General features: G+C 73.4%; 72 protein-coding genes, 4 tRNA genes and 2 pseudogenes (2 of these 78 cut by a window edge). 51 read left to right on the top strand and 27 right to left on the bottom strand.

What is annotated here, in order from left to right; all coding sequences use genetic code 11:
- The 4 genes from tyrS to OG286_RS18780 all read right to left on the bottom strand — a co-directional run.
- Positions 1-356 carry the 5' end (the start) of a tyrosine--tRNA ligase gene (tyrS, locus tag OG286_RS18795; protein WP_405365563.1) on the bottom strand. Its footprint begins 1051 nt before the window's first position, so 356 of the gene's 1407 nt are visible here — the first part of the coding sequence; the start codon lies at positions 354-356; its stop codon lies beyond the left edge, outside the window.
- Positions 357-622: 266 nt separating this feature from the next.
- On the bottom strand, positions 623-1546 hold the full coding sequence (locus OG286_RS18790) for a phosphorothioated DNA-binding restriction endonuclease (RefSeq protein ID WP_405365561.1): 924 nt from the start codon (positions 1544-1546) through the stop codon (positions 623-625).
- 121 nt (positions 1547-1667) lie between these two features.
- A complete protein-coding gene (locus tag OG286_RS18785) occupies positions 1668-2141 on the bottom strand; it encodes an NUDIX domain-containing protein (RefSeq protein ID WP_405365559.1) in 474 nt (157 codons plus the stop codon).
- A gap of 28 nt (positions 2142-2169) precedes the next feature.
- Entirely contained in the window at positions 2170-3396 is a 1227-nt protein-coding gene (locus tag OG286_RS18780) for a helix-turn-helix domain-containing protein (protein WP_405365557.1), read from the bottom strand.
- A 135-nt stretch (positions 3397-3531) separates the two neighbouring features.
- Here OG286_RS18780 and OG286_RS18775 point away from each other — a divergent pair, with 135 nt between their 5' ends.
- From OG286_RS18775 to OG286_RS18720, 12 genes are all read left to right on the top strand, one after another.
- Complete coding sequence (locus OG286_RS18775; RefSeq protein WP_405365555.1) at positions 3532-4089, top strand: ATP-binding protein; 558 nt, start codon at positions 3532-3534, stop codon at positions 4087-4089.
- Entirely contained in the window at positions 4086-4313 is a 228-nt protein-coding gene (locus OG286_RS18770; protein WP_405365553.1) for a hypothetical protein, read from the top strand. The genes OG286_RS18775 and OG286_RS18770 overlap by 4 nt, the downstream gene beginning before the upstream one ends.
- Before the next feature lie 316 nt (positions 4314-4629).
- Positions 4630-5727, top strand: coding sequence for a hypothetical protein (locus OG286_RS18765; protein ID WP_405365551.1), 1098 nt, complete (start codon positions 4630-4632; stop codon positions 5725-5727).
- A gap of 29 nt (positions 5728-5756) precedes the next feature.
- Complete coding sequence (locus OG286_RS18760; RefSeq protein WP_405365549.1) at positions 5757-7766, top strand: hypothetical protein; 2010 nt, start codon at positions 5757-5759, stop codon at positions 7764-7766.
- Positions 7766-8815 (top strand): enolase C-terminal domain-like protein, encoded by a 1050-nt coding sequence (locus OG286_RS18755; protein WP_405365547.1) that lies wholly within the window; start codon positions 7766-7768, stop codon positions 8813-8815. The genes OG286_RS18760 and OG286_RS18755 overlap by 1 nt, the downstream gene beginning before the upstream one ends.
- Complete coding sequence (locus tag OG286_RS18750) at positions 8812-9252, top strand: hypothetical protein (RefSeq protein WP_405365545.1); 441 nt, start codon at positions 8812-8814, stop codon at positions 9250-9252. Before OG286_RS18755 ends, OG286_RS18750 begins: the two co-directional genes overlap by 4 nt.
- Positions 9252-9914: an HAD family hydrolase gene (locus tag OG286_RS18745; protein ID WP_405365543.1), complete on the top strand. Its 663-nt coding sequence runs from the start codon at positions 9252-9254 to the stop codon at positions 9912-9914. The genes OG286_RS18750 and OG286_RS18745 overlap by 1 nt, the downstream gene beginning before the upstream one ends.
- Positions 9911-10702 (top strand): class I SAM-dependent methyltransferase, encoded by a 792-nt coding sequence (locus OG286_RS18740; RefSeq protein ID WP_405365541.1) that lies wholly within the window; start codon positions 9911-9913, stop codon positions 10700-10702. Before OG286_RS18745 ends, OG286_RS18740 begins: the two co-directional genes overlap by 4 nt.
- Complete coding sequence (locus OG286_RS18735; RefSeq protein ID WP_405365539.1) at positions 10699-11535, top strand: creatininase family protein; 837 nt, start codon at positions 10699-10701, stop codon at positions 11533-11535. Before OG286_RS18740 ends, OG286_RS18735 begins: the two co-directional genes overlap by 4 nt.
- Positions 11516-12280: a phytanoyl-CoA dioxygenase family protein gene (locus tag OG286_RS18730; protein ID WP_405365537.1), complete on the top strand. Its 765-nt coding sequence runs from the start codon at positions 11516-11518 to the stop codon at positions 12278-12280. Before OG286_RS18735 ends, OG286_RS18730 begins: the two co-directional genes overlap by 20 nt.
- A 96-nt stretch (positions 12281-12376) precedes the next feature.
- Complete coding sequence (locus OG286_RS18725; RefSeq protein WP_405366065.1) at positions 12377-13024, top strand: L-threonylcarbamoyladenylate synthase; 648 nt, start codon at positions 12377-12379, stop codon at positions 13022-13024.
- A gap of 53 nt (positions 13025-13077) precedes the next feature.
- Positions 13078-13491, top strand: coding sequence for an NUDIX hydrolase (locus tag OG286_RS18720; protein ID WP_405365535.1), 414 nt, complete (start codon positions 13078-13080; stop codon positions 13489-13491).
- A 63-nt stretch (positions 13492-13554) separates the two neighbouring features.
- Here OG286_RS18720 and OG286_RS18715 read toward each other — a convergent pair whose 3' ends face one another.
- The 6 genes from OG286_RS18715 to OG286_RS18690 all read right to left on the bottom strand — a co-directional run bounded on the left by OG286_RS18715 (position 13555) and on the right by OG286_RS18690 (position 19757).
- Positions 13555-13887 (bottom strand): hypothetical protein, encoded by a 333-nt coding sequence (locus OG286_RS18715; protein ID WP_405365533.1) that lies wholly within the window; start codon positions 13885-13887, stop codon positions 13555-13557.
- Positions 13888-14167: 280 nt separating this feature from the next.
- Positions 14168-15928, bottom strand: coding sequence for a hypothetical protein (locus OG286_RS18710; protein WP_405365531.1), 1761 nt, complete (start codon positions 15926-15928; stop codon positions 14168-14170).
- Positions 15925-16497 carry a plasmid mobilization protein gene (locus OG286_RS18705; protein ID WP_405365529.1) on the bottom strand — a complete coding sequence of 191 codons (573 nt, stop codon included), beginning with the start codon at positions 16495-16497 and terminating at the stop codon, positions 15925-15927. The genes OG286_RS18710 and OG286_RS18705 overlap by 4 nt, the downstream gene beginning before the upstream one ends.
- A 450-nt stretch (positions 16498-16947) precedes the next feature.
- A complete protein-coding gene (locus OG286_RS18700) occupies positions 16948-17895 on the bottom strand; it encodes a DUF2637 domain-containing protein (RefSeq protein WP_405365527.1) in 948 nt (315 codons plus the stop codon).
- A gap of 105 nt (positions 17896-18000) precedes the next feature.
- Positions 18001-18630 carry an ATP-binding protein gene (locus OG286_RS18695; RefSeq protein WP_405366064.1) on the bottom strand — a complete coding sequence of 210 codons (630 nt, stop codon included), beginning with the start codon at positions 18628-18630 and terminating at the stop codon, positions 18001-18003.
- Positions 18631-18710: 80 nt separating this feature from the next.
- The gene (locus OG286_RS18690) at positions 18711-19757 is read right to left on the bottom strand and encodes a hypothetical protein (protein ID WP_405365525.1); all 1047 of its coding nucleotides are present in this window, start codon (positions 19755-19757) and stop codon (positions 18711-18713) included.
- A gap of 628 nt (positions 19758-20385) precedes the next feature.
- Between OG286_RS18690 and OG286_RS18685 the strand changes: the two genes are divergently transcribed.
- The 3 genes from OG286_RS18685 (at position 20386) to OG286_RS18675 (ending at position 23070) form a co-directional block, all read left to right on the top strand.
- Positions 20386-21015 (top strand): helix-turn-helix domain-containing protein, encoded by a 630-nt coding sequence (locus OG286_RS18685; RefSeq protein ID WP_405365523.1) that lies wholly within the window; start codon positions 20386-20388, stop codon positions 21013-21015.
- A gap of 658 nt (positions 21016-21673) precedes the next feature.
- Complete coding sequence (locus OG286_RS18680; protein WP_030459204.1) at positions 21674-21862, top strand: helix-turn-helix domain-containing protein; 189 nt, start codon at positions 21674-21676, stop codon at positions 21860-21862.
- A complete protein-coding gene (locus OG286_RS18675; RefSeq protein WP_405365521.1) occupies positions 21862-23070 on the top strand; it encodes a tyrosine-type recombinase/integrase in 1209 nt (402 codons plus the stop codon). The genes OG286_RS18680 and OG286_RS18675 overlap by 1 nt, the downstream gene beginning before the upstream one ends.
- A 238-nt stretch (positions 23071-23308) precedes the next feature.
- Here OG286_RS18675 and OG286_RS18670 read toward each other — a convergent pair whose 3' ends face one another.
- Positions 23309-23656 carry a hypothetical protein gene (locus OG286_RS18670; protein WP_405365519.1) on the bottom strand — a complete coding sequence of 116 codons (348 nt, stop codon included), beginning with the start codon at positions 23654-23656 and terminating at the stop codon, positions 23309-23311.
- On the opposite strand from OG286_RS18670, the gene OG286_RS18665 reads away from it, so the two are divergent.
- Positions 23655-24266, top strand: coding sequence for a hypothetical protein (locus OG286_RS18665; RefSeq protein ID WP_405365517.1), 612 nt, complete (start codon positions 23655-23657; stop codon positions 24264-24266). The genes OG286_RS18670 and OG286_RS18665 overlap by 2 nt on opposite strands.
- Positions 24267-24299: 33 nt before the next feature.
- Here the strand turns inward: OG286_RS18665 and OG286_RS18660 are convergent, their stop codons facing one another.
- The 6 genes from OG286_RS18660 to OG286_RS18635 form a co-directional block, all read right to left on the bottom strand.
- Positions 24300-25472, bottom strand: a complete 1173-nt coding sequence (locus OG286_RS18660) for a hypothetical protein (RefSeq protein ID WP_405365515.1) — start codon at positions 25470-25472, stop codon at positions 24300-24302.
- The gene (locus OG286_RS18655; protein WP_405365513.1) at positions 25469-26584 is read right to left on the bottom strand and encodes an ImmA/IrrE family metallo-endopeptidase; all 1116 of its coding nucleotides are present in this window, start codon (positions 26582-26584) and stop codon (positions 25469-25471) included. The genes OG286_RS18660 and OG286_RS18655 overlap by 4 nt, the downstream gene beginning before the upstream one ends.
- Before the next feature lie 442 nt (positions 26585-27026).
- A tRNA-Phe gene (locus tag OG286_RS18650) sits at positions 27027-27100 on the bottom strand.
- A 27-nt stretch (positions 27101-27127) separates the two neighbouring features.
- Positions 27128-27201 (bottom strand) — tRNA-Asp (locus OG286_RS18645).
- 67 nt (positions 27202-27268) lie between these two features.
- A tRNA-Glu gene (locus OG286_RS18640) sits at positions 27269-27341 on the bottom strand.
- A gap of 127 nt (positions 27342-27468) precedes the next feature.
- A complete protein-coding gene (locus OG286_RS18635) occupies positions 27469-27810 on the bottom strand; it encodes a metallopeptidase family protein (RefSeq protein ID WP_396324753.1) in 342 nt (113 codons plus the stop codon).
- A 70-nt stretch (positions 27811-27880) separates the two neighbouring features.
- On the opposite strand from OG286_RS18635, the gene crcB (OG286_RS18630) reads away from it, so the two are divergent.
- The 6 genes from crcB (OG286_RS18630) (at position 27881) to OG286_RS18605 (ending at position 33770) form a co-directional block, all read left to right on the top strand.
- Complete coding sequence (gene crcB / locus OG286_RS18630; protein ID WP_396324646.1) at positions 27881-28393, top strand: fluoride efflux transporter CrcB; 513 nt, start codon at positions 27881-27883, stop codon at positions 28391-28393.
- Positions 28390-28770 (top strand): DUF190 domain-containing protein, encoded by a 381-nt coding sequence (locus OG286_RS18625; protein WP_405365511.1) that lies wholly within the window; start codon positions 28390-28392, stop codon positions 28768-28770. Before crcB (OG286_RS18630) ends, OG286_RS18625 begins: the two co-directional genes overlap by 4 nt.
- Positions 28767-29141 (top strand): fluoride efflux transporter CrcB, encoded by a 375-nt coding sequence (gene crcB / locus OG286_RS18620; protein ID WP_396324643.1) that lies wholly within the window; start codon positions 28767-28769, stop codon positions 29139-29141. The genes OG286_RS18625 and crcB (OG286_RS18620) overlap by 4 nt, the downstream gene beginning before the upstream one ends.
- Positions 29142-29435: 294 nt before the next feature.
- Complete coding sequence (locus OG286_RS18615) at positions 29436-30254, top strand: hypothetical protein (RefSeq protein WP_396324642.1); 819 nt, start codon at positions 29436-29438, stop codon at positions 30252-30254.
- Between the two features lie 195 nt (positions 30255-30449).
- Complete coding sequence (locus OG286_RS18610) at positions 30450-32783, top strand: DEAD/DEAH box helicase (RefSeq protein WP_405365509.1); 2334 nt, start codon at positions 30450-30452, stop codon at positions 32781-32783.
- A 153-nt stretch (positions 32784-32936) separates the two neighbouring features.
- Positions 32937-33770 carry a TIGR02452 family protein gene (locus OG286_RS18605; protein WP_396324640.1) on the top strand — a complete coding sequence of 278 codons (834 nt, stop codon included), beginning with the start codon at positions 32937-32939 and terminating at the stop codon, positions 33768-33770.
- 133 nt (positions 33771-33903) lie between these two features.
- On the opposite strand, the gene OG286_RS18600 is transcribed toward OG286_RS18605, so the two are convergent.
- The gene (locus tag OG286_RS18600; protein ID WP_396324637.1) at positions 33904-34239 is read right to left on the bottom strand and encodes a hypothetical protein; all 336 of its coding nucleotides are present in this window, start codon (positions 34237-34239) and stop codon (positions 33904-33906) included.
- A gap of 178 nt (positions 34240-34417) precedes the next feature.
- Positions 34418-35539 carry a hypothetical protein gene (locus OG286_RS18595; protein WP_396324636.1) on the bottom strand — a complete coding sequence of 374 codons (1122 nt, stop codon included), beginning with the start codon at positions 35537-35539 and terminating at the stop codon, positions 34418-34420.
- Between the two features lie 213 nt (positions 35540-35752).
- Between OG286_RS18595 and OG286_RS18590 the strand changes: the two genes are divergently transcribed.
- Complete coding sequence (locus OG286_RS18590) at positions 35753-36943, top strand: low temperature requirement protein A (RefSeq protein ID WP_405365506.1); 1191 nt, start codon at positions 35753-35755, stop codon at positions 36941-36943.
- Positions 36940-37386, top strand: coding sequence for an RICIN domain-containing protein (locus tag OG286_RS18585; RefSeq protein ID WP_405360881.1), 447 nt, complete (start codon positions 36940-36942; stop codon positions 37384-37386). Before OG286_RS18590 ends, OG286_RS18585 begins: the two co-directional genes overlap by 4 nt.
- 90 nt (positions 37387-37476) lie before the next feature.
- Here the strand turns inward: OG286_RS18585 and OG286_RS18580 are convergent, their stop codons facing one another.
- The 3 genes from OG286_RS18580 to OG286_RS18570 form a co-directional block, all read right to left on the bottom strand.
- Entirely contained in the window at positions 37477-38205 is a 729-nt protein-coding gene (locus OG286_RS18580) for a tyrosine-protein phosphatase (RefSeq protein ID WP_396324633.1), read from the bottom strand.
- Positions 38206-38278: 73 nt separating this feature from the next.
- Complete coding sequence (locus tag OG286_RS18575) at positions 38279-39049, bottom strand: SDR family oxidoreductase (RefSeq protein ID WP_396324632.1); 771 nt, start codon at positions 39047-39049, stop codon at positions 38279-38281.
- A gap of 32 nt (positions 39050-39081) precedes the next feature.
- Positions 39082-39249, bottom strand: a complete 168-nt coding sequence (locus tag OG286_RS18570; protein WP_396324630.1) for a hypothetical protein — start codon at positions 39247-39249, stop codon at positions 39082-39084.
- A 109-nt stretch (positions 39250-39358) separates the two neighbouring features.
- Between OG286_RS18570 and OG286_RS18565 the strand changes: the two genes are divergently transcribed.
- Complete coding sequence (locus OG286_RS18565; protein ID WP_396324629.1) at positions 39359-40060, top strand: DNA polymerase beta superfamily protein; 702 nt, start codon at positions 39359-39361, stop codon at positions 40058-40060.
- 87 nt (positions 40061-40147) lie between these two features.
- Positions 40148-40220, top strand: a tRNA-Lys gene (locus tag OG286_RS18560).
- A 260-nt stretch (positions 40221-40480) separates the two neighbouring features.
- On the opposite strand, the gene OG286_RS18555 is transcribed toward OG286_RS18560, so the two are convergent.
- Complete coding sequence (locus OG286_RS18555; protein ID WP_405363767.1) at positions 40481-41524, bottom strand: fatty acid desaturase family protein; 1044 nt, start codon at positions 41522-41524, stop codon at positions 40481-40483.
- Positions 41525-41708: 184 nt separating this feature from the next.
- Between OG286_RS18555 and OG286_RS18550 the strand changes: the two genes are divergently transcribed.
- Positions 41709-43010: a sensor histidine kinase gene (locus OG286_RS18550; protein WP_396324628.1), complete on the top strand. Its 1302-nt coding sequence runs from the start codon at positions 41709-41711 to the stop codon at positions 43008-43010.
- The gene (locus tag OG286_RS18545) at positions 42998-43642 is read left to right on the top strand and encodes a response regulator (protein ID WP_396324627.1); all 645 of its coding nucleotides are present in this window, start codon (positions 42998-43000) and stop codon (positions 43640-43642) included. The genes OG286_RS18550 and OG286_RS18545 overlap by 13 nt, the downstream gene beginning before the upstream one ends.
- Positions 43643-43831: 189 nt before the next feature.
- Here the strand turns inward: OG286_RS18545 and OG286_RS18540 are convergent, their stop codons facing one another.
- Complete coding sequence (locus OG286_RS18540) at positions 43832-44077, bottom strand: hypothetical protein (RefSeq protein ID WP_396324626.1); 246 nt, start codon at positions 44075-44077, stop codon at positions 43832-43834.
- Between the two features lie 305 nt (positions 44078-44382).
- Positions 44383-45429, bottom strand: a complete 1047-nt coding sequence (locus OG286_RS18535; protein WP_405360887.1) for a fatty acid desaturase family protein — start codon at positions 45427-45429, stop codon at positions 44383-44385.
- Between the two features lie 165 nt (positions 45430-45594).
- Between OG286_RS18535 and OG286_RS18530 the strand changes: the two genes are divergently transcribed.
- Both OG286_RS18530 and OG286_RS18525 read left to right on the top strand, forming a co-directional pair.
- Positions 45595-46446, top strand: coding sequence for a mycofactocin-coupled SDR family oxidoreductase (locus OG286_RS18530; protein WP_396324624.1), 852 nt, complete (start codon positions 45595-45597; stop codon positions 46444-46446).
- Between the two features lie 1073 nt (positions 46447-47519).
- Positions 47520-50399: an AAA family ATPase gene (locus OG286_RS18525; RefSeq protein ID WP_405366063.1), complete on the top strand. Its 2880-nt coding sequence runs from the start codon at positions 47520-47522 to the stop codon at positions 50397-50399.
- Between the two features lie 104 nt (positions 50400-50503).
- Here the strand turns inward: OG286_RS18525 and OG286_RS18520 are convergent, their stop codons facing one another.
- The gene (locus OG286_RS18520) at positions 50504-51277 is read right to left on the bottom strand and encodes a thioesterase II family protein (RefSeq protein WP_396324623.1); all 774 of its coding nucleotides are present in this window, start codon (positions 51275-51277) and stop codon (positions 50504-50506) included.
- 355 nt (positions 51278-51632) lie between these two features.
- On the opposite strand from OG286_RS18520, the gene OG286_RS18515 reads away from it, so the two are divergent.
- From OG286_RS18515 to OG286_RS18430, 18 genes and pseudogenes are all read left to right on the top strand, one after another.
- Complete coding sequence (locus OG286_RS18515; RefSeq protein ID WP_396324621.1) at positions 51633-57203, top strand: SDR family NAD(P)-dependent oxidoreductase; 5571 nt, start codon at positions 51633-51635, stop codon at positions 57201-57203.
- Between the two features lie 144 nt (positions 57204-57347).
- Positions 57348-62243 carry a type I polyketide synthase gene (locus OG286_RS18510; protein ID WP_396324619.1) on the top strand — a complete coding sequence of 1632 codons (4896 nt, stop codon included), beginning with the start codon at positions 57348-57350 and terminating at the stop codon, positions 62241-62243.
- A 28-nt stretch (positions 62244-62271) separates the two neighbouring features.
- Positions 62272-73002 carry a type I polyketide synthase gene (locus OG286_RS18505; RefSeq protein WP_405366062.1) on the top strand — a complete coding sequence of 3577 codons (10731 nt, stop codon included), beginning with the start codon at positions 62272-62274 and terminating at the stop codon, positions 73000-73002.
- 7 nt (positions 73003-73009) lie between these two features.
- The gene (locus OG286_RS18500) at positions 73010-79234 is read left to right on the top strand and encodes a type I polyketide synthase (protein WP_405365502.1); all 6225 of its coding nucleotides are present in this window, start codon (positions 73010-73012) and stop codon (positions 79232-79234) included.
- 190 nt (positions 79235-79424) lie between these two features.
- Positions 79425-80375, top strand: coding sequence for a proline iminopeptidase-family hydrolase (locus OG286_RS18495; RefSeq protein WP_396325927.1), 951 nt, complete (start codon positions 79425-79427; stop codon positions 80373-80375).
- Positions 80372-81577 carry a cytochrome P450 gene (locus OG286_RS18490; protein WP_396325926.1) on the top strand — a complete coding sequence of 402 codons (1206 nt, stop codon included), beginning with the start codon at positions 80372-80374 and terminating at the stop codon, positions 81575-81577. Before OG286_RS18495 ends, OG286_RS18490 begins: the two co-directional genes overlap by 4 nt.
- Complete coding sequence (locus OG286_RS18485) at positions 81574-81813, top strand: ferredoxin (protein WP_396325925.1); 240 nt, start codon at positions 81574-81576, stop codon at positions 81811-81813. Before OG286_RS18490 ends, OG286_RS18485 begins: the two co-directional genes overlap by 4 nt.
- Positions 81814-81824: 11 nt before the next feature.
- On the top strand, positions 81825-82793 hold the full coding sequence (locus tag OG286_RS18480; RefSeq protein ID WP_405365500.1) for an ACP S-malonyltransferase: 969 nt from the start codon (positions 81825-81827) through the stop codon (positions 82791-82793).
- 108 nt (positions 82794-82901) lie between these two features.
- Entirely contained in the window at positions 82902-83150 is a 249-nt protein-coding gene (locus OG286_RS18475; protein ID WP_396325923.1) for a phosphopantetheine-binding protein, read from the top strand.
- Complete coding sequence (locus tag OG286_RS18470; RefSeq protein WP_405365498.1) at positions 83150-84742, top strand: AMP-binding protein; 1593 nt, start codon at positions 83150-83152, stop codon at positions 84740-84742. The genes OG286_RS18475 and OG286_RS18470 overlap by 1 nt, the downstream gene beginning before the upstream one ends.
- Positions 84743-84946: 204 nt before the next feature.
- Positions 84947-86422: an AMP-binding protein gene (locus OG286_RS18465; RefSeq protein ID WP_396325932.1), complete on the top strand. Its 1476-nt coding sequence runs from the start codon at positions 84947-84949 to the stop codon at positions 86420-86422.
- Entirely contained in the window at positions 86419-87648 is a 1230-nt protein-coding gene (locus OG286_RS18460; RefSeq protein WP_405365496.1) for a type III PLP-dependent enzyme, read from the top strand. Before OG286_RS18465 ends, OG286_RS18460 begins: the two co-directional genes overlap by 4 nt.
- Positions 87645-88148 carry a cobalamin B12-binding domain-containing protein gene (locus tag OG286_RS18455; protein ID WP_396325920.1) on the top strand — a complete coding sequence of 168 codons (504 nt, stop codon included), beginning with the start codon at positions 87645-87647 and terminating at the stop codon, positions 88146-88148. Before OG286_RS18460 ends, OG286_RS18455 begins: the two co-directional genes overlap by 4 nt.
- 62 nt (positions 88149-88210) lie before the next feature.
- The gene (locus OG286_RS18450; RefSeq protein WP_396325930.1) at positions 88211-89518 is read left to right on the top strand and encodes a methylaspartate mutase; all 1308 of its coding nucleotides are present in this window, start codon (positions 88211-88213) and stop codon (positions 89516-89518) included.
- Between the two features lie 172 nt (positions 89519-89690).
- Complete coding sequence (locus OG286_RS18445) at positions 89691-100697, top strand: SDR family NAD(P)-dependent oxidoreductase (RefSeq protein ID WP_405365494.1); 11007 nt, start codon at positions 89691-89693, stop codon at positions 100695-100697.
- Positions 100698-100723: 26 nt separating this feature from the next.
- A pseudogene (locus OG286_RS18440) lies at positions 100724-102829 on the top strand (type I polyketide synthase); the annotation flags it as partial.
- 99 nt (positions 102830-102928) lie between these two features.
- Positions 102929-103549, top strand: a pseudogene (locus OG286_RS18435) (hypothetical protein); the annotation flags it as partial.
- Positions 103550-111238: an SDR family NAD(P)-dependent oxidoreductase gene (locus OG286_RS18430; RefSeq protein ID WP_405366061.1), complete on the top strand. Its 7689-nt coding sequence runs from the start codon at positions 103550-103552 to the stop codon at positions 111236-111238.
- A 466-nt stretch (positions 111239-111704) separates the two neighbouring features.
- Here the strand turns inward: OG286_RS18430 and OG286_RS18425 are convergent, their stop codons facing one another.
- Positions 111705-113507 (bottom strand): MFS transporter, encoded by a 1803-nt coding sequence (locus OG286_RS18425; RefSeq protein ID WP_396325546.1) that lies wholly within the window; start codon positions 113505-113507, stop codon positions 111705-111707.
- 112 nt (positions 113508-113619) lie between these two features.
- Here OG286_RS18425 and OG286_RS18420 point away from each other — a divergent pair, with 112 nt between their 5' ends.
- The 3 genes from OG286_RS18420 to OG286_RS18410 all read left to right on the top strand — a co-directional run.
- Complete coding sequence (locus tag OG286_RS18420; protein WP_396325545.1) at positions 113620-114279, top strand: TetR/AcrR family transcriptional regulator; 660 nt, start codon at positions 113620-113622, stop codon at positions 114277-114279.
- Between the two features lie 193 nt (positions 114280-114472).
- Positions 114473-114844, top strand: coding sequence for a hypothetical protein (locus tag OG286_RS18415; protein ID WP_396325544.1), 372 nt, complete (start codon positions 114473-114475; stop codon positions 114842-114844).
- Between the two features lie 300 nt (positions 114845-115144).
- Positions 115145-115343: the beginning of an LCP family protein gene (locus OG286_RS18410; protein WP_396325543.1), read on the top strand. The gene runs 1613 nt beyond the window's last position; 199 of the gene's 1812 nt are visible here — the first part of the coding sequence; its start codon is at positions 115145-115147; its stop codon lies beyond the right edge, outside the window.

Here is a 115343-nt window from a genome sequence, read left to right as displayed (position 1 = left end):
ATGATGAAGACGACGTGGTGCCCCATCCGCTGGAACCGGGACGCAATGATGATCGGCACCGAGTGACCCAGGTGCACGTCCGGGGAGGTCGGGTCGATCCCGTACTTGATCACGAGCGAGCGCCCCTCCCGCTGGGCAGCGGTGATCTTCTCCGCGAGCCCGGAGGCGGAAGGGATGACGTTGATCGCACGGCCTTCGACCAGTGCGGCCTGCTCGGCCGGCGAGAGGTCGGACAGGTCCAGCGAGCGCCGGCGATAAGTCTCTTCCAAGAGCCGGGCGACCGTATAGTCCGCGGCCAGGTCCGATCCCTTGAGGATCTCCATGGCGCGGACTACGGACTCGCTGAGACGGCTCATGGCGTCGTTACGCTCCTGGCTCTGTTGGCCGGCCTAAGCCAGCACCTACGGCGGAGCAGGCGAGTTTAGCGTCGCGGTATGCGGAACCGCAGTTGGTTAATTACGCGCAGTGCCGAGACAGCGTTGGAGGAGTCGTCCACGCCCGGGTGGTCGGGTCAGTGGGCATGACGCGATTGCAGCCCAGAGGAAGATCGCAACTACCTGGTTGCAGCGGTCCAGGGAGCGTGGCGGGCGGCGATGGACTGATGCCGGTCACCTGTCTCCAGTCAGGCCAGCGTTCCGGCAGGCGTCCGGGGCGCACCATGGAAGACCTGCCGGGCATGCCACTCGCGATGCCGATCGGCGACGGAAGGAACGCCCGACTGCGGCCCTATCACCGGCCGCCCGGCCAGCGCGAGCACGTGCTGCCGGCTCGCCTCGCTACGGCCGACGAACCGCTGCGAGACGAGGATGCGGTGCCCCTCGCCCAGGCCCAGGATGCCCTTGTCGAAGAGTTTGTGGTGCAACGAGCAGAGGCACAGGCCGTTGTCGACCTCGTCCGGCCCGTCGTAGGACCACCACCGCACGTGCGCGGCCTCCAGCCCGACGCTGCTGGCGCCGAGCATCCCGTCGTAGCCGCAGAAGGCGCACTGGAACTCGTATGCCGTCAGGACCAGCTCGCGCATCCGGCGGTCCCGCTGCCGTCGTGCAGCGGTCTCCGCTTCACCCAGCAGGCCGGCCACGGGCGCGGTCTCGGCCAGCTCCAGGTCGAGACCGACGGCCTCACAGAGATCGGTGTGCAGCGACGGCGGGAAGTTGACGTCCAGCAATACTCGGGCCAGCCGCCCAAGCAACGAAGGTTCCCTGGTGAGCGCTGTCCGCAACTCCGGAACGAGCCTGCCGGTGGCACCACTGGACCGGAGGAGCCGGATACCGGTTCCCGGACTTCCCGGCCCGTGGTCGGTCCGAACCTCCCATACACCGTCATTGACCAGATAGTGAAAGGGGTACGCGGGCGTCGTGGGATTCGGCGGCCCGTATTCGACCAGCAGCCGCTTCAGCTCCTCCTCGACCACGCTGTAACGCAGTTCGCTGTCGGTGTCCTGCTGGAAGCTGCCGAGGGCGTACAGCAGCAACAGCGGCTTGTGCGGCGCCCGGACCTCGTTGTTCGTCCACTGTCGCAGCTTCGCCACCCGATCAAGCCAGTCCATGACGGTCAGCGTAGTTCGTGTCACCGACGCCAACTACGCTCTGGCGTCCAGAGGCTGCACTCAACAAGGGTGCTCGATAGCCGAGTCGAACCCTCAGGTTCGAAGCGCCCAGGAACCTAGATCAGCAGCGAGGCACCCCGTTCTCCAAGTAGGAGGTTGCCGCGGGGGATCGTGCGTCAATCGCGGCATGGACCCGCCGGGCCAGGCGAGGGATGAGGAGCCCGTCGATCTGGTCGGCGGTGTGGAAGGCGTACTCGCCGATCTCCACTCCGTCCAGGTCGATCTGAGCTCGCTCTTCTACGGGGAGGATGCCCCCGTCGAAGACGAAGAGCAGCTTGTCGCCCTCGGTCGGGTGGGGCGCCCAGTCCGCGACGAGGAGGCGGCCGATGGGCGGGGTGATACCGAGCTCCTCCTTGACCTCGCGGACCGCGCCCTCGCTCGGGGTCTCGCCGGGGTGGAGGTAGCCACCCGGGATCTCCCAGCCCGGCTTGTACGTGGGCTTCACCAGGAGCACGCGGTCAGCTTCGTCGAAGAACAGCACGCCGGCGGCGGTGCGCGGCTGGGCAACGGCCTCGGGTGCGTCGGAGTCGCTCATGACCATGACTGTAGCCGCCCGCGCTGGGCTACCCCACGATGCGCAGCCGCTGAGCCACGCCCGCAAGCTGGTGGCTCGGCTTGCCGCGCTGCTGCCGGACCCAGGTGGTCACCAGGTGTCGTGGGATGAAGTGGTAGCGGACCTGCTCCGGGGCCAGTTCCTCGGCGTCGAGTACCAGGGCGAGGGCCTCGTCCGTGCGGTTCTGCGCGCTGTAGGCGCGGGCTACTTCGAGGGTGTGGCGGACACGCCGCTCGAGCGGCAGGGTGGAGGAGTCCACGCGCGGCCCCTGGTCCGCCGCGACCTGGACATCGCCCAGTTCCATGGCCGTTGAGATGCGGTGGATGGCGACGTTGGTCGGCCCGAAGGCCGTCCACATGTGGTTGGCGTCGTGACCGAGGCGCTGTGCGGCCTGGTCCGCTTCGGCGAGGAAGGTGCTCACCGTGGCCCGGTCGTCGAGCCGGGCTGCGGTCACCGCGCCGACGAGGAAGAGCGTCCCGTAGATCGACAGGTACGTCGGTGAGGCGTCCGCAAGGCCACTCTCCAGATAGTCCGCTGAGTCCGCCACCAGGTCCCGCGCTGCGGTGAGGCGGCCGCTGGAAAGCAGGCAGTGGGAGACCGATCGGAAGAGCGAACCGGTAACGACGAGGTCGCCCGACTCCTGCGCGGCAGCCAGACCGCGGTCGGCGGCCATCCAGGCGAGATCGGCTTCCCCTATCTTCGTCAGCACCATGGCCGCGCCCTGGTAGGCCATCGCGAGCAGGGCCTTGGCCTTCAGCTGCTCCTCGCCGTCGTAGGCACGGACAGCACGCTGGGCGTCGGCGAGGATCTCCGGGATGAGACGAGTGGCTCTGGCGTACCGGGCGTCCTGGTAGGCCGACCATGCGGATCCGACCTCCGCTCGCAGGATCTCCAAGTCGGGTGGCGGATCCGTGGACTCGGACGCCAGTAACGGCGACATGTGCTTGTAGTCCGTGAGTGCTTCGCGCAGTTTCGGCACCGCGCCACCCCGGCCATCGGTACTCCAGTCGATGAGGGACGGTTCGACCAGCAGGTCGCCCAGTTGTACGTCGAGCGCAGCGGCCAGCGCCTTGATCACCGAGAGCCGGTCGAGTTCGATGCGGCCGTTCTCGACCTTGCTCAGCCAGTCGGCGGTCCGCCCGACGAGGCCGGCCAGTACCTCCTGCGGTATGCCTCGTCGGCGGCGGTACCAGGCGACGCGCTCCCCGATGCTCAGCGTCTCGGTCATTCCTCGCATGCCCCCAGCCTGGCGCTGCTTGGTTTCCTTACCCCGGAAGAATTTTCCGGGTTCCGCTGCATCCATCCTCCTAGCGTTCTGACGTGCCATCAAGCAGTGCTGATGAGCCGCCTGTTACGAGACGAGGAGGGGCACATGGCGATGGAACGTCGCGGCCGACAGGCCACTGCACCCGCCACGGAGGAGGCGGTCACACTCCACCCGGGCTCTGAGCGTCCTCACACCCGTCGGGCACTGGGCAGCCTCGTCCTGGGCGACAGCAGCGTGCCCACGCGAAGCACACGGACCGAAGAAGTCCGGTGCGTCTCGGTGCAGATGAGGTTCGTCCTGTCCGCCCGTTCCGTGCCCTTGATCCGGACGTCGGTGAGGCGGATCGCGGACGCCTGGGGATTCGACGCCTTGCTGATCGACGATGCCGAGCTGATTGCTTCCGAACTCTCGGCCAACGTCGTGTTGCACAGTGACGCGGCGGGCTGCACTTGCTTCGACGTCCGCCTCGTTCCTTGCCCCTGCGGGCTGAGGATCGAGGTCTCGGATGGAAGCCCGCAGTTGCCCAGCGTCGAACACTCCAAGTCGACCTCGGAGCACGGCCGTGGGCTCTTCCTGGTCGAGGCGGTGTGCCTGCGCTGGGGCGTCGAGGAGGGCGGCGGCGGCAAGGTCGTCTGGGCCGAAGTCGGAGCTGATGCGGCGTGAACGCCTACCACGCGCCGCCGGCCCAACACCGGGGCGCGCACCACGACCCGTTGGGTGCCGCGCTCACCTGGCTGTGGGCACTCGGCCACCTGATCGTTCTGACGCTCCTCGGAGTCACGGCACACCACCAGCTCAGCGCTGATCACTCCGGCCCCGCCCTGGCGGCCGACCACGAGCCCGACCGCGAGCCACTGCGTGAGCCCGCGGTCGAAACCGGGGCCTGACAACGATGCCAGGCCCGGCACCATCACGCACCGCTGATCAGAAGGGAGCACAGCTATGACGTTCACCAGCGTTCGCCTGGAGGCGCCGCAGCCTCCGCCGCCACCTCCCCCGCCGCCGCCGGCACCACCGACCCCGCAGCCGCCCTACCCGGGGCGGTAGGCGGAAGAGAGACCGTGCGGGCCTGCCGGACGGAACCGGGCAGGCCCGCACGGGCTGATCCTCCCAGACAGCGGTGGGGAGGACGGCATGTCCAGCACGGCGCACAGGCGGACGACTCATCCCAGGCCGGGTCCAGACACCGACGGAGAACGGATCATGACGGCAGTCCTTGGAGACTCATCAACAGCAGCGCTCACCCTCCCGCACGTCGAACGCCTGGCGGACCTCTTCGGCGTGCCGGTCGAGGACGCACTACTCATGGCGATCAACCTGTTCGGCATTTCGTCCGTCCACGCCCGCCACCGGGCCCGAGTCGCAGTGCGCATGGCCACCCGGCCCGAGGTCTCGTGGATGGTGATCGTCCCGCTCAACGCCGAGGCATCGCCGTTCAGGCTGGAGGGCGACGACCTCATGCTGGCCGGCAGCCCGATCGCCACCGTCGAGCGGGTCGCCGCCGACGAGGCGGTCGGCGGGTACTTCCGGGATGACGGTCGCGCCGCCACGCTCAACCCCAACGCCCGCAGCCGCTGCGTGGGGTGCGCGTTCTGCCCGAACACGCTGGAGGCGGCAGCAGACCCCCGGCTCGCCGAGGAACGGGAGCTGACCGAGTTGCTCGCCGCCATGGTCGAACAGCACCCTCACCGGGACCTGACCGAACTGCGCGAGGTCACCGTGTCGACCGGCTGTTTCGAGCGCGAGCGGGCTGCCGTTGACCACCTGATCGGACTGCGTCAGGTGCTCAGCGCCCACGGAATCGGTGCCCGGATCGGCTTCCTCACCTCGGTGATCCGGAGCGCCGGCGCTTTCGAGGAACTGGCCCAGCGCGTGACGCCGTTCGTGCTCCGGCTGACCGCCGAGTGCTTCAGCCGGCGAGACCTGCTGCTCAAGGCCAGCAAGGCGGTGCTGACGGCCGAGGAGATGCCCGAGGTCCTCCGGCGGGCGATTGCGGCCGGTCATGCCACGTCGTTCACCTACATAGTCGGTCTGGACCGCCTCGCGGAACTCAGCGACGGGGTGTCCAAGTTGATGCCGTTCGTCACCGAGTTCCCGAACTTCCAGGTCTACCAGGCGCACAACTCGATCATGGCTGGCCTGCGGGCCGGTGGGTCGGACTCACTGGAGTTCTACCTCCGAGCGCGTCGCGAGATCGAGCGGATCGTGAGCCCGACCGGGCTCCGTCCGGCAGCCTGGGAGTGCTACCGGCCGCTGTGGTACTTCACCTTCGACGGCGAGAGCCTGGTGCCCCCGTGCTGAGCCGGGCTGATGCGCTCTGGAGGGCCGCCGTGTACGTGTCGGTGGTGCTCCTGCACCTCGACGAGAACGTGCTCCTGGCGGAGCCGTTGCGAGCCCACCACATCAAGCGCCGGCCGGCGGGCCACTGGGGAACGGTGCCAGGGACTGCGTGGGCCCTTGCCCACACGGCGCTCGCAGCGGGGGAGGTGGCTCCTGACCGGACGCTCGTCCCCGTGCTCGGTGCCGGACATGCGGGTGTGGTGCAGCTGGCCTTCGCGTGGTTGTCGGGAGAGCTCGCCTCTGTCCGTCCGCCGTACTCCCGGGATGCCGTGGGCCTGGCGCGCCTGGCCCACGACTTTCCAGAGGTGGACGGCCTAGGGGCAGAGGTTCACCCCCTGCTCGCAGCGGGTACGGCTCCTGGGGGCTGTCTCGGTGGCGCGTTGGCGTTCGGCCACGGGCTCGCACTGGACGCGCCTGACCGCGTCGTTCTCCCGATCGTCGGAGACGGCGAGTGCGAAACGCCCACCACGGCGGCCTCCTGGCTCGCGGCACGGGCGTTGCCCGCGAGTGCGGTGGTCCCGATCGTCCACGTCAACGGCTTCCGCATGGGTGATCGGTCCCTGCTGGGAGCGATGACGGACGGGGAACTCGCCGGATACGCGGCCGGGCTGGGCTGGCAGAGCCGCGTGGTGCACGTGTCCGTTGCCTCCCGCGAAGAGCATGAGTCCTTCCGGCAGGCTCTCCTGGAGTCCGTGGGGCAGGCCGCAGACGGTGTGCGGACCGCCGTCTTCCTGCGGTGCGTGAAAGGCTGGAGCGGGCCGGAGCGGATTGGTGAACGGCCGCTACTCGGCACACCTGGCACCCACAAGACACCGCTCGGCCTGGCACGCGAAGACGGCCGCCAGCGAGAGCTCCTGGGGCAGTGGCTCGCCTCGTACCGGCCGGCAGAGTTGTTCGACACCGACGGGCGCCCGACCGGAGAGCTGGCCAGCGCGCTCGAAACGGTAGGGCGGCACCCGGCAGCCCCGCTCTCTCAGCCGACCGCGTTCCAGCCGGTATCCCGTCGGCCCCGGGACGGCGGCGACTTCGGGCACGCCGTGGGCCAAGTGCTTCGGGACCACGCCGCCGCAGGGGATTTCCGCCTCTTCGGCCCTGACGAGCTCGCCTCGAACCGCCTCGGTGCCCTTCAAGACGAGCCGTGGGTGTCCGAGGTCCTGGCGGAGGAGGTCCTGCTGGGATGGCTGTGCGGCTGGCTCGCCGGTGGCCGACGCGGTGTCCTGGTGTCCTACGAGGCTTTCGCGCCGCTCCTGACCTCCGGAGTCGTCGGCCACCTCAAGCACCGCCGGCTCACCGCCGGAGCCCCCGCACCGAGTCTCAACCTGCTGCTGACCTCGTACGGGTGGCACAACGTCTACACGCACGGCGATCCTTCCCTGGCGACTGCCCTGCTGGCCACATGCGATCCGGCCGTGCGGGTGCTGACCCCGGCGGACCCTGCGCGGGCGGCCCTCGTCCTGGACGAGGCGCTGGTGTCGACCTGCCGCGTCAACGTGGTGATCGCCGGCAAGCACGCGACGGCACGGCAGCCGGACGAGACCATCGAGCAGGAACTGGCACGGGGCTTGGCGGTCTGGCCCCACCTGAGCGACGAGGGCGAGCCCGAGCTCACCGTCCTGGTGGCAGGCGATCTTCCTGCGGAGGTCACCTCGGCGGCGGTTCCCGTGATCCGGGCCCAGTTGGGCTGCCGGATTCGCGTCGTGGGCGTGCTGGACCTGACGGTCCTCGGAGATCCGCAGATCTGGCCAAGGGGCCTGTCGACGGCCGAGACAGCGACGTACCTCGGCGAGAACGCTGCGGTCCTTGTGGCCACGCTGGGCCACCCGGCTGCCGTCTGGGGACTGCTCGCCGGACGACTCGGCCGCCCCGTCGAAGTCATCGGCTGGCGCGAGCCCCCTGGGCCGATGTCCCAGGCAGCACTCGCTGGTGAACTCGGCCTCGACCCGGCTGGTCTGCTCCAGGCCGCCCGCAAGCTGACCGCCTCGCGGGAGGTGGCGTGCTGATGGACGTCACCATCGACAAGGTCGAGACGGTGCTGGTCGGAGCAGGTGCGGCTGCCGGGGACGACACCGTCTTCGTCAACGTGCACGGCGGCGGCCGGACAGGTTGGTACGGCCCGGTCAGCGAGCCCGTCGGCCGCGCTGTCGACGTGCTGTGCCACGCTGCGATCGGTCACCTCGTGACCGACCACGACGGCCACCGAGCACGACTGCAGGTCGCGGCCGGCGGACTGGTCGGCAGCGTGGCCGAGTGGGCCGTCGGAGCAGTGGACTGTGCTCTGTGGGATCTCCACGGACGTCTGGCCGATCAGCCAGTAGCCGACCTGTTGGCCCCGACAGCGAGCCGCTCGTCCGTACCGGCCTACGCCTCGTGGCTCCGCCTCGATCTCAGCGGCCCTCCCGCGCCGGGTGCCCTGACCCAAGTCGCCGACGAAGGCTGGGCCTTCACCAAGTGGGGTCTCCGGCGCCGACCGGATTCCACCACCGCCACCGAAGCGAGTCACCTTCTCCAGTCCGTGGACCGGGCAGCCGAGATCCTCGGCAAGGGCTTCGCCGTCGACGCGGTCGGAACGTGGAGTCCCGAGCTCGCAACTGCGTTCGCGAAGCGATTCGACAACCCGGCACTCACCTGGCTGGAAGACCCCTTGCCGGAGCACTACCTGCGGATCTACCACCGCCTTGCCCACGCCGGCCTGCCCGTGGCCGTAGGGGAGCGACTGCGGCCGGACGAAGACCTGCCCATGCTGTTCGACCAGGTGAGGCCGAAGGCGCTCACCATCGACGTCGTCGGGTGTGGCGGGCTCACCCGAGCCGTCGAGATCACCGCGGCGGCTCGCAAGGTCGGCGTCCCCGTCTACCCCCACGGTCGTTCGATGGTGCCGGGGATCCACCTGGCGGCGGCCTTCCCCGACGCCGTCCCTGCCGTCGAGTACCGCCGTCAGTGGGAGCCCCGCCGCCAGACCCTCTACGCCGAACCCTGGACACCCGAGCACGGCCATCTCCCCTCGCCCCGAACCCCCGGCCTCGGCACCCAACCACGGAGACCCCAATGACCCGGAGCAGCGAGAGCCTTCCCGTCCGCGGCACGACCCGGCACGACGAACAGGGCCCCCTCCTCGTGCTCGACCACCGCCTCGACGGCCACGACACCTTCCTGTCCGGCGAACTCGACCTCGGCGATGGGCGCGCGCCAGTGCGCATCATCAGCCTCGACGACGTCACCGTCCTGCGGCCGATGCATCCGGTGGCGGTACCAGCGCCCGTCTGGTCGGGCACGCTTCACCTGCCGCACGGACTGCGTCCGCGCACCATCCCGACGGACCTCGCGGAGGCGGCCCAGAGGCACGGACGCAACCTGGACGCGCTCGACCAGGCGGAGATGCGGTACGCGCTCACCTTCCTCGGAGAGGCCACGACGGAGTCGATCCGTACAGCGCGCATCGAGGCGATCGTCTCCGCCTTGCCCGTCACCGGAATGGAGGCCGCCTGATGGAGCCCGTCCGATCGCTGATCAGCCTCGACATCGGAGGCACGCTGGGGAACGCGCAGGGACCGGGTCTCGCCGCCCACCTGGCCGCCGCCTCGCCGCTAGGCCCGCAGCAAGCCCGACGCATCATGCGCGACGTCCTGCACACCGCGCCCGAGATCACCGATGCGGTGGTCGATCGGGTGTGCCGTGCCCTGAGCATCGAGCCATCGGCCTTCCCCCGAGACCTTCCGGTGGCCCCGCTCGTGCTGTTCCCGGGGACGGTCGATGCGCTGCAGGAACTCAGCCGGGAGGCGACTGTCGTGACGCTGTCCAACGTCACATGCACGGAGGCTGACCCCGAGCGACTCCTCAAGCTCCTGTCCCCTTGGGTCAGCGGCCACTTCCCCTCGTGTCGTACCGGCTACGCCAAACCGGACCGCCGGGCCTTCTGGGCGGTCGCCGACTCGCACCAGGTGTCACCCTCGCAGATCATCCACGTCGGCGACGACTGGGAGTGCGACATCCGAGGAGCCACGGCCGCAGGACTGCGCGCCGTGTGGGTGTCCCACGAGCGTACGGTTCCTGACGAGACGTCACTCGTTGGACATGGCGTGCTGGTGGCCAACGATCTCGCTGATGCTGTGCAGCACGTACGTCATCTACTCGCACGGAGGCTTCCATGAGTTTGTTCACCGGCACCGTCGGCTACTACCGCCAGTACCGCCCGGGTATCCCGGAGGAGGTCGCCACCGTCCTCGACCAGGCCGCACCGAAGAGCAGCCCTCGCCGGCTCCTGGACGTCGGCACCGGTACCGGCCTGGTCGCCGAGGCCCTGCTGGACCGGTTCGACGACATCATCGCGATCGACAACGACAGCGAGATGCTCGCGGCGGCGGAGTCGGCTCTCCGCCCCGCACTGCCGGACGGGACTGCACTGGCACTCGTCGAGTCCACGGCCGAGGACTTCACGCCTCCGGCGGGCTGGCTCGCTGACCTGGTCACGATCTGCCGGGCCTTCCACTGGCTCGACCAGGCCACCGTCCTCGCGCTCCTCGACGACCAGGTCGCGCCGGACGGCGCGGTCGCGATCTTCGGGGACAACAGCTTCTGGGCTGCGGACAGCCCCTGGAAGCAGTCCGTGCGCGCGGTCGTCCAGGAGTTCCTCGGAGAAGAGCGCCGGGCCGGCAGCAGCACCTTCAAGCACCACAACCGGCCCTACAGCGAAATCATGGAGGAGTCCCCGTTCAACCAGGTCGAAGAGGTCCGGGTGCCGGTCCAGCGCACCTGGACCACCGAGGGCATCCTCGGCTACCTCTACTCGACCAGCTTCGCCGCACCCCATCTCTTCGGCGATCGACTCGCCGACTTCGAGGCCGCTGTCCGAGCCGCCCTCGCCGAGCACAACAGCGACGACACGTTCCTGGAGGACAACGAGTTCCTCATTCGGATCGGCCGCCGGAGTAAGACGTGACGCCAGCCGCAGCAACGGCTCGGCAGTACGGTCGGCTCGCCGCCCCGGACGTCGCCGCCGAGCTCGGTGCCGGATCGGTGCTGTGCCTGCCGATCGGCTCCGTCGAACAGCACGGCCCCCACCTGCCGTTGAACACGGACACGGTCATCGCGGAGCAGTTCACCACCCGGCTGGTCGAGCGCTACGGCGACCACCACGACCTGTGGGCGCTGCCCGCGATCCCGTACGGCCTGTCGCTGGAACACATCTGGTCGCCCGGGACGGTCTCGCTGCGGGTGGCGAGCTTGATGTCGCTGCTCGATGCAGTGGTCGGCGGCTACGTCCGGTCCACCCCGGCCCGGGGCCTTCTGATCGTCAACGGCCACGGTGGCAACCGCGGCATCCTGGAGGCCGCACTCTACGAGTTGCAGGACCGGTACGCGCTCGCGGCCTGTGTGATCCACCCGAGTTCGCTGTCGGCCTTCCGAAGCGAGGGCGAGCTGCCGGAGATCCACGCCGGCCACCGCGAGACCTCGCTCATGCTCGCTCTCGCCCCCGAGGACGTCCATCTCGACCGCCTCCCTGTGGACTTCAGCGCCGACGGAGAGCGGCGCGGGGAGATCGACCGGTTGGTGCTCGACCGTGGAGCGACATGGCCGTGGAACTCCGGCAACAGCGCCATCGCGGCCTGCGGGGTGATCGGTGGCGACCCGCGAGCAGCGTCCCCCGACATCGGCCACGCGATCGTCGAGAGCGCCCTGGACTCGGCTGCCGGAGTCCTCACCCAGCTTCTCCCTCACCGCCCGCAGCGGCCCGCCTTCGTCAGGAGTTCCCATGGCCCTCACCCCTGCTGAGAAGAGCGCCTTCATACGTGATGGCCTGCTCATCAAGCGCGGCGCCGTTGGCTCCGATCTCGTCGCGCGCGCTCGCGCGCTCGTCGACGACTGGCTCCGAGAGTCGATGGACCCTGCCCTCATCCACTCCTACACCCAGCGCACCTTCGCCCCTGAACTCGGCGGCCACCCCGATCTGCTGGGCCTCTTCTCCAGCTCCGGGGCAGCCGCTCTCGCTGGTGCGCTGCTCGGAGACTTCCAGCCCGTCTCAACCACGCAGATCCAGGTCCGCATCCCCGAGTCGCAGCTCTCCGAGTCGCAACCCGAGAAGGCGATGCACGTCGACGGCGTCGCCTGCCCCCACCTCGATCCCGACGAACTGCGGACCTTCTCGCTCCTCGTCGGCGTGGTGCTCTCGGACATCACGGACCCGACCGGCGGAGCGTTGCGCTACCAGTCCGGCGGACACCTGACCATGTCCGAGTGGTTCCGCGACCAGTGGTCCCTCGGCATCACCGACCAGGTCCCCCCGGACGTCGACGCCCGGACCGGCACGCCGTTCCTCGGGGCGCCCGGAGACGTCCTGCTCATGCACCACCTCGTTCCGCACGCCGTAGGCCGCAACCTCAGCCGCGAACCCCGGATCATGGCGTACTTCCGCGTGTCGCACGTCGCCCATGCCGAACACCGACTCCAGTCACTGCGGGACCCATGGCTGGACTACTCGGGTCTCGCCGGGATGCACCAGGCCGAGGCGTCCTCGTAGGAACCTCCCGCAGTCCCCCCGTGTCGGCCGGCCGCTGGAAGCACTACTGCCGAGCCAGACCTGATCCAACTCGCCGATCTTGAAAGCGGAGTGTTCATGCAGCAGATCCCAATCGACCAGCTCGACCGAGCCGCCAGCGCCCTCGAAGCCGGCGAGCTGGTCATCGTCCCCACCTCGCGCTGGTACATGATCTGTGCCGATGCCACCAACGCGCCCGCCTGCCGGAGCATCTTCGAAGGCAAGCGGCGGCCCACCGCCAAGTCCCTCGTCCTCGTCACCCCGTCCCTGGCGGACTGCGAACAACGCTTCGTGATCTCCGACGAGGCCCGCAGGCTGGCGGAGGCATTCTGGCCGGGCGATCTGGCCCTCCTCCTGCCGTGGCGTGACGCCGACGAGGGTGCTCGGCACTCTGCCGTCGGTACTCCGGCCCTCGTCACCAACTCCCCGGGCCCACTCGGGATGCTGGCCTCGCTGACCCGCACGCCCATCGCCGCGACCACTGTCAACATCTCCGGGGACGCGGGCATCGACGCGCGCGGGCCGGCGATCTCGCCCGAGGAAGTTGCCGACTTCCTGAGCCTCACGGGCGTCAAGGCGACCGTGATCCTGGACGGCGGCATCTGCCCGGCCGCCAACCACCTGACGATCATCGACTGCTCGACAGCTGACGCACGCCTCGTCCGGGCCGGGCTCGTTCACGAACGCGCGGTCGAAGCGGTGCTCGGACGCGAGATCCTTTCCTGAACGGAGCCACCGATGCTCCGATCTCGGTGCCACCTCTCGCGGAAGGAGTAGGCGTGCCGCAGCAGACGTCCGACGGTGTGTCCGGTATCGCCGCTGCGATCGTGGTTCACGAGGGCCGCGTGCTGATGGTGCGGCGCCTGGTCAGCGAGGGGGAGCTGTCCTGGCAGTTCCCGGCCGGCAAGATCGAGGCCGGGGAGACGCCGTTGCAGGCCGCCGTCCGTGAGACCCGGGAGGAAGCCGGCCTGAACGTGGCAGCCGTCAGGCTCCTGGGCGAGCGTGTCCACCCGAAGACCGGGCGGCGGCTGTTCTACGTAGCCTGCGCGGCCCAGACCGGAGAGGCGCAGGTTGCGGCTCCCGACGAAGTAGCCGAGCTCGCCTGGGTCTCTCCTGCTGAGATCCCCGCGTACGTGCCCTACGGGATCTTCGAGCCCGTGCAGGCATACCTGGACGGCGCGTCCCTCGGTTAATCGCGCCGCCGGACATGCTTGCCGCGGGGTCGCCACCGATTCGGTAGCGACCCCGCACCCGGCCTACTCGTTCCAGATCGCTCCGGCCATCATCCCGTCGAAGGCGAGGGCTCTCATGGCGGTGTCGAAGTCGTCCCATTCGTGCTCGGGTTCGACGTAGTGCCGGTCGAAGTCGGCGCGGGTGAGGTCGGGCTCGGGCCATTCGTGGGCGCAGCGGCATCGGACGAAGATCTGGTCGTGGACGGCGAGGAGGAGCCAGTCGCGGCGGGCGCCGCAGCCGGTGCAGGTGATGGTGATGCCGCGCGGGTTGAGCTCGGCGGGGTGCGGGACGGCGCGGATGACGGCACGCGCGGGTTCGGGGGCGGGGTTGTAGAAGTCGTGGTCGTAGTCGGTCATGCGGTCCCTTCGGGTCGGCGGCGGGGCAGCAAGGGACCATACGACGTGCGGTGCCGGAATGGATCCCTCCCAGTGAGAAGGACATCGAATCGACACCGTCACCGTGCTGCAGGGTAGTTGTGGAGCTCCGGCCGCTGGGTTTCCGCAGGGAATCCCGGCGGTCTGCTTCGGCTGGTCTTGGCTTTCGGCGGCGGCTGACGGGTGACGTCCGTGGTGGGCGGGTTTGGTTGGTGGGGGCTGGTGGGCGGGGCGGAGGCTCCGCCCCGCCCACCTGGGTTGGTCAGCGTGTTCGGCGCACCTGGTCGGGGGCGACCGGCGTCGGCGGTGTGATGACCGGGGTGGCCGGTGTGCCGGTGGTGCGGCTGGTGGTGCGGGCGCGGGCTGCCCTGGTGCGCAGTTCGTCGGGGGTTGTGGCCGGTGCGGGGGTGGGGAGGTTGGCGTCGCGGCGGATGCGCCAGGTGAGGACGGCGGCGGGTGAGTCGGCGGTGGCGAGTTCGCGGCGCCCGGCGGCGCTGGTGAGCAGGGTGGTCGGGTTGTGGCCGGCGGCTTCGGCCTGGGCGAGGGTGGCGGCGAGGGCTGCCCAGTTCTCCTCGGCGAGGAGCCGGGTGGCCTGGTCGGCGGGCAGGGTGCGGCGGACGGCGTCGGCCTGCCGGTCGTGGTCGGGCTTGGGGAGGAGTCGGCCTTCGAGGGTGAGGTGGGCGATCGGCTTGGCCGCGTGCCGGGTGTAGGCGGCGCGAAGGTGGTCCGCTGCCGTGCGGGCGGCGTCGGCCTGGTGGCGGTGGCCTTGGGCGGCGTGCCACTTGGCGATCACGATGGCGAGCAGGACGAGGCTGGTCAGGGCCGTTGCGGCGGCCGTGCCGTCCTCGCCCTGGCCGGTGGCGGGCCCGGCGTGGAGGAGTTCGCGGGCGGCGGAGCGCATCGCGCGCAGGTCGGCGCCGGCGGCGCGGGTGTGGGCGGTGCGGGTGTACTCCAGGGCCCGTGCGGCCTGGTGGAGTTCCTTCCTGGTGAGGGTGGGGCTGGTGGCGGCGAGCGTATCGAGGACTTCGAGGCCGCCTCGGATCACCGCCTCCGCGCGCGCGGCGTCCTGGTCGTCCTCGAAGGCCGGGTAGGCGCGTTCGATGGTGGTGCTGGCCCGGTGGCGGCCGTCAGCGGGCCAGGTGCGGGGGTCGGGCGTGGGGAAGGCGGGTTCGTCGACGCCGAGGGTGAAGCGGGCCTGGATCTTCGGCTGGGTGAGGTCGGAGGCGAGCTTGCTGCCGGAGAACCAGATCGGCGCGCTCTCGTCGCCGTTAGGGAGGGCGAACTTGTAGCCGGTCACGTCGCCGGACGGCGCGCGGCGCACGGCGAGGAGCACGCCCTTCGCAGCGAGCCGGGCGGTGAACTCCTCCTCGTCCGTGGCCCCGGCCAGGGCCTGGCGTACGGCGGTTCGCAGGCGGTCGCGGTCGGTGCCTTCCCGGCCGAGGCGCTGGGCCTTGTGCAGCTCCTTGCCCTTGGCGCGCTTGGGGATTGCGTCCCGGTACTCGCGGGTGCGGGTGTCGGAGAGGTCCTTGAGCTTGTACTCGCGTTCGATCTTCGTGAGTTCGGTCTCGACGCGGTACTGGTCGCCGCGCAGGCGGGCCTGCGTCAGGTCCGCCCGGACGACGGTCGCGAGGATGTGGATGTGGTCGTCGGCGTGGCGCACGGCGATCCAGCGGCAGCCGTTCGGGTCGTCTTCGGGCGCGATGCCGGAGGCGGCCACGATCCGGCGGGCGATGGTGCCCCACTCCTCGTCGCTGAGGATGCGGTCGGTCGGGTCGGCGCGCACGGGCCGGTGGTAGACGTGCTGGGTGACCGGCTTGCCGTAGCGGACGACGTGCAGGTCGAGCGCGTCGCGGAGCTGGACCAAGGTGGCATCTGGGTCGCCCGGGTCGCGGCCGGGGTCTGGAGCGAAGTTGCCCCAGGACGCGACGATGTGCGGGTCGGTGTGCTCGTTGGCCTTGCCGGGACCGAAGAGGTACTTGAGCGCGCCGTGCGTCTTGGATCCGCGTATGGGCTTGCTGATCATCGGCGCTTCGCCTTCGCCAGGCGCATGGCCGAGGCGTCGACCTCCGCGACGGCCGTCCGGACCTCGGCGACCAGGGCCAGAGCCCCGTCGAGGACGGCTGCCGCAGGGCCCGGTTCGACGCCGATGCTGGCGTTGAGCCGGTAGGCGATCTGGTTGGCGTTGTTGCCGACCGGCGCCAGCTGGCCGCGTGCCGCGTCGAGTGCTGTGATGGCCCGCTCCAACTGCTCGTCGCGGGTGGTGATGCCGGCGAAGTCGTCGGCCAGCGCCTTACGCTCCAGGTAGGCGGCAACGTTCAGTTCGGCTGCGGCGGCCAGCTGCTCGATGCGCGTCTTCTGGGCTTCGGTGCAGCGGAAGCCGACCTTCTTCGGCAAGGGGTTCTCGGGGTCGCGGCGGCGACGCTTCGGGGCGCGCTGTGCGCGGCGTGCGGCGCTCGCGGAAGAGCTGGCAACGGGGAGCGTCAGCACGTCGGCGATGGGCTCGGACGGCGTGTCGGTGGGCTTCTCCTGCTTCGCCGCGCCCTCGCGGTGAAGCTCCGGTGCTGCCGCCCTCGGCAGCACCGGCTCGTCCACGCCCTCCTGGGCGGGGGCATCCGCGTACGTGGGCCCGTAGGGGCCCCGTACGCACTCGCTTGCTCCGCCAGGGGCAGGGAGGTGGTCAACTCCGTTGCGGTCCTGGGAGCTTACAGGCTTCCCGAGCAGGCTGTGCAGGGTTCGTCGGACGGCGTTCACGCGTGTCGTTCCTCGGTGGCGGCTGGCGATTCGCGGGCTGGTGAGTGTGCGGGTGGGCAGTGTCCGGGTGGGTGCCGGTTTGGCCGTGCCGGAAGTCGCAGGTATGGGCGACGTGTCAGGCGCGGTCTTCCCGGGACCGACCGCCGGTGGGACTGGTGTCTGCGGTGCGAGTCGAGTCCGGCCGGGTGCAGTGACCGGGCGGCGGTGGCCTTCTGCCGAGTGCGGCGGTGGGTCGGCAGAAGTCGGTGTCCGGCTGACCGACCGGGCCGGTCAGCCGGACACCGAGGCCGGTCAGTCGCCCTCGGGGTGCGGAGGGTTCTGCTCGTCGGCCTGCTCCTCGCGGAGCTTTCGCATCAGCTCGGTGAGGCGGGTACTGCCGAGCGGAAGGCCGGCGTCGCGCACGGCCTGTTCGACGATCGCGCGGGTGAGACGGCCCTGGGCGGCGACCGCCGCGCGGCCCACCTCCAGCAGCCGCTCCATCCGCGCGCCCGGTGGACGCCCGATCGGCTTGTTCTCCGCCCCAGCTGCACCGTCGGCGGCTTCGGCCCGGGTGTCCGGGTCATCGGCCGGTTGGTCGTCGGCTTCTGCCGGTTCGGGGTCAGGCAGCGCGTCGCGCCACTCGGCGGGCAGAAGTCCGGCGGCGGACAGGAGCGTCAGGAGCGCGTTCTCGTCGCTGCGGTCCTCCACCCGTTCCGGCTGGAGTTCCCGTTCAGGGTCAGCGGTCACCGGGTCGGCAGAAGTCTCGGTGCGCGGAAGGGCCTTCTGCTCACCGGTGGCGGTCGTGGTGTCGTGGCCGTGGTGGGCGATCAGGATGTAGAGGTGGACGGCGCCGCCGAGGGCGAGCGGGGCGAGGGTGGACAGGACACCGACGACGGTGTCGGTGAGCCTCAGCCCGCTGCCGGTGGTGGGCAGTTCGTTGAGGCGGACAGCGTGCAGGGCATTGGCCCAGACGCTGGTCGCGGTCGCCCCGGCGAAGAGCGTCCAGGCGTAGGCGCGGGCGGACCAGCGAGCCTCGCGCAGGACGAGCAGGGCCCGGACGCCGTAGGCGATGAAGCCGTCGACGATGATCGGGAACAGGTAGGTGAGCGGGCCGCGCACGTGGGTCGCGCCGGCCATCTGCCGCAGGGCGTCGTAGGACAGGACGAAGCCGAGGACGCCGAGCAGGGCGACGGCGAGGCGGTCCCAGAGGGTGACCCGGGCGGACGGGGTGTGGGCAGGGGGTATCGCGATGGCGGTCAAGAGTGGTGCTCCAGGGGCGGCCTCGCCGCAGGCGGGCGTGGCGAAGCGGCGAGGCGATGGCGGGGTGAAGTTCGGGAAGGCCGGCGCACCCGGCACCGGCGCCGGTCAGGCGGCGGTTCGCCTGCGGCGGTCGGTGCCGGTGAGGATGGCGCGTTCGCACATCTCGGCGAGGCGGGAGGCGGTGCGGTCGCCGAGGGCGTTCTTGATATCGCCGGGCGCCAGGTTGGTGGTGAAGATCGTCGGGAGCAGGTGCTCGTAGCGGTGGTCGACCAGCCGCAGGGTGAGTTCCTCGGTCCACTCGGACGCTTTGGCGGCGCCGAGGTCGTCGAGGACCAGCAGCGGGCTGGTCATCAGATCGCGCATATCCCGCTCGGTGTCCGTGCCCTGACGGGGTCGCTGGGAGGCGTACAGCTCGGTGGCGGTGAGCTTGGTCCAGCGCAGACGGACACCGGCCTTCAGCAGGCTGCGGATCGCCCCGTACGCCTGGTGGGTCTTGCCGGAGCCGGTGGGTCCGGCGATCAGGAGCGAGGGCCCCTGGGCGATGCCCGGGGTGCCGCCGGGGCCGGGTCGGCTGGCCAGGGTGACCTGCTGGACCCAGGTGGTGACCTCGGGGTGGTCGGCTTCGGCGAGGCGGTAGCGCGGCGGGATGCGGCGGTCGGCGAGCTCCAGCGCGGTGGAGGGCTGGTCGGTGTCGGGCAGCGGCCGGTCGGGGGCGATACCCTTGGCGGCCAGCATCTGCTCCAGGCGCAGGACGGCGCCGGAGGCCGACTGCGGGTCGCGACGCTCGTCCGTGCGGCGGGGGTTGGGCAGGCTGGTCACAGGTCCCCCTCGTAGTAGTCGCGGGCGTCGGCCGGGTTGGTGAAGGGCTGGTACGGCGCGCGGGCGGCTCCGTGCCCGGCGCGGGAGGGCGCGGCGGGCTGGGCGTTGATCGCCTCGTGGACCATGCTCGGCAGCACGCTCGGGCTCATCGGCTTCGCCGCGTACAGCCGCAGTCCGGCGCGGATGTCGTCGTCGCTGGTGCCGCCGTCGAGCAGGTCCTTGATGACCTTGCCGAGGTGCCCGCGCACGCCTGCCGGTACCGGCTTCGGGCAGGTGGCGACGTACTCGGCCACCAGGTCACCCGCGTTCACCGACGGCTTGCCGGTGGGCGCGGCGACCAGGACCGGGCCGTCCCGGTCAGGTGCTGGCGACGAGGGTGCCGGGGTGGGCGCGGCGGCGCCGCCCCCTTTAGGGGTAGATCCATGGTCCAAGGTCCATGGTCCAGGCACGACGTTCTCCGGAGTCCTCCGGAGGGACTCCGGAGAAGGCGTCTGACCTGCACTTTCGCTCGGAGCTGCCGCGTTGGGCACCGGGAGGGCGACTGCGGGGGTGGGATCGGGGTCGGCGGAGAGGGGCCGTTGGGCGGGGACGGTCTCCGCGAGGGTCGCGAGCGGTTCCGGAAGGCTCCGGAAGTTCTCCGGAGCCGGGTGCGCGCAGCCCTTGCCCTTGGCCTTGCACTTGCCGCACCAGCCGACGGGCTCGTGGACGGGGCAGGAGGGCAGGCGCGAGGCAGTGGGGTGGGAGATCTTCTGGTGCTCGTGCCACTTGGTGACGTGGAGGTACTGGCGGCCGTCGCAGCCGGTGTACCGGCAGATCAGGCCGGTCTCGGCGAGTTGGCGAAGCTCGTCCTCGGTGTCGAGCGCGGTGTGCTCGGGCCGCAGCGACCACAGGGCGCCGTTGAGGACGGCCGCGTTGTCGCGGTGACGTCCCTCGTCGTCGGCCTGGGTGAGCAGGCAGACGAACGTGCGCTCGGCGGTCAGGGAGACCGAGGCGAGGTCCTCCGAGACGGGGTACTCGGGCTTGATGGTGCGGATGCGCGCCATGGCCTACCACCCCGCCTTCGGGGAGAAGGCGTGCGAGACAAGGCGTGCGCTGGCGGCACGCGGCGTCGTACGCTTGGGCACGGAGATTCCTTCCCCGGTGACATTTCGGACGGCAATCCGGTCACCGCGGTCGATCGTCGTGGATGGGCGGTTTAGGGGATCCGTGGAGGCCCTCGGTGTTGGTAGCACCGAGGGCCTCGGTGTAGGTGGGCGACCTCTTCGGTGAGGCCGCAGCAGATCTGGTCAACTGCCAGCCGTGCAGAGGGCGTTGATGCGACCGTCCGCTTGGCGGCGCGAGCTCGACACTATGTCGAGCCCCCTCGAAGATCCAACGCGAAGTGGCCCCATCCGCTCACGGCAGACAGGGCGGTCCGCCCGGTGTCGCGAGGCTGCTCGACGCGGTCTCCCGGCAGCGCTTGGGCGCGAGCCCGCTCGGCTACGCGCCGGCGCGACGGAAGCGGCTACCACGCGAAGGTCTGGGGAACTCCTCCGCGGCTTCGGCCTGCGACACAGCTGGCCGGTCTTCCTGTGTGCTCATGGGTTCACCTCGTTCTGCGGGTCGGAAGTAGGTGCCCCAATCCCTACCACGGACTTGCGGCGACACACAATCATGGCTACTTTTGCATCCATGACACAGACCGACTGGCCGTCCAAGGTGACAGCCCGCGTGGCCGACGCTCTTCGAGCGCGGCGCAAGGAGCTCGGCCTGAGCGCCCAGGACGTCACCGACGCTTGCGCCGCGCTCGGGTACCCGATCCCGCGCACCGTGATCGCCAACCTCGAGAGCGGCCGGCGGGCGAGTGTCGATCTTGCCGAGTTCCTCGTCCTGGCCGAGGTCCTCGGCGTGCCCCCGATCACCATGCTCTTCCCTCTCGGCACCGCCCCCGCCATCGAGATGCTGCCGGGGCGGGAGGTGTCGATGTGGGACGCGGTGGCCTGGGTGACTGGTGAGCTATGGGAGGCCCCCGAGTCGCCCGCGCAGACGCTGCTCAACATGTTCCGGGAACACGGCATCCTCGTCATGGTCGCGTCGCGCAGCCGCCAGATGGGCGAGGAGAAGCGTCGCGAGGCGGCGCTGGCCAGAGACCCCGAGCACCGAGCGAAGTTCCTTCGCATGGTCGCCGAGTTCGACAGGATCCACGCGCAGGACATCCAGGCGCTCCGCGACTGGCGCGCTCGCATGCGCGAACAGGAGGTCGTGCCCCCCGCGCTGCCTGATGAATTCGCCTATCTGGAGTCCTCCGAGAGCGCCCAGTAGGGAGTCCACACCTCGCCGACCAATCGGCACACCCCTCGGCCGTTGCCCTGCCATTTGGTGCGGCCGGAATCCAGAGCTACTGTCACACCCCGCTGCGGCTACCAACCGCGCAAAACGCCCATCCACGACGATCAACCACGGTGCCGGGTTGCCGCCCACCAACCACCGGGGAAGGAACCGCGTGCTGTCCACGCGTCGCCATGCCGCCGGCCAGACTGCCACTGGCCCGGCCCAGGTCGAGGGTGCCCTCGGCCGTCTCGCTGCTCCCGCCATGCCCGCCGCGAGCGCGGCCCACAGACCGATCTGACGGTCCATCCACGCTGTCGCCGGTGACCACGTCCCGGTGCCGCCTTCGGGCCGACAGCTTCTTCCCAGTCACCCGCCGCCCCGCACCGGGCAGGTCGGGACTTCTCTCCTGTTCCCGGCAGAGGCGTGCGGTCGCCAAACCTTCGCCCCTGCCGGGCCAGATCCCTCCGCACCTGGGCGCTCGCGCGCCCGCCAACTGAAGGGTCCTGTCCCTAGCATGGCACTCTCGATCGTTGCTTCGCCGAAGGTCCCGGCGCTGCCGTCGCTCACCTCCGCCGAAGCCGCCGGCTCGCTCGGCGGTCCGGTCCTCGTCTCCGCACCTGTCGCTGCTTCGGCGGGCGCGGCCGAGCCCATGGCCCCGCACGAGCAGCTCCTGCTGACCATCCCGGACGTCATGGCCCAGCTCCAGCTCGGCCGCTCCACCGTCTACGACCTCATCCGCACCCGCCGCCTGCCCTCGGTGACCATCGGCCGTTCCCGCCGCGTCCCGGCCGCCGCCGTCCGGACGTTCGTCGCCGAGCTCGCGGAGGTGGCAGCCTGATGGCCAAGCGCAACCCCAACGGCGCGGGCAGCATCACCCTGCGCAAGGACGGCCGCTACCACGGCCGCGCCTACGTGATCACCACTTCCGGCCTCCGCAAGCGGGTCTCCATCTACGGCAAGACCTGGGACGAGGTCCACAACGCCCTCGTCGAGCTGCAGGCCGACGCCATCAACGGCATCCCGCTGCCCGACACCGACTCCAACGTCGGCCAGTACCTCAACTACTGGCTCGCGGAGGAGGTCCTGCCCAACCGCCGGCCCAAGACCTACCAGGGCTACGAGAGCGTGGCCCGAGTCCACCTCATACCCGGCCTCGGTACCAAGCGGCTGCGCGACCTGCGGGCCCAGGAGGTCCGCGTCTGGCTGAACCGGGTGCGCGCCGAGTGCCAGTGCTGCAAGGGCGGCTGGGACGCGCAGCGGCCCAAGCCGATCTGCTGTGCCGCAGGCGAGTGCTGCAAGCGGCTGCTGTCCGCGCGGATGATCCAGTCCGTGCACGCCGTGCTCCGCAACGCGCTGGAGCATGCCGTCCGGGAGGAGCTGATCCACAAGAACGTGGCCAAGCTCGTGAAGGTCCCCGCGCCCGACTACCGGATCGGCAAGGGCCTGACCACCGCTCAGGCCAAGCTCGTGCTCAAGGAGCTGAGCGGCCACCGCCTGCACACCCTGTACGTGCTCGCGCTGATGCTCGGCATGCGCCGGGGTGAGCTGCTCGGCCTGCGCTGGAGTTCCGTCGACCTGGAGCGCGGGGCCCTCACGGTGAGCACCAACCTTCAGCGGGTCGACGGTGAGCTGCGACTCGTCCTGCCCAAGACGCTGTCCTCCGAGCGCACCCTGCCGCTGCCCGCGCCGGTCCTCGCCGCCCTGGTGGACCACCGGGAGCGTCAGGCCGTCGAACGCGCCGCCGCCGGCATGGACTGGCAGGAGAACGACCTCGTCTTCCCGTCCCGGATCGGCACCCCGTACGAGCCGGACAACCTGCGCCGCAGCTGGCACGCGGTCCGCGGGCGCCTCGGCCTGGACGACCTCCGCTTCCACGACCTCCGCCACACCTGCATCACCCTGCTGCTCGACCTCGGCGTGCCCCCGCACATCGTCCGGGAGATCGCCGGCCACAGCGACGTCGGCGTGACCATGAAGGTCTACGCCCACGCCTCGCTCGGCGAACGGCTCAAGGCGCTGAGCCGCCTTGGGGAGGCTCTCTCCTAGTCTCTGCTGTTCCCCTTGGCCATCGGTCCGGTGGTCGGCAAAGCCCTTGTTCACTGGGGGTCGCCGGCCATCGGCGTCCCAAGCGGCCGTCGGCCCCTGTCCTGGGTCCCCGCGCCCGGCAGCCTCACCGGCTCAAGAAGTACCTCGCGGAGCCAGAAACGCCCTTTGACAGATGATTCATAAATCATGAATCATCTGTCGAGTGACGATGGCGCAGCAGACCCAGCTTCGAGAGGCGTCAGCCCGCGTTTTTGGGAACCGCTATCGGGCTGAGCTGCTCCTGGCCCTGGCCACCTCCGCGGATGAGCGCGGGGTGTGCCTCGGTGATCTGGCAGCTCTTCTCGGGGCACCCGCCAGCGCCTATCACGCCCCCGTACGTGCGCTTATCGAGCTTGGCCTGGTCACGCGAGCGGCAAGGGCGGTCGGCGACCGGCGCCGTTGGTACCGGCGCGCCGGCGATCCGGCGTGGTGGAACGCGGCGCGCGAACTGTTGGAGCGATTGCCGGACACCGTCGCGGTGGTAGCAGTTGGATAGGCCCGGGTCGCCGGTTGCAGCGATCGGGGCATACGGCAGGCTGGAGGACATGATGACCATGGTGAGCCCAGCAGTCGGCCCAGTACGAGCGGCGTCCGCCGATCTCCTTGCGCCGAACTGCAAAACCTCGCTCACCTCGGTCTTGGGTACGCAGGCCCTGCTGTTCTACCGGCTCGACGAGAGAGAGCACCGGCGTCGCCGCAGGTCCTCGGCATCACAGATCGACAGCTGGGCCACGCTGGAGACCCTGATGGAGCTGCCAGTCGGGGAGGCGGTACCGCTTGCATCGATCCCGAATGAGGAGCGCAAGCGCATCCGGTCCTTGCCGTCATGGGTCGCGCACCGGGACCAGCGCATGGTCCTGCGCCACGCGGTTCGCCCCCTGTCGCTGGACCTCGCCGTCGTGAAGGTCTCGAACTGGCGTCGTGGCTTGGAACTCGCGGGTCGGTTCGCCCCCTACTGCCGTCGGGCAATGCTGTTGGAACGTGCGCCCACCCAGATCGACGAGGTCATGATGGAAGCCTCGTTCTACGGCATCGGCATCCTCGTCGGCACCGGGGACAATGTGGAGATGTTGTTGGAGCCACGCCCCTACAGGCCCGAGCGGCACACGGCTGCGGCGTGGCAGTTCATTGAGCAGCTATACGCGCAGCTCACCTGACCTGCAGTCAGCCGTCCAGCCAGGAAGTCTGGCTCACCCGTCCAAGTCCAGGTCGGCCCAGCGGGTCAGCTGGGCATCCGGCTTGAAGGCGCGGGGCTGGTCGATGGCTGCGTTAACCAGGTCGTAGCGGGCGAGTGCCTCTTGACAGCGCTGCTTCCACCAAAGGGCCTGGGCCGGACCGGGTTCGATAGCGGAGAGCGTGCGCTGCCACTCCATGAGCACGGCGACGTTGTGAGCTGAAGCCATGCCGGTGCGCGGGTTGGTGCGGTCCGGGTAGGCGTCCAGCGGCCTGCCACCACAAGCGGCGCACTGGCACACGGGGGCGGGCTTGGCGGCGAACTTGGAAGCAATGGTGGACCCGAGGAAGAAGCGCATCAGTTCGGGGAACAGGACGTGCGGGGACTTGGCGTTGAAGGGGCTGCGTTCCGCGGGCTCGTCCGGCGGGACCGTGTGCCGCAGAGAGCTGCTGGCCCCGAAGGCGGTGAAGTCGGCTCCCTGGGCCATCGCACCGAATGCCGCCAGGTCGGTTCGCAGAAGTCCGGCGCTGGGGACCTCGCGCATGAGCGTGCACAGGTTCGGAACTGCCTGCTTGAACCGACCCAAGGGGTCCTTCTGACCGCCGAGGATCACCGCCTTGGGATTGGGGACCTTGCTCAGCCACCGGATCAGCTGTGGGAGGGTCTCGTCGGACAGCCACATGACGTCGATCGGGACCGTGAGGACCAGGCGCGGGTCATCGAGGGCTAGCACCGCATTCACCGCGGCCTTGAGGGCACCGGAATCTTCGGCACGGATGTATCCGGTCGGGGTCAGAACGGCGCTCGCGCGGGCCGCCGTCTGGTCGAAGACGGCCTGCCCCAAGGGGTCCCCGAACGCCAGCGTGTCGCTGTCCACCTCGGGGAATGGGGCGTCCTCGCTCGCGTAGGCACCTTCGTAGACCGCAGGGTCGACAAGTATCGTCCCTGCATAGCCTTGGTAGCGAAGCCCAGCCGCCTTCTTGACCGCACCCCTTCCTGACAGGACCAGGCCCGACCTGCCCTGGTCCAGCTGTCCGAGGACCGCGTCGGCGCTGTTGCTGCGGATCTGCAGCATGATCCGGCCTGACAGCGGATGAGCGACAGGTGCGTTCTTGTGCTCTGGCGCTCCAACTGCGCTGGCCAGAGCGTCTGACATGAGAGAAGCGGGCACGGAAACCGGGTCGATCATGGCCTCACCTTCAGGCTGGGAGACAGAGACGACATGCAAGCGGCCTCGACGTACAGGCGTTGGAAATCCTCCGGCAGCAGCCGAGCACAGGCTGCCGCCTCGGCGATGTTCATTCCGCACTCGCCAAGGAGGCGTCGGACCACGTCGGGTACGCGGCCGGGCTGTTCGCGGGCGATCTCGACCGGCTCGGCGGTGCGGTAGCCCAGTGCCGACATCTCTATCGTCAATGTGCGATAGTTCCATTCGGACAGTGCGCCGAGCTGGAAGGCGCGACGCAGCAGCGCGGCCATCGACACCTTCCACACGCTCTTGAGCCCGGCGAGGCGGGCCAGGTCAACCTGGCTCTTGAAGGCGCTGCGGATGTCAGCGGCAGGCATCAGGAACTCAGAGGCAAAGGCATCGGCTTCCTTCTCCTGCTTGGTGCCGGCTCCGGGCGTCCCGTGCATCACCAGATGTCCCAGCTCGTGAGCGACGCTGAAACGGCAGCGGCCCCCCGGTGCACGCGAGTTGAGCAGTAGCAGCGGATCCTGCCCTTTGGGCCACTGGCTGGCCGCATCAAGTAGGTCGCTGTCGAGATCCACAGTGACCACCAGGCAGCCGGCTTCCTCGAGCACGAGAATCAAGTTGTCGACCGGTCCCGGTTGCAGCGACCAGAGCCGACGGACCTCGCGGGCCGCATCCCGGGGACTAAGCTCGTCGTCCACCTCGATGCGGGGCACCGACAGCTGACTCGGGCGTCGGCCTGCGAGTTCCTCAAGACGGGATACCTGGTAACGCGTCAGCCCGAGCTGTGCGTGGATGCGGCGAAGGGCCGGAGCGGACAGCGACGCACGCTTGCGATGATGCACCAGCCCGACGCCGACACCCGCTACCTCTGGGTCTACGGCCAGCAGCTCTGCCGGGTAGCCCAGTGCGGCGGCATAGAGCTCGAGCCGCTCCCCGGTCACGGTCAGCTGCCCCTTCTCGGCGCGGCTGACGTATCCCTGAGAGACAGGCGTGGAGCCATCCACTGACGCCTTCGTCATCGCTCGTGCGAGCTCGGCCTGCGTCAGCCCACGGGATTCGCGCAACAATGCAAGCATCCCTGGCTGCACTTGCAGGTCCTCACTCACAGGTTCCACCTCCGGATCATCCCTCGAAACAGTAGCACGAAATATTCCGTCCTGTATGCGGAGGTCAGCAGCGTGATGGGGTAAATGGCATGGCTGCGTCAGGTGGGAGCTCAGTAAAGATCGGCGGTTGCCGAGTCGTGGACCGATGGGCGCTTGCCGAGCGAGAGTGGCGTCGATCTCGAAGGTAGGGCCGCAGTCTTGCGTTCATCGTGACGGCCTTGCTTCCGCGCGCCTGGCGACGTTCACCGTCTGCTGGCTGGAGGGAAGGGGCGCTCGCGGCGAGACGTGACGGACATCACGTCCCCCTGGTGGGTTGCTCGTTTCCCTGGAGTGCCTGGATTTCCTGGGATTCGGAGCCGTTGGCGTCAGCGTTGGCGTCAATCGGCGCGAAAAAGCCCCCGCAGCGCGATGCGCTCGGAGGCTTTTTGCTGGTCAGGCTATGTGGCCAGGGCCGGGGTCGAACCGGCGACCTTCCGCTTTTCAGGCGGACGCTCGTACCAACTGAGCTACCTGGCCGTACTACACCGTCTCTTGCGAGACGAGCGATCCCGACGGGACTTGAACCCGCGACCTCCACCTTGACAGGGTGGCGAGCTAACCAACTGCTCCACGGGACCTGGTGTGGAATTTCTCCACAGTAGGTCTTGCGGCACTGCACTTTACTACGGGTACTACGGTACTGCGTGCCCCCAACGGGATTCGAACCCGTGCTACCGCCTTGAAAGGGCGGCGTCCTGGGCCACTAGACGATGAGGGCTTGCGGCCTGTCCCGCCGTTTCCGGCGTTCGGGGACGTCGAGAAGCATATGGGATGGCGAGCCGAACGCCAAAACGGGTTTCGGCCGACCGGGCGGGTGCCGGTGGGCGCTGGTCTTCAGGAGGTGTTCAGGACCAGCCGAGCTCGTCGAGTTCGTGGTCGTCGAACCCGAAGTGGTGGGCGACCTCGTGGATGACGGTGGTGCGGACCTCGGCCACCACCTGCTCGCGGGTTTCGCAGTGCCGCAGGGTCGGACCCAGGTAGACGATGATCCGGTCGGGGAGGACGCCGGCGTACCACTCACCGCGTTCGGTGAGGGGGGTGCCCTCGTAGAGGCCGAGCAGTTCGGGGTCGGCGGGGTCGGGTTCGTCCTCGACGAAGACGGCGACGTTGTCCATCATGGCCGCGAGCTGCGGGGGAATCTGGTCGAGGGCGTCGCTGACCAGCGTCTCGAACTCTTCCCGGGTCATCTCCACCGGATCATTGTCGGGTCTGGGGTGACGGTGTGCCAGGCAGTCGGGGCCGGTGTTTCATGGGCTTATGACGACATCGGACGGCGCGGCGAGCGGCGCGGCGGGAAGCGCGGTGGGCGGCACGCTGCGGGTGGAGCCCGCGCCGGCCGTGCGGCGGCGGCCACCGGTGCTGCGGGGGCAGGGCCCGGCCGTGGCGGTGGTGGCGCTGGGCGGGGCGATCGGGGCGTCGGCCCGGTACGGAGCCGGGCTGCTCCGGCCGGACGCGCCGACGGCGTTTCCGTGGACCACGCTGGTGGTGAACGTGGTGGGCTGCGCGGTGATCGGGGTCTTCCTGGTGGCGATCACCGAGGGGCGGCCGGCGCATCCGCTGCTGCGGCCGTTCTTCGGGACGGGCGTGCTGGGCGGGTTCACCACGTTCTCGACGTACGCGGTGGACACCCGGCGGCTGCTGGTGGAGGGCCGGCCCGGGGTCGGGCTGGCCTATCTGGGGCTGACGCCGGTGGCGGCGCTGGCCGCGGTCTGGGCGGCGGCCGGGCTGGCGCGGCGTCTGATCCTGCGTGGGGCGAGGGAGAAGCGATGACCAGGCTGACCGGGCCCGCGCTGCGGCTGACCGTGCTGGTCGGCGAGAACGACCGCTGGCACCACCGCCCGCTGTACAGCGAGATCGTGCACCGCGCGCGGGCCGCGGGGCTGGCGGGGGCGAGCGTTTTCCGGGGGATCGAGGGGTTCGGGGCGTCCTCGCTGGTGCACACGGCGCGGCTGCTGTCGATGAGCGAGGACCTGCCGGTGGCGGTGGTGGTCGTGGACACCGAGGAGCGGGTGCGGGCCTTCCTGCCGGAGCTGGACGAGCTGGTGGCGGAGGGGCTGGTGGTGCTCGATCCGTGCGAGGTGATCCGGTACGTGGGGCGGGGCCGGTCCGACGAGGGCACGGCGTCAGGGGCGGGGGCCGCGGAGTGAACTGGCTGCTGGTGCTGGCCGGGGCGGTGGTCGGCGCGCCGCTGCGCTACCTGACCGACCGGGCGGTGCAGTCCCGGCACGACTCGGTCTTCCCGTGGGGGACCTTCGCCGTGAACGCGGTCGGCTGCCTGGTGCTCGGGCTGGTGACCGGGGCGGTGGCGGCCGGCGCGGCGTCCTCGCAGGTCCAACTGCTGCTCGGGACGGGGTTCTGCGGGGCGCTGACCACGTACTCGACCTTCTCGTACGAGACGTTGCGGCTGGCCGAGAGCGGGGCCGGACGGTACGCGGTGGCCAATGCGGCGGGCAGCGTTGCGGTGGGGCTGGCGGCGGTCTACGCGGGGGCGGGGCTGGCCTCGGCGCTCTGGGGCTGAGTGGCGCCGCCCGGTCCCGGGTCGGGCGGGTGCGGGGGGTCTGCGGGGCGCCCCGCCCGGCGGTGCCGGGGGTCTGCGGGTCCGGGCGGCGTGCGGGGCTTCGTGCCGCCGGAATGGCTCCGGCCGGACGGCCCCCGGGTGCTTCCCGGCGGGGTGCCCGTGTCCCGCTGCCCCGGGCGCGCGTTGGGCACCGGAAGTGCCGGGCGCGGTAGGGCGGCCGGTGGGTGGCCCGGGTGGGGCGGCGGGAGAGGGATCGCGGTGGCGGCAATGCGTGCGGTGCGTGCGGTGGCTTCGGTGCGTTCGGTGCGTGCGGTGCGCAAGGTGGGCGCGGTGCGTTCGGTGCGCGAGGTGGGCGCCCGGGAGGGCCGTCCCGCGGTGGTGCGGGCGGTCGCGGTCCGGGAGGCCGAGCCGCGGGCGGTGGCCGTGCGCAACGGTGTGGTCCGGGCGGCGGCGGTGCTGGCGGTGGCCGGTCTCGGCCTGACCGGCTGCATGTCGGTGGGGCCTGCGGCGGACGAGAAGCACGGCGCGGTGCCGGTCGGCCAGGCCGGGACGCCGGGCAAGTCCGCGGGCGGCGGGTCGGCCGCGCCGAGCGGCGGCGCCCACCAGGGTGGTGCGTCCGGGCGACCGGAGCGCACGGGGGGCGCGCAGACGGAGAGCGCGCCGGGGGCGGGCCTGACCTCCGCGCCGGGTGCGGCGTCCCCCGGCGCGAACGGTGTGAACGGCGCGACCGACGGCGCGGGTGCACTGCCGGACGTAGCACCCGGTGAGGTCGCCCCCGGCGCGAACGGGGCTGCCGGGGGCGTGAGCGCCGGCACCGCACCCCAACCGGGTGGCGGCTCGTCGGGCGGCGGGGCGGCCGGTGGCGCCGGTGCTACGGGCGGCGTCGGCGGGTCCGGCGGGTCCGGTTCGAGCGCCGGCACGGCCGGCGGTGCGGGCGGGGGGCACTCCGGCGGTGGCGCGGCCACCAGCCCGGCGGCGAGCCCGACCGGGTGGCCGTCCGGCACCCCCGATCCCGGTCACACCACGCCCGCCGCGACCGTCCCGCCGACCACGGAACCCTCCACCACAAGCTCCGGATCTTCGGCCCCGAGCCCGGGCGCGGGCGGGCATTAGCAGCCTGGCCAGCGCATTTGCCTCCGATCCCTAGGCTCGCCTATGGTGGTAGATCGTTCGTTTGATTCATTTGACTGGCGCCCTATTCCCATCTGGCGCCCTTGGCGCGTTCCGGCGATCCGTGGCTGACCGCATAGAGGCGGTTGTGAAACAGAACCCCGGACTTTGGCGCGTGCCACTTCCGGAAGGTTTTGCATGTCTCTCGTTGACGACGCCCGCTTCGCCATGCCCGCGAGCGAGTCCGCCGCCGATGTCACCACCCCCGAAACCGACGCCGAGCTGATCGACGTCGCCACCGACGCCGCCGAGGCCGTCGCCGAGATCGCCGACTCCGCCGAGATCGCCGCCGACGACGTCGCGGACGAGGCCGAGGACGCCGAGCCCACCATCACCTTCGGCGACCTGGGCCTGCACGACGACGTCGTGCGCGCCCTCGCCAAGCGTGGCGTCACCACCCCGTTCCCGATCCAGGCCGCGACCATCCCGGACGCCCTGGCCGGCAAGGACGTGCTGGGCCGTGGGCGCACCGGCTCCGGCAAGACCCTCAGCTTCGGCCTGCCGCTGCTGACCCGCCTCGCCGACGGCGAGCGCACCAAGCCCAAGCACCCGCGCGGCCTGATCCTGGTCCCGACCCGCGAGCTGGCCATGCAGGTGGCCGACGCCCTGGAGCCGTTCGGCTCGGTGCTCGGCCTCAAGCTCAAGGTCGTCTGCGGCGGCACCTCGATGTCGAACCAGATCTACGCGCTGGAGCGCGGCGTCGACATCCTGGTCGCCACCCCCGGCCGTCTGCGTGACCTGCTGAACCGCGGCAGCGCCAAGCTGGCCGACGTCCGGACCGTCGTGCTCGACGAGGCCGACCAGATGGCCGACATGGGCTTCCTGCCCGAGGTCACCGAGATCCTCGACCAGGTGCCGGCCGGCGGCCAGCGCCTGCTGTTCTCCGCCACCCTGGAGAACGAGATCGACACCCTGGTCAAGCGCTACCTGAAGAACCCGGTGACCCACGAGGTCGACCCGTCGGCCGGCGCGGTCACCACCATGACCCACCACATCCTCGTGGTGAAGCCCAAGGACAAGGCGCCGATCACCAACGCGATCGCCGCCCGCAAGGGCCGCACGATCATCTTCGTCCGCACCCAGATGGGCGCAGACCGCGTCGCCGAGCAGCTCATCGAGGCCGGCGTGAAGGCCGACGCGCTGCACGGCGGTATGACCCAGGGCGCCCGCACCCGCGTCCTCGGCGACTTCAAGGACGGCTACGTCAACGTCGTCGTCGCCACCGACGTCGCCGCCCGTGGCATCCACGTCGACGGCATCGACCTGGTCCTGAACGTGGACCCGGCCGGTGACCACAAGGACTACCTGCACCGCTCCGGCCGCACCGCCCGTGCCGGCCGCTCCGGCGCCGTCGTCACCCTGGTGCTGCCGCACCAGCGCCGTGGCGTGTTCCGCCTGATGGAGGACGCGGGCGTGGACGCCTCGCGCCACATCCTCGACCACGCCTTCGACGCCGAGGTCGCCAAGATCACCGGCGCCCGCTCGCTGATCGAGGTCCAGGCCGAGAGCGCGGCCGGCATCGCGGGTGCCGCCGAGCGCGAGCTCGCCGACATGACCCGCCAGCTGGAGCGCGCGCAGCGCCGCGCCACCGAGCTGCGCGAGGAGGCCGACCGCTTGGCCGCCCGGGCCGCTCGCGAGCGGGCCGAGCTGGGCATCGAGGACGAGGCGCCGGCTGCCGAGGCCGACTCCGCCGAGGCTTCGGAGAGCGCCGTCGAGACCGCCGCCCCGGTGGCCGAGGAGCGCACCCCGTCGTACCGCGAGGCGCGCACCGAGCGTCCCGAGCGCACCGAGCGCCCTGCGTTCGGCCGTGACCGTGACGACCGCGGTGGCCGTTCGGGTGGCTTCAACCGTGACCGTGACGACCGCGGTGGCCGCTCCGGTGGCTTCAACCGTGACGACCGCGGTGGCCGTTCCGGTGGCTTCGGTGACCGTGACAACCGCGGCGGTGGCTTCAACCGTGACCGTGACGACCGCGGTGGCCGCTCCGGTGGCTTCAACCGTGACGACCGCGGTGGCCGTTCCGGTGGCTTCGGTGACCGTGACAACCGCGGTGGTGGCTTCAACCGTGACGACCGCGGTGGCCGTTCCGGTGGCTTCGGTGACCGTGACAACCGCGGCGGTGGCTTCAACCGTGACCGTGACGACCGCGGTGGCCGTTCCGGTGGCTTCGGTGACCGTGACAACCGCGGCGGTGGCTTCAACCGTGACCGTGACGACCGCGGTGGCCGTTCCGGTGGCTTCGGTGACCGTCCGGCCCGCTCCTTCGGCGACCGTCCGGCCTTCGGCCGTGACCGTGACGAGCGCGGCAGCAGCAGCCGTCCGTTCTCGCGCCGCGACGACCACCGCTCCGGTGGCCGCCCGCAGGCCTCCGGTGGCTTCAACCGTGACCGTGACGACCGCGGCGGCCGCTCCGGTGGCTTCAACTCCGGTGGCTTCAACCGCGACGACCGCAAGCCGCGCTGGAAGAACTGACACCGGCTGATGCCGGTTGACGCCGGCTGACGTCACTTCGGGCCCGCTCCACTTCGGTGGGGCGGGCCCGTTGTCGTTCTCCCGCGGGCTGTTGTTCTGCTGGTGAGAATAACCTGTGGCGCGTGGGCGGCCAGGTCCCGTACGGTCGCGGACATGAGCAGCAGACTGCATCACGTGGCGGCGGTGAACGAGGAGATCGCCGAACGGGGGAGCTACCGGGCAGCCGGGGGCGAGCTCGTACAGGTGTCGGAGCGACTGGCCGTGGCCAGGGAGGGGACGGTGTCGTACACGCCGGAGGCGCTGGACGCGCTGGTGCGGGCCGGTGCGCCCGGGCCGGGTCCGGGTGCCGGGGCGATCGAGGTGACGGCCGAGGGCAGCATCCAGGCGGCCCGGCGGCTGGTCGGGGCCGGGGGCGGCCGGGTGGGGGTGCTCAACTTCGCCTCCGCGCGGAACCCGGGCGGCGGCTACCTGCGTGGCGCCCGCGCCCAGGAGGAGGACCTCTGCCGCAGCGCCCTGCTGTACTCCTGCCTGCTGGAGGCACCGGACTACTACGAGGCGCACCGCGCCTCCAGCGACCTGCGGTACAGCCACCGGGTGATCGTCTCGCCCGACGTGCCGGTGATCCGGGGCGCGCAGGGGGAGCTGCTGGCACAGCCGTACCCGGTGACGTTCCTGACCTCGCCGGCGCCCAACGCGGGCCAGTTGGAGCGGCGTTCGGCCGGCACGGACGTCCGGGGCGTGCTCGCCGAGCGGGCCGTCCGGGTCCTCGCGGCGGCGGCCCGGCACGAGATACGGACGCTGGTGCTGGGGGCGTGGGGCTGCGGAGTGTTCGGCAACGACCCGGCCGAGGTCGCCGAGGCCTTCGAGGGGGCGCTGGCGCAGTACGGCGCGGCGTTCGAGCGGGTGGTGTTCGCGGTCTGGGACCGCACGCCCGTCTCGGCGAACCGGGCCGCTTTCGAGGCCCGGTTCGGCGCGGCCGTCGGCTGACGGCGGCAGCCGGTGCCGTCGGCCCTCGGGTGGTGGGGCGAGGCCGCGTGGGGCCTGGCGTGCGGTCGGCTCGTGCGTGCCGTCGGCCCCTGCGCGCTGCCGGCCCTGGCGCGTTGCCGGCTCTTGTGTGCCGTCAGCTCTTGCGTGCTGCCAAGGCGGTCGCGGCGGTCGAGGCGGCGGCGACCACGCCGGTGACGGCGAAGACGGACGGCCAGGCGCCGATCTTCTTCGCCAGCGGGTGCGAGCCGCCGAAAGCCGCCACGTACAGGCCGGTCAGCGCGGCCGCGGTGGCCGTGCCCGAGCGGCGGTGCCACTGCGTGGCGGCGCTCACCCCGGCGACCGCCAGCACCGCGCCGCCCAGCTCGCGCCGGCCGGTCCAGCGGGCGACGCCAAAGCCGCCGACCAGGCCGCTCGCCGCGGTGAGCGCGGCGGGCGCCGCGGCCGAGAGCACGTTCGGGATCTTCGCCATCGTCGACTCCACTCTGCAGACCTCCGGAGGTTCCGGACCTCGCGGGCCCCGCCGAACTCCACGGACGCCCTGAACTCCTCCGACCTTCCAACCTCCCGACCATAACCCGGCCGTCGAAACGGCCCGCCGGGCGGTCCTGGGGGCGGTCCGGCGGCCGGGTCCGGTGGGAACCGGCGGTTCAGCGGAACGCCTCCTCGAAGGGGCGCGCCGCCGCAGTCCGGGAGAGGTGGTGCGCGGCCTCGGCCGGGGTGAGCACCCGCTCCAGCCGGAGCTCCCCCGGGACCTGCTGGATGAACCGGCCCGCCGCCCAGCTCCGCTCGTACGGCTGCGGGTCCAGCACCAGGGTGCGGACGCCGTCCACCACCGGGATGTCGCTGGGAGTGCCCTCGTTCCAGATCCACGAACCGTCCGGCGCGACCAGGTTGAACGCGCCCAGCGCGGTGACCCGGCGGCGGCCGTCCACCTCCTCGGTCCGGGTGAGCGCGACCACCTCCGGGTCGGGCCGGGTGCCGGGCAGGTGGCCGCCGCCGATCAGCAGGTCGGCGAGGAGCGTGTGCAGCTGGAAGTTGTCGGTCAGGCCGTCCATCCGGACCAGGTAGCCGGTGCCGGTCGGGCGGTCCAGCACCAGCAGCGGCTCGTCGTCGAACGTCTTCATCAGGTACAGCAGGCCCTTGAGGTCGTGCTGCCCCTCGCCGTACCGCTCGATCAGCTCGACCAGCACGTCGGTCACGCCGGAGGCCCGGGCCGAGGTGCGGACGGCGGCGTGCGTGTACACCGCGAACGAGGCCATCTGCCACAGGTGCAGCGTCCACCAGCCGATGACCGCCCGGTGGGCGGGCCAGGCGTCCGGGTCCTCCGGGTCGGCGATCCGGGCATGCGCCTGCCCCGGGTCGTCCCCGTCCGGATCGGGCAGCTCGCCGCCGCCCGTCTCCTTCCAGCGCTCGATCAGCAGCAGCGCCCCGCTCAACGCCCCGCGCAGACCGGCCAGCACCTGGCCGGCACAGGCCACCGGATCGGCGCCGCGCTCCACGCAGGCGCCCACCATCATCGCCAGGTGGGACCGCTCGAACGGCGGGAAGTCCGGCAGCAGGGCGGCCAGCCGTGGGCCCACCGCGGCGGACTCGCGCTCCCCGGCCGGGCCGAGCAGCCCGCGCACCGCGCGGAACGCGGCGTCGATGCGCTCGATGTCGGTTGCCTGGACTGCCGCCTCCAGATCGGCGATCGCGCCGAGGAGGGCCGGCGACTGACGGTCTGACGGATCCGCGGACCCGCCGTGCGAGGGAATTCGGTCGGACACCATTCGCCGCAGCATAGGCGGCCGCCCTGACGGTCCGTCCGGCCGGGGTGCGCCGGTCGGGCCGTCGGTCGGGCCGTCGGGGTGGGGTGTGCGGACGGGATGCGCGTCGGGTGAAGGGGAAGGGGTGGAGGGCCAGGGGGGAAGGGGAGCGCTTTCCGCGTCCGAGTGTCGGAAATCGCCCGCACGGGCCCGCCGGTGTCCCGCATACTCGCGCGGGTGACCGCGACCCGTACCCTGCCGGCCTCCTCCGTGGCCGTGGCGGAACCCGCTCTGCGGGTGTCCCCGCTCGAACTCTTCCTCGATCTCGTCTTCGTCTTCACCGTCACCCAGCTCACCGGGAGCCTGGCCCACCACCTCACCGTCGGGGGGCTCGCCCAGGTGGTGGTGATGCTGGCGGTCATCTGGTGGATGTACGACGCGTTCATCTGGCTGACCAACGCGATGCCGCCCAGCAGCCACGGCCGCCGCGGCCTGCTGCTGCTCGCCATGGCCGGCTTCCTGCTGATCTCGCTCTCCGTCCCGCACGCCTTCGAGGGCAGCGGCGTCGTCTTCGGCTGGGCGTACCTGCTGGTGGTCGCCGTGCACACCGGCATGTTCGCCGTCTCCGGCGTGGCGCTCGGCCCGGTGCTGCGGATGGGCGGGCTCAACCTGGTGAACACCGGCCTGGTGGTGGCCGGTGGCTACCTCACCGGTACGGCCCAACTCGCCTTCTGGGCCGCCGCCTTCGCCCTGCAGTTCGCGATACCGCGGCTGGTCGACCTGCCGCAGTTCCTGCTCCGCTCCGACCACTTCGTCGAACGCCACGGGCTGGTCGTGATCATCGCGTTCGGGGAGTCGGTGATCGCCATCGGCGTCGGCGCCGGCACCGCCGACCTCAGCGCCGCCCTGATCGCCGTGGCCGTGCTCAGCCTCAGCGTCTGCGTGGGCCTCTGGTGGGCGTACTTCGGCCACGACGACGACGCCCGCGCCGAACACCACATGGCCGCGCTCCCCTCGGACCGCCGCAACCGGCTCGCGGTCAGTGTCTACAACCTCGGCCACTACGGCCTGCTGCTCGGCGTCCTGGTCTTCGCCGCAGGCGTGAAGTCCGCCGTCGCCCACCCCGGCGCGCCGATCACCCTGGGCCAGGCCGCCGCGCTGGCCGGCGGCGTCGCGCTCTTCCTCGCCGTCAACACCGCCGTCCGCCGCACCTTCGCGCTCACCCCGAACCTGCCCCGGCTCGCCGCGGCCGCCCTGCTGGTGGCGGTCGTCCCGCTGGGCACCGGCGTCTCCGCCCTGGCCGAGGTGGCGGCCACGGCGGGCGTCCTCGCCGCGGCCTTCGGGTACGAGGCCGTGCGGGCCGGCCGTACCGCTCAGGTCGCGACGACCGGAGGCCTGTCGGCCCCCGGTGAGAGACTCGAACCGTGACTGACCACGTGATCACGGACGGCCTCTACCGGGTGCGCAACGTCGGCAGCGGCCTGCTGCTGGAGGTCGCCGACGGGAGCCGCCGCAGCGGCGCCAAGGTCCGGCTGGGCGCCGACGACGGCTCGGACGCCCAGCTCTGGCGCCTCACCGCCGTCCACCCCGGCGGCGCCCTCCACCACTTCGAGAACGTCGCCAGCGGCAAGCGCCTCGACGTCACCGGCGCCTCCCCCGACGACGGTGTGCCGATCCAGCAGTGGTCCGCCAACGCCTTCGGCGCCCAGGAGTGGCTCCTCGAACACCACCTCGACGCCCCCGGCACCTACACCCTCACCAGCTTCATCAGCGGCAAGCCCCTCACCGCCACCACCCCCGGCAACCCCGTCGAACAGCGCGAGGAGACCGACTCCCCGACCCAGTGGTGGCGCCTGGAGCGGCAGGAGTGACGGCCGGGGCCTCCGCCGGGGCACCGCCGGTCCGGCGTCCGGTGTCCCGGTCCGGCGCCCGGTGTGCCGGTGCCGGTGCCGGCTCCGGCGTCAGGCGGCGAGGTTGGTGCGGAGGGCGGTGAGGTCGGCTTCGGTGGTGCCGTGGGCCTGGAGGTAGGCGGGGACGGAGCCGTGGTGGGTGCGGATCCAGGCGAGGGAGGAGGCGAGGAGCGGCGCGGAGATGGGGCGGGAGATGCGCTCGGTGCCGGTCTCGTCGAGGTAGGGGGTGGGGCCGTCGAGGAGGCCGAGGCCGGCGTTGGAGAGCAGGAAGTCGGCGGTGATCTCGGCGTCGGAGGCGCCCAGGAGGGATTGCACGACGGCGATGGTCAGACCGGTGCGGTCCTTGCCGACGGCGCAGTGGACGACGGCCGGGACGCCTCCGGGGGTACCGAGCCGGCGGATGGCGGCGACCAGGGACGGGCCGGCGGTCTCGGCCATGAAGGGGTAGAGCTCGGCCTGGCCCTCGGGCCACGGGCGGTCGGTGTTCTCGCGGTTGGCCGGGAGGGTGGGGAGGTTGACCGCCTCGTGGTCGAGGCCGTGCCGCAGGTCGGGCCAGACCTCCAGCTCGAAGGGGCTGCGCAGGTCGATCACCAGGCGCAGGCCCAGCGCCTTGAGGCGCTGGGCGCCCTCGGGGGCGAGGGTGTGGAAGGAGCCGGAGCGGTAGAGCACCCCGGTGCGCAGGGTGCCGACGCCGCCGGCGTCGCGGAAGTTGCGCACGCCGGGGACGGCGAGGAAGGCGGACGGCAGGTCGGGTTCACGGTCCGGCAGGTCGTCGGTCATGGGCTCCACCGTACGGACAAACGGTCTGCCGGGGGAAGGAATCGGACCACCGGCGCGAGGAGGGCGGCCGGGTTCAGCGGCCGCCGGCGATGTCGAGGAGCGCGCCCGTCATGTAGGAGGAGGCCGGCGAGAGCAGGAAGAGGATCGACTCGGCGACCTCCTCCGGCTGCCCGCCGCGCCGCATCGGCAGGTCGGGGGCGACCCGGTCGACCCGGCCGGGCTCGCCGCCCAGGGCGTGGATGTCGGTGTGGATCAGGCCCGGGCGGACGGCGTTGACCCGGATGCCCTCGGCGGCGACCTCCAGGGCCAGCCCGCGGGTCATCGAGTCGACGGCGCCCTTGGCGGCCGCATAGTCCACGTACTCGTTCGGCGAGCCGAGCCGGGAGGCGGCGGAGGAGACGTTGACGATCGCGCCGCCCGCCCCGCCGTGCCGGGTGGACATCCGGCGGACGGCCCGGCCGGCGCAGAGGAAGGCGGAGGTGATGTTGGAGGCCCAGATCCGGTTCAGCCGGTCCTCGTCGATCTCGTCCAGCCGGCACTGCTGCTCCAGCGTGCCCGCGTTGTTCACCAGGGCGGTGAGCTGGCCGAGTTCGGCGTCCACGGTGGCGAACAGCCGCTCCACCTCGGCGGTTCGGGTGACGTCCGCCCGGACGGCGACGGCCGTGCCGCCCTCGTCCCGGATCGCCGCGACCACGCCGGCCGCCGCGGCCTCGTCGGTCCGGTAGTTGACGCAGACGCGGTAGCCGCGCCGGCCGGCGAGCAGTGCGGTGGCGGCGCCGATGCCGCGACCGGCACCGGTGATGAGGACGACTTCGTTGCGGGCGGGGCCGGTCGAGTTGGTCATGGTCCGAACGGTATCCCCCGGGCCGGGGCGGGTCACCGGCCGGAGGCCGCCGCGCGCAGGGCCGCGATCTTCGGCGCCCGGCTCGTCGGCGAGTCCAGGCTGAACCCCCGTGCGTCGCCCAGCTGGTCGCGGACGAACGCCTCCGTCCGGGCCACCGCGGTACCGGGGCCGGGGGACTGCTGGTCGTCGGGCTTCGCCATGGCGCCAGTATCGTGCCGCCGCCCCGGCCGGAATTCGCTCGCCCGGCGCGGCCTCCGCACGGCAGACTCCTCTGACCGCACCGAGACCAGGCCGCAGGGAGGCCCGCCCATGACCACCGCCCCCGGCACCGTCCTGCTCGCGGGCGTCGTCGGCTCGACCGCGTACGGTTTCGCCCACGCCGGCTCCGACATCGACCGGCTCGGCCTCTACGCCGCCCCCACCGAGGAGTTCCACGGCCTGCACCGCCCGGCGGAGTCGCACGTCACCACCGGGCCCGACGTGACGCTGCACGAGGCCGCCAAGTGGTGCCGCCTCGCCCTCACCTGCAACCCGACCGCCTCCGAACTGGCCTGGCTGCCGGACGGCCTGTACGAGACACGCAGCCCGCTGGGCGAGGAGCTCATCGCGATCCGGGCGTCCTTCCTGAGCGCGAAGGCCGTCCGCAGCTCCTATCTCGGCTACGCCGACCAGCAGTTCCGCAAACTGCTCACCCGCGACACCACCGACCCGGCCACCCGCCGCCGGGCCGCCAAGCACGCCCGGCACCTGGTCCGCCTGGTCGAACAGGGCGTCCGGCTCCACGAGACCGGCGAGAACGTCGTCCGCCTCCCCGACCCCGAGCGCGTCCGCGAACTCGGCGAACGCATCGCCGACCACCCCGCCACCGCCGAACCCCTGCTCGCGGCCGCCGCCGAGCGCCTCGCCCGCCCCGGCGTCCTCCCCGCCGCCCCCGACCCCCGCCCCGCCGAGGCCTGGCTCCGCCGCGTCCGCGCCGCCCACTACACCCCGCCCGCCCCGCCCGCCCCTTGAGCCCCGGCGCGCCCCTGCAATCCACTGGCGGAGCCCTGGGCCACACCGGGTAGGATCGCGGTGGCCGGCTCCGCACGGGCGGGCCACGGGCCGCTAGCTCAATTGGCAGAGCTGCGGACTTTTAATCCGTAGGTTCAGGGTTCGAGCCCCTGGCGGCCCACCCGGAACAAGGGTTTTCACCCCTTGTGACCAGCAGCGCACCGCAGGGCCGTTCACCCACCGGGTGAACGGTCCTGCGCATGTCTCCCGCCGGCACGGCACACCCCTCGGCCGCTCCTGCCCCTCGCCCCGCCGGCCGGGGCGGCGCAGCGCAAGGCCCAGGCCGGAGGAGTCCGGCCTGGGCCTTGCGCACTTCCCGCTCGGGCATCGGCGGGGGACCCGGTGCGCGACCACGGGGGCGGGTCGCGCACCGGGAGTCTGTCAGCCGGCGGCGCGGATCGGCTCGCCGGTGCGGTGCAGGTGGGTGAGGATCTCGCGGTAGGAGCGGACGATGCCGGTCTCGTAGTACGGGATGTCCTTCTCCTCGCAGAACTCCTTGGTGATCTGCGCGGCGCGGCCGAGCGCGGGGGTCGGCATGTTGGGGAAGAGGTGGTGCTCGATCTGGTAGTTGAGACCGCCCATGAGGACGTCGACGAGCACCCCGCCCCGGACGTTGCGGGAGGTCAGCACCTGGCGGCGGAGGAAGTCGAGCTTCATCTCGGGCGTCACCATCAGCATGCCCTTGTGGTTGGGGGCGAAGACGCAGCCGAGGCAGATCCCGAGCAGCGCCTGGTGGACGCCGAGGAAGGCGAGCGCCTTGCCGGCCGGGAGGGCGGCGAAGACCAGCCCGAAGTAGGCCGCGAAGTGGGCGACCAGCAGGGTGCCCTCCAGGTGCGGGCGCTTCATCGTGGGGCTGCGGAGTGCGCGGAAGCTGTTGTAGCTGAGGTTCAGGCCCTCCAGCAGCAGCAGCGGGAAGAAGAGGTAGGCCTGCCGCGCCCCGATGAACCTGGCGAGCCCGCCGGCCTGGCTCGCCTGCCGCTTGGACCAGACCACGATGTCGGGGGCGACGTCCGGGTCGCGCTCCTCGTGGTTGGGGTTGGCGTGGTGGCGGGTGTGCTTGTTCATCCACCAGCCGTAGCTCATCCCCATCAGGAGGTTGGCGGCGAGGCGGCCGCCGATCTCGCTGTGGAGGCGCTGGTTGAACACCTGGCGGTGGGCCAGGTCGTGCGAGATGAGGCCGATCTGGGCGAAGACGAGGGACATCGCCGCGGCGAGCAGCAGTTGCAGCCAGGTGTCGCCCAGCGCGAACAGGGCCCACCAGCCGCCGAAGAACGCGGCAAGCACGAGACCGAAGCGCACGGTGTAGTAGACCGGGCGCCGGTCGAGCAGTCCCTCGGCGGCTATCCGGCGGCTCAGCTGGGCGAAATCGCTGCCGCCGGTCTCGGACCGGGGCGCGTTGCGCCGGAGGTCGGGGGCATCCGGCATCGTCGCGAAATCAGTGCTCATGACGAAGAGTCTGGTCGTCGGGGCGCACCGGGAGAACCGGTGAAACCCCACTTCTCAGGGGGGAGAAAACTCCCCCCTCCCCCATCCGGAACGCCCCGGCTCAAGTACGCTGCGTAGCAGGAGACGTGGACCGACGAGACGGGAGCGGGGAGCCGATGTGCCCGTGAGCAGTGCCCGATGGCCGTCGTGGCTGCGCTCCGAACTCGTTCCCTGGTTGTGCGCCGCCCTGGTGTCCGCGCGGCGCGGTGTGGCCGTCGCCCTGCTCTCCCAGCTCGCGGCCGTTCCGCTGCTCGCGCTCTCGCTCGCCTCGCTGCTGGTGCTCCCGCTGGGCATCGGCGTCCTCACCCTGCCGATCGCGCTGTTCGCCGTCCGGGGCGTGGCCGACCTGCACCGGCGGCTGCTCAGCACCTGGTGGGGGGTGGACATACCCAGCCCCTACCGGCCGCAGGAGGGGGAGGACTTCGAGCCGCTGGACGTGCCCAGCAGCGTGCGTTACTGCCGGCTGCTGCTGACCGACCTGTCGACCTGGCGGGACCTCCTCTGGCTCCTGATCGACGCCCCGGTCGGCCTGCTCTTCGGGCTGCTGCCCGGGTGGCTGATGATCTACGGGCTGCACGGCGTGGTGGCCACCCCGCTGTTCTGGCCACTGATGGACCCCACCTACGGGTACGGGCTGATCTGGCCCGTGCACAGCACCACGACGGCGGTGCTCTCGTTCTTCCAGGGCCTGGGCATCATGTACCTCGGGTTCTGGTGCGCGGGACGCCTGCTGCGGGTGCACACCCGGATCAGCCAGAAGCTGCTCTCCCCGACGGCCAAGGCCTACCTCGCCCGGCGGGTGGCCGAGCTGACCGAGACCCGGTCGGCCGCGGTGGACGCGCAGGCCGCCGAGCTGCGGCGGATCGAACGTGACCTGCACGACGGCGCCCAGGCCCGGCTGGTGGCGATCGGGCTCAAACTCGGGCTGGCGGAGCAGCTGTTCCGCAAGAGCCCCGACACCGCGTACCGGATGCTGACCGACGCCCGTGAGGCCAGTGCCCAGGCCCTGGCCGACCTGCGCAACCTCGTCCGGGGGATCCACCCGCCGGTCCTGGCCGAACGCGGCCTCGACGGGGCCGTCCGGGCCCTCGCCCTCGACCTGCCCATCCCCGTCCAGGTCGACATCGACCTGCCCGGACGGCCCGAGCCGCCGGTCGAGTCGGCCGGCTACTTCGCGCTCGCCGAGGCGCTCGCCAACGTGGCGAAGCACAGCGCCGCCTCCTCGGCCTGGGTGCGGCTCGGCTATGCCGACGGGCGGCTGCAGCTGGTCGTCGGCGACGACGGGGGCGGTGGCGCGACCGTCCGCGAGGGCGGCGGGCTGCACGGCCTGCGCCGGCGTCTCGCCCCCTTCGACGGGACGCTCGACCTGGAGAGTCCGGTGGGTGGCCCCACCACAGTGACGATGGAGTTGCCATGCGTGTTGTGATCGCCGAGGACCTGGCGCTGCTGCGGGAGGGGATCACCCAGCTGCTCACCCTCAACGACTTCGAGGTGGTCGCGGCCGTGGACAACGGCCCGAGCCTGCTGGAGGCCCTGCTGGAGCACCGCCCCGACGTGGCGGTGGTCGACGTCCGGCTGCCGCCGACCTTCACCGACGAGGGGCTGCACGCGGTGGCCGAGGCTCGCCGGGAGCTGCCCGGGCTGCCCGTGCTGGTGCTGTCGCAGCACGTGGAGCACCTCTACGCCAAGGAACTGCTCACCGACCAGCGGGGCGGCATCGGCTACCTGCTCAAGGACCGGGTCTTCGAGGTGAGCGAGTTCGTCGACGCGGTGCGGCGGGTGGCCGCGGGCGGGACGGCGATGGACACGTCGGTGATCTCGCAGCTGCTGGAGCGGAGCTCGGCGAAGGGGTCGATGCAGGCCCTCACCACGAGGGAGCAGGAGGTGCTGGCGCTGATGGCCGAGGGGCGCAGCAATGCGGCGGTGGCGCGGCAGCTCTGCATCACGGAGAAGTCCGTGAGCAAGCACACCAACAACATCTTCGGGAAGCTGGGGCTGGCGCAGTCGGGTGACGACAACCGGCGGGTGCTGGCGGTGCTCGCCCACCTCAACCTCTGAGACCGGGGGCCCGGGGCCTCGGACGGGGCCGGGAGTCCCGGGCTCCAGGGCGGGCGCCGGGGGCCGGGCCGCGGAAGGCCCACGGCCCCCGCGGTCCGGGCCTCACGGGGGGAAGGCCGGGGCCGCGGAGGCCATGGGGGTTCGGGGCCGGCGGTTCGGTGGTGCCGGTGGTTCCGTGCAGACGGCGCCTCAGTGGTGCCGGCGGGCGGATGCGGGCCGGGGCTTGCGGAGCCCGGGCGGGTCGGCGGGTGCCGGGAGGCGGGCGCGGAGCCGGTGGCCGGCGTCGCCACCGGTGCCGGGCGGCCCGGCGTGGTCCTGGAGGCGGTGCGCGGCGCGGGCGAGGCCCTGCTGGAGGGCGTCGGCGAACCCCGAGCCGATGAGGGCGTCCCAGACGAACGCGTCCTCGGGCAGGGCCGGGGGATGGGGTGACGTCATGACGGCCTCCTGACCGATGGCCCATCGCTGGGAACGTCGTTGTCGTGGTCTCCGGGTTCGTTGCCGTGCTGCGGCCGCGGGCGGAGTGCCGGCGGCTTCGTGCCTCGGGGAAGTCGTGCGGGGGCGTACTGCGGGGCCGTACGGGCGGGGAAGGCGGCGCGGGGAAGGCGGGGCGGGGAGGGCGGTGCGGGGAGGGCGGTGCGGGGAGAGCGGTGCGACGGGCGGGATGACCGGCCCGGTGCGGCCGCCACACGGGGGATGATGGCGGAGGGCACCGGGCCGGAGTCTGTGGTGTCGCCCCCCGGTCAGAACTCCAGCCGGATGGGCTCGCCGATGGCACGCATGTGGCGCAGCGCCTCCCGGTGGGACGCGAGGAGCCCGGTCTGGTGGTAGGAGACTCCGAGCTCGGCGCAGTACCGCTCGGTGATGAGCTGGGCCTTGCGGAGGGCGGGGGTCGGCATGCTGGGGAAGAGGTGGTGCTCGATCTGGTAGTTGAGACCGCCCATGAGGACGTCGACGAACGGGCCGCCCTTGACGTTGCGGGAGGTCAGCACCTGCCGGCGGAGGAAGTCGAGCCGGTCCTCGCCGGTGACCATCGCCATGCCCTTGTGGTTGGGGGCGAAGACGGAGCCGAGGTAGATGCCGAACAGCGCCTGGTGGACGGCGACGAAGGCGACGGCCAGGCCCGGGGGCAGGAGCAGGAAGAGCCCGCCCAGGTAGAGCACGAAGTGGGCGACGAGCAGGGTGCCTTCGACGACGGGCCGCTTCATGGTCGGCTTGTTGAGGGCACGGAAGCTGTTGAAGCTGAGGTTCGGGCCCTCCAGCATGAGCAGCGGGAAGAACAGCCGGGACTGGTGCTTGCCGACGAACCTGGGGAGCCCCTTGGCCGCGCGGGCCTGGCGCTCGGACCAGATCAGGATGTCGGGGGAGACGTCCGGGTCCTTCTCCTCGTGGTTGGGGTTGGCGTGGTGGCGGTTGTGCTTGTTCATCCACCAGCCGTAGCTCATGCCCATGAGGAAGTCGGCGACGAAGATGCCCCAGCCCTCACTCGCCCGGCGCGAGGTGAATACCTGCTTGTGCGCCAGGTCGTGGGCCAGCAGGGCTATCTGGCCGAAGACCACGGACATGGCCGCGGCGACCAGCAGCTGCGCCCAGGAGTCGCCCACGGCGACCACCGCCGCGACACCGGCGACGAGGGAGAGTCCCACCAGCGTGAACCGCACCGAGTAGTAGAGCGGTCGCCGGTCCAGCAGTCCCGCTTCCGTGATCTGGCGGGACAGGCCGGCGAAGTCGCTGCCCGCCTCTCGGACTTCCGGCACGGGCGCTGGTGAGACCAGGGCTTCGAACGTCATGAACGCCAGTCTGCTCATGGGGAAGAGCTGCCGTAATCCCGTTAACGCCCCTATTCGGGCTGGGGAGGACCCCACTGTCGCCGCCGTCGGCGAATAGGGGTTGGGGGGTGGGGTGGCCCTGCCTAGGCTCCCGGAACGGGGGGATCGCGAAGCGGAGGAGTTGGCGTGAGTCGCTTGCAGGAGAAGGTAGTTGCCATCACGGGGGCCGCCCGGGGGCAGGGTCGCAGCCATGCGGTGCGCTGCGCCGAGGAGGGGGCCGACGTCATCGCCGTCGACCTGTGCGAGGACGTGGCGGCCACCGGCTACCCCGGTGCGACGCCGGAGGACCTGGCGGAGACGGTCCGGTTGGTGGAGAAGACGGGCCGCCGGGTGTTCGCCCGCCGGGCCGACGTGCGCGACGGCGCCGCCGTCCGGGCGGCGTTCGCCGACGGGGTGGCGGAGCTCGGCCGGCTCGATGCCGTGGTCGCGAACGCGGGCATCATCGCGATCGGCGCCGACCTCGGGGTGGACGCCTTCACGGAGAGCGTGGACATCGACCTCTCCGGTGCGGTGAACACGGTGCACGCCGCCCTGCCGCACCTCGGTGCCGGCGGTTCGGTGGTCGTGATCGGCTCGGTGGCGGGGCTGCTGCCCGGGCAGGGCGAGAACCCGGGGGGCCCGGGGATGGCGGGTTACATGTTCGCCAAGCGCTGTCTGGTGGACTACGTGAACACGCTGGCCGTGCAGCTCGGCCCGTCCGGCCGCCGGATCAACGCGGTGCACTCGTCCCTGGTCTCCACGCCGATGATCATGAACGGGCGGATGCACCGGGTGTTCCGCCCGGACCTCGACGCCCCGGGCCCGGAGGACGCCGTCCCGGTGTACGAGAGCCTGACCGCGCTGCCGGTCGGGTGCGTGGAGCCTTCCGACGTGACGCACGCGGTCGTCTATCTGCTCTCCGACGAGTCCCGCTATGTCACCGGGCTCCAGCTCAAGGTGGACGGCGGGCAGATCGTGAAGGCGGGCGCGGGAGCCTGACGGCGGCCGGTGCGGGTGGGGCAGTTCCATCACTCCCCCCCCCCCCCCGCGGCCGCGCCGGACCGGGCCGTGGCGCGGACGGGAAGCGGTGGGAATCGGGGTGCCCGAAAGGGCAGCCGCCCGGGGCCTTTCGGCGAGCGAAGGACATCCGTCCGCGAGGGTGGCCGGCCGACGGGAGGACGGGCCGGCGGAAGGCGTTGTTCCCGCTTCGCCCGGTGCAGGGCGGGCGGATTCCGCAATGGCCGGATTGCCGACGGCGCGTCGTCGGGAATCCGTCGTACCGGCCCGCCCGGCCCGGCGCGACGGCAGGTCGGAACGGGTGGCGGCAGGCGGACCGTACGGCGGCGGTGGGCCGCGACGGTACCCCCGGGGCCCCCGGGTCGGGCCCGGCCGTTCCGGTCGTACGGGTGCGGGGACCGCGCCGCCCGTCGCGCCGGGCGCCTGACGGCCAACCCGGACATATCGTCGGGCGAGGGGCCCCGGCCCCGGGCGCTCGGGTTCCGGAGCGACTTGCCAGGGCGTCGCGGCGGGAGGCAATCTGATGACGACGCACCGCAGTTGCCGGAGTCCCGGCTGCTGTCCGGCCCTGGACGCCTCTCCCCGGCGCCGGTGAACGGGCGTCGGCCTCACCGCTCTCCCGCCGGCCCGGTTCCGGGCAGGCGGTGGCGGCGGGCGGGGTGGGAGGGACCGCCGGCGTACTCGCGCTGGTGGCGTCGGAAGAGCAGAGCGACGCCCGGTGTACGCCGGTGCGAATGTGATCCGGACCTCGGCGTCGGCGGAGCGTCGCGGTGCCGGTCGGCCCAGTGCCGGGCCTGCGTGGGGAAGACGGCCGACGGGTCGGCGGCCCCGGTGGCGGGCCGCGTCGACCTTGTCGCATACCCGCTATGGTCTAGGCCTCCTTGTGAGGCGGGTCACAGCATCTCCTCGCTGATCGGTGTAGAAACAATCACTGAGCGTGGCGGGGTGCGGGGTTCAGGTGGTGCCTGTCCGGGAGTGGCCGGGCGGGTGCGACCGAGTGGGTTTGGCGGGCGTGTTGCGCTGTGCCGGTGATCCTGGCCGCGAACCTGCGGGGAATGCGTGATTCGCTTAGGGGGAAAGCAATGTTTCTGGCCGATCGCTTAAAAGCGTTGGACACCCTGGATACCCTTCTCGCCGAATGTGCCGAGGGAAACGGGACCGTGGCGTGGGTCAGCGGGGCGCTCGGCAGCGGGAAGACCGAGCTGCTGAACGTCTTCGCGGACCGGGCCGCCGATCGCGGCGCCCTGGTCCTGCGGGCGACCGGTGCCAAGGCGGAACAGGCTCTCCCGATGGGGGCGATGAGCCAGATCTTCCAGGACCCCGCGCTGCCCGACGAGGTGGCCGACCGGGCTGCCGACCTGCTCCAGGCGGCGTCCAGGCCCACCGGGGCCGACGAGCAGGCGTACGACCTGAGCCGCCGGCCGGTGCCGGGGACGCGTGAGCTGTGCGCGCTGATCCTGGAGCTGGCCGCGGACCGTCCGGTGGTCATCGGCATCGACGACGTGCACTTCGTCGACGCCGCCTCGCTCCAGGTCGTGCTCTACCTCCGGCGCCGGATCCACTCCGCCCGCGTCCTGCTGGTGCTGAACGAGTGGTCGCGGCCCAGGCCGGCCCGCCCGTTCTTCCAGGCCGAGATCACCAGGCTGCCGCACCACCGCATCCGCCTGGACCCGCTCTCCCGCGACGGTGTCCGGGAGCTGATCGCCCACTGGCTGGGCCCGGAGACCGCCGACCGGGTCGCCGGCTGGCTCTACCGGCTCAGCGGCGGCAACCCGATGCTGGCCGGCGCGCTGATCGAGGAATGCCGAGACCGCCAGGACGAGCTGGGCGAGGACGGTTTCCGGGACGGGCCGCCGGGCTTCGGCTTCGACCAGGCCGTCCGCGCCATCCTGCACCGCTGGGAGCCCGCACTCCTCGAAGTGGCCCAGGGTCAGGCCGTGTTGGGTGCCCACGCGTCGCCGGCGCTGATCGCCCGGCTGCTCGGGGTGATGCCGGAACGCGCCGCCGAGATGCTGGACATCCTCGGCCGCGCCGGGCTGCTCGGCCCTTCGGGCTTCCCGGCCCCGGTCGCCTCCGCCGTGCTCGGCAGCCTGGAGGCGGAGGACCGCTCCCAACTGCACTCGCTCTGCGCCGAACTGCTCCACAAGCTGGGCTCCACCACCGCGGAGATCGCCCGCCACCTGCTCGCCGCCGACCGCGCGGCCGGCCGCTGGGCGATGGAGGTCCTGCGCGACGCCGCCGCCCAGGCACTCGCGGGCAACGACGCCGAGCACGCCACGGCCTGCCTCGAACTCGCCCTGGAGGCCTGCACCAACGACGACGAGCGGCTCGCCATCACGGCGATGCTGGCCCGGGCCGCCTGGCGGATCAACCCCGCGACGATCCTGCCCCACCTCGACACGCTCCGCAGCGCGGTGCGGGCCGGGTTCCTCACCGGGCGCGACGCCGTCAACGTGATCCGCTACCTGCTCTGGCAGGGCGACATCGAGGGCGCGGGCGAGGTCTTCCAGACCCTCAGCGCCGTCGGCGACCTGGACGACGCCCAGCTCGCGGCCGAACTCAGCCTCATCTTCATGGCGATGTGCGGTCCCTCGCAGGGCAGTCCGGTGCAGGAGCGGGGCGAGACCACCGGCGGCCCCGAACTCGGCGGATCCTTCGGCAACCCCTGGGCGCGCGCCACCTCGACCCTCACCGACGTGCTCCAGCGGGAGTCCTCCGACGCGGCCGTCGTCAGCGCCGAGTACATCCTGCAGAGCTGCCTGCTCAGCGACAGCACCCTGGAGATCATCGCCTTCGCCCTGCTCGCGCTGCAGTTCGCGGGGCGCCCCGACCTCGCCACCACCTGGTGCGACGGGCTGATCGACGAGGCGGTGCGCCGCCGGGCCAACACCTGGCAGGCGGTGCTCTGCAGCGTCCGGGCCGAGATCGCCTTCCGGCAGGGGGACCTGGCGATCGCCGAGGTCAAGGCGGAGGCGGCGTTCAGCCGGCTTCAGCCCAAGGGGTGGGGCGTCCTCATCGGGCTGCCCATCTCCACGATGGTGATGGTCAACACGGCGCTCAACCGCCACGAGAAGGCGGCGGAGCTGCTGAACCAGCTCGTGCCCGACGCCATGTTCGACACCGCCTTCGGAATGCTCTACCTCAGGGCCCGCGGGCACCACCACCTCGCGGTCGACCGGGCGCTCGCCGCGCTCAGCGACTTCCAGACCTGCGGGGAGAAGATGCAGCAGTGGAAGGCCGACGTGCCGTCGCTGCTGCCCTGGCGCAGCGACCTCGCCGAGGCCTACCTGCGTCTGGCCCGGCCCGAGGTGGCGCGCGAGTTGATCGAGCGCCAGCTCGAACTGCCGGACGCCCAGGGGGCGGCCATCCGCGGCAGCTCGCTGCGGGTCAGGGCCGCCGCCGAGGACGTCGGCCAGCGGCCCAGGACCCTGAAGAAGGCGGTCGACCTGCTCCAGAGCTCCGGCAACCGGCTCGAACTCGTCCGGGCGCTGGCCGACCTGAGCTCCGCCTACCACCGTCTCGGCGACTTCGGGCGGGCCAGGGCCACCGGGCGGCGCGCCGTCCAGGAGGCCAAGCTCTGCCACGTCGACGCCGTGCCGCCGCAGCTCCTCGGGGACCTGCCGGGCGACACCTTCGTGGCGGAGAAGGAGGAGCCGGAGAGCGTCAAGGACGCGGGGTCCACCGCGCTGAGCGACGCCGAGCGCCGGGTCGCGACGCTGGCCGCCGTCGGCCACAGCAACCGGGAGATCGCCCGCAAGCTCTACATCACCGTGAGCACGGTGGAGCAGCACCTCACCAGGATCTACCGAAAGCTCCAGGTGAGCCGGCGCGACGAACTCCTGGAAGGCCTCCAGCTGCGGCGGGAGCCGGACGAGCTGCTCGACGGCCGGGACGGCGCGCTGGGGCCGAACGGCCTGGCGGAGCGCGAGGCGTGAGGGGGAGAGGGGCCGTTCCGGGCGCCGCCTGACGGTGGCGGCACCGGCACGGAGCACGGGGCCCGTCCCGGCACGGGGGAGACGGCCGGGAGGGCGGGCCGTCGTCAGGCGCCGGCCGTGCTGCGCGCGTGGGCGCGGGCACGGTCGGCGAGGATGCGGTTGACCTCGGCGGCGTGCGGGGCGAGGAAGAAGTGGCCGCCGTCGAAGACCGTCAGCTCGAACGGGCCGCTGGTGTGGTCGGCCCAGGAACGGGCCTCGTCCACGGTGACCTTCGGGTCCCTGTCCCCGACCAGGGCGTGGACCGGGCAGCTGAGGTCGGAGCCCGGGCGGTACTTGTACGTCTCCGCGGCGCGGTAGTCGCTGCGGATCGCGGGGAGGATCATCCGGAGCAGCTCCTCGTCCCCGAGCACTCCCGGCTCCGTGCCGCTGAGCTCCTTCAACTCCCGGACCAGGCCCTCGTCATCACGCTGGTGCACGTACTCGTCGCGGTGCCGGGACGGCGCGCGGCGGCCGGACGCGACCAGCGCGGCCGGCGCGGTCCCCTCCCGCTCCAGCCGGCGGCCGACCTCGAAGGCCAGCGAGGCGCCCATGCTGTGCCCGAAGAGCACCAGCGGCAGATCGGTCCACGGGCGCAGCTCCTCCACCAGGACGTCCGCCAGCTCGTGCAGATCGCCGATGCCCGGCTCGTGGCGCCGGTCCTGGCGGCCCGGGTACTGCAGGGTGATCACGTCGACGGCCGGAGCCAGCGCCTGCGACAGCGGGAAATAGAACGAGGCCGAACCGCCCGCGTGCGGAAAACAGGCCAGCCGAACGGGGGCGTCGGCGGACGGGTGGAACCTGCGAATCCACGGACTGGTCACTCCCGCTGCCTCTGCCATGATTCCTGATGTCCTTTCGCTGAGGTCGGGGTGTTCCCGGGAAGCCGCGCGGTGAATTACGCTGCGGCGGACGGCGCCGGTGACCGTCTCCCGTTGCAGGCTATTGGCGTCTCCCCTGCGCGGCAAGGGACTTGGGAATCCACAGTGGTCGGCCTGCGTCGCACGGCCCTGGATGCCCCTCGCCATAGGGGCGGGTAGGGGCGGGGTTAGGGGTGGGCGGGCCGGGGTCGCCCTGCGTAGCGTACGAATATATGCGCCGCTGGGTGTTATTCGTCATGTCCCGATTCCGGCGCCGCAGGTGAATCGACATTCCAGCACCGTGAATTCCTGGCCGGACCAGTGAGGGAGACGTTGGGTGGACAACGAGGAGAAGCTTCTCGACTACCTCAAGCGAGCGACAGCCGATCTTCGTGAAGCTCGACGGCGCCTGCGGGAAAACGAGCGCCGGGAGAATGAGCCGATTGCGATCGTCGGGATGAGCTGCCGCTTCCCGGGGGACGTCCGTTCGCCGGACGACCTCTGGCGGCTGGTCGACGCGGGCGGGGACGGTGTCTCCGGGTTCCCGTCGGACCGCGGCTGGGACACCCAGGGCATCTACGACCCCGAACCCGGCAAGCCCGGCCACACCTATGCGAAGACCGGCGGCTTCCTGCACGACGCGGCCGACTTCGACGCCGAGTTCTTCAGCATGGGCCCGCGCGAGGCGCTGGCCACCGACCCGCAGCAGCGCCTGCTGCTGGAGGTCTCCTGGGAGGCGATCGAGCGGGCCGGCATCGACCCGTCCTCGCTCAAGGGCAGTCAGACCGGCGTCTTCGCCGGTGTGATGTACCACGACTACGCCTCACGCCTGAGCACCATCCCCGACGAGCTCCAGGGCTACATCGGCAACGGCAACACCGGCAGTGTCGTGTCGGGCCGGGTCGCCTACAGCCTCGGTCTGGAGGGTCCGGCGGTGTCGGTGGACACGGCGTGCTCGTCCTCGCTGGTGGCGCTGCACTGGGCGATCCAGGCGCTGCGCCGCGGCGAGTGCACGCTGGCCCTTGCGGGCGGCGTCACGGTGATGCCCACGCCGGAGACCTTCGTGGAGTTCAGCCAGCAGCGCGGGCTGGCCCCGGACGGCCGGATCAAGGCGTTCGCGGAGGCCGCGGACGGCACCGGCTGGGGCGAGGGCGTGGGCGTGCTGCTCGTCGAGCGGTTGTCGGACGCGCGTCGGCTCGGGCACGAGGTGCTGGCCGTGGTGCGGGGTTCGGCGGTGAACCAGGATGGTGCGAGCAACGGGCTGACGGCGCCGAACGGTCCGTCGCAGCAGCGGGTGATCCGGGCGGCGCTGGCCGACGCGGGGCTGTCGACGTCCGATGTGGACGTGGTGGAGGCGCACGGCACGGGTACGACGCTGGGTGACCCGATCGAGGCGCAGGCGCTGCTGGCGACGTACGGCCAGGACCGCCCGGAGGGCAGCCCGTTGTGGTTGGGTTCGGTGAAGTCGAACCTGGGTCACACCCAGGCCGCGGCGGGTGTCGCGGGCATCATCAAGATGGTGCAGGCGATGCGCCACGGCGTGCTGCCGAAGACGCTGCACGTGGACGCGCCGTCCTCGCATGTGGACTGGGAGGCCGGCGCCGTCGAGTTGCTGGCCGAGGCTCGCGCCTGGGAGAAGGCGGACGGTGCGCCGCGTCGTGCGGGTGTGTCGTCGTTCGGGATTTCCGGCACCAATGCGCACGTGATCCTGGAGGAGGCCCCGGCGGCTGAGCCGGATGAGTCGGCCGTCGAGGAGCCCGGCGCGGGTTGGCCGGTGGGTGTGCCGGTGCCGTGGGTGGTGTCGGGCCGGACGGAGGCCGCGCTGCGGGCGCAGGCCGGGCGGCTGCGGGAGTTCGCGGCGGGCACCGACCGGTCGCCGCTCGACGTCGGCTTCTCGCTGGCGTCCTCGCGTGCCGTCCTGGACCGTCGGGTCGTGGTACTCGGGGCCAACCGGACCGAGCTGATGGTGGGTCTGGAGAAGCTCGCCGCGAGCGACGGCGCCGAGAGCGGCGCAGGCCGCTCCGAGGGCCGGACGGCGTTCCTGTTCACGGGTCAGGGTTCGCAGCGGGTCGGGATGGGCGCCGGGCTGGCGTCGGTGTTCCCGGTGTTCGCGGCCGCGCTGGACGAGGTGTGTGGGCTCCTGGACGGTGAGTTGGGTGTGTCGCTGCGCGAGGTCATCGCCGGCACGTCGGGTTCGCTGGACGACACGGTCCACACCCAGTCGGCGCTGTTCGCCGTCGAGGTGGCGCTGTACCGGCTGGTCGAATCGCTGGGTGTGCGGGCGGACTTCCTGGCCGGGCATTCGGTGGGCGAGATCGCCGCCGCTCACGTGGCCGGGGTCCTGTCGCTGGCGGATGCGTGCACGCTGGTCGCCGCCCGCGGTCGGCTGATGCAGGCGCTGCCCGCCGGTGGCGTGATGGTGGCGGTCCGGGCGGCCGAGGCGGACGTGCTGCCGCTGCTGAAGGGCCACGAGAAGCAGGTCGGGGTGGCGGCCGTCAACGGGCCCGCCTCCGTGGTGATTTCGGGTGCCGAGGCCGCGGTGGGCGAGGTGGTCGCGCAGCTGAAGGAGCGCGGCATCGCCACGGTCCGGCTGACGGTCTCGCACGCGTTCCACTCGCCGCTGATGGAGCCGATGCTGGAGGAGTTCCGGACCGTCGTCCGGGGTCTCACCTTCGGCGAGTCCAAGGTCGCCGTCGTCGCCAACGTCACCGGAAGGGTCGCCGACGGCGAGGACCTGCGCGACCCCGAGTACTGGGTCCGCCACGTCCGCCAGGCCGTCCGCTTCGCCGACGGCATCCGGGCGCTCGAAGCCGCCGGCGTGACCCGCTTCCTCGAACTCGGCCCCGACGGGGTGCTGACCGGCATGGCCCAGGCCTGTCTGGCCGACCCCGACGACGCCCTCCTCGTGCCCGCGCTGCGCAAGGGCCGCGACGAGGCCCCCGCCCTGCTGGCCGCTCTGGCCGCCGTGTTCGAGGCGGGCGCGGACATCGACTGGACGGCCGTGTTCCGGGGCACCGGCGCCCGCCGCGTCGACCTGCCGACCTACGCCTTCCAGCACGAGCGCTTCTGGCTCGACGCCGGCCCCGCGAGCGCCGGGGACGCGGCGGCCCACGGCCTGGCGGCGACCACGCACCCGCTGCTCAGCGCCGTGGTCGAACTCCCGGACTCCGACGGCGTGGTGCTCACCGGCCGGCTCGGTCTGGACAGCCACCCCTGGCTCGCCGACCACGCGGTGTTCGGCACCGTCCTGCTGCCGGGCTCGGCCTTCGTCGAGATGGCCCTGCGGGGCGCCGACGAGGTCGGCTGCACGGTCGTCGAGGAGCTGACGATCGGCGCGCCGCTGGTGATCCCGGAGCGTGGCGGGATGCGGGTCCGGGTCGTCGTCGGCGGGTCGGACGAGGCCGGCAAGCACAGCCTGTCGGTGTACTCGCAGGCCGAGGGCGTCGGCCCGGACGCCCCGTGGACCCGGCACGCCGAGGGCATCGTCGGGGACGAGGTCGAGGAGGGCGAGCTCTACGACCTGACGGTCTGGCCGCCGGAGGGCGCCGAGGAGGTGCCCGTGGCGGGCGCCTACGAGGGCCTGGTCGGCCGGGGCTACGGCTACGGCCCGGTCTTCCAGGGGCTGAAGCGCGCCTGGACCCGCAACGGCCGCGAGGTGTTCGCCGAGATCACGCTGCCCCGGGAGTCCCGCGCGGACGGCGAGGCGTTCGGGCTCCACCCGGCGCTGCTGGACGCGTCGTTCCACGCCTCCCTGTTCATCGAGCCGGGCGGTCCGAGCGTGCCCCGGCTGCCGTTCTCCTGGCACGGCATCCGGGTCTTCTCCCCTGGTGTCACCACGATCCGCGTGCGCTGCGACTCGAACGGGCCGGACACGGCCCAGGTCGACATCGCCGACGCGACCGGCGCGCCGATCGCCGCGGTGCACCACCTGCTGGCGCCGCCGATCTCGGACGAGCAACTGCGGGTCGCCCAGGCCGAGAACGTGGAGAACCTCTTCCGGCTCCGCTGGCAGTCCGCCGTGTTCGGCGGCGCCGTGGACACGGGGCAGCGCTGGGCGGTCGCCGGCCGGGTCGGCGACGCCTGGGCGGCGGTGGCCGCGCGGGCCGCCGCCGGGTACGAGTCGGTGGCCGCGCTGGCCGCCGCGGTCGAGGCGGGCGCGCCCGTCCCGGACGTGGTGCTGCTGCCCTGCCTGCCCGACCCGGCCGCCGAGGCCGGGGACGTGCCGGCCGAGCTGCGGGCGGTGGCCGGGCGGGTCCTGGCCGAGGTGCAGACCTGGCTTGCCGACGAGCGGTTCGCCGCCTCCCGCCTGGTCGTGCTGACCTCGGGCGCGGTGAGCGCGGGCGACACCGCCGTGGACGTGGTGACCGGGCCGGTCTGGGGACTGGTGCGGTCGGTGCAGGCGGAGAGCCCGGACCGGCTGACCCTGGTCGACTGGGACGGCCGCCGCGGCACGCTGGCCGCCCTGCGGTCCGCCGTCGACTCGGGCGAGCCGGAGTCGGCCGTGCGGGCCGGCGCCGTCCTGCTGCCGCGGCTCGGGCGCAGCCCGGTGCCGGACGAGGAGGCCGGGGCCGGCACGTTCGGGCCCGACGGCACGGTGCTCGTCACCGGTGGCACCGGCGGGCTCGGCGCCCTGGTGGCCCGTCACCTCGTGGTGCGGCACGGGGTGCGGCACCTGCTGCTGCTCAGCCGGCGCGCCGCCGCGGCCCCCGGTGCGGAGGAGCTGCGGGCGGCGCTGGTCGAGGCGGGCGCCGAGACCGTCGCCATCGAGGCCTGTGACGTCTCGGACCGGGACGCCCTGGCGGCGGTGCTCGCCACGGCCCCGGCCGGACGGCCGCCGCTGACCGGGGTCGTCCACACCGCGGGCATCGCGGACAACGGGACGATCGGCACCCAGACCCCGGAGCGGTTCGACGCTGTGCTGCGGCCGAAGGCCGACGCCGCGTGGCACCTGCACGAGCTGACCCGGGACCTCGGGCTGACCGCCTTCGTCCTGTTCTCCTCCTCGGCCGGGCTGCTGGTCGGCGGCGGGCAGGCCAACTACGCCACGGCCAACGTCTTCCTGGACGCGCTCGCCGAGCACCGGCGTGCGGCCGGGCTGCCCGCCGTGTCGCTGGCCTGGGGGCTGTGGGCGTCCACGGACGGCATGGCCGGCCAGATGGGCGACGCCGACCTCCAGCGGATGAACCGGCTGGGCATGCCGCCCCTGGAGACCGAGGACGCGCTCGGCCTGTTCGACGCGGCGATCGCCTCCGGGGATCCGGCCCTGGTGCCGATCCGGCTGGACTTCGCGACCCTGGCGAGCCGGACCGACGACCTGCCGACCGCCCTGCGCGGCATGGGCCGGGCCCCGGCCCGGCGCCGCAACCGGCGGGCCGTCACGGCGGCCGCCGCCCCCGACCGGGGCTTCGCCGCCCGGCTGGCCGAGCTCTCCGAGGCCGACCGGACCCGCCAGATCTCGGCGCTCGTCCGCGAGCACGTCGCCGGGGTGCTGGGGCACGCGTCCGCCGACTCGGTGGACCCGGACCGGGCGTTCAAGGACATGGGCTTCGACTCGCTGGCCGCGGTCGAGCTGCGGAACCTGCTGAACAAGGCCACCGGCCTGCGGCTGCCGACCACCCTGGTGTTCGACTTCCCCACGCCCACCACCCTGGTCCAGCACCTGGGTACCGCGCTGGCCCCGGCCGACGCCGCCCCGAAGTCGCTGGAGGCGCAGCTAGAACTCCTGGAAGTCGCCCTGGCGCAGGCCGGTCCGGAGGAGGACCACGCCGCCGTCACCGCCCGGCTCAAGGGCCTGCTCCGCCGGTGGACGGAGCAGCAGCCCGACGGGGACGGCTCGGCCCAGCGGTTCGACGAGGCCACCGACGACGAGCTGTTCGACTTCCTGGACAACGAGCTCGGCATCGGCTGAGCGGCTCCCACCCCCTCCGGGCGTCCCCGGCCGCCGCCCCCGGCGGCCGGGGACCCGGTCCGCCTCCCGCGTGCCGGGGCCCGGCCCGGGCCCCGGCCCCTCCCGTTCGCCCCTCCCGACCCCTCCGAGAAGGCTGAGACAGCGATGGCGCACGACGAAAAGCTCCGCGAGTACCTCAGGCGGGCGACGGCGGACCTCCAGGAGACCCGCCGCCGGCTGCGGGAGGCGGAGGACGCCCGGCACGAACCGATCGCGATCATCGGCATGAGCGGCCGCTACCCCGGCGGGGTGACCTCCCCCGAGGACCTCTGGCAGCTGGTGTCCGACGGCGCCGACGTGGTGTCCGACTTCCCCACCGACCGCGGCTGGAACACCGACGCGGTGTACGACCCCGAGCCGGGCAAGCCCGGCCGCACGTACGTCCGCCGCGGCGGCTTCCTGCACGACGCGGCCGAGTTCGACGCCGGCTTCTTCGGGCTCAGCCCGCGCGAGGCGCCGGAGGCCGACCCGCAGCAACGGCTGCTGCTGGAGGTGTCCTGGGAGGCGCTCGAACGGGCCGGGATCGACCCGCTGTCGCTGCGCGGCAGCCGGACGGGCGTCTTCGCCGGCCTGATGCACCACGACTACCCGCGCAGCACCACGGCGGGCAGCATCGTCTCCGGCATCGTCTCCTACACCTTCGGGCTGGAGGGGCCCGCCGTCACCACGGACACCGCCTGCTCGTCCTCGCTGGTGGCGCTGCACCTGGCCTGCCAGTCGCTGCGGGCGGGGGACTCCGCGCTCGCCCTCGCCGGCGGCGTCTGCGTGATGGCGACCCCCCAGCTGTTCGTCGAGTTCAGCCGGCAGCGGGCGCTCTCCCCGGACGGCCGCTGCCGGTCCTTCGCCGCCGAGGCCGACGGCGCCGGCTGGTCGGAGGGCGCCGGGATGCTCGTCCTGGAGCGGCTGTCGGACGCGCGCCGCCTCGGCCACCCCGTCCTCGCGGTGGTGCGCGGCTCGGCGGTGAACCAGGACGGCGCCAGCAACGGCCTGATGGCGCCGAACGGGCCCGCGCAGCAGCGGGTGATCCGGGCCGCGCTGAAGAACGCCGGGCTGGTCGCCGCCGACGTGGACGCGGTGGAGGCGCACGGCACGGGCACCAGGCTCGGCGACCCGATCGAGGCGCAGGCACTGCTGGCGACGTACGGGCAGGACCGGCCGGAGGACCGGCCGCTCTGGCTCGGCTCGATCAAGTCCAACATGGGGCACCCGCAGGCCGCGGCAGGAGTGGCGGGCGTGATGAAGATGGTCCTCGCGCTCCAGCACGAGACGCTGCCGCGGACCATCCACGCCGGCGAGCCGACCCCGCACGTCGACTGGTCGGCCGGCCGGGTGCAGCTGCTGAACGACGAGGTGCCGTGGCCCAGGGGCGAGCGGCCCAGGAGGTTCGGCATCTCCTCCTTCGGGATCAGCGGCACCAACGCGCACGCCATCATCGAGGAGGCGCTCCCCGACCCCGAGGAGGCCGCCGACGAGCAGCCGCCCGCGCCCGCGCCCGCGCCCGCCCCCGTCCCGTACCTGGCCTGGCCGCTCTCCGCCCGCGGCGAGGACGCGCTGCGGGCCCAGGCCGCACGCCTCCACGCCGACCTGCTCGACCGGTCCGGCCTGGACGCCGGCGACGTCGCGTACTCCCTCGCCACCACCCGCTCGCTGTTCGAGAACCGGGCCGTGGCCGCGGGTGCGGACCGGGGCGAACTCCTGGCCGCGCTCGACCGGATCGCCACCGGCGAGGACGCGGGCGGCGCGGTGCGCGGCGGCGGCCGGACGGCCTTCCTCTTCACCGGCCAGGGCGCCCAGCGCCCCGGCATGGGCCAGGAGGCGTACGCGGCCTACCCCGTCTACGCCCGGGCCTTCGACGCGGTCTGCGCCGAGCTGGACGCCCGGCTGCCCAGACCGCTGCGCGAGGTGGTGTTCGCCCGCGAGGGCTCGGCCGAGGCCGCCCTGCTCGACCGCACGGTCTTCACGCAGGCGGCGCTGTTCGCGACCGAGGTCGCCCTCTACCGGCTGGCCGAGTCCTTCGGCGTCCGCCCCGACGTCCTCATCGGCCACTCCGTGGGCGAGATCGCCGCGGCCCACGTCGCCGGAGTGCTCTCGCAGGCCGACGCGGCGGCCCTGGTCGCCGCCCGCGGCCGGCTGATGGAGGCCCTGCCCGAGGGCGGCGCGATGACCGCCGTCCAGGCCACCGAGCAGGACGTGCTGCCGCTGCTGGAGGGCCGGGCGGCGCAGCTCGGCATCGCCGCGGTCAACGGGCCGTCCGCCGTCGTCCTCTCCGGCGACGAGGACGCCGTCGCCGAGGTCGCCGGGCTGCTGGCCGGCCGCGGCGCCCGCACCCGGGAGCTGCGGGTCAGCCACGCCTTCCACTCGCCGCGGATGGACGCCATGCTGGCCGACTTCGCCGAGGTGCTCGCCGGGCTGACCTTCCGGGAGCCCGCCGTCCCGGTCGTCTCGAACGTGACCGGCGCGCTCGCCGGGGGCGACGACCTGCGCACCCCCGAGTACTGGGTGCGCCACGTCCGCGGCACCGTCCGCTTCCACGACGGGCTGCGCGCGCTGGCCGCCCTGGGCGTCTCCACCTGCCTGGAGATCGGCCCGGGCGCCACCCTCACCGCGATGGCGGGCGAGACCCTCGACGAGGACGTCCTCGCCGTCCCGCTGCTGCGCGCCGGCACCCCCGAGCCGCGGGCCCTGACGGCCGCGCTCACCGCCCTGCACCTGCGCGGCGTCGACGTGGACTGGGCCGCGCCGCTCGCCGGCACCGGGCGGCGCCGGGTCGGGCTGCCCACCTACCCGTTCCAGCGCCGGCGCTACTGGGCCGAGCCCGAGGACGGCGCCGAGGGCGCCCGCCCGGGCCGGGGAGCCGGGGACGGCGCCTTCTGGTCCGCCGTCGAGCAGCGCGACCTCGACCACCTCGCCGCCGTCCTCGACGCGGACGGCGACAGCCGCTCCTCCCTGGAGACGGTGCTCCCGCTGCTCGCCGACTGGCGCGCCCGCAGCGTCGAGCACGCCACCGTCGAGGGCTGGCGCTACCGGATCGGCTGGCTGCCCCGCACCGGCGGCACCGGCGGCGGGCTCACCGGCAGCTGGCTGCTGGCCCTGCCCGCCGCGGGCGTGGACGAGGCGTGGGCCGAGGCCGTCGAACGGACCCTCGCCGACCGCGGCGCGAAGGTCCTGACGCTGCGCGTTCCCGGCGCCGACCGGCCGGCGCTGACCGCGCGGATCACCGCGGCCCTCGCCGGGGCCGCGCCGCTGAACGGCGTGGTGTCGCTGCTCGGCCAGGACGGGGAACCCGACGCCGGGGCCCCCGCCGCCCCACGCGGCCTCACCGCCACCGTGGCGCTCGTCCAGGCCCTCGCCGACCTGGACGCGACGGCACCGGTGTGGAGCGTGACGCGCGGCGCCGTCGCCGCGGGCCGCTCCGAGACCCTGCCCAACCCCGGCCAGGCCCTGGTCTGGGGCCTCGGCCGGGTGGTCGCCCTGGAGAACCCCGGGCTCTGGGGCGGTCTGGTCGACCTCCCCGCCACCGGCACCCCCGACGCCGCGCTGCTGGCCCGCCTCGCCGACGTCCTCGCCGACCCGGCGGGCGAGGACCAGCTCGCCGTCCGGGCGTCCGGCACCTTCGTCCGCCGCCTGGAGCGGGCGACCGCCGACACCAGCCCGCCGCGGGTCGCCTGGCGGCCCACCGGCACGGTGCTCGTGACCGGCGGCACCGGCGCCGTCGGTGCCCACGTCGCCCGCTGGCTGGCCCGGGCCGGCGCCGAGCACCTGCTGCTCACCAGCCGGCGCGGCATCGAGGCCCCCGGCGCCGCGGAGCTCGCGCAGGAGCTCACCGGCCTCGGCGCCCGCGTCACCGTCGCGGCCTGCGACGCCGCCGACCGCGACTCCCTCGCCGTGCTGCTGAAGGAGCTGCCCGCCGACGCCCCGCTGACCGCGGTGATGCACGCGGCCGGGGTGCTCGACGACGGGACGGTCGGCTCGCTCACCCCGGAGCGGATCGCCGGGGTGCTCCGCCCCAAGACCGAGGCCGCCCGCAACCTGCACGAGCTCACGCGGGACCTCGAACTGACCGCCTTCGTGACGTTCTCCTCGATCGCGGGCCTGCTCGGCGGCGCCGGCCAGGCCTCGTACGCGGCGGCCAACGCCTACCTCGACGCACTGGCCGAGCACCGCAGGGCGCAGGGCCTGCCGGCGGCCTCGGTCGCCTGGGGCCCGTGGGGCGGCGGAGGCATGGCCGCCCAGCAGGAGATCCAGGAGCGCGCCTGGTGGCGCGGCCTGTCCGAGCTGGACCCGGAGCTCGCCGTGAACGCCCTGAACGAGGTGCTGGAGCGCGGCGAGGCCGTCATCGGCGTGGTCGACGCCGACTGGGCCGAGCTGGCACCCGCCTTCACGGCCGGCCGGCCCAGCCCGCTGATCGGCGCCCTGCCCGAGGTGAAGGCCGCGACCGGCGGTCCGGCGGGCGGCCCGGCGGCGGGCGGCCCGGCCGACGCCTCCGCGCTGGCCCGGGAGCTGGCCGCGCTCACCGGCGGCGAGCAGCGCAGCACCATCCTCGGGCTCGTCCGCGGCCAGGTGGCCACGGTGCTCGGCCACGACGGCCCCGACGCCGTCCAGCCGGGCCGTGCCTTCAAGGACATGGGATTCGACTCGCTGACCGCCGTCGAGTTCCGCAACCGCATGAACGCGGCCACCGGGCTGAAGCTCCCGGCGACCCTGCTCTTCGACTACGCCAACCCCACCACCCTGGCCGAGCACCTGCACGGCGAGCTGGCGCCGACGGGCGCCGGCGGTGCCGGCGTGGCGGCCGAACTCGACCGGCTGGAGGCCGTGGTGGCCTCCCTCGCCCCGGAGGAGATCGAACGGACGCAGGTCGTCCCCCGCCTCCAGGCCCTGGTGGCCCGCGTGAACGAGGCCCAAGGCAGCCGGGGGGCCGGCACGGTCGCCGACCAGCTGGAGGACGCCTCGGCCGACGAACTCTTCGACTTCATCGACAAAGAACTCGGGATCGCGTGACCAGGTTCCTGGACTCTTTCTCAACAGAATTGGTGAGGCCCTGATGGGGAACGAAAAGAAGCTGCTCGACTACCTCAAGCGGACGACCGCCGACCTCGCACAGACGAAGGAGCGGCTGCGCGACATCGAGGCGGAGCCGATCGCGATCGTGGGGATGGCCTGCCGCTTCCCGGGTGACACGCGTTCCCCGGAAGACCTCTGGGACCTGGTCCTCGACGAGACGGACGCCATCGGCGGATTCCCCCAGGACCGCGGCTGGGACGTCGGCGGCATGTACGACGCGGACGCCGAACGGGCGGCCAGCGGCTACACCCGCAGCGGCGGGTTCCTGCACGGCGCCGCCCGGTTCGACGCCGAGTTCTTCGGCATCAGCCCGCGGGAGGCCATCGCGATGGACCCGCAGCAGCGGCTGCTGCTGGAGGCGTCCTGGGAGGCGTTCGAGCGGGCCGGGATCTCCCCCGACTCCCTCAAGGGCGGCCCCGTCGGCGTCTACGTCGGGACCAACGGCCAGTCCTACTTCGGCATGAAGCTGCCCGAGGAGTCGGCGGCCTACATGACCACCGGCACCAACGGCGCCGTGCTCTCCGGCCGGGTCTCCTACGCGTTCGGTTTCGAGGGCCCGGCGGTGTCGGTGGACACGGCCTGCTCGTCCTCGCTGGTGGCCCTGCACCTGGCGGTGCAGGCGCTGCGCCGGGGCGAGTGCACGATCGCCCTGGCCGGCGGTGTCACGGTGATGGCGACGCCCGACCCGTTCATCGCCTTCGGCAAGGCGCGCGGGCTGGCGGCCGACGGCCGCTGCAAGGCGTTCGCCGACGCCGCCGACGGCACCGGCTGGAGCGAGGGCGCCGGAGTCCTCCTGGTCGAGCGGCTCTCGGTCGCCCGCCGCAACGGCCACCCCGTCCTCGCCGTGGTGCGGGGCTCCGCGGTCAACCAGGACGGTGCGAGCAACGGCATCACCGCGCCGAACGGTCCGTCGCAGCAGCGGGTGATCCGGGCGGCGCTGGCCAACGCGGGGCTGTCGACCGCCGACGTGGACGTGGTGGAGGCGCACGGCACGGGCACCACGCTGGGTGACCCGATCGAGGCGCAGGCGCTGCTGGCCACCTACGGCCAGGGCCGGACCGCCGAACACCCGCTCCGGCTGGGCTCGATCAAGTCGAACCTCGGCCACACCCAGGCCGCCGCCGGTGTCGCGGGCATCATCAAGATGGTGCAGGCGATGCGGCACGAGGTGCTGCCGAAGACGCTGCACGTCGACACCCCATCCACGCACGTGGACTGGGAGGCCGGCCATGTGGAGCTGCTGCTGGCCCGCACCCCCTGGGAGCGCGGTGAGCGGCCGCGCCGGGCGGGTATCTCCTCGTTCGGCCTGAGCGGCACCAACGCGCACGTGATCATCGAGGAGGCCCCGGCGGTCGAGGAGGCCGTCGAGGAGCCGGGTGCGGGGTGGCCGTCGGGTGTGCCGGTGCCGTGGGTGGTGTCGGGCCGGACGGAGGCCGCGCTGCGGGCGCAGGCCGGGCGGCTGCGGGAGTTCGCGGCCGGTGGTTCGGCGGGTGGTTCGGTGTCGGCGCTCGATGTCGGGTTCTCGTTGGCGTCGTCGCGGGCGGTGTTCGACCGGCGTGCGGTGGTGCTGGGTTCGGACCTGGCGGAGCTGACGGCTGCGCTGGAGGGTGTGCAGGCGGGGCGCCGGCTGGAGGGCAAGACGGCGTTCCTGTTCACGGGTCAGGGTTCGCAGCGGGTCGGGATGGGCCGTGAACTGTACGAGGCCTTCCCGGTGTTCGCGGCTGCCCTGGACGAGGTGTGTGGGCTGCTGGACGGTGAGTTGGGTGTGTCGCTGCGCGAGGTGATCGCGGGTGCGTCGGGTTCGCTGGATGACACGGTGTTCACGCAGTCGGCGTTGTTCGCGGTCGAGGTGGCGCTGTACCGGCTGGTGGAGTCGCTGGGTGTGCGGGCGGACTTCCTGGCCGGGCACTCGGTGGGTGAGATCGCGGCTGCGCATGTGGCCGGTGTGCTGTCGCTGGCGGATGCGTGCACGCTGGTCGCCGCGCGTGGCCGGCTGATGCAGGCGCTGCCCGCCGGTGGCGTCATGGTGGCTGTCCGGGCGGCCGAGGCGGACGTGTTGCCGCTGCTGAAGGGCCACGAGGCCGAGGTCGGGGTGGCGGCGGTCAACGGGCCTGCGTCGGTGGTGATTTCGGGTGCCGAGGCCGCGGTGGGCGAGGTGGTCGCGCAGTTGAAGGAGCGTGGCATCGCCTCCGTCCGGCTGACGGTCTCGCACGCGTTCCACTCGCCGCTGATGGAGCCGATGCTGGAGGAGTTCCGGACCGTCGTCCGGGGTCTCACCTTCGGCGAGCCCAGGCTCGCCGTCGTCTCCAACGTCACCGGAAGGCTCGCCACCGGCGAGGACCTGCGTGATCCGGAGTACTGGGTGCGCCACGTCCGCCAGGCCGTCCGTTTCGCCGACGGGATCCGGGCGTTGGAGGACGCCGGCGTGACCCGCTTCCTGGAGCTGGGCCCCGACGGGGTGCTGACCGGCATGGCCCAGGCCTGTCTGGCCGACCCCGACGACGCCCTCCTCGTGCCCGCGCTGCGCAAGGGCCGCGACGAGGCCCCCGCCCTGCTGGCCGCTCTGGCCGCCGTGTTCGAGGCGGGCGCGGACGTCGACTGGGCGGCCGTGTTCCGGGGCACCGGCGCCCGCCGCGTCGACCTGCCGACCTACGCCTTCCAGCACGAGCACTACTGGCTCAGCCCCTCGAACGACACGGGCGACGTGTCGGCGTTCGGCCTCGTCGCGACCGAGCACCCGCTGCTCGGCGCGGCCGTCGACCTGCCCGACTCCGGCGGCACCGTGCTGAGCGGCCGGCTCTCCCTCGGCACCCACGCCTGGCTGGCCGACCACGTGGTGTCCGGCTCCGTCGTGGTGCCGGGGACGGCGCTGATCGAGATGGTGCTCCGCGCCGGCCGGCAGGTCGGCTGCGACCGGGTGGAGGAGCTGGTCCTCGAAGCGCCGCTGGTGCTCGCGGAGCGCGGCGCCGTTCAGGTGCTCGTCCTGCTCGCGGCGGCGGGCGACGGCGGCACCCGGAGCGTGCGGATCCACTCGCGCGACGCCGACGCCGACACCGAGACGGCCTGGACCGGACACGCCACCGGCGTCCTCGCCCCGGGCAGGGGCGCCGCCTCCTTCGACTTCGCGGCTTGGCCGCCCAAGGGCGCCGAGCCGGTCGCCGTCGACTCCGTCTACGACGACTTCGTCGCCGGCGGCCTGGCGTACGGGCCGCTGTTCCGGGGGCTGACGGCCGCCTGGAGCCGGGACGGCGAGGTGTTCGCCGAGGTCGTCCTCCCGGACGGCGCGCACGCCGACGCCGAGCTGTTCGCCCTCCACCCGGCCGCCTTCGACGCGGCCCTGCACGCGGTGAGCGTCTCCGACGCGGTGTCGGAGGGCGGCCTGCCGTTCGCCTGGTCCGACGTCGAGGTCCACGCGACCGGCGCGACACACCTGCGAGTCCGGGTCCGGCGGGTGCCGGGCCGGGACGCGGCGGCCCTGGACCTCGCGGACGCCACCGGCAGCCCCGTCGCCTCCGTGGGGGCGCTGGCCGTCCGGCCGGTCTCCGCCGCGCAGATCAAGGCCGCGGCCGCCGCGCACCACGACTCGCTGTTCCGGGTCTCCTGGACGCCCGTCCCGCGCGGCACCGCGCAGGGCACCTGGGCGGTGCTCGGGGCCGACGCCGGGGACTGGGCCGGCCGGCTGGGCGTCGCCCCGGTGCCGGCCGGTGAAGCGGCCGACCACGTGCTCCTCCCGGCCGGCTGGGCCGTCACGTCCGACGACGACCCCGTGAGCGCCGTGCACGCCGAGACGGAGCGGGTGCTCACCGCCGTCCGGAGCCGGATCGCGCAGAGTGCCCCCGAGGGCTCGCGGCTGGTCGTGGTGGTCCCCGGGGCCGCCGCGTCGAGCGGAGTCTCCCCGCTGGTCGGCGCCGCCGTCAGCGGGATGATCCGCTCGGCCCAGGCGGAGAACCCGGGCCGGATCGTCCTGGTCGAGCTCGACGACGACCCGGCGTCCGCCCGGGCCCTGCCGGCCGCGGTGGCCACCGGGGAGGACCACCTGGCGATCCGCGGCGGCGAGGTCCGCACCGCCCGGCTCGCCCGCGTCGCCGTCCCCGCGGCCGGCACCGAAGGGTCCGCCGAGGCCGCGGAGCAGGGCTGGGACGCCGCGGGCACCGTGCTGCTCACGGGCGCGACCGGCGGGCTCGGTGCCCTCCTCGCCCGTCACCTGGTCAGCGAGCACGGCGTCCGGCACCTGCTGCTGGTCAGCCGCCGCGGCGCCGCGGCGCCCGGGGCGGAGGAGCTGAGCGCGGCCCTCACCGAGGCCGGTGCCGAGAGCGTCACCATCGAATCCTGCGACGTCTCCGACCGGGCCGCCCTGGCGGCGCTGATCGGCGGCGTCCCGGCCGACCGGCCGCTGCGCGCGGTCGTGCACGCGGCGGGCTTCCTGGACGACGGCACCATCGCGTCACTGACCCCCGAACGGGTGCACGCCGTGCTCCGCCCGAAGGTCGATGCCGCCTGGCACCTGCACGAACTGACCGCCGGGCTCGACCTGACGGCGTTCGTCCTCTTCTCCTCGGCGGCCGGCGTCCTCGGCGTCCCCGGCCAGGGCAACTACGCGGCGGCCAACGCCTTCCTGGACGCCCTCGCCGAGCGGCGCCACGCGGCCGGGCTGCCCGCCACCTCCCTCGCCTGGGGCCCCTGGGCCGAGGGCGGCGGCATGGTCGGCACCCTCAGCGAGGCCGACCGCGCCCGCATGGCGCGCGGCGGCATCGTGCCGCTCGGCGCGGAGGAGGGCCTCGCGCTCTTCGACGCCGCCCGCGCGGCCGGCGGGCCCGCGCTCGCCCCGATCCGGATCGACACGGCGGCCCTGCGCGCCCAGGGCGACGAGCTCGACGCGCTGTTCCGGGGCATCGTCCCGGTGGCCCGGCGCACGGCCGCGCGCGGAGTGCCGGCGGGCGGCGCCGACTCGCTGGCCGGCCGGCTCGCCGGGCTCGACCGGGAGGAGCGCGAGCGGCTGCTGCTCCAGGTCGTCCGCGCGCAGGTCGCCGCCGTGCTCGGCCACAGTTCGCCGGACGCGATCGAACCCGACCGCGCGTTCAGCGAGCTGGGCTTCGACTCGCTCTCCGCGGTCGAGCTGCGCAACGGCCTCAACACCGCCACCGGTCTGCGGCTGCCGGCGACCCTGGTCTTCGACTACCCGTCGTCCTCGGCGCTCGCGGGCCACCTCCACGAGTCGCTGGTCGGTGCCGCCGACGAGGCCTCGGACCAGGGCCGGTCGGCCGTCGCGACGGGCGCGTCGTCCGACGACCCGATCGTCATCGTCGGCATGTCCGCCCGCTACCCCGGCGGTGTCACGACGCCCGACGAGCTCTGGGAGCTGGTCGTGGAGGGCCGGGAGGCGGTGTCCGAGTTTCCCGAGGACCGGGGCTGGGACACCGGCCTCCTGTACGACCCGACGCGGGAGCGCGCCGACACCACCTATGTCAACCAGGGCGGGTTCCTGCACGACGCGGCGGAGTTCGACGCGGCGTTCTTCCGGGTCAGCCCGAACGAGGCGCTGGCGCTCGACCCGCAGCAGCGGCTGCTGCTGGAGGCGTCCTGGGAGGCGATGGAGCGGGCCGGCATCGACCCGGCCTCGCTCAAGGGCAGCCGGACCGGCGTCTTCACGGGCGTGATGTACCACGACTACCCGACCAGCCACGCGATGGGCAGCGCGATCTCCGGCCGGGTCTCCTACACATTCGGCCTGGAGGGCCCGGCGGTGTCGGTGGACACCGCCTGCTCGTCCTCGCTGGTCGCCCTGCACTGGGCGATCCAGGCCCTCCAGCGGAACGAGTGCGAACTCGCCCTGGTCGGCGGCGTGGCGGTGATGGCGACCCCCGAGGTGTTCGTGGAGTTCAGCCGCCAGCGGGGCCTGGCCCCGGACGGCCGGATCAAGGCCTTCTCGGAGGAGGCCGACGGCACGGCCTGGGGCGAGGGCGCCGGCGTGCTGCTCGTCGAGCGGCTGTCGGACGCACGTCGGCTCGGGCACGAGGTGCTGGCCGTGGTCCGCGGTTCGGCGGTCAACCAGGACGGTGCGAGCAACGGCATCACCGCGCCGAACGGTCCGTCGCAGCAGCGGGTGATCCGGGCGGCGCTGGCCAACGCGGGTCTGTCGACCGCCGACGTGGACGTGGTGGAGGCGCACGGCACGGGCACCACGCTGGGTGACCCGATCGAGGCGCAGGCGCTGCTGGCGACGTACGGCCAGGGCCGCCCGGAGGGCAGCCCGTTGTGGCTGGGCTCGATCAAGTCGAACCTCGGCCACACCCAGGCCGCCGCCGGCGTGGCGGCGATCATCAAGATGGTGCAGGCGATGCGCCACGGCGTGCTGCCGAAGACCCTGCACGTCGACACCCCGTCCACGCACGTGGACTGGGAGGCCGGAGACGTCGAGCTGCTGGCGGAGTCCCGGCCGTGGGAGAAGGCGGACGGCACACCGCGCCGGGCGGGTATCTCCTCGTTCGGCATCAGCGGCACCAACGCGCACGTGATCCTGGAGGAGCCTCCGGCGGCCGAGCCCGTCGAGGAGGCCGTCGAGGATCCGGGTGCGGGGTGGCCGGTGGGTGTGCCGGTGCCGTGGGTGGTGTCGGGCCGGACGGAGGCCGCGCTGCGGGCGCAGGCCGGGCGGCTGCGGGAGTTCGCGGCCGGTGGTTCGGTGGCTGGTTCGGTGTCGGCGCTCGATGTCGGGTTCTCGTTGGCGTCGTCGCGGGCGGTGTTCGACCGGCGTGCGGTGGTGCTGGGTGCGACGCGTGAGGAGGTGCTGGCCGGGCTAGCCGCGGTGGCCGGCGGCGGTTCCTCGGAGCCGCGGATCGGCGGCCGGACGGCGTTCCTGTTCACGGGTCAGGGTTCGCAGCGGGTCGGGATGGGCGCCGGGCTGGCGTCGGTGTTCCCGGTGTTCGCGGCCGCGCTGGACGAGGTGTGTGGGCTCCTGGACGGTGAGTTGGGTGTGTCGCTGCGCGAGGTCATCGCCGGCACGTCGGGTTCGCTGGACGACACGGTCCACACCCAGTCGGCGCTGTTCGCCGTCGAGGTGGCGCTGTACCGGCTGGTCGAATCGCTGGGTGTGCGGGCGGACTTCCTGGCCGGGCACTCGGTGGGCGAGATCGCCGCCGCTCACGTGGCCGGGGTCCTGTCGCTGGCGGATGCGTGCACGCTGGTCGCCGCGCGTGGCCGGCTGATGCAGGCGCTGCCCGCCGGTGGCGTCATGGTGGCCGTCCGGGCCGCCGAGGCGGACGTGCTGCCGCTGCTGAAGGGCCACGAGGCCGAGGTCGGGGTGGCGGCGGTCAACGGGCCCGCGTCGGTGGTGATCTCCGGTGCCGAGGCCGCGCTGGGCAAGGTCGTGAAGAAGCTGGAGGAGCGTGGCATCGCCTCCGTCCGGCTGACGGTCTCGCACGCGTTCCACTCGCCGTTGATGGAGCCGATGCTGGAGGACTTCCGGGCCGTCGTCCGGGGCCTCTCCTTCGGCGAGCCCCAGCTCGCCGTGGTGTCGAACGTGACGGGTCGCATCGCGGCCGCTGATGAGCTGCGTGATCCGGAGTACTGGGTGCGCCACGTCCGCCAGGCCGTCCGTTTCGCCGACGGGATCAGGGCGTTGGAGGACGCCGGCGTGACCCGCTTCCTCGAACTCGGTCCCGACGGGGTGCTGACCGGCATGGCCCAGGCCTGTCTGGCCGCCCCCGACGACGCCCTCCTCGTGCCCGCGCTGCGCAAGGGCCGCGACGAGGCCCCCGCCCTGCTGGCCGCTCTGGCCGCCGTGTTCGAGGCGGGCGCGGACGTCGACTGGACGGCCGTGTTCCGGGGCACCGGCGCCCGCCGCGTCGACCTGCCGACCTACGCCTTCCAGCACGAGCACTACTGGCTCGACGCCGGCCCCGCGACCGCCGGATTCGTCTCCCCGGAGCACCCGTTCCTGGTCTCCTCGGTCGAACTGGCCGGCGACGAAGGCGGGTTGTTCACCGGCCGGCTGTCCGCGCAGACCACGCCGTGGCTGGCCGACCACGCCTTCGGCGGGGCGACGCTCTTCCCCGGCACGGGCTTCGTCGACCTCGCCCTGCACGCCGGCGACCGCGTCGGCTGCGGACGCGTCGCCGACCTGGTGCTGGAGGCGCCGCTGGTCCTGCCGGAGAAGGGTGCGGCGGACGTTCAGCTGTCGGTCGCCGGCCCGGACGCGGACGGCTCGCGCCGCTTCACCGTGCACGCACGCCAGGTGGGCGCGCCGCCGGAGGTGCCGTGGACGCGGCACGCGACGGGTGTCCTCGCGGCGGCGGGCTCCCGGCCGTCCTCCGACCTGGCGGTGTGGCCCCCGGCCGGTGCCGAGCCGATCGAACTGGCCGGCATGTACGAGACGTTCGCCGACGGCGGGCTGGTCTACGGCCCGGCCTTCCAGGGCCTCACCAGGGCCTGGCGGCACGGGGACGACGTCCTCTCCGAGGTGGCGCTGCCGCAGGGGCTGGTGGCGGGCGCGGACGGGTTCGGCCTTCACCCGGCGGCGCTCGACGCGGCCCTGCACGCCCTCGGGCTGGCACGGGAGTCCGACCGTGCGGAGCTGCCGTTCGCCTGGTCCGACGTGGAGCTGTTCGCCACCGGGGCGTCCATGTTGCGGGTGCGGCTGCGCCCGACGGCGGGTCAGGGCGCGGTGGCCCTCGACGTCGCCGACGCCCAGGGTCTGCCGGTGGCGTCGGTCGGCTCGCTGGCTCTGCGGCCGGCGTCCGCCGGCGAGGTCGGCGCTGGGGCGGGGGCGTTCCACGACTCCCTCTACCGCGTCGCCTGGAACGAGGCCCCGGCCGGACCGGTGCAGCGGACGGGCTCGTGGGCCCTGCTGGCCGCACGGCCGGACGACCTGGCGGGCCGGCTGGACGCCGTCCCCGCGAAGGAGCTGGACGGGGTGGGCGGCGCCGACATGGTGCTGCTGCCGGCCGGCGTTTTGGCCGCGGGCCCGGGCGACCCGGCGGCGGCCTCGCCGGAGGCCGTGCGCGCCGAGACGCACCGCGTCCTGGAGGTGCTCCAGGGCTGGCTGGCGGACGAGCGCTTCGCCGCGGCGAAGCTCGTCGTGCTGACCGGCGGGGCGGTCGCGACGGACACCGGCGACCCGCAGGGTGTCGACCCGTCGGGTGCGGCCGTCGGCGGCCTGGTGCGTTCCGCGCAGGCGGAGAACCCGGGCCGGATCGTCCTGGTCGACCTGGACGGCGACGAGGCGTCGCTGCGGGCGCTGCCCGCCGTGCTGGCGTCCGGCGAGGAGCAGGCGGCCGTCCGGGCGGGCGGCGTCCTGGTGCCGCGCCTGGTCCGGGTGGCGAAGGAGGCGGCCGGCGCGGAGCCGGCGTCCCCGTGGGACGGTGAGGGCACCGTGCTGATCACCGGGGCGACCGGCGGGCTCGGGCCCGTCTTCGCCCGGCACCTGGTCGCCGAGCACGGCGTCCGGCACCTGCTCCTGCTCAGCCGCAGGGGCGCGGACGCGCCGTCCGCGCCGGAGCTCCGGCGCGAGCTGGAGGAGCTGGGCGCCGAGTCGGTCCGCTTCGCGGCCGCCGACGTCGCCGACCGGGCCGCCCTGGCGGGCGTGCTCGACGGCCTGCCCGCCGAGCACCCGCTCACCGGGGTCGTGCACGCGGCCGGTGTGCTCGACGACGCGACCGTGGGGTCCCTGACCCCGGAGCGCCTGGACGCCGTCCTGCGCCCCAAGGCGGACGCGGCCTGGCACCTGCACGAGCTGACCCGGGACGGCGGCCTGAAGGCCTTCGTCCTCTTCTCGTCGGTCGGCGGGGTCCTCGGCGGCCCCGGCCAGGGCAACTACGCGGCGGCCAACGCCTTCCTGGACGCCCTCGCCCAGCACCGCGCGGCGGCCGGACTGCCCGCCACCTCGCTCGCCTGGGGCCTGTGGGGCACCGGCGGCATGGGCGGCGGGCTCTCCGACGCCGACGTGCAGCGGGCCGCCCGCTCCGGCGTCGCGGCGTTGACCGGGGAGCAGGGAACGCGCCTGTTCGACGCGGCGCTCGGGACCGGCCTGCCGGCCCTCGTCCCGGTGGCCCTGGACCTCAGGACGCTCGGCCGCCGGGGCGCCGACCAGCTGCCGTCCCTGTTCCAGGGGCTGGTGCGCCCGGCCGTCGCCCGGCGCACGGCGGGAACGACCGCCTCCGGCGCCGACGCCCTGCGGGGCCGGCTCGCCGCGGCCTCCTCCGACGACGAGCGCGAGGCGGTCCTCGTCGCGCTGGTGCGCGGCCAGGCCGCGCTGGTGCTCGGCCACAAGGACACGGACGCCATCGAGGTCGAGCGGGCCTTCGGCGAGCTCGGCTTCGACTCGCTGACCTCGGTGGAGTTCCGCAACCGCATGGGGGAGGAGACCGGTCTGCGGCTGCCCGCCGGCCTGATCTTCGACTATCCGAGCATCCGGATCCTCGCCCGGCACCTGCGGGAGCAGCTTGCCCCGCAGATCCCGGTGTCCGCCGCCGACGGGCTGCCCGCCGACCCGGAGGCCCGGGTGCGGCTCGCCCTGCAGACGATCCCGCTGGCGCGGCTGCGGGAGACCGGGCTCATGGACAGCCTCCTCGAACTGGCCGGGCTCGGCGAGCCCGCCGGGGACGCGGCGGACGACCGGGGCAGCGACGTCGAGGACATCGACGACATGGACGCCGAGAGCCTCATCTCGATGGCGCTCAACGACACGACGCGGGAGGCGTGAGGCCGTCATGGTCCAGAACGATTCGAAGCTGGTCGAGGCACTGCGGTCCTCGCTGAAGGAGACCGAGCGCCTGCGGGAGCAGAACCGCAAGCTCGTGGCGGCCACCCGTGAGCCGATCGCCATCGTCGGCATGGCCTGCCGCTTCCCCGGCGGCGCCGTCGGCCCGGACGAGCTCTGGGAGTTCGTCCGGGACGGCCGGGACGGCATCAGCCGGTTCCCCGCCGACCGCGGCTGGGACCTCGAACGGCTCTACGACCCGCAGAGCGAGCGGGCCAACACCAGCTACAGCGACCGGGGCGGTTTCCTGCGCGACGCGGGGGAGTTCGACGCCAAGTTCTTCGGCATCGGCCTGCGCGAGGTGGCGGGCCTGGACCCGCAGCAGCGGCTGATGCTGGAGACCTCCTGGGAGGCGATGGAGCACGCGCGGATCCGGCCGGCCACCCTGCAGGGCACCCGGACGGGCGTCTTCACGGGCGTGATGTACCACGACTACCCGAACAGCTTCGGCAGCGGGAACATCGTCTCCGGCCGGGTCGCCTACACCTTCGGCCTGGAGGGTCCGGCGGTGTCGGTGGACACGGCGTGCTCGTCCTCGCTGGTGGCCCTGCACCTGGCGGTGCAGGCGCTGCGCCGGGGCGAGTGCGACCTCGCGCTGGCGGGCGGGGTCACCGTCATGGCGACCCCGGGCACCTTCGTGGAGTTCAGCCGCCAGCGCGGGCTGGCGCCCGACGGCCGCTGCAAGGCGTTCGCCGAGGCGGCGGACGGTACCGGCTTCGCCGAGGGTGTCGGCGTCGTCCTGGTGGAGCGGCTGTCGGACGCCCGGCGCAACGGGCACCGGATCCTGGCGGTGGTGCGGGGGTCGGCGGTGAACCAGGACGGTGCGAGCAACGGGCTGACGGCGCCGAACGGTCCGTCGCAGCAGCGGGTGATCCGGGCGGCGCTGGCCGACGCCGGTGTGGCGCCGGCCGACGTCGACGTGGTGGAGGCGCACGGGACGGGCACCACGCTGGGTGACCCGATCGAGGCCGATGCCCTGCTGGCGACGTACGGTCAGGGCCGGCCGGAGGGCCGGCCGCTCTGGCTGGGTTCGGTGAAGTCGAACCTGGGCCACACCCAGGCCGCCGCCGGTGTCGCCGGCGTCATCAAGATGGTCCAGGCGATGCGGCACGAGGTGCTGCCGAAGACGCTGCACGTGGACGCCCCGTCCTCGCACGTGGACTGGGAGGCCGGCGCCGTCGAGGTGCTGGCGGAGTCCCGCGCCTGGGAGAAGGCGGACGGTGCGCCGCGCCGGGCGGGTGTGTCGTCGTTCGGGATTTCCGGCACCAACGCGCACGTCATCCTGGAGGAGGCCCCGGCGGCCGAGCCCGTCGAGGAGACCGTCGAGGATCCGGGTGCGGGCCGGCCGTCGGGTGTGCCGGTGCCGCTCGCGGTCTCCGGCCGGACGGACGAGGCGCTGCGGGCGCAGGCCGAGCGGCTGCACGCGTTCGTCGCCGCCGACGACTCCCCCCGGCTGTCCGACGTCGGCTTCTCGCTGGCGTCCTCGCGGACGGTGTTCGACCGGCGTGCGGTGGTGCTGGGTGCGACGCGTGAGGAGGTGCTGGCCGGGCTGGCCGCGGTGGCCGGCGGCGGTTCCTCGGAGCCGCGGATCGGCGGCCGGACGGCGTTCCTGTTCACGGGTCAGGGTTCGCAGCGGGTCGGGATGGGCGCCGGGCTGGCGTCGGTGTTCCCGGTGTTCGCGGCCGCGCTGGACGAGGTGTGTGGGCTCCTGGACGGTGAGTTGGGTGTGTCGCTGCGCGAGGTCATCGCCGGCACGTCGGGTTCGCTGGACGACACGGTCCACACCCAGTCGGCGCTGTTCGCCGTCGAGGTGGCGCTGTACCGGCTGGTCGAATCGCTGGGTGTGCGGGCGGACTTCCTGGCCGGGCACTCGGTGGGCGAGATCGCCGCCGCTCACGTGGCCGGGGTCCTGTCGCTGGCGGATGCGTGCACGCTGGTCGCCGCGCGTGGCCGGCTGATGCAGGCGCTGCCCGCCGGTGGCGTCATGGTGGCCGTCCGGGCCGCCGAGGCGGACGTGCTGCCGCTACTCAAGGGCCACGAGGCCGAGGTCGGTGTCGCGGCCGTCAACGGGCCTTCGTCCGTGGTGATTTCCGGTGCGGAGAAGCCGGTCCGCGAGATCGCGGACCGGCTGGCGGCGGCGGGCACCGCCGTCAAGCAGCTGACCGTCTCGCACGCGTTCCACTCGCCGCTGATGGAGCCGATGCTGGAGGAGTTCCGGACCGTCGTCCGGGGTCTCACCTTCGGCGAGCCCAGGCTCGCCGTCGTCTCCAACGTCACCGGAAGGCTCGCCGACGGCGAGGAGCTGCGTGATCCGGAGTACTGGGTGCGCCACGTCCGCCAGGCCGTCCGCTTCGCCGACGGCATCCGCGCCCTCGAAGACGCCGGCGTCACCCGCTACCTCGAACTCGGTCCCGACGGCGTGCTGACCGGCATGGCCCAGGCCTGTCTGGCCGACCCCGACGACGCCCTACTCGTGCCCGCGCTGCGCAAGGGCCGCGACGAGGCCCCCGCCCTGCTGGCCGCTCTGGCCGCCGTGTTCGAGGCGGGCGCGGACGTCGACTGGACGGCCGTGTTCCGGGGCACCGGCGCCCACCGCGTCGACCTGCCGACCTACGCCTTCCAGCACGAGCGCCACTGGCTCGACGCCGCGGCCGACCTGAGCGACGCGGCCGCCTTCGGGCAGGTCGATGCCGAGCACCCGTTCCTGCGGGCCGGTGTCGAACTCCCGGACTCCGGCGGGTTCGTGCTGACCGGGCGGATCGGGCTGGACACCCACCGCTGGCTCGCCGACCACACGGTGGCCGGCACCGTCCTGCTGCCGGGGGCGGCCCTGGCCGACCTGGTGCTCCGGGCGGGCCGGCAGGTCGGCTGCGAGCGGATCCGCGAACTGACCCTGACCGCCCCGCTGGTGCTGCCCGAGAGCGGCGCCGTCGTGCTGCAGGTGGTGCTCACCGGCGCGGACGAGGACGGCGAGCGCGAGGCCCGGGTGTACGCGCGGGCCGGTGACGCCGAGGAGGGCGCCGCGTGGACGCGGCACGCCACCGGCGTGGTGGGGGCGGGCCACGGCGCGCCGGCCGCCGACGCCGCCGCGTGGCCGCCGCCGGGCGCGCAGCCGGCCGACGTGGCGGAGCTGTACGCGAACCTGGAGGAGGGCGGCCTGGTCTACGGGCCGGTGTTCCGCGGGCTGACGGCCGCCTGGACGCTGGACGGCGAGGTGTTCGCCGAGGTCGTCCTCCCGGACGGCGCGCACGCCGACGCCGAGCTGTTCGCCCTCCACCCGGCCGCGTTCGACGCGGCCCTGCACGCGGTGGGCCTCTCCGCGGCCGTGGGCGACGGCGGCCTGCCGTTCGCCTGGTCCGACGTCGAGGTCTTCGCCACCGGCGCGACGGCGCTGCGCGTCCGCGTTCGGGCGGCAGGCCAGGAGTCGGGCGGAGAGCCGGGCGCCGTGACGATCGACCTGGCCGACGGCGAGGGCCGCCCGGTGGCCTCGGTCGGCTCCCTGGTCGTCCGTCAGGTGCCGGCCGCCGGGCTCGGGCCGGCCGGCGGGGCCGGCGACGCGCTGTTCCAGCTCGACTGGGTGGCCGTACCCGCGCCCAAGTCCGTCCCCGTTCCCGCCGGTTGGGCCGTGCTGGGCGGCGGCGGGGCGGCCTTCGGGCCGGGCACGCCGGTCCACCCCGGGTTCGACGGGCTGGCCGCGGCGCTGGACGCGGGCGAGGCCGTGCCCGAGGTGGTCGTCCTGCGGCAGCCGCCGGCCGCCGGGCAGGGCCTGGTCGAGCGGGCCCACGAAACGGCCCGGTACACCCTGGACGTGCTCCGGCGCTGGGTCGCCGAACCGCGCCTCGACGGCTCCCGCCTGCTGGTCCTCACCGAGGGCGCGGTGGCGGTCTCCGCCGGGGAGGCGGTGCCCGGGCTCGCCGAGACCCCGGTCTGGGGCCTGCTGCGCTCCGCGCACGAGGAGTACCCGGGCCGGTTCGCCACGCTGGACACCGACGGCGGCGACGTCGCGGCGCGGCTGCTGGCCGCGGCGGTGGCCCTGGACGAGCCCGAGCTCGCGGTCCGCGGGGGCCGGCTGCTGGCCCCCCGCCTGCGCCGCGCGGGGCGGTCCGGGGCGGACGCCGGGACGCCCGTGTTCGACCCCGACGGCACCGTGCTGGTCACCGGCGGCACCGGCGGGCTCGGCCGGGTCGTCGCCCGGCACCTGGTGGCGGCGCACGGCGTGCGGCACCTGCTGCTGGTCAGCCGCAGCGGCGAACAGGCGCCCGGGGTGGCGCAGCTGCGCGAGGAGCTGGCCGGTGCGGGCGCCGACGGCGTCACCGTCGCCGCCTGCGACGTCGCCGACCGTACGGCCCTGGCCGGGCTGCTCGCCGCCGTGCTGGCCGAGCACCCGCTGACCGGCGTCGTGCACACGGCCGGCGTGCTGGACGACGGCACCGTCGCCGCGCTGACGCCCGAGCGCCTGGAGCGGGTGCTGCGTCCGAAGGTGGACGCCGCCGTGCACCTGGACGAGCTGACCCGCGGCGCCGGCCTGGCCGCGTTCGTCCTGTTCTCCTCGCTCGCCGGCACCATGGGCAGCGCCGGGCAGGCCAACTACGCCGCGGCCAACGCCTTCCTGGACGCCCTGGCGCAGCGGCGCCGCGCCGCCGGCCTGGCCGCCGTCTCGCTCGGCTGGGGCCTGTGGACGGCGACCGACGGCATGGCCGAGTCCCTCGGCGAGGCCGACCGGCAGCGCCTCGCGGCCTCCGGCATCCTGGCGCTCTCCGGTGACGAGGGTCTGGAGCTCTTCGACACCGCGCTGCGCGCCGACCGGGCCGCTCTCGTCCCGGTGCGGCTCGACACGGCGCCGATCAGGGCCCGGGCGGCCGTGGTCGAGGTACCCGCCCTGCTGCGCGAGCTGGTGCGGGTGCCGGTGCGCCGGGCCCGGGAGGCCGGCGCGGCGGGCGGTCTGCCCGCCGGATTCGCCGGGCTGGCCGCCGCCGAGCAGGAGCGGATCCTGCTGGGTATCGTCCTGAGCCGGACGGCCGTGGTCCTCGGCTACGCCTCGGCGGACGAGGCGGAGCCCGAGCGGGACTTCCTGGAGGCCGGCGTGGACTCGCTGTCGGCGACGGAGATCCGCAACCTGGTGAACAAGGCGACCGGAGCGGACCTCACCACCAGCGCCCTGTTCGACCACCGCAGCCCGGTGGCGCTCGCCGCCCACCTGCGCGAGCGGCTGGCCGACGCCGCCGTTCGGGGCGGCCGGCCCGGCCCGGCCGCCGAGGCGGCGGACCGCCCGGGGGAGAACCCGGAGTCCTTCCGCGGCCTGTTCCGGCAGGCGATCCTCGGCGAGAACCTGCCGGGCGGCATCCGGCTGCTGAAGGCGGCCGGGCACGTCCGGCCCTGGTTCCACTCGCTGGCGGACCTGCGGGAGAAGACGGCCGCCGAGGGCGGTCCGGAGGCGGCGGTGTTCCCCGAGCCGGTCCGGCTGGCGCGCGGGCCGCAGGGCCCGGCACTGGTCTGCCTGCCGTCGCCGATGGCGATGGGCGGCGCCCAGCAGTACGCGCGGTTCGCGGCCGGCTTCCGCGACGTGCGGGACGTGATCGCCCTGCCCGTCATCGGGTTCCACCCCGCGGACCGGCTGCCGGCGACCGTCCCGGCGGCCGTGGAGGCCTTCGCCGCGCACATCCTCCAGGCGGCCGCCGGGCAGCCGTTCGTGATCGTCGGCTACTCGTCCGGCGGGCAGTTCGCGCACGCGGCCGCCGAACACCTGGAGCGCGCGGGGACTCCCGCGGCCGGCGTGGTGCTGCTCGACTCCTACCTGCCGAACACCGGCGACGACGACAACCAGTCGCACGGGTTCTGGGGCCAGATGATGGTCGGCATGTTCGACCGGGAGGACGACTTCGGCGGGTTCAACGTGACCCGCCTCGGCGCCATGGGCCGCTACGTCGAACTGATCGGCAGTGTGCGGCCGGCCGAGATGGAGACCCCGGTGCTGTTCGTGCGGCCCACGGAGTCCTTCGTGGCCGTCCCCAAGGCCGGCGAGGAGGAGTGGCGGGCGGTCTGGCCGACCGCGCACACCCTCACGGAGGTTCCGGGCACGCATTTCACCATCATCGAGACCTACGCGGCGGACGCCGCCGCGGCCGTCGAGGAGTGGGTCGAGGTGGCGTGCCGTCAGTTTGTGTCCGGCCGTTGAGGAACAGCCTGGCTCTGGGGTTCGTAGGGGCCGCTTAGGGGTCTGTCCGGGGAAGGCGGCTCGTATAGCGTGCGTCCACAGGATCAGCTCCCGCGGCGCCGTCAGTACGGGCACGTCCTCCCCGGTGGACCCAGGCAGTTCAACCCGGAGGTGGGTAAATTCGCCGGACAATTCGGAGAGGAACAGAACGATGTCAAGACCAGCGAGTGCCAAGGGTGTTGTCTCTTTCGGGAAATACAAGACCTGGTACCGCGTGACCGGGGATCTGGCTTCGGGCAAGCCGCCGGTCGTGGTGCTGCACGGAGGCCCCGGCAGCACCCACGACTACCTGCTGGCGCTCACCGAACTGGCCGACTCCGGCTGGCCGGTGATCCACTACGACCAGCTCGGCAACGGCGGCTCCAGCCATCTCCCGGACCGGGGCAAGGACTTCTGGACCGTCCAGCTCTTCAAGGACGAACTGAACAACCTGCTCGACGCGTTGAACGTGGCCGACGACTACATCCTGTTCGGCCAGTCCTGGGGCGGCATCCTCGGAGCCTCGCACGCGGCCGAGCGTCCGGCCGGCCTTCGCGGCCTGGTGATCGCCAACTCCCCGGCCTCCTACGTCCTGTGGCTCCAGGAGATGGAGGTGCTGCGCGCCGGGCTGCCGGCCGACGTCCAGGAGACGCTGCGCCACCACGAGGCGGCCGGCACGACGGACAACGAGGAGTACTTCACGGCGATGCGGGTCTTCTACGACCGGCACGTCTGCCGGGTGGTGCCCTGGCCGCGGGACTTCGTCGCCTCCTTCATGGAGATCTACGACGACCCGACCGTGTACTACACCATGAACGGCCCGAACGAGTTCCACGTGATCGGGACGCTCAAGGACTGGTCGGTCATCGACGAGGTGGACCGCATCAAGGTGCCCACCCTGCTGCTCACCGGCCGGTACGACGAGGCCACGCCGGCCACCGTGCAGCCGTACTTCGACCGGATCCCCGCGGTGCGGTGGGAGATCCTGGAGAACTCCAGCCACGTGCCGCACCTGGAGGAGCCCGAGCGGTTCAAGGAGATCCTGCTCGGCTACCTCGAAGGACTTCTCCCCGGTGCCGGGCTGCCCCCCGACGCCGTAGCGGCACCCGGAGGACGCGGATGACGGCGAGCACACCACGGGTACGCGCGTACCCGTTCGGTCCGGCGCGGGCCCTGGAGCTCGACCCCACCTACGCGCGGCTGCGCGCGGAGGAGCCGCTGAGCCGGGTGCGGATGCCGTTCGGCGAGAACGGCTGGCTCGTCACCCGGGCCGCGGACGTGCGCCTGGTGATGAGCGACCCCCGGTTCAGCCGGGAGCGCGCGGTCGCCGGCGACCCGCCCCGGCTGCGGGAGGTCGACGCCTCGGGCACGGGCCTGCTCGCCATGGACCCGCCCGACCACGCCCGCATCCGCAAGATCATGGCGAGGGTGTTCACCGCCCGCCGGGTCGAGACGATGCGCGAGGACACCCAGCGGACCGTCGACGGGCTGCTCGACGAGCTGGTCGCGCGGCCCGGGGACCGGGTGATCGACGTGGTCGAGTCGCTGGCCTTCCAGATCCCCTCGGCGGTCATCGGCAAGCTGATGGGCCTGGAGGACAAGGACCAGGAGAACATCAAGGAGTGGTCCCAGGCCCTGATGTCGACGGCCGAGGGCAGCGAGGAGTCGGTCCGGCAGGCCTTCGAGGCGCTGTTCGGGTACGTCGCCGAGCTGGTGGCGACCCGCCGGACCCACCCCACCGACGACCTGGTCGGCATCATGGTCGGGGCCCGGGACGAGGGACAGCGCCTCAGCGAGGAGGAACTCGCCACCCATATCGTCGGGTTGATCACCACCGGCGCCGAGACCACCTCCTCGCAGATCCCGAACTTCCTGTACGCGATCCTCACCCACCCCGACCAGCTCGCCCTGCTGCGCCGGGACCCTGCGCTGGTGCCGCGGGCGGTCGAGGAGCTGCTGCGGTGGATCCCGTTCAACTCGGCCGCGCTGTTCCCCCGGTACGCCACGGAGGACGTGCAGTTCCGGGACGCGACGGTCCGCGCGGGCGAGTTCGTGCTGCCGTCGCTCTCGGCGGCCAACCGCGACCCGGAGGTCTTCGCCGACCCGGACCGGCTGGACATCACCCGTGAGCACAACCCGCACATCGCCTTCGGGCACGGCGCGCACCACTGCGTCGGCGCCCAGCTCGCCCGGATGGAACTCCAGGTGATGCTCGGAACGATGGTGCGGCGCTTCCCGGAGCTGGCCCTGGCCGGCGACCCGGCCGCCATCTCCTGGAAGCAGGGCCTGGTGCGCGGCCCGCTCGCTCTGCGGGTGACGTGGTGAGCGAACGCCCTGGAGAACGCTGGAACATCACCGTCGACACGGCCGCCTGCATCGGCTCGTCGATGTGCGCGGCCGCGGCGCCGCGCCACTTCGTCATGAAGGCCGGCAAGGCCGAACCGCCGGCCGGGACGGTCGGGCCCGACCAGACGGTGCTCGACGCGGCCGAGACCTGCCCGGCACTCGCCATCACGGTCACCGACGCAGACACGGGCCGCCAACTGGCCCCCGAGGCCTGAGAGGTACCTCCATGAACACCGCGATCAGGGCGCAGACCGCGATCGTCTTCCCCGGCATGAGCGCCTCCCCCTTCACCGAGGTCGGCAAGTTCATGCTGATCAACCCGGCCGCCCGCGAGTTCGTCGCGCGGGCGGACGAGGCGCTCGGCTACAACCTGCTCGACCGGTTCCGGGACGACCAGGACGGCGGCGACTACTCGGAGGCCTCGCAGGTGGCCTTCCTGGTGAACTGCCTGGCCTCCGCGGAGTGGGCGGCCGGACAGCTCGGCTTCGTGCCCGAGGTGTGCACCGGCCCCAGCTTCGGCGAGAAGGTGCTCGCCGCGTACTCGGGCGCGCTCTCCTTCGAGGAGGCCGTTCTGATGACGGCGGAGGTCGCCCGCTGCATGGAGGACTGGTTCCGCACCGAGCACCAGGACGTCGTGACGCACTCCTTCCTGCGCACCCCGCAGGAGCAACTGGTGGATCTCTTCGCCGAGTTCGACGAGCGCGGCGAGTTCCGCGAGGTGTCGTGCCACGTCGACCACGACTTCCACATGGTGTCGATGCGCGAGCCGAGCCTGGAGTGGTTCCTGCCGAGGCTGCGCTCGCTGGGCGGCATGTCGCTCTACACCATGCGGCCCCCGGTGCACTGCACGGCCTTCGGCGGGCTCCGGGACCGGGTCGAGCGGGAGGTCTTCGGCTCGCTCACCTTCCACGACCCGAAGCTGCCCGTGGTCGCGGACCAGGACGGCCGCGTCCTGACGACCGCGGCCGAGGTGCGCACCATGCTCCTCGACAGCTTCGTCACGCCGATGCGGTGGCCCTCGGTCGTCGCCTCGCTGAAGGAGCTGGGCGTGCGCCGGGTGTGCGTGTCGGGGCCGGACTCGCTGTTCGGCCGCGTCCCGGTGACCCGCGACAACTTCGAGGTCGTCGCGGCCTCGCCGGCCCTCGCCATGCGGCCCCGTGCCCGCGCCCGCCGGGCGGCGGCGACCGCGGCCTGAGCCCGTACCGCGGTACCGCCCGGCACCGCACCCGCACCGCCCGGCACCGCACCCGCATCCGCCTCACCCCGCCTCCGCGTCCACCTTCACCGAACAGGGAGACCACCCATGTGGGACGACACCTTCGAAGAGATCCTGCTCACCTACCTGCCCTTCCTCGACGAGGACGAGAAGCTGGAGGCCGACACGCCGCTGCGTGACCTCGGCCTCGACTCGCTCGGCACCGTCGAGCTGCTGGCCGCCCTCGAGAACGCCTACGACGTGCGCTTCCAGGACGACGCGCTGAGCCTGGAGACCTTCCGGTCGCCCGGCGTCCTGTGGGCCGCCCTCTCCTCGTTGCTCCAGCCGGCCGCGTGATGGGCGGGCCGTCTGCGCACACACTCGCCGGGCGGTTCCTGCGCGGTCTGGCGCTCTCGCCGCAGCGCGCGGCGTTCCGGGCCGGGGCCGAGACGCGTACGTACGAGCAGACCCACGAGCTCGCCCTGCGCTGGGCGGGCTCCCTGCTCGCCGCGGCGGACGGGCGGCCGGCGGCCGTCGGCGTCCTCGCGGGCAAGGGCGTCACCGCCTACACCGGCATCCTGGCGGCGCTCTACGCGGGCGCCGCCGTGGTGCCGCTGCGGCCCGACTTCCCGCAGGCCCGGACGAGGGCGATGCTGGACGCGGCGCCGCTGTCGGCGGTCATCGCGGACGGTCCGGGCAGCGCCGCGCTGCCCGGGCTGCTCGGCCCCGGCGGCGACGTCCCGGTGCTCGTCCCCGACGACGCGGTGCTGGGCACCGGGCTGCGCCGGGTCGCCGTCCGGGACCGGCACACGCTCGACGCGCCCGTCGCCGTCCGGCCGGAGGACCGCGCCTACCTGCTGTTCACCTCGGGCTCGACCGGGCGGCCCAAGGGCGTGCCGCTCACCCACGGCAACACGAGCCACTACTTCGACCTGCTCGACCGGCGCTACGACTTCAGCCCGGACGACGTGTTCTCCCAGACCTTCGACCTGAACTTCGACTGCTCGCTGTTCGACCTGTTCTGCGCGTGGGGCGCCGGGGCGACCGCCCAGTGGATTCCGCCCCAGGGCTACCGCGACCTGCCCGGCTACCTGGCCGAGCACCGGATGACGGTGTGGTTCTCCACCCCCAGCGGCATCTCGCTGGCCCGCCGCACCGGCGCCCTCGCCCCGGGCGCCCTGCCCGGGCTGCGCTGGAGCTTCTTCGCCGGCGAGGCGCTCAAGTGCCAGGACACGGCCGACTGGCAGCAGGCGGCCCCGGGCTCGGTCGTCGAGAACCTGTACGGCCCCACCGAGTTCACCGTCACCATCGCCGCCCACCGCTGGGACCCTGAGCTCTCGCCGGGCCTGGCCGTCAACGGTGTCGTGCCGATCGGGGCCGTCCACGAGGGCCACGCGTACGAGTTGCTGGACGCGGACGGCCGGGTGGTGGCCGACGAGGGCGAACTCTGCGTCTCAGGGCCGCAGATGGCGCCCGGCTACCTCGACCCGGCCGACGCCGCCGGCCGCTTCGTCGAACGCGACGGCCGGACGTGGTACCTCACCGGCGACCGGGTGCGGCGGGTCGGCGATCCGGCCGGTGGCCAGCTCGCCTACCTCGGGCGGATGGACGCCCAGGTCCAGCTCCAGGGCTGGCGGGTCGAACTCGCCGAGATCGACCACGCGCTGAGCACCGTCGAGGGCGTCACCGAGGCCGTCACCGTGGACGCGGTGACGGACGACGGCATCCGGCTCGTCGTCTTCTACACCGGCCCCGAGGCGGTCCGCCCCGCCGCGTTCGCGAAACAACTGGGAGAGGTGCTTCCGCAAGGACTCCTGCCCAAGCGCTATGTACTGCTCGGTGAAATGCCCCTGAACGCCAACCGGAAAGTCGACTGCAAGGAACTGCGGAATCGCGCCGGCGCCCTGATTGCCGCAGGTAAAGAAGGCGGCGGCAGTAGGGGGAACTAGGGGTGGTGTGTCCGGCCCTCCGCTAAGTAGCGTCGTTGGGGATTGAATCCCCCATTCGAGGTCCGTGCCGGTCGTTTCCCGGCCGGCGCGGACCCCGGATTCGGCGACAGGAGAATGGCGTTGGACACCCTTTCCTACGGGGATCGAATAACTGCGGAAATAACCGCAGCAGGGAATTCCGGCCGGGCGGCACTCGTCCATGAACTGCTGGCCGAAGCGGTGGCCGACTCCGCCGGGTCCAAGGCGGTCAGCGACACCGCCGGCACCTGGACGTACGAGCAGCTCGACGGCTACGCCCAGGCATTCTCCGCCTGGCTGGCCGACCAGGGCCTGCGCCGCGGCGACCGGCTCGTCGTGCACATCCCCACCACCCGGGAACTGGTCGCCATGTTCTTCGGCGCCGCCATGCGCGGCGTCGTCTTCGTCCCGCTCAACCCGGGGATGAAGAACTTCCACCTCGGGCCCGTCCTGGCGAATGCGGAACCGGCCCTGGTGCTGGTGACCGAGGCTGCCGCGGAGAACGTCTCCACCCTCACCGGGGCGGCCGTCCGCGACCGGGACTCCGTCTGGGGCGAGGTCGAGAAGTACGCCGAGACCGGCGCCCGGACGCAGAACGCCGCGGTCGAACCGGACGACGTGGCCGTCCTCGTCTACACCTCGGGTTCGACCGCCGCCCCCAAGGCGGTGATCTGCCCGCACGCCCAGATCACCTTCGCGTCCGCGGCCATCGAGAACGTCATCGGCTACCGCCCGGACGACGTCGTCTTCTGCCGCTTCCCGATCTCCTGGGACTACGGCCTCTACAAGGTCCTGCTCTCCGTCCTCGGCCGCTCCGAGATCGTCCTCGCCGACGGCGCCTCCGACCTGGTGCTGCTGCGCCGCATCCGCGAGTCCGGGGCCACCATCGTGCCGATCGTGCCCTCGCTGGCCGCGATGATCGTGCGCCTCGCCGAGCGCGAGGAGGACCCGGCGCCGAACGTCCGGCTCTTCACCAACACCGGTGCCGCGCTGCCGCAGGCGACCATCGACGCGCTGCGGGCCAAGTTCCCGGGCTGCCGGGTGGTCCGCCAGTACGGGCAGACGGAGTGCAAGCGCATCACCGTCATGCCGCCCGCGCAGGAGCGCGAGCGCCCCGACGCGGTCGGCCTGCCGCTGCCCGGTACCGAGGTGCTCATCCTGGACGAGGACGGCCGCGCGCTGCCCCCCGGCGAGACCGGCGAGATCGTCGCCGTCGGCCCCCACGTCATGCCCGGCTACTGGCGCAACCCCGAGCAGACCGCCCGGGCGTTCCGCACCGACCCCGTCACCGGCGCGCGCCGCCTGCACACCGGCGACTACGGCCGGCTCGACGAGGACGGCTACCTGTACTTCGACGGCCGGCGCGACGACATGTTCAAGCGCAAGGGCGTGCGGATGAGCACCGTCGAGATCGAGTCCGCCGCCACCGACATCGACGGCGTGCGCGCCGCCGCCGTGCTGCCCCCCGAGGGGGAGCGCGACCTGGTCCTGTTCGTCGAGACGCAGCGCGGCCGGGCCGAGGTCCTGCGCGAGCTCAACGCCCGCCTGGAGGCCCAGAAGGTGCCCTCCGCCTGCTACGTCGTCGACGCGATACCGCTCACCCAGAACGGCAAGAACGACAAGAAGAAGCTCGTCGAGCTTCTCGAGGGGACCTCCAAGTGACCCGTTACGCCGACCTCGCGGAGCGCTACGGCACCCCGCTGTACGTCTACGACCTCGACCGGGTCCAGGCGGCCCGGGACGACCTCTTCGCGGCGCTCCCGGAGGGCTTCGAGCTCTTCGCCGCCGTCAAGGCCAACCCGCACCCGGAGGTCCTCCGGGCGCTGCGGGAGGGCTCCGACCACGCCTGCCGCGCCGAGATCAGCTCCACCGGCGAGCTCGCCGCCGCCCTGACCGCCGGCTTCGACCCGGCGGAGATCCTCTACACCGGCCCCGGCAAGACCGACGGCGAGCTGGACGAGGCGATCGCCAAGGGCGTGCGGATGTTCTCCGTGGAGTCGGCCACCGACCTGGAGCACATCGGCGCCGTCGCCCTGCGCCACGGCGTCGTCGCCGACGCCCTGCTGCGCATCAACAGCGTCTCGGCGAGCGCCACCACCAGCATCCGGATGACCGGCGCCCCCTCGCAGTTCGGCATCGACAGCGAGAAGCTCGTCGAGCTGATGCCGCGGCTGCGCGCGGTGCAGGGCGTCCGCCTCGCCGGCGCGCACTTCTTCCCGCTGAGCAACGCCCGCGACGAGGACGCCCTGATCGGGGAGTTCCGCAACACCGTCGCGGTGGCCGCCCAGACCTTCGCCGACACCGGCATCGAACCGCGGTTCCTGGACATCGGCGGCGGCTTCTCGGCCCCGTACGCGGTGCCCGGCCGGCGCCCCGTCTACACGCGGCTGCGCGCCGCCCTCACCGAGATCCTCGACGAGCACTTCCCTCGCTGGCGCGAAGGGTTCCCCACGGTGGCCTGCGAGTCCGGGCGCTACCTCGTCGGTGACGGCGGCACGCTGCTCGCCGGGGTGGTCAACATCAAGGAGAGCCGCGGCCGCACCTTCGTCATCCTCGACGCGGGCATCAACACCTTCGGCGGCATGTCCGGCCTCGGCCGGCTGCTCCCGGTCGCGGTCAGCCCCGACCCGGAGGGCGCGGACACCGCCGAGTGGACCAAGGCCAGCCTGGTCGGCCCGCTCTGCACCCCCGGCGACGTCCTGGGCCGCGACGTGAAGCTGCCGCCGCTGGACGGCGGCGACGTCATCGAGGTCCCCAACGCCGGCGCGTACGGGCCCACGTCGAGCCTGCTGATGTTCCTCGGCCGCCCGGCCCCGACCGAGGTCGTGGTGCGCGGCACCGAGGTCGTCTCCATCTCCCGCATCGAACACGTCAGGACGTACGCATGAGCGAGCTCACCCTGGCCGGTACCACCGCGGTCGCCGCCGGCCCCGCCGCGACCGCCCTGCCCGACGCCCCCGGGCCCGGCGGCGGGACGGTCATCGTCAGCGGGCTCTCCTCGGACGCCCACACCTGGAACCTCGTCTTCCTCCAGCTCCTGATCGAGGAGCTCGGCTACGACGTCGTCAACCTCGGTCCGACCGTCCCGGACGAGCTGCTGGAGTCGGAGATCCGGGCGCACGACCCGGCCCTCGTGGTGATCAGCAGCGTCAACGGCCACGGCTACCAGGACGGGGTGCGGGTCATCCGAAAACTCCGCGCCGTCCCCGCCCTCGCCCGCACCCCGATGGTGATCGGCGGGAAGCTGGGCATCGCCGGCGGCAGCGACGAGGCCCGCCTCCGGGAGCTGGTCGAGGCCGGCTTCAACGCCGTCTTCGAGGACGGCCGCACGGAACAGGGCTCCTTCGAGCGCTTCCTCGTCTCGCTGCCGCAGAAAGCGCTCAGGTGACCGAGGAGAACGCCCTGTCCCCCGCCGTCCCGGCGGGATCCCCCGAGGCCCGGACGGGCACCGTGCCCGCCGACTTCGGCCGCTTCGTGCGCGCCGCGCACGAGGCCGGCCGGCTGGTGGTGCAGCCGCGCATGGGGTTCAGCGACCCCGCGCGGATGCGCCGCGGCCTCACCGCCACCCGGAACGCCCGCGCGACCACCGTCGGTACCCTCACCCTCGACAGCTACACCCGGGTCGGGGACATGGCGGCCGTCGAGGAGGCGCTGCGCCTGGGCACCGGCATCAACGGCTACCCGATCGTCAACTACAGCCCGGAGCAGACCCGGGAGGTCCTCGCCGGGCTGCACGGGCCCGCCTTCCCGGTGCAGGTCCGGCACGGCTCCGCCAAGCCCTTCCACATCTTCGAGGCGCTGGTGCGGGCCGGCCTGAGCGCCACCGAGGGCGGCCCCGTCTCCTACTGCCTGCCGTACGGGCGGACCCCGCTCGACCAGTCGGTGCGGGAGTGGGACCGTTCCACCAAGCTCTTCTCCCGGCTGCGCGAGAGCGGCGTCGAACCGCACCTGGAGTCCTTCGGCGGCTGCATGCTCGGACAGCTCTGCCCGCCCAGCCTGCTGGTGGCGATCAGCGCCCTGGAGGCGCTCTTCTTCCACCGCAACGGCATCCGCAGCATCTCCGTCAGCTACGCCCAGCAGACCCACCCGGAGCAGGACGCCGAGGCGGTCGCCGCCCTGCGCGCCCTGTGCGCGCGGCTGCTGCCGGACACCGTCTGGCACGTGGTGATCTACACCTACATGGGGGTGTACCCGACCACCGACGCCGGGTCCTACCGGCTGCTCGGCGAGGCGGCCCGGCTGGCGGCGCGGTCCGGATCGGAACGCATCATCGTGAAGACGGTCGCGGAGTCCCGGCGCATCCCCACCATCGAGGAGAACGTCGCGGCGCTGGAGTACGCCTCGGACGTCGCGGCCGACGAGGCCGGCGTCCCGGCCCTCGCCGCCGGGGCCGGCGACCGGCCGCCGGCCACCGAGGCCCTCGCCCGCTCCGACTCCCAGACCTACACCGAGGCCGCCGCCCTCGTCGACGCGGTGCTGAACCTCCACGACGACGTGGGCCAGGCACTGCTGCTCGCCTTCAAGCGCGGGTACCTCGACGTCCCCTACTGCGTGCACCCCGACAACATGGGGCGCGCCCGCAGCTTCATCGACGGCACCGGGCGGCTGCGCTGGGCGACCACCGGGGCCCTGCCGATCGGGCGCGTCGCGGACGCCTCGGGGAACCGGCGGGTGACGTCCCGTGAACTTCTCGAAGCGCTCACCTACATACAGCGCACCTTCGATGACGAGGCCTTCCGCAGCCCGCTGCCCGGATAGCGGAGCCGCAGGTCCGGCCCCGGCATAGGGGCCGTTAGGGGTGTGGCCCGCCCGATTCCTGTCGTTAGTTTTGGGGCGTATTGCCGTCCGGAGCGTCGAGGGCGTACCGCCCGACGCCCCGGGGCGCCTGCCGCCCGACCTTTCGCCTGCCAGCAACTGGATGAGTAGTGGAGTGCGCGGAATGAGCGAGTCCGAAAACTTGGTTCACCAGACGGGTGGCGCGCCGGTGCAGGACAGCAGCGCGCTGGCCCGCCGTCTGTCGGGGCTGAAGCCGGCCGAGCAGCTGCGCGCCGCGGTGGCACTGGTCGGCGAGCAGGTCGTCGCGACCCTGCGGCACGCCGGCGCCGAGGTGCCGCGCACCGTCGACGAGAACCGCCCCTTCCTGGAACTGGGCTTCGACTCGCTCGCCGCGGTCGACCTCCACGCGCGGCTGGCCGCGGCGACCGGGCTCGACCTCCCGGTCACCCTCGCCTACGACCACCCGTCGACCGCCGCGCTCGCCGCCTTCCTGCGCGGCACCGCGCTCGGCCTGGCCGAGGAGACCGTGGTCGCCGAGCGGGTCGGCGCCGACGACGACCCGATCGCGATCGTCGGCATCGGCTGCCGCTACCCCGGCGACCTCTCCTCGCCCGACGACCTCTGGCGCCTGCTGACGAACGAGGCCGAGGTGCTCGGCCCGTTCCCCACCGACCGCGGCTGGGACGTCGAGGGCATGTACGACCCCGAGCCCGGCGTGCCCGGCAAGAGCTACGTGCGCGAAGGCGGCTTCCTCTCCGAGGCCACCCTCTTCGACGCCGAGTTCTTCGGGATCAGCCCGCGCGAGGCGGTCGGCATGGAGCCGCAGCAGCGGCTCGTCCTGGAGACCGCCTGGGAGGCGCTGGAGCGCGCCGGCATCGCCCCGGACACCCTGCGGGGCGCCCGCACCGGCGTCTTCGTCGGCGCCGAGGTGCACGACTACGGCACCCGCATCCAGGACGCTCCCGACGGCCTCGCCGGCTACCTGATGACCGGCAACACCCCGAGCGTCATCTCCGGCCGGCTCTCCTACCTGCTCGGCCTCGAAGGCCCGGCCATCACCCTGGACACCGCCTGCTCCGGCTCCCTGGTGGCCCTGCACCTGGCCGCCAACTCGCTGCGCCAGGGCGAGAGTTCGCTCGCCCTGGCCGGTGGCGTCACGGTCATGGGCAGCCCCGGGATGTTCAGCGCCTTCAGCCAGCAGCGCGGCCTCGCCCCCGACGGCCGCTGCAAGGCCTTCGCGGCCTCCGCGGACGGCACCGGCTTCGCCGAGGGCGTCGGCATCTTCGTCCTGGAACGGCTTTCCGACGCCCGCCGCAACGGCCGCCGGGTGCTCGCGGTGATCCGCTCCTCCGCGATCAACCAGGACGGTGCCAGCAACGGCCTCACCGCCCCCAGCGGCCCCTCGCAGCAGCGCCTCATCCAGCAGGCCCTGGCCAACGCGGGCCTCACCGCCGCCGACATCGACGCGATGGAGGCGCACGGCACCGGCACCACCCTGGGCGACCCGATCGAGGCCCAGGCCGTCCTCGCCACCTACGGCCAGGGGCGTCCGGTCGGCCGGCCGCTGCTCCTCGGCTCCATCAAGTCCAACCTGGGCCACACCCAGGCTGCCGGCGGCGTCGCCAGCGTCATCAAGCTGGTGATGGGCATGCGGCACGGCGTGCTGCCCAAGACCCTCCACATCGACGAGCCGACCCCGCACGTCGACTGGTCGACGGGCCAGGTCGAGCTGCTCACCGAGGCCAGGCCGTGGGAGGCCGCCGAGGGACAGCCCCGCCGGGCCGCCGTCTCCGCGTTCGGCATCAGCGGCACCAACGCCCACCTGATCATCGAGGAGGCACCGGCGACCGAGGACGCCGGGCCCGCGGGGGACGCCGGCACCGAGCGGCCCGGCACGCTCACCCCGTGGCTCGTCTCCGGCCGCGGCGCCGAGGCGCTGCGCGGCCAGGCCGCCCGCCTCGCCGCGTTCGCCGCCGGCTCCGACGCCTCGCCCGCCGAGCTCGGCCACGCGCTGGCCACCACCCGCAACCAGCACGCCGACCGTGCCGTCGTCCTCGCCGCCGACCGCGAGTCCTTCGTGGCGGGCCTGACCGCGCTCGCCGAGGGCGTGTCCGTGCCCGCCGCGGTGTCTGGCCACGCAGGCCCCGGCCTGCTCGCCTTCCTCTTCACCGGCCAGGGTTCGCAGCGGGTCGGGATGGGCCGCGAACTGTACGACACCTTCCCGGTGTTCGCCGACGCGCTGGACGACGCCGCCGACCTCCTGGACCTCCAGCTGGAGACCCCCCTCCTCGACGTGCTGTTCGCCGAGCCGGGCAGCCCGGAGGCCGCGCTCCTGGACCGGACCGCCTACACCCAGACCGCGCTCTTCGCCGTCGAGGTGGCGCTGTTCCGCCTGCTCGAGTCCTTCGGCGTGCGCCCCGACCACCTGGCCGGCCACTCCGTCGGCGAGATCGCCGCCGCCCACGTCGCCGGCGTGTTCTCGCTGGAGGACGCCTGCGTGCTGGTGGCCGCCCGCGGCCGGCTGATGCAGCAGCTGCCGGCCGGCGGCGTGATGGCGGCGGTCCGCGCCGCCGAGGCGGACGTGCTCCCGCTGCTGGCGGGCCGTGAGCACGAGGCGGGCATCGCCGCGGTCAACGGCCCGGCCTCCGTGGTGATCTCGGGTGCCGGGGCCGCCGTGGACGAGATCCTCGCCGCGCTGGCGGACCGCGGCATCAGCGGAAAGCGGCTGACCGTCTCGCACGCCTTCCACTCGCCGCTGATGGAGCCGATGCTCGACGAGTTCCGGCGCGTGGTCCGGGCCGTCCGCTTCGACGAGCCGCTCATCTCCGTCGTCTCCAACGTCACCGGCCGCCTCGCCACCGGCGACGAGCTGCGCGACCCCGAGTACTGGGTGCGTCACGTCCGCGAGGCCGTCCGCTTCGCCGACGGCGTCCGCGCCCTCGAGGAGGCCGGTGTCTCCACCTACCTCGAACTCGGCCCCGACGGCGTGCTCACCGCCATGGCGCAGCCCTGCCTCCAGGATTCGGACGAGGCCCTCCTCGCCCCGGTCCTGCGCCGGGAGCGCCCCGAGGAGCGCGAGCTGCTCACCGCGCTCGCCCACGCCCACACCCGCGGCCACGCCGTGGACTGGACGCCGTTCTTCCCCGGCGTCGCCTCCCCGGGCGTCGAACTGCCGACCTACGCCTTCCAGCGCCGCCGCTACTGGCTCGACGCGGGCACCTCGCAGAACGACCCGGCCGCCGTCGGCCAGTTCGCGGTCGACCACCCGCTGCTCGGCGCGGGCGTCCAGCTGCCCGGCTCCGACGGTGTCGTGCTCACCGGCCGCCTCGACCTGCGCACCACCGCCTGGCTCGCCGACCACGCCATCCGCGGGCAGGTCCTGCTCCCGGGCACGGCCTTCGTGGAGCTGGCCGTCCGGGCGGGCGACCAGGTCGGCTGCGAGGCCCTGGAGGAGCTGACGCTGCAGGCCCCGCTCGTCCTCCCCGAGGGCGGCGGGGTGGCGGTCAGCATCCTGGTCGGGCCGGCCGACGAGACGGGCCGCCGCAGCCTGGCGGTCTACTCCCGCGCCGACGACGTCTCGTTCGACGACCCGTGGACCCAGCACGCCGCGGGCGTCCTCGCCCCCGAGGCCGGCCCGGTCGCGCCGGCGGAGCTCACCGCCTGGCCGCCGCAGGACGCCACCGCGCTCGACCTCTCCGGCGCCTACGCCCGGATGGCCGAGCAGGGCTACGACTACGGCCCGGTCTTCCAGGGGCTGCGCGCCGCCTGGCAGCGCGGTGACGAGATCTTCGCCGAGATCGCGCTGCCCGAGGGCGAGCAGGGCGTCGCGGCCGCGTTCGGCCTGCACCCGGCCCTGCTCGACGCCGCCCTCCAGGCCGCCGACCTGGCGTTCCCCGATGCCGGGACCGGCGACGACGCCACCCTGCTGCCGTTCGCCTGGAACGACGTCACCCTGCACGCGGTGGGCGCGGACGCGCTCCGGGTGCGCATCGCGGTCGACGGCCGGGAGAAGTCCTCGCTGCTGATCGCCGACGGCACGGGCCGGCCGGTCATGTCGGTCGGCTCGGTACTGGCCCGCCCGGTCTCCTCCGTCCGGCTCTCCTCGACCGGCGCCGGCCCGCTCTACCGCTTCACCCTCAGGGAACTCCCGGTGGATGCGGGTGTGGTGCGGGAGGGTCGTTGGGTGGCGTTGGGTGCCGGGGTGTCCGGTGTGGAGGCGGTCGCGGATCTGGGGTCGGCTGCGGGTGCGGCCGTGGTGGTGCTGCCGGTGGGTGGTGGTGAGCCGCGGGACGCCGTTTCCGACGTGCTGACGGTGCTTCAGAAATGCTTGGGAGATGGGCGGTTCGCGTCTTCGCGGTTGGTGGTGGTGACGGAGGCCGGGTCCTTGGCCGGTGGTGCGGTGGCCGGTCTGGTGCGGTCGGCGCAGGCGGAGGAGCCGGGGCGGTTCGTGCTGGTGGATCTGGCCGGTGGTGATGCGTCGCTGCTGGGGGCTGCGGTGGCTTCGGGTGAGCCCGAACTCGTGCTGCGGGACGGTGCGGTGTTCGTGCCGCGGCTGGCCCGCGACGAGTCCGTGCGCGCCGACGCTGCCGAAGCGCCGTTCGACGGCACGGGGACGGTGCTGGTGACCGGTGGCACGGGTGGTCTGGGCGCGGTGGTGGCCCGGCACCTGGTGACCGGGCACGGGGTGCGGAGTCTGGTGCTGGTGAGCCGCCGTGGTGAGGCGGCGCCGGGCGCCGCGGAGCTGCGGGACGAACTCCTCGGCCTGGGTGTGGAGTCGGTGCTGGTGGAGGCGGCGGACGTCGCCGACCGTGAGGCGCTGGCGGCCGTCCTCGGCCGGGTGCCGCAGGACCGTCCGCTGACGGGTGTGGTGCACACGGCCGGTGTGGTGGACGACGGGACGATCGGCTCGCTCACCCCGGAGCGGGTGGACACGGTGCTGCGCCCGAAGGCGGACGCCGCGTGGCACCTGCACGAGTTGACCCGGGACCTCCCGCTGCGCGCCTTCGTCCTCTTCTCCTCGGCCTCGGGCACGCTGGACGGCGCCGGCCAGGGCAACTACGCCGCGGCCAACGCCTACCTGGACGCGCTGGCCCGCCGGCGCCGGGAGGAGGGCCTGCCCGCACTCTCGCTGGCCTGGGGCCTCTGGGACACCGGCACCGGCATGGGCGGCAACCTCAGCCGCGCTGACGTCGACCGTCTCAACTCCTCGGGCATGGTGGGCCTTTCGGCCGAGGAGAGCCTCGCCCTCCTCGACGCCGCGCTCACGAGCGACGAGCCCGTCCTCCTCCCCGTCCGCCTCGACCAGGCCGATCTGCGGGCCCGCGCCGACGGCGTCCCCGCCGTCCTGCGCGACCTCGTCCGTACGACGACCCGGCGCGCCGCCGAGAAGGGCGGCGCCGGCCAGGCCGCGTCCCCGATCGCCCAGCGCCTCGCCGGGCTCTCCGCGGACGAGCGCACCCGGACCCTGCTCGACCTGGTGCGCACCCACGTCGCCGCCGTCCTGCACCACGAGAGCAGCGCGGCCATCGACAGCAAGCGCGCCTTCACCGAGATCGGCTTCGACTCCCTCTCGGCCGTCGAGCTGCGCAACCGGCTCAACCAGGAGACCGGCCTGCGGCTGCCCGCCACGCTCGTCTTCGACTACCCGACCCCCCAGGCGCTCGCCGACCACATCAAGGAGACCGTGGTCGGGGCCGACACCCCGGCCGTCGAGGCCGCCCCCGCCGTGGTGCTCACCGACGACGAGCCGATCGCCATCGTCGGGATGAGCTGCCGCTTCCCCGGCGAGGTCCGCTCGCCCGAGGAGCTGTGGGAGCTGCTGGCCGCCGGCCGCGACGGCATCACCCGGTTCCCCGAGAACCGGGGCTGGGACACGAAGGGCATCTACGACCCCGAGCCGGGCAAGCCGGGCAAGACCTACTCCAACGAGGGCGGCTTCCTGCACGACGCGGCCGACTTCGACGCCGAGTTCTTCGGCATCAGCCCGCGCGAGGCGATGGCCACCGACCCGCAGCAGCGCCTGCTGCTCGAGGCCTCCTGGGAGGCCATCGAGCGCGCCGGCATCGACCCGTCCACGCTCAAGGGCAGCCAGACCGGCGTCTTCGCGGGCGTGATGTACCACGACTACGCGTCCCGCCTCGGTGTGGTCCCGGAGGACCTGGAGACGTACCTGGGTAACGGCAGCCTGGGCAGCGTGGTCTCCGGCCGCGTCGCCTACAGCCTGGGCCTGGAGGGTCCGGCGGTGTCGGTGGACACGGCGTGCTCGTCCTCGCTGGTGGCGCTGCACTGGGCGATCCAGGCGCTGCGCCGCGGCGAGTGCGACCTCGCGCTGGCGGGCGGGGTCACCGTCATGGCGACCCCCGAGACCTTCACCGACTTCAGCCGGCAGCGGGGCCTCGCCAAGGACGGCCGCTGCAAGGCGTTCGCGGAGGCGGCGGACGGCACCGGCTGGGGCGAGGGCGTGGGCGTGCTCCTGGTGGAGCGGTTGTCGGACGCGCGTCGGCTCGGGCACGAGGTGCTGGCCGTGGTCCGCGGTTCGGCGGTCAACCAGGACGGTGCGAGCAACGGCATCACCGCGCCGAACGGTCCGTCGCAGCAGCGGGTGATCCGGGCGGCGCTGGCCAACGCGGGTCTGTCGACCGCCGACGTGGACGTGGTGGAGGCGCACGGCACGGGCACCACGCTGGGTGACCCGATCGAGGCGCAGGCGCTGCTGGCGACGTACGGCCAGGGCCGCCCGGAGGGCAGCCCGTTGTGGCTGGGTTCGGTGAAGTCGAACCTCGGCCACACCCAGGCCGCCGCCGGCGTGGCGGCGATCATCAAGATGGTGCAGGCGATGCGCCACGGCGTGCTGCCGAAGACGCTGCACGTGGATGCGCCGTCCTCGCATGTGGACTGGGAGGCCGGCGCCGTCGAGTTGCTGGCCGAGGCTCGCGCCTGGGAGAAGGCGGACGGTGCGCCGCGTCGTGCGGGTGTGTCGTCGTTCGGGATTTCCGGCACCAACGCGCACGTGATTCTGGAGGAGACCCCGGCGGCTGAGCCCGTCGAGGAGACCGCAGAGGAGCCGGGTGCGGGCTGGCCGTCGGGTGTGCCGGTGCCGCTCGCGGTCTCCGGCCGGACGGACGAGGCGCTGCGGGCGCAGGCCGAGCGGCTGCACGCGTTCGTCGCTGCCGACTCCTCGCGCCTGCTGGACCTCGGCTACTCGTCGCTGACCACGCGTACCGCGCACGCCCGGCGTGCCGTGGTGTTCGGTTCGACGCGCGAGGACTTCCTGGGCAGCCTGGCGGCGATCGCTGCCGGCGAAGACGCCGGGACGGGGGCGGCGCGCTCCGAGGGCAAGACGGCGTTCCTGTTCACGGGTCAGGGTTCGCAGCGGGTCGGGATGGGTCGTGAACTGTACGAGGCCTTCCCGGTGTTCGCAGCTGCCCTGGACGAGGTGTGTGGGCTGCTGGACGGTGAGTTGGGTGTGTCGCTGCGCGAGGTGATCGCGGGTGCGTCGGGTTCGCTGGATGACACGGTCTTCACGCAGTCGGCGTTGTTCGCGGTCGAGGTGGCGCTGTACCGGCTGGTGGAGTCGCTGGGTGTGCGGGCGGACTTCCTGGCCGGGCACTCGGTGGGTGAGATCGCGGCTGCGCATGTGGCCGGTGTGCTGTCGCTGGCGGATGCGTGCACGCTGGTCGCCGCGCGTGGCCGGCTGATGCAGGCGCTGCCCGCCGGTGGCGTCATGGTGGCTGTCCGGGCGGCCGAGGCGGACGTGTTGCCGCTGCTGAAGGGCCACGAGGCCGAGGTCGGGGTGGCGGCGGTCAACGGGCCCGCGTCGGTGGTGATTTCGGGTGCCGAGGCCGCGGTGGGCAAGGTCGTGAGGAAGCTGGAGGAGCGTGGCATCGCCTCCGTCCGGCTGACGGTCTCGCACGCGTTCCACTCGCCGCTGATGGAGCCGATGCTGGAGGACTTCCGGGCCGTCGTCCGGGGCCTCTCCTTCGGCGAGCCCCAGCTCGCCGTGGTGTCGAACGTGACGGGTCGCATCGCGGCCGCTGACGAGCTGCGTGATCCGGAGTACTGGGTGCGCCACGTCCGCCAGGCCGTCCGTTTCGCCGACGGGATCCGGGCGTTGGAGGACGCCGGCGTCACCCGCTACCTCGAACTCGGTCCCGACGGGGTGCTGACCGGCATGGCCCAGGCCTGTCTGGCCGACCCCGACGACGCCCTCCTCGTGCCCGCGCTGCGCAAGGGCCGCGACGAGGCCCCCGCCCTGCTGGCCGCTCTGGCCGCCGTGTTCGAGGCGGGCGCGGACGTCGACTGGGCGGCCGTGTTCCGGGGCACCGGCGCCCGCCGCGTCGACCTGCCGACCTACGCCTTCCAGCACGAGCACTACTGGCTCGACGCCGTGGCGGCGGCCGGTGATGCGGCTTCCCTGGGCCAGGCCGCGACGGAGCACCCCTTCCTGGGGGCGGCCGTCGAACTGCCCGACTCCGACGGCTACCTGTTCACGGGCCGGGTCGGTCTCGACTCGCACCCCTGGCTGGCCGACCACACCGTCGCCGGGTCCGTCCTGCTGCCGGGCACGGCCTTCGTCGACCTGGCGATCCACGCGGGCCTGCACACCGGTCACGGCTTCCTGGAGGAGCTGACCCTCCAGGCGCCGCTGGTCTTCCCGGAGCGCGCCGGCTGCCAGCTGCGGGTCGTCGTCGGCGACCCGGACGAGGCGGGCCGACTCCCGTTCTCGGTCTACTCCCGGCTGGAGGACGCGCCGGGTGAGCGCCTGTGGCTGAAGCACGCCACGGGCACGCTGACCGACGCCGCACCGGAGGCGGCCGCGGGCCTGAGCGTCTGGCCGCCGAAGGGCGCCGAGGCGATCGCCCTGGACGGCCTCTACGCCGAACTGGCCGCCGACGGGCTGGGCTACGGCCCGGTCTTCCAGGGGCTGCGGGCCGCCTGGAAGCGCAACGGCGAGATCTTCGCGGAGATCGCCCTCCCGGAGGAGGCGCACGTGGACGCGGCCGCCTTCGGCCTGCACCCCGCGCTGCTCGACTCCGCGCTGCACGCCACGGAGCTGCTCGACAACTCCCCGCGCGGCACCGAGGGGGCCTCGCTGCCCTTCGCCTGGTCCGACGTCTCCCTGCTCACGCCGGGCGTCACCGGGCTGCGGGTGAAGGTCTCCTCCTCTTCGCCGGACGAGTCGTCGCTGGTCATCGCCGACAGCGCGGGCCTGCCCGTGATGACGGTGGGGTCGATGGTGGCGCGGCCGGTGTCGGTCGACCAGATCGAGGCGGCGCGCAGCGGCGGCGCCACCCGCACGGTCTACCGGATGGAGTGGGTGGCCGAGCCGCTGGACCCCGCGGTGCCGATGGAGGGCCGCTGGGCCGTGGTCGGCCCGCAGTCGGATGCCTGGGCGGCCCAGTGGGGCGTCGAGGCGGCCCCGGAGCTCGACGCGGTGGCCGGTTCGACGGTCGTGCTGCTGCCGGCCGGCGGGCCGGACGACAGCCCCGCCGGGGTGCGGGCGGAGACGGCCCGCGTGCTGGAGGTGCTCCGGTCCTGGCAGGCGGACGACCGGTTCGAGTCCTCGCGCCTGGTCGTCCTGACGGAGGCCCCGTCACTGGCCGGCGGTGCGGTGGCCGGCCTGGTGCGGTCGGCTCAGGCGGAGAACCCGGAGCGGTTCGTGCTGGTGGAGCTGGCCGGCGGCGACGCGTCGCTGCGGCTGCTGCCCGCGGCCGTCGCCTCGGGAGAGCCCGAACTGGCCCTGCGCGACGGCACGGTGTTCGTCCCGCGGGTGGTGCGGGCCGAGACCGGGACCGGTTCGCCGTTCGACGGCACCGGGACGGTTCTGGTGACCGGTGGCACGGGTGGTCTGGGCGCGGTCGTCGCCCGCCACCTGGTGACCGGCCACGGGGTGCGGAGCCTGGCGCTGGTGAGCCGCCGCGGTGAGGCGGCGCCGGGCGCCGCGGAGCTGCGGGACGAACTCCTCGCCCTGGGCGCCGAGTCGGTGCTGCTGGAGGCGGCGGACGTCGCCGACCGCGAGGCGCTGGCGGCCGTCCTGGACCGGGTGGAGAAGGAGCGCCCGCTGGCCGGCGTGGTGCACACGGCCGGTGTGGTGGACGACGGGACGATCGGCTCCCTGACCCCGGAGCGGGTGGACGCGGTGCTGCGCCCCAAGGCGGATGCGGCCTGGCACCTGCACGAGCTGACCCGGGACCTCCCGCTGCGCGCCTTCGTCATGTTCTCCTCGGTGGCGGGCACGCTGGACGGCGCCGGCCAGGGCAACTACGCCGCGGCCAACGCCTACCTGGACGCGCTGGCCCGCCAGCGCTGGCTGGACGGCCTGCCCGCACTCTCGCTGGCCTGGGGCCTCTGGGACACCGGCACCGGCATGGGCGGCAACCTCGGCCGCGCCGACGTCCAGCGCATCAACTCCTCCGGCGTGGTGGGCCTTTCGGCCGAGGAGAGCCTCGCGCTGTTCGACGCCTCGCTGAGTGCCGACGAGGCGGTGCTGCTGCCCGTCAAGCTCGACCCGGCGGGCCTGCGCGCCCGTACCGGCGGCGTCCCCGCCATGCTGCGGACCCTGGTCCCGGCGGCCGAACCCCGCGCGCCCCGGGCGGCGAAGGCCGCTCCGGCCGCCGCGCCCGCGGCGGACGAGAGCCTGGAGTCGCAGCTCGCGGGCCTGTCGCAGGACGAGCAGCTCCACCTGCTCCAGAACCTGATCTGCGCGCACGTGGCCGCCGTCCTGGGCCACACCTCCGCCGCCACGGTGGACCCGGCGCGCTCCTTCCAGGAGGTCGGCTTCGACTCGCTCACCGCCGTCGAACTGCGCAACCGGCTCAACAAGGCCACCGGACAGCGCCTGCCCGCGACGCTGATCTTCGACTACCCGAGCCCGGTGGCGCTCTCCAAGCACCTGCTCACCGAACTGCTCCCGGACATCCCCGAGGTGGCCGCCGGCTCCGGCGGGGAGCTGGACGAGGACGCGTTCCGCCAGACGCTCGGCACCCTCTCGCTCGCCCGCGTCCGCGAGGCCGGGCTGCTCGACCAGCTGCTCGCGCTCGCTGCACCCGGCGGGCCCGCACAGCAGGACGACACCGCGCAGGCGGACCAGAGCGAATCGATCATGGCGATGGACCTCGAGGCCCTGTTGGCCGAGGCGGCCCGGCGCAGCGACTCCGAGTGACCGAGGAAGGCGTAGGAACTGTGAGTACTTCTGTCGAGCAGATAGCGGACGCGCTGCGCAAGTCGCTGCTGGAGAACGAGCGGCTGCGCCGGCGGCACGACCAGGTCACCGCCGCGGCCCAGGAACCGATCGCGATCGTCGGGATGAGCTGCCGCTTCCCCGGCGGGGTCGGGAACGCGGACGACCTGTGGCGGCTGGTCGCCGAGGGCCGGGACGCCGTCACCGGGTTCCCCGAGGACCGGGGCTGGGACCTCGAAGGCGTCTTCGACACCGACGCCTCGCGGTCCGGCAAGACCTACGCCAGGGAGGGCGGGTTCCTGCACGACGCCCCGCTGTTCGACGCGCCGTTCTTCAGCATGAGCCCGCACGAGGCCTCCGCCACGGACCCGCAGCAGCGGATGGTCCTGGAGGCGTCCTGGGAGGCGTTCGAGCACGCCGGCATCGACGTGCACACGCTGCGCGGCAGCCAGACCTCGGTGTTCGTCGGCGTCATGGCCGCCGACTACCACGCACGGCCCGGCACGGTCGCCGAGGGCGCGGAGGGGTTCCTGGTCGTCGGCACGGACAGCAGTGTCGTGTCGGGGCGCGTGTCGTACAGCCTGGGCCTGGAGGGTCAGGCCATCTCGATCGACACCGCCTGCTCGTCCTCGCTGGTGGCGGTGCACCTGGCGGCCCAGTCGCTGCGCCAGGGCACCTCCACGCTGGCGCTGGCCGGCGGTGTGACGGTGATGTCGACGCCGCGCACCTTCGTCGAGTTCAGCCGTCAGCGCGGCCTCGCCCCCGACGGCCGCTGCAAGTCCTTCGCCGAGGCCGCCGACGGCACCGGCTGGTCGGAGGGCGTGGGCATGCTCGTCCTGGAGCGCCTCTGCGACGCGCGCCGGAACGGGCACCGGGTGCTGGCCGTCGTCCGGGGCTCCGCCCTCAACCAGGACGGCGCCAGCAACGGGCTCACCGCACCCAACGGACCGTCCCAGCAGCGCGTCATCCGCGCCGCGCTCGCCAACGCCCGGCTCTCCGCCGCCGAGGTCGACGCGGTGGAGGCGCACGGCACCGGCACCCGCCTCGGCGACCCCATCGAGGCGCAGGCGCTGCTCGCCACCTACGGCCGGGAACGGCCGGAGGGCCGGCCGCTCTGGCTCGGCTCGATCAAGTCCAACATGGGCCACACCCAGGCCGCGGCGGGCGCCGCGGGCATCATCAAGATGGTCCAGGCGATGCGCCACGGGGTGCTGCCCCGGACCCTGCACGTGGACGCGCCGACCTCCCAGGTGGAGTGGGAGGCGGGCGCCGTCGAACTGCTCGCCGAGGCCCGGCCGTGGGAGCAGGCGGACGGCGCGCCGCGCCGGGCCGGCATCTCCTCGTTCGGCATCAGCGGAACCAACGCGCACGTGATCATCGAGGAGGCCCCGGCCGAGGAGGACGGCGCCGCCCAGGAGGCCCCGGCCCGCGGCGACGCGGCGCCGGCCGGCACCGACGGGCCCCGGGCCTGGACGGCCGGGGGCACCGCCACGCTGCCGTTCGTGCTCTCCGCCCGGGACGAACCCGCCCTCCGCGCCCAGGCCGAGCGCCTCCTGCACCGCCTGGAGGAGGCAGGCGCCCCCGGCCTTCCGGACGTCGCGTACTCCCTGGCGCTGTCCCGTGCGGCCCTGGAGCACCGGGCCGCGCTGACCGTCGCCGACGCCGAGGCGCTGAGCGCCGGCCTGCGCGCCCTCGCCCGGGGCGAGGAGTCCGCCGGGCTGGCCCGGGGTGTGGCCGGGCGAGAGCCCCGCACCGTCCTCGTCCTGCCCGACCACGGCGGCGCCGCCGGCGCCGGGCCCGCCGACTGGGCACCGCTCGCCCGCGGCCTGGCCGCCGCCTCCCCGCTCTTCGCCGAGCAGCTGCGGACGGTGGCCGCCGAGCTGCGCAGCCACACCGGCTGGGACCTCACCGCGGTGGTCGAGGGAGCGCCGACGGCGCCGGCCCCGGACCGCCCGGACGTCGCCCGGGCCGGCGCCTACGCCGTCCAGGTCGCGCTCGCCGCCCTGTGGCGTGCGCACGGCCTGCGCCCCACCGCCGTGCTCGGCCACGGCAGCGGCGCGATCGCCGCCGCCCGGCTGGCCGGGGCCGTCGCCCCGGCCGAGGCGGCCCGGCTCGCCGCCGACGCCACCGCCGAGCTGCCGGCCGGCAGCCGCGCCGGCTCGGCCGCCGTCCAGCTCCACCTCAGCAGGACGGACGAGGAGTACGCCCGGGCGGTGCGCGCCCTGGTCGGGAACGGCCACACGCTCTTCGTCGACGCCGGCCCGGCCGCCCTGCCCGCCGCCACCGTCCTGGAGGCGGCCACCGCCGACGTCCCCACCGCCGTGATCGCCCCGCCGGGTCCGGACGCCCCCGCCGAGGGCTTCACCGAGGCGCTCGGCCGGGCGCACACCCTGGGCGTCGCGGTGGACTGGCAGGCCTTCCACGCGGGCCGCGGCGCCCACCGGGTGGACCTGCCGACCTACGCCTTCCAGCACGAGCGCTACTGGCCCGAGTCCGTCGCCGACACCGGCGACCCGGCCGCGCTCGGCCTGGCCGCGGCCGACCACCCGCTGCTCGGCGCCGCCATCGCCATCGCCGACGCGGACGAGGCACTGCTCACCGGGCTGCTCAGCCTGGAGACCCAGCCGTGGCTCGCCGACCACGCCGCGGGCGGCACGGTGCTGCTGCCCGGCACCGCCTTCGTCGAGATGGCGATCCGGGCCGGTGACCAGGTCGGCTACGGCCTGCTGGACGAACTGACCCTGACTGCGCCGCTGGTCCTGCCCGCGCAGGGCGGCGTGCAGATCCAGGTCTCCGTCGGCGCCCCCGGCGACGGCGGCGGCCGCCCCGTCCGCATCCACGCCCGCCCCGACGACCGGTCGGTCTCCGCCGGCGCGGGGGAGCGGCCGTGGACCGTCCACGCCACCGGCACGCTGCTGCCGGGGCAGAGCGGGCCGTCCTTCGACCTGACCGCCTGGCCGCCGAAGGGCGCGGCCAAGGTCGACGTGTCGGACGCCTACGCGCGGATGACCGAACAGGGCTACGGCTACGGGCCCGCCTTCCAGGGGCTGCGCGCCGTCTGGCGCCGCGGTGACGACGTCTTCGCCGAGGTCGTCCTGCCCGAGGAGGTCCGGGACCAGGCCACCCGCTTCGGCCTGCACCCGGCGCTGCTCGACGCCGCCCTGCACGCCGCCGGCCAGGGCGCCCAGGTGGCGGACACCGCACTGCGGCTGCCCTTCGCATGGAGCGGCGTGCGCCTGCACGCCACCGGGGCGTCCGCGCTGCGGGTCCGGCTCACGGCCCGGGGCGCCGAGGCGGTCTCCCTGGAGCTCGCCGACCCGAGCGGCGCGCCCGTCGCCTCCGTCGACTCGCTCGCCCTGCGCACCGTCACCCCCGAGCAGCTCTCCGCCGCTCCGGCCGCCACGCACGACGCGCTGTTCCGGCTGGACTGGACTCAGCTCCCGGTGGATGCGGGTGTGGTGCGGGAGGGTCGTTGGGTGGCGTTGGGTGCCGGGGTGTCCGGTGTGGAGGCGGTCGCCGACCTGGAGTCGGCGGTGGGTGCGGACGTGGTGCTGCTTCCGGTCGGCGACGGTGACCTTCGGGAGACCGTCAACCGGGTCCTGGCGATGCTTCAGTCCTGGCTGGCCGACGACCGCTTCGAATCCTCGAAGCTGGTCGTGCTGACGGAGCCCGGGTCGCTGACCGGAGGCGCCGTGGCGGGTCTGGTGCGCTCCGCGCAGGCCGAGGAGCCAGGCCGGTTCGTCCTGGTCGAACCGGCCGACGGTGACACGTCCCTGCTGACGGCGGCCGTCGGGTCCGGCGAGCCCGAACTCGCGCTGCGCGACGGCGCGGCGTTCGCTCCGCGCGTGGTCCGCGCCGAGAGCGGCACCGGCTCGCCGTTCGACGGCACCGGAACCGTCCTCGTCACCGGCGGCACGGGCGGCCTCGGTGCCGTCATCGCCCGCCACTTGGTCACCGCGCACGGCGTCCGCCACCTCGCGCTGGTCAGCCGCCGCGGCGACACCGCCCCCGGCGCGACCGGCCTGCGCGACGAACTGCTCGCCCTCGGCGCAGAATCCGTCCGGCTGGAAGCCGCCGACGTCGCCGACCGGGAGGCCCTGGCCGCCGTCCTCGACCGCGTCGGGGAGGCCCACCCGCTGACCGCCGTCATCCACACCGCCGGCATCGTCGACGACGGGACCATCACCTCCCTCGATCCGGAGCGGTTCGACACCGTCCTCCGCCCCAAGGCCGACGCCGCCCGGCACCTGCACGAGCTGACCCGCGACCTCGGCCTCAAGGCCTTCATCCTGTTCTCCTCCATGGCCGGCACCCTCGACGGCGCCGGCCAGGGCAACTACGCCGCGGCCAACGCCTACCTGGACGCGCTGGCCCGCCGGCGCCGGGAGGAGGGCCTGCCCGCACTCTCGCTGGCCTGGGGCCTCTGGGGCACCGGCGCCGGCATGGGCGGCAACCTCTCCCAGGCCGACATCGACCGCATCGCCGCCGGCGGCGTCCTCGCGCTCACGGCGGAGAAGGGCGTGGCGCTCTTCGACGCGGCGCTCGCCTCCGAGGAGCCGGTGCTGCTGCCGGTCCACTGGGACTTCGCCGCCGTCCGTCGCTCGGCCGAGCCCGTGCCGGCGATGCTCCGCGGTCTGGTCCCCGTGGCCGCCCGCCGGGCCGCAGCCGGAGCCGGCGCGTCCGACAGCCTGCGCGACCGTCTCGTCCGCATGGCGGCGGACGAACGCGACACCTTCCTGCTCGACCTGGTCCGCGCCGAGGTCGCGGGCGTCCTGGGCCACGGCGGCAAGGACGCCGTGGAGCCGCAGCGCGCCTTCAAGGAGCTCGGCTTCGACTCCCTCGCGGCAGTGAGCCTGCGCAACCGGCTCAACCAGGAGACCGGCCTGCGGCTGCCCGCCACGCTCGTCTTCGACTACCCGGCCTCCGACGTGCTGGCCCGCTTCCTGCGGGGCGAACTCGTCGGCGCCGAGGAGGAGCCCGGCGCCGAGTCCGGTCCCGCCGTCGTGTTCTCGGACGACGAGCCGATCGCGATCGTCGGGATGAGCTGCCGCTTCCCCGGCGACGTCCGCTCGCCCGAGGAGCTGTGGGAGCTGCTGGCCGCCGGCCGTGACGGCATCGGCGGATTCCCCGAGAACCGCGGCTGGGACACCGACGCCATCTACGACCCGGAGCCGGGCAAGCCGGGCCGGACCATCAGCCGCGAGGGCGGGTTCCTGTACGACGCGGCCGACTTCGACGCCGAGTTCTTCGGCATCTCCCCGCGCGAGGCGCTGGCCCTCGACCCGCAGCAGCGCCTGCTGCTGGAGGCCTCCTGGGAGGCGATCGAGCGGGCCGGCATCGACCCGTCCACGCTCAAGGGCAGCCAGACCGGCGTCTTCGCCGGCGTGATGTACCACGACTACGCCACCCGGCTCGGCGCCGTCCCCGAGGACGTCAGCGGCTACCTCGGCAACGGCAGCCTGGGCAGCGTGGTCTCCGGCCGGGTCTCCTACAGCCTCGGTCTGGAGGGCCCCGCGGTGTCCGTCGACACCGCGTGCTCCTCCTCGCTGGTCGCCCTGCACTGGGCGATCCAGGCGCTGCGCCGCGGCGAGTGCGACCTCGCACTGGCGGGCGGTGTCACCGTCATGGCCACCCCGGACACGTTCATCGACTTCACCCGCCAGCGCGGTCTGGCCGCGGACGGCCGCTGCAAGCCGTTCGCCGAGGCGGCGGACGGCACCGGCTGGGGCGAGGGCGTCGGTGTGCTCCTGGTGGAGCGGCTCTCGGAGGCCCGCCGCAAGGGCCACCCCGTCCTCGCAGTCGTGCGGGGCTCCGCGGTGAACCAGGACGGTGCGAGCAACGGGCTGACGGCGCCGAACGGTCCGTCGCAGCAGCGGGTGATCCGGGCGGCGCTGGCCGACGCGGGTCTGTCGACGTCCGACGTGGACGCCGTCGAGGCGCACGGCACGGGTACGACGCTGGGTGACCCGATCGAGGCGCAGGCACTGCTGGCGACGTACGGCCAGGACCGTCCGGAGGGCCGGCCGCTCTGGCTGGGCTCGGTGAAGTCGAACCTGGGCCACACCCAGGCCGCCGCGGGCGTCGCGGGCATCATCAAGATGGTCCAGGCGATGCGCCACGAGGTGCTGCCGAAGACGCTGCACGTGGACGCCCCGTCCTCGCACGTGGACTGGTCGGCCGGCGCCGTCGAGCTGTTGACGCAGGCACAGCCGTGGGAGAAGACGGACGGCACACCGCGCCGGGCCGGTATCTCCTCGTTCGGCATCAGCGGCACCAACGCGCACGTCATCCTGGAGGAGGCCCCGGCGGCCCAGCCCGTCGAGGAGGCCGAGCGGACCGCCGAGGGGCAGTGGCCCGACGGCGCCCTGGTCCCGCTCGCGGTCTCCGGCCGGACGGAGGAGGCGCTGCGGGCGCAGGCCGAGCGGCTGCGGGAGTTCGTCGCCGCCGACTCCTCCCGTCTGCTGGACCTCGGCTACTCGTCGGTGACCACGCGCACCACGCACCCCCACCGCGCGGTGGTGCTGGGTGCGACGCGTGAGGAGGTGCTGGCCGAGCTGGCCGCGGTGGCCGAGGGCCGCCCTTCGGACCTGGCGGTCACCGGTCGGGCGGGCGCAGGCCGGACGGCGTTCCTGTTCACGGGTCAGGGTTCGCAGCGGGTCGGGATGGGCGCCGGGCTGGCGTCGGTGTTCCCGGTGTTCGCGGCCGCGCTGGACGAGGTGTGTGGGCTGCTGGACGGTGAGTTGGGTGTGTCGCTGCGCGAGGTGATCGCGGGTGCGTCGGGTTCGCTGGATGACACGGTCTTCACGCAGTCGGCGTTGTTCGCGGTCGAGGTGGCGCTGTACCGGCTGGTGGAGTCGCTGGGTGTGCGGGCGGACTTCCTGGCCGGGCACTCGGTGGGTGAGATCGCGGCTGCGCATGTGGCCGGTGTGCTGTCGCTGGCGGATGCGTGCACGCTGGTCGCCGCGCGTGGCCGGCTGATGCAGGCGCTGCCGGCCGGTGGCGTGATGGTGGCCGTCCGGGCCGCCGAGGCGGACGTGCTGCCGCTGCTGAAGGTCCACGAGGCCGAGGTCGGGGTGGCGGCGGTCAACGGGCCCGCGTCGGTGGTGATTTCGGGTGCCGAGGCCGCGGTGGGCGAGGTGGTCGCGCAGTTGGAGGAGCGTGGCATCGCCTCCGTCCGGCTGACGGTCTCGCACGCGTTCCACTCGCCGCTGATGGAGCCGATGCTGGAGGAGTTCCGGGCCGTCGTCCGGGGCCTCTCCTTCGGCGAGCCCCAGCTCGCCGTGGTGTCGAACGTGACGGGTCGCATCGCGGCCGGCGAGGAGCTGCGTGATCCGGAGTACTGGGTGCGCCACGTCCGCCAGGCCGTCCGCTTCGCCGACGGGATCAGGGCGCTGGAGGACGCCGGCGTCACCCGCTACCTCGAACTCGGTCCCGACGGGGTGCTGACCGGCATGGCCCAGGCCTGTCTGGCCGACCCCGACGACGCCCTCCTCGTGCCCGCGCTGCGCAAGGGCCGCGACGAGGCCCGGACCTTCCTCGCCGCCGTCGCGGACGCCTACATCAGCGGCTGGGCGCTCGACGGCGAAGGCCTCTTCCGTGGGTCCGGCGCCCGCCGGGTGGACCTGCCGACCTACGCCTTCCAGCACGAGCGCTACTGGCTCGACGCGGCGCCCGCCGCCGTGGACGCCTCCGCCCTGGGCCTGCGGCCGACCGCGCACCCGCTGCTCGGCGCGGCCGTCGAACTCCCCGACTCCGACGGCGTGGTGCTCACCGGTCGGCTCTCCGTGGCCGCCCAGCCCTGGCTGGCCGACCACGCGGTGGCCGGCACCGTCCTGCTGCCCGGTTCCGCGTTCGTGGAGCTGGCCGTCCGGGCCGGTGACCAGGTCGGATCCGGCCGGCTCGACGAGCTGACGCTGACCGCCCCGCTGGCCCTGCCCGAACACGGCGCCGTCCAGCTCCAGGTGGCGGTCGGCGCACCGGACGAGGAGGGGCAGCGGCCGGTCCGCGTCCACGCACGCCCCGAGGGCGCGGAGTCCGACCACGAGTGGACGGTCCACGCGAGCGGCATCCTGCTGCCCGCCGACCAGCCCGCCGAGGAGGGCGCCGACCAGCCCGCCGAGCAGGGCGCCGACCTGACGGTCTGGCCGCCCGAGGGGGCCGAGGAGCTGCCCGTCCTGGACGCCTACGACGAACTGGCCGGTCAGGGCTACGGCTACGGCCCGGCCTTCCAGGGCCTGCGCAAGGCCTGGCGGAGCGGCGACGACGTGTTCGCGGAGGTGGCGCTGCCCGAGGAGGCCCACGCGGACGGCGTGGCCTTCGGGCTCCACCCGGCCCTGCTCGACGCGGCGCTGCACGCGACGCTGCTGCCGGGCGCCGGCGTGGACGACGACCCGGCCGCCGGGCCGCGGCTCCCGTTCTCGTGGAACGGCGTGACGCTGTTCTCGGCGGGGGCCACCGCCCTGCGCATCCGGCTCCGGGTCTCCGGGCCCGAGGTGGTCGCCGTCGACGCCGCCGACCCGTCGGGCGCACCGGTTCTCTCGGTGCGCTCCCTGGTGGCACGCGCCGTGCCGGCCGAGCAGCTCGCTCCGGCCCGGGGCGCCGCCGCCGGTGCGATGTACCGGATCTCCTGGCGGACGGCGGCCGCGCCCGCCACCGTCCCGGACGCCCGCTGGGCCGTCCTCGGAGCCGGCCCGGCCGCCGACGAGCTCGGCGCGGGCGTCGACACCTGGGGCGAACTCGCCGAGCTCACCCGGGCGTTGGACCAGGGCGACACCGCGCCCGAGGTGATCGTCCTGCACGACCCGGCCGGTGGCGAGGCACGGGCGCTCGTCCGCCGCACCGCCGAGACGCTCGCCCGGCTGCTCGCCGACGACCGGCTGGAGGGCGCCCGCCTGGTCGTCCTCACCGCGGGCGCGGTGGCGGCCGCCGCCGGGGACGCCGTGCCGGATCTCGCCCACGCACCGCTGTGGGGTCTCCTGCGCTCCGTCCAGGCGGAGTACCCGCAGCGGCTGACCCTGGTCGACGCGGACCCGGCGGACGGCTTCGGCCTGCTGCCCGCGGCCGTGGCCCTCGGCGCGCCGGAGGTGGCGGTCCGCGACGGCGCGCTGCTGGTCCCGCGCCTGGTCCGGGCCGAACCGCCGGTGACCGGCCGTGCGACCGACGACTCCGAGCCCGCCTTCGACCCGGACGGAACGGTGCTGGTCACCGGCGGCACCGGCGGCCTGGGCACCGCCGTGGCCCGCCACCTGGTCTCCGGGCACGGCGTGCGACACCTGCTGCTGCTCAGCCGGCGCGGGGAGCGGGCGGCAGGAGCACCGGAGCTCCGTGACGAACTGCTGGAGCTGGGTGCCAAGAGCGTCACCGTCCGGGCCTGCGACGTCACCGACCGGGCGGCCCTGGCCGGGGCGCTGGACGCGATCCCGGGTGCGCACCCGCTCACCGGGGTGCTGCACACGGCGGGCGTCCTGGACGACGGGACCTTCGCGTCCCTGACGCCGGAACGCTACGACGCGGTGCTACGGCCCAAGCTCGACGCCGCCGCCCATCTGGATGAGCTGACGGCCGGTCACCCGGTCCGTACGTTCGTCCTCTTCTCCTCTCTGGCCGGCACCATGGGCAGCGCCGGCCAGGCCAACTACGCCGCCGCCAACGCCTATCTGGACGCCCTGGCGCAGCACCGCAGGGCGGCCGGCCGGCCCGCCGTCTCGCTGGCCTGGGGTCTGTGGGAGTCGGGCGAGGGCATGGGCGAGGGGCTCGGCGAGACCGACCGGGCGCGGATGTCGCGTTCGGGGGTCACCGCGCTCCCCGTGGCGGAGGGCCTCGCGCTCTTCGACGCGGCCCTGCGCTCCGACGACGCCGTGCTCCTCCCGGTCCGCCTCGACATCGCGCCGATCCGGGCGCGGGCCGCGGCGGAGGGTGTTCCGCACCTGCTGCGCGAACTGGTCCGGGTGCCGGTGCGGCGCGACCGCCGGGCGGCCGGGAGCGGGCAGCAGGCCGGGGCCGACGGCCTCGCCCAGCGGCTGTCGGCGCTCGCCGAGGAGGAGCAGCTCGCCCTGCTGCTGACCCTGGTCCGGACGCACGTCGCCGCGGTCCTCGGCCACGCGGGCCCGGAGGCGGTCGACGCCGGACGGGGCTTCTCCGAGCTGGGATTCGACTCGCTGGCCGCGGTCGAACTGCGCAACCGTCTCGGGGCGGCCTGCGGGGTGCGGCTCCCGTCCACGCTGATCTACGACCAGCCGACCTCGGCCGCCGTCGCCGCGTACCTGCGGGGCGAACTGGTCGGGACGGCCGGCGCGCCCAGCCTGGAGGACGAACTGGCCCGCCTGGAGGCCGTCCTGGGCGCCGCCACCCCCGACGGGGCCGAGCACGCCCGGATCGCGGCCCGGCTGCGGGCGCTCAGCGCCCGTTGGGCCGACGGCCCGGGCGCCGAGGAGAACGGAACGGAGCCCGCCGCCGAGGCCGCGCTCGAAGCAGCCTCCGCCGAGGACCTGTTCGACATCCTCGACAACGAACTGGGCGTCTGACCGGACGCCTCGCAGGACCTGCCTCCCCGAGGCCGGGCCGGACCGCCGCCCCCACCGACGGTCCGACCCGGCCGAGCCCGTGCCACCGGAGCCTTCCCCGTGTCTCCGGTGGCACGGGCCTTTTCGTGTGTCCGGGGCCGGCCGCCCGGGCCGGGGGAGCGGGGCGTCCGTCCCCTCCCCTCCCCTCTCCTCCCCTCTCCTCCGTTCTCCTCCGTTCTCCTCTCCGCCCCCGGCCGGCCCTCCGCCGCACCGCCCCGGCGGGCCCGGACCGCTGTCCGCCCCGGCCGTCCCGAGCCCCTCGCCGTCCCGAGCCCCCCTCGCCGTCCCGCCCCCCGGGGTCGTCCCGGCCCCCCGTCCGCGCCGAGCCCTTCGGTGACCCCGGACCGCCCCGCCACGCATAGAAGCGTGTGCCGGACCGGTTGCCCGGTCCGGCACACGCTTCGGTTGCCGCTGTCCTGCCGTTCACTCACCGCCGTTCGAACGGGTTCTCCTCACCTCCCCGGCGGTGCCGCGCCCGGCCCTGGCCCGCGGTGCCGTAGGTGCCCGGGTCGCCGTACTGCTCGGAACCACCCTGCGGGCCGTAGAAGTTGGCCTCCGTCGATCCACCGTACCCGGCGGACCGGTCCTGGGAGGTGCCGTAGCCGTCGTGGCCGTACTGGCCCGGCGCCCCCTGGAAGGCGTGGACCGGCCGCGGCTCGGGCTGGTGCAGCACCGGGGCCACGGGGGACTCGGGGGCGGCCGGCTCCGCCGACCTGGTCGGGATGCTGACCTTGCGCAGCAGCGTGACGGCCAGCAGCGCCATCAGGACCAGCAGGCCGGCGGCGGTGAACATCGCCATCTGGAGGCCGTGGGTGAAGGAGGTCCGGGCCGCGTCGGCGAGCGCCTGGCCGAGGTCCTTCGGCATCCGGCTGGTGACGTCGAGGGCGGTGCCGAGCGTGTCGCGAGCCGATTCGAGCGTCGCCGGGGCGACCCCCTGCGGTGCCTTGTCGGCGAGGTCCGAGCGGTACACCGCGGTGCCGACGCTGCCCAGGATGGAGATGCCGAGCGCTCCGCCGAACTCGGTGGCGATCTGGGAGAGGCCGGAGACCGTGCCCGCCTTCTCCGGCGGCGCGGTGGAGATGATCATGTCGGAGGAGATGGTCAGGACGAGCGTGATGCCGCCGGCCATGGTCGCGGTGCCGGCGACCAGCGCGGCGATCCCGGTGCCGCCGTCGACCTGGCCGAGGATGACGAAGCCGACCGCACCGATCAGCAGGCCGGTGCCGACGACGAAGGCGGGGCGCACCCGGCGGACGACGATCGGCGCCAGCGAGGCGGCGGTCATCGCGGCGCCGGCCGCGGGGAGTGCGTACAGACCGGCGACGAACGGCCGGACGCCCGCCACCATCTGGAGGTACTGGGTGGTGAAGAGGCTGGAACCGACCATCGAGAAGACACCGAGCGTGTTGGCGGTGATCGACGCGGTGAAGGCCCGGCTGCGGAAGAGCTTGATGTCCAGCATGGGCTGGGCGAGCATCCGCTGGCGGCGCAGGAAGAAGTAGCCGACGGTCAGACCGATCACGATGGTGGCGATCGGCAGGGCGCTGACGCCCTCCCCGGCCATGTGCTGGACGCCGTAGATGGTGGGCAGCAGCGCGGCCAGCGAGAGGAACGAGCTGAGGAAGTCGAACCGGCCGGGATTCGAGTCCTTGGACTCGGGGAGCAGCAGCGGCGCGAGCACCACGAGCACCGCCATGACCGGGAGGTTCACCAGGAAGACGGCGCCCCACCAGAACTTCTCCAGGATCGCGCCGCCCATGAGCGGTCCGAGCATGGCGCCACCGGCGAACGCGCCGGTCCAGACGGCGATGGCGGCCCGGCGCTGCTCCGCGTTGTGGAACATGTTGCGGATGAGCGAGAGCGTCGACGGCATCAGGGTCGCGCCACCGACGCCGAGCAGTGCGCGGGTCAGGATGAGCATTTCCGCGCTGCTGGAGTAGGCGCCGAGCGCGGACGCGGTGCCGAAGGCGACCGCACCGAACATCAGCAGCTTCCGCCGGCCGATCCGGTCACCGAGCGTGCCCATCGTGAGCAGCAGCCCGGCCAGCATGAACGGATAGATGTCGATGATCCACAGCAGCTCCGAGCTGCTCGGTTCCAACGAGCTGCTGATCATGGGCAGCGCGTAGGACAGGACGTGCATGTCGAGGGAGACCAGCAGGACGGGAAGGACCAGGACGGCAAGACCGATCCACGCCTTCCGGTCGGCACGTTGCGTGTCTGCGTTCATGGTTGAAGCATACGTACGTCCTAGATGCTTGTCTAGTACGTCCGTCTAAGATGTACGAGCGTCTCTGACGAACGTATGTCGCAAACGGCCTTCCGTGGCTACGATGGGCAACGTGGGAAATCGTGAAGATCTGCTGGTTGGTGCCAAGAAATGCCTGTATGAGCGGGGCTATGCCCGGACCACCGCGCGCGACATCGTCGCCGCGTCCGGGGCCAACCTCGCCTCGATCGGGTACCACTTCGGCTCGAAGGAGGCGTTGCTCAGCGAGGCAGTGATCGAATCGTTCGAGGACTGGGGTACCGAACTCCGCAGAATCCTCGACGAGGCCACCGATCCTTCGATCGACACGGCCTGGCGGAGCGTCACGGAGTTCTTCGACTCCCAGCGACCCCTGCTGCTCGCCAGTATCGAGGCGTTCGCCCAGGCCGACCGGGTGCCGGGCCTGCGCGAACAGCTCGCCCGCGCCTACGAGCGGGCCCGGCTCGCCCTGGCGGCCCCGCTCGGCCTGGACGAGATCGGCGAGGGGGACGAGAAGACGGTGCGGCTGGTGGGCTCGTTCCACCTGGCCCTGGTCTCGGGTCTCGGCCTGCAGTGGCTGCTCGACCCGGAGGGGGCGCCGAACGGGGACGAAATCGCCCAGGCCATGCGGGTGTTCGTCGACGCGGTCAACCGCGCCGGCGCCGCTGCGGAGGGCGGCGCCGCTCCGGAAGGTGGCGCTCCGGAAGGTGGCGCTCCGGAAGGTGGCGTGCCGCTGGCCGCGACCGCCGACTGAGGCGTCGCGGCCGACACCCCCTATGGGGGGCGTGGGGCCTAACTCCACCTCTCATAGGGGGCTTTGGCAGGTTCTCGTAGCGGCGGGCCCGGCCTAGCCTGGCATTGTTACCGTCAGCGGTCGGCCGTGCGTGAGGAGCTACCGGCTCCGGAGGCCGACTGCCGGGCATCCGGCCAGCCAAGAGGAGCTTGCGTTGAGGGAGGACGAGGAGATGTGGACACGGGTACGGCCCGTGTCCGGCGTGACCGGCTCCGTCGGAGCCGGGGGCATGCTCGAACTGCGCCGGGGTGCTACCGGCGAGCGGTGGAGCTGCGGGGCCTCCGCGGCGGCGATGTGGATCGCCCTGCAGCAGCACGGCTGGCGCCTCGACGCCACCGCGATCGGCCTGAGCCGCGCCTGGGGGATGGACCCGCTGCTGGTGCGGGTGGCGCTCGGCCGGTGGGTGGAGGAACTCCTGGAGCAGGGCGTGGTCGAGGACGCCAGTGAGCCCTGTCTGCGCGGCCGCCCGCCCGGGAGCGTCACGGGCGACCACATCGACCCCGGAGGCCTCCCCGCCGATTCCTGACGCCGCGCCACCCTGTCGCGTCCGTACCGGTCGCCCCGTCAACTGCCGTGTTCGCCCGGTGGCCCGGCCATGCCCGGGGGGACCCGGAGCGGGCCGAGAAAGAATATGACCGGCTTGTATGCTCCGAATGGGCTACCTGTGGCTACAGGGGCTCCGGAGGGGAGCGGGGATGGTCCCCGGGAGGCGTTCGTCGGTCATTACGACCGTCGTATGTGCAACCTGGGGCCGGTTTCGGCCGTCTCTCTGTGTGCAGTGCGCCCGGGAGGACGGGCGCCGCGTCCGCCGGTGAAAGGTACACGGATGTCAGGTCAGTGGGGCGAGGGTCCGGCTCGTGGTGACGACGCGCCCGGTGCGCTCACGACCGACGGTGGCGACGGCGCGGTGCCGCAGCCGCGGGCCGGCGGGCGGGCCGAGGCCCGGCGCGCGGCCCAGGGCAAGGGTGCCCAGGGCGGGAACGCACAGGCCAGAGGTGCACAGGGCAAGGGCGCGCAGGGCAAGG

The sequence above is a fragment of the Kitasatospora sp. NBC_00039 genome, from assembly GCF_045160625.1.
Lineage (GTDB): Bacteria > Actinomycetota > Actinomycetes > Streptomycetales > Streptomycetaceae > Kitasatospora.
The sequence above is the reverse complement of the archived record's forward strand: the minus strand, read 5'-3'. Positions and strand labels throughout refer to the sequence as shown.

Coding starts and splice junctions, on each gene's coding strand:
- OG286_RS18595 (WP_396324636.1), bottom strand. CDS start 35,539: ATGGTGTCCGACCGAATTCCCTCGCACGGCGGGTCCGCGGATCCGTCA.
- OG286_RS18475 (WP_396325923.1), top strand. CDS start 82,902: ATGTGGGACGACACCTTCGAAGAGATCCTGCTCACCTACCTGCCCTTC.
- OG286_RS18510 (WP_396324619.1), top strand. CDS start 57,348: ATGGCGCACGACGAAAAGCTCCGCGAGTACCTCAGGCGGGCGACGGCG.
- OG286_RS18730 (WP_405365537.1), top strand. CDS start 11,516: ATGGCCCTCACCCCTGCTGAGAAGAGCGCCTTCATACGTGATGGCCTG.
- OG286_RS18780 (WP_405365557.1), bottom strand. CDS start 3,396: ATGCGAGGAATGACCGAGACGCTGAGCATCGGGGAGCGCGTCGCCTGG.
- OG286_RS18715 (WP_405365533.1), bottom strand. CDS start 13,887: ATGACCGACTACGACCACGACTTCTACAACCCCGCCCCCGAACCCGCG.
- OG286_RS18500 (WP_405365502.1), top strand. CDS start 73,010: ATGGTCCAGAACGATTCGAAGCTGGTCGAGGCACTGCGGTCCTCGCTG.
- OG286_RS18740 (WP_405365541.1), top strand. CDS start 9,911: ATGAGTTTGTTCACCGGCACCGTCGGCTACTACCGCCAGTACCGCCCG.
- OG286_RS18710 (WP_405365531.1), bottom strand. CDS start 15,928: ATGATCAGCAAGCCCATACGCGGATCCAAGACGCACGGCGCGCTCAAG.
- OG286_RS18755 (WP_405365547.1), top strand. CDS start 7,766: ATGGACGTCACCATCGACAAGGTCGAGACGGTGCTGGTCGGAGCAGGT.
- OG286_RS18745 (WP_405365543.1), top strand. CDS start 9,252: ATGGAGCCCGTCCGATCGCTGATCAGCCTCGACATCGGAGGCACGCTG.
- OG286_RS18545 (WP_396324627.1), top strand. CDS start 42,998: ATGCGTGTTGTGATCGCCGAGGACCTGGCGCTGCTGCGGGAGGGGATC.
- OG286_RS18520 (WP_396324623.1), bottom strand. CDS start 51,277: ATGGCAGAGGCAGCGGGAGTGACCAGTCCGTGGATTCGCAGGTTCCAC.
- OG286_RS18525 (WP_405366063.1), top strand. CDS start 47,520: ATGCGTGATTCGCTTAGGGGGAAAGCAATGTTTCTGGCCGATCGCTTA.
- OG286_RS18635 (WP_396324753.1), bottom strand. CDS start 27,810: ATGACCCGGGAAGAGTTCGAGACGCTGGTCAGCGACGCCCTCGACCAG.
- OG286_RS18605 (WP_396324640.1), top strand. CDS start 32,937: ATGAGCAGCAGACTGCATCACGTGGCGGCGGTGAACGAGGAGATCGCC.
- OG286_RS18665 (WP_405365517.1), top strand. CDS start 23,655: ATGATGACCATGGTGAGCCCAGCAGTCGGCCCAGTACGAGCGGCGTCC.
- OG286_RS18425 (WP_396325546.1), bottom strand. CDS start 113,507: ATGAACGCAGACACGCAACGTGCCGACCGGAAGGCGTGGATCGGTCTT.
- OG286_RS18540 (WP_396324626.1), bottom strand. CDS start 44,077: ATGACGTCACCCCATCCCCCGGCCCTGCCCGAGGACGCGTTCGTCTGG.
- OG286_RS18580 (WP_396324633.1), bottom strand. CDS start 38,205: ATGACCGACGACCTGCCGGACCGTGAACCCGACCTGCCGTCCGCCTTC.
- OG286_RS18535 (WP_405360887.1), bottom strand. CDS start 45,429: ATGACGTTCGAAGCCCTGGTCTCACCAGCGCCCGTGCCGGAAGTCCGA.
- OG286_RS18785 (WP_405365559.1), bottom strand. CDS start 2,141: ATGAGCGACTCCGACGCACCCGAGGCCGTTGCCCAGCCGCGCACCGCC.
- OG286_RS18750 (WP_405365545.1), top strand. CDS start 8,812: ATGACCCGGAGCAGCGAGAGCCTTCCCGTCCGCGGCACGACCCGGCAC.
- OG286_RS18680 (WP_030459204.1), top strand. CDS start 21,674: ATGGCCCCGCACGAGCAGCTCCTGCTGACCATCCCGGACGTCATGGCC.
- OG286_RS18790 (WP_405365561.1), bottom strand. CDS start 1,546: ATGGACTGGCTTGATCGGGTGGCGAAGCTGCGACAGTGGACGAACAAC.
- OG286_RS18675 (WP_405365521.1), top strand. CDS start 21,862: ATGGCCAAGCGCAACCCCAACGGCGCGGGCAGCATCACCCTGCGCAAG.
- OG286_RS18685 (WP_405365523.1), top strand. CDS start 20,386: ATGACACAGACCGACTGGCCGTCCAAGGTGACAGCCCGCGTGGCCGAC.
- OG286_RS18455 (WP_396325920.1), top strand. CDS start 87,645: ATGAGCGAGCTCACCCTGGCCGGTACCACCGCGGTCGCCGCCGGCCCC.
- OG286_RS18625 (WP_405365511.1), top strand. CDS start 28,390: ATGACCAGGCTGACCGGGCCCGCGCTGCGGCTGACCGTGCTGGTCGGC.
- OG286_RS18775 (WP_405365555.1), top strand. CDS start 3,532: ATGGCGATGGAACGTCGCGGCCGACAGGCCACTGCACCCGCCACGGAG.
- OG286_RS18570 (WP_396324630.1), bottom strand. CDS start 39,249: ATGGCGAAGCCCGACGACCAGCAGTCCCCCGGCCCCGGTACCGCGGTG.
- OG286_RS18575 (WP_396324632.1), bottom strand. CDS start 39,049: ATGACCAACTCGACCGGCCCCGCCCGCAACGAAGTCGTCCTCATCACC.
- OG286_RS18495 (WP_396325927.1), top strand. CDS start 79,425: ATGTCAAGACCAGCGAGTGCCAAGGGTGTTGTCTCTTTCGGGAAATAC.
- crcB (WP_396324646.1), top strand. CDS start 27,881: ATGACGACATCGGACGGCGCGGCGAGCGGCGCGGCGGGAAGCGCGGTG.
- OG286_RS18725 (WP_405366065.1), top strand. CDS start 12,377: ATGCAGCAGATCCCAATCGACCAGCTCGACCGAGCCGCCAGCGCCCTC.
- OG286_RS18600 (WP_396324637.1), bottom strand. CDS start 34,239: ATGGCGAAGATCCCGAACGTGCTCTCGGCCGCGGCGCCCGCCGCGCTC.
- OG286_RS18565 (WP_396324629.1), top strand. CDS start 39,359: ATGACCACCGCCCCCGGCACCGTCCTGCTCGCGGGCGTCGTCGGCTCG.
- OG286_RS18695 (WP_405366064.1), bottom strand. CDS start 18,630: ATGCTGGCCGCCAAGGGTATCGCCCCCGACCGGCCGCTGCCCGACACC.
- OG286_RS18670 (WP_405365519.1), bottom strand. CDS start 23,656: ATGTCCTCCAGCCTGCCGTATGCCCCGATCGCTGCAACCGGCGACCCG.
- OG286_RS18555 (WP_405363767.1), bottom strand. CDS start 41,524: ATGCCGGATGCCCCCGACCTCCGGCGCAACGCGCCCCGGTCCGAGACC.
- OG286_RS18490 (WP_396325926.1), top strand. CDS start 80,372: ATGACGGCGAGCACACCACGGGTACGCGCGTACCCGTTCGGTCCGGCG.
- OG286_RS18690 (WP_405365525.1), bottom strand. CDS start 19,757: ATGGCGCGCATCCGCACCATCAAGCCCGAGTACCCCGTCTCGGAGGAC.
- OG286_RS18610 (WP_405365509.1), top strand. CDS start 30,450: ATGTCTCTCGTTGACGACGCCCGCTTCGCCATGCCCGCGAGCGAGTCC.
- OG286_RS18765 (WP_405365551.1), top strand. CDS start 4,630: ATGACGGCAGTCCTTGGAGACTCATCAACAGCAGCGCTCACCCTCCCG.
- OG286_RS18470 (WP_405365498.1), top strand. CDS start 83,150: ATGGGCGGGCCGTCTGCGCACACACTCGCCGGGCGGTTCCTGCGCGGT.
- OG286_RS18480 (WP_405365500.1), top strand. CDS start 81,825: ATGAACACCGCGATCAGGGCGCAGACCGCGATCGTCTTCCCCGGCATG.
- OG286_RS18660 (WP_405365515.1), bottom strand. CDS start 25,472: ATGATCGACCCGGTTTCCGTGCCCGCTTCTCTCATGTCAGACGCTCTG.